This is a genomic window from Streptomyces sp. NPDC001351 (genome assembly GCF_042896045.1).
Classification (GTDB): domain Bacteria; phylum Actinomycetota; class Actinomycetes; order Streptomycetales; family Streptomycetaceae; genus Streptomyces.
On record NZ_JBIAWS010000015.1, the window covers coordinates 1 to 111559 of the forward strand.

The following is a 111559-nucleotide window of genomic DNA, read 5'->3' on the forward strand; positions in this document are numbered from 1 at the left end:
CAGCAGCAGACTCACGGCCGACGCCCCGTCACCGCATCAAAAATGGTGCACTTTCATCCGTACGAGGTGGCGCACGTTCGCTTGTACGCCGACACACCGCGCCCGCACCGGCCAGGAGATCGACCTCGATGCGCTGCGCGCCCGCCTCGGCGTCCCGCCCGCCATGGCCGACGCCATCGCCACCCAACTCGCCTGACACGGAAAGGACTTGAAGCCATGGGATTCCTCTTCCAGCGCCTCGTGCGCTACGGCCCCGTGGAGATCGGCCGCGCCCTCAACAAGAACGGCGACAAGGGCTACATCGCCTCCTGCACCGCGGACCAGTGCGGCTGGTCGGCCGAATACAGCAGCTACGGCGCCGTCTGCATCGCGGCCAAGGGCCACCGCTGCCAGATCAAGAGCAAGTACGAGAACCGGAAGGGCTGACCCGTGTCCGTGCCGCTGTGGTTCTTCATCGCCTGCCTCGCCGCCGTCGGCGTCAAAACCCTCCGCCCGCCCCTCTGGCTGGTGATCGTCCTGCTGATCGGCGGATACCTCGCCGCCAACAGCCTGTTCGCCCCGCTCTTCAACCCGTTCGTCAAGTAGCCATACCTGGAAGGGAGTTCACCGATGCTCCGCCCGAAGATCCCGACCATGCCGACCCCGACCGGCACGGCCACCCCGCCCGCGGTCGTGGAGCCCACCGCCGTCGTCCCGGCCACCCAGACCCCGCCGCCGCCCGCTCCGTTGGCCCCGGCGCCATCCCGGCCGGTCGTCCAGCTCACCCCCGGCACCGTGATCGCCCTCGTCGGCGGCGGCACCGCCGTCGTCCTGGTCGTCGGCGCCGTCCTTGTCTCGATGCTCCTTGCTGTGGCCATTACGGGCGTCTCGGTCGCCGTGGTCGCGGTCGTGCTGCGCTCCCTGCTCGCCTCCGAGGCGAAGCACCGCTGACCGGCCCCCGGAGCGGCGTCAACCGCCAAGTCTCGTCCGCTCCGGGCGCCGTCCCTACCCGATCTCTCAACCGGAAGGAACCTCCATCATGACCGGCCCGACCCCGGCCACCACCACGAACGCGCGGATCTGCCCGGACTGCGACGGCTTCGCCACTGCCGCCGTCACCTCCGGCCCTCGCGAGGCCTCCGGCCAGCTACCCACCCTCGCGGTCAACTGCGCGGCCTGCCACGGCAACGGCACCGTGCCGCTGCGTCCGCGTCTGACCGCCGCGGATGTGGAGGTCGCCGCCTGATGGACACCGCGACCTTCGCGGGCCTGGACCCCATCACCCTCGGCGACGCGCTGCGGGTGGCCGGGCTTCCGGGCTTCGACCGCTGGCAAGACCAGATCAGGCGCACCGGCGGCTGCGCCGACCCCATCCACCTGACCGGCTGGGTCCTGCACAAAGACAAGACCACCGGCCAGACCCTGCACCACTACAGCACCGAGGGCGAGCCGGGCGGGCGCCTCCGCGTGGCCTGCGGCAACCGCCGGGCCTCTCGCTGCCCGTCCTGCGCCTGGACCTACGCCGGAGACACCTACCACCTCATGCGAGCCGGGCTCGCCGGAGATGAGGCCAAGGACATCCCGGCCACCGTCAGGGATCACCCCCGGGTCTTTGCCACCTTCACCGCCCCGTCGTTCGGCCCGGTCCACAACCGGCCCGACCACGGCGCCTGCCGCTGCGGCCACCGCCACCGCGAGGATGACCCCGCCCTCGGCACGGCCCTCGATCCCGCCTCGTACGACTACGCGGCCGCCGTGCTCTTCAACAACCACGCCGGAGAGCTGTGGATGCGCTTCACCAACCGGCTCCGCCGCGAGATCGCCGCCCGCGCCGGACTGCCCCAGCGCGAACTCAAGGAAGTCTGCCGGGTCTCCTACGGCAAGGTCGCGGAGTTCCAGAAGCGGGGCGCGATCCACTTCCATGCCGTGATCCGCCTCGACGGCCCGGACGGACCCGACTCCCCTCCGCCCTCCTGGGCCAGCACCAACCTGCTCACCAAGGCGATCCGCGCCGCCGTCCGGCACTCGTACACGTCGGTCTCGGTCCCGGCCGCCGGGGGCCAGCCCGCCCGCACCTTCTGCTGGGGCCGACAGCTCGACGTCCGGCCCGTCAAGGCCTTCGGGGACGGCTCAGAGCTGACCGAACAGGCCGTCGCCTCCTACGTCGCCAAGTACGCCACCAAGGCCGCGGAGAACACCGGAACCCTCGACCGCCGGATCGGCGAACTCGCCGAACTCGACCGCCACGGCGTCCCCGACCACGCCCGCCGCCTGATCACCGCATGCCGCGACCTCGACAAGCTGTACCCGAACCGGCGCCTGTGGGCCTGGGCGCACATGCTCGGCTTCCGCGGCCACTTCTCCTCCAAGTCCCGCCGCTACTCCACCACCCTCGGCACACTCCGCCAGGCCCGCGCCGACTACCGCGCCACCCAGGAACGCGAAGCCCTCGGCCTCGACGAGCGTGAGCCGGACACCGTCCTCGTCCTGGCCGACTGGCAATACGCCGGACACGGCCACACCCCCGGCGAATCCGCCCTCGCCGCCACCATCGCCCGCAACCTCCAGCTCAACCGCGAAACCGCCCGCGAGGAGCTGCGCGCGCTGGCCGACGAGAGGGAGTGGTGACCATGGCATCGGAGCTGCCGGACGGCTTCCTGACCCCTGACGACCTGGTCGTGATGTTCAAGCTCCCCAGCGTCGAGACGGTCTACCAATGGCGTCGCAAGCGCACCGGTCCCCGCGGCTTCCGCGTCGGCCGGCACCTCCGCTTCGACCCGGAAGCCGTTCGCGCCTGGGTGGACTCCCAGATGGGAGAGGCTGCCTGATGGCCGGACACATCCAAGACCGGTGGTACAAGACCGAGACTGGGCCGGACGGCAAGACGGTCAAGGTCAAGACCGAGCGTTACGGCACGGGCATGCGCTACCGCGCCCGATACATCGGCCCGGACGGTACGGAGAAGTCCAAGAGCTTCCCGGACCGGCAGAAGCGCCTCGCCGAACAGTGGCTCATCGACATCGCGTCGGACATGACACGCGGCCAGTACATCGACCCTCGCGCGGCCCGGACCACCTTCAAGAGCTACGCCGAGAGGTGGCTCAAGGCCCACACCGCCGACGTATCCAGCAGGATCGTGACCGAACAACGGCTGCGCCTGCATGCGTTCCCAGTCCTCGGGACGCGCCCGCTCGACTCCTTCCGCCCCGAGCACATCCGCGAACTCATCAGCGCCCTGGAGGCGAACCCTGCCGTGAGCGACGCGTATGCGCGCAACATATACGGCGACGTTCGGGCAGTGCTGAGTGCGGCCGTGGACGACGGCCTGTTGCCTCGTAACCCGTGCTCCGCAAAGTCCGTCCGCCCGCCGACCGCCGAGCGGCGCCGCGTCGTGCCGTGGCTGCCCACTCAGGTGCACGCCGTTCGCACGGCGCTCCCGGAGCGATACCGGGCCATGGTGGACACGGGAGCGGGGTGTGGACTCCGGCAAGGAGAGATCGTGGGCCTGGCTGAGGACGCTATCGACTTCGAGGGTGGCATTCTGCGAGTGGTCCGGCAGGTGAAGCTCATCCGAGGTAAGGCCGTGTTCGCCCCGCCGAAGTGCAACAAGGAACGGGACGTACCGCTGCCGTCGTCGGTTGCTGAAGCCTTGCGTGTCCACATGGACGCCTTCAAGCCGGTTGAGATCACGCTGCCGTGGCGGAAGCCGGACGGCCCCAAGGTGACGACCCGACTGCTGTTCACGAACACTGCAAGCGGGGTCGTGTGGCGCAGCAACTTCAACATCCAGGAGTGGAAGCCCGCGCTCGCCGTCGCTGGCCTCATCCCGGACGCCGGGCCGGACGGCAAGTACGAATCGGCGCGCGAGCACGGCATGCATGCGCTGAGGCACTTCTACGCGTCCGTTCTGCTGGACGCCGGGGAGAGCGTCAAGGCCGTCAGCCAGTACCTGGGGCACACCGACCCAGCCCTGACACTGCGCGTGTACGCGCACCTCATGCCCACGAGCAAGGAACGCACCAAACGCGCTATCGACACGGTCTTCCGGCGCTAGGGAACCCCGTTGTGACGGCTGTGGTTTGACGAATGGGCGACGCCCCCCACACGGGGCGCCGCCCATTCGTCAAACCACAGCCCAGACCAGCCGGGCATCCAACCAACCGGCCGCTACACGATGTGAACACGCTCGGTCTCTCCATCTGGGCCTCGCAGAAGCAGGTCGTTTCCCTTCCTCCGGCTGTCTTCGAGGAAGGCATAGATCTGAACCGCCCGATTGATCACATCGGCCTTGTTCAGTCCTGTGGCCTCCATCAGTTCTCTAACGGCCTGAGCCGCCGGAGGCACAAAGGTCACCGAGAAACGCTCACTCGCCGACTGCTCGCTTCCTGCTGAAGCCATGCGGACACCCTCCTACTTCTTCTGATTTGCATCTGATCTTACTTTCCCAACCCTTCGCGCACCTCATGATGCCATGACTGGTGCAAAAACACACCAGTTTGGTGCTAGGGTACCCCCGTCGGCCCAACCGGCGCCGACGAGCAGGAGACGAAAGGAGGGGAGATGTTGAAAGAGAAACGAAACGGCGGGAGTGCAAGGTCACCTGCATAGCGCCGGCCAAAGTCCGCTCTTCATCGAGCGGCAGTTGCGGCACTGACGGAGAGACAGGCGACAGCGAGGAGGTGAAGTCATGACCACGCGCCTGCGGGAGCCCGTCCCGACCTAGGCAGAGTGCCTAGTCACAGAGGACGGGCCAGAAAGGGGCCCCTATGGGTACCCCCAACGGCGGCAAGAAGTCGGAACCAGAACCGACCTCGGCAGCTTTCGTAAAGATCACGACCACTCCGGACGGCCCCACCGCCACGGCTTCCGTGCCTGGGAAGCAAGCAGGGCGAATGCTGGCGACCATCGAGTTCACCTCCAGCATCGGCGGAACCGTGATCGGCCCGTACACGATGGCCAAGGCGCTGGAGTCCATCGGCGCCGGAATGCCATGGCAGGTACAGACAGTGCTACTCGCCCTTGCGGCCGCGCTGCCAGCCATGTGCTTCTGGATGCTGCGGCATCGCCGCCGCGCCTGAGCCAACACCCTGAAGGCCCTCTCCGGAAGTCACCATGGGGACTTCATGGGGAGGGCCTTCAGGCTTCCCGCACGCACGGCCCGGGCACGGCCCGGGCGTACCAGGAGCTGCAACCCAGACGAGGGTAAGACCTGGTCAACGGCCAACTCGGTGCGATGGGAAAACGAGTTCTCCGGGCTTAGGCATGGCTGTACCAGTGTCGCAGATCCGCGGTGTGGCCCGCTCCACCATGAATGCGGGTGAAGGTGAGGCCTCCAGGTGGCCTGCGACCTGCGACGACTACGAGGGCTGCCTAGGCAGTGGTGTGTTCCAGCTTGTCCTTGAGCAGCTGTTCGTTGCGCGGCATCTCCTTGCGGACCTGCGGGCGGACGAGCAGGGGGAGCAGGACCCTGCCGATGCCGTGTCCCTCGAAGTCCATGTCCATGGTGACGTGGGCACGGCGGCCGTCGTCGAGGGGTGTGATCTCGCCGTGGAAGTTGCCCCTGACCGGGCCGTCGATCCCGCGCACGGTCCAGGAGCGCTGCGGTTCGTACTGGGTGCACTCCATGGTCATCGGGATGTCGCGGCGGCCGACGTGCCGGGTGACGCGGACCCGGGATCCGAGGCCGAAGGGGCGGTCGTCGAGCTGTTCGGTGGCGACCGCGCTCAGTTGCCACTCCGGCAGGTGCGAGGGATCGATCATGTACGCCCAGACATCCTCGGGACGGCGGTCCACGTCGAACTCTTCATGGATGGCGGACATGGCGCCTCCTCTTCGGGAGATCCCCTTTGAGGGCTTATATCGGAATCGTCCCACTCGGCCGACCGGTCCGCCATCGTCCGGAAAGCATGGAGCCCCCGCCCTCGGAAGGGCAGGGGCTCCACGCGTCACGCCCGGTCAGCCGGATCCCACGAACAGCACCATCAGCAGCCACACCACCGGCGCCGTCGGCAGCAGCGAGTCCAGCCGGTCCATGATGCCGCCGTGCCCCGGCAGCAGCGTGCCCATGTCCTTGATGCCCAGGTCCCGCTTGATCATCGACTCGCCGAGGTCGCCCAGCGTGGCGCTGGCCGCGACCGCGAGGCCGAGGATCAGGCCCTGCCACCAGGCGCCGTCGTCGATCAGGAACTGCATACACAGCGCGCCCGCCACCATCGCGAACGTGACCGCGCCGAGCAGGCCCTCGCGGGTCTTGCCGGGGCTGATGCGCGGGGCGAGCTTGTGGCTGCCGAAGCGCCAGCCGACGGCGTACGCGCCCGTGTCACTGACCACGGTGAGGAGCAGGAAGGTCAACACACGCCAGGGGCCGTCCTGGGCCGTCAGCATCATGGCCACGAACGTCGCCAGGAAGGGCACGTAGAAGGCTGCGAAGACGCCCGCCGTGACGTCCTTGAGGTAGCCCTCCGGCGGCTCCGTCATGCGCCATACGAGGACGGCGAGCGCCGTGAGTGCCATGGCGACCCATGCGCCCTCCGCGCCCCGCACATAGCCGGCGACGACCATCGCTCCGCCGCCGAGTGCCAGCGGGACCAGGGGCGCCTTGATGCCCTTGCGCTCCTGGAGACGGCTGGTCAGCTCCCACAGGCCGACCACGACCGCGACCGCGACCACACCGACGAACACCGCCTTGACGATGAACAGCGACGCGATGATCACCACACCGAGCGCGACACCGACTCCTATGGCCGCGCCCAGGTCGCGGCCCGCGCTCTTCTTCTGCGGGCGGGGCGCCGGCTGCGGGGCGTCGGGCATGGGCTCCGGATTCTGCTGCGCCGCCGGGTAGGGCGGCGACTGAGGGGGTTCGTCGCGGAACAAGGGGCCGCTCAGCCGAGCGGCCCCCCGGTCGTCATCCTGGTCACCGCCGTACGCGGGTACCTCGGGCACGATGGGCATGGGGCGAGTCTGCTGCGCCTTGGGCGCATCGTACGCGGGACCCGCCGGGGCAGCCCCCTGGACAGGTCCCTGGTCGGACGGCCCCCAGTACCCCGCCTGCGACCCGGTGTGGGGCGGCGATCCCCAGGAAGAGTCGTTCATCAGACCTCGAGCAGCTCCGCTTCCTTGTGCTTCAGGAGCTCGTCCACCTGGGCCACGTACTTGTGGGTGGCGTCGTCGAGTTCCTTCTCGGCGCGGCGGCCCTCGTCCTCGCCGACCTCGCCGTCCTTGATCAGCTTGTCGATGGCGTCCTTGGCCTTGCGGCGCACGGAGCGGATGGACACGCGCGCGTCCTCGGCCTTGCCCTTGGCGACCTTGATGTAGTCGCGACGGCGCTCCTCGGTGAGCTCCGGGAACACCACCCGGATGATGTTGCCGTCGTTGCTCGGGTTGACGCCCAGGTCGGAGTCGCGGATCGCCTGCTCGATGTTGCGCAGCGCCGTCTTGTCGAACGGGGTCACTACCGCCATGCGCGGCTCCGGCACGGAGAACGAAGCCAGCTGGTTGATCGGCGTCGGCGCGCCGTAGTAGTCGGCCACGATCTTGTTGAACATCGCCGGGTGCGCACGACCGGTGCGGATCGCGGCGAAGTCCTCCTTGGCGACCACGACGGCCTTCTCCATCTTCTCCTCGGCCTCGAGGAGGGTCTCTTCGATCACCACTTGCTCCTGCGTGTCTTGAGTAGGCCCGGCTGCTGTTCCATAGGCGTGGGGGCGGCGGCCGGCTGCGTCGCGTCTTCTTCCTGCACGGTTCCCGACCGGCAGGACATTGTCCATCCCCCGGTCAGGGTCCATGGGTGTTGCTGGTCAGTCCCGGCTGCCGTGGTCACCCACAAGCGTGCCGATCTTCTCACCCTTGACGGCGCGGGCGATATTGCCCTCCGCGAGGAGCTCGAAGACGAGGATCGGGAGCTTGTTGTCGCGGCACAGCGTGATCGCGGTGGCGTCGGCGACCTTGAGGTCGCGGGTGATGACCTCGCCGTAGCCCAGGGCGTCGAACTTGACCGCGTCGGGGTTGGTCTTCGGGTCGGAGTCGTACACCCCGTCCACGCCGTTCTTGCCCATCAGCAGCGCCTCGGCGTCGATCTCCAGGGCGCGCTGGGCGGCGGTGGTGTCGGTGGAGAAGTACGGCATGCCCATACCGGCGCCGAAGATGACGACCCGGCCCTTCTCCAGGTGGCGCACCGCGCGCAGCGGGATGTACGGCTCGGCGACCTGGCCCATGGTGATGGCGGTCTGCACCCGCGAGTCGATGCCCTCCTTCTCCAGGAAGTCCTGGAGGGCGAGGCAGTTCATCACGGTGCCGAGCATGCCCATGTAGTCGGAGCGGGCCCGGTCCATGCCGCGCTGCTGGAGCTCCGCGCCGCGGAAGAAGTTGCCGCCACCGATGACGACCGCGACCTGCGCCCCGTCCCGCACGACGGCCGCGATCTCGCGGGCGATCTTGTGCACCACGTCGGGGTCCACTCCCAGGCCCCCGCCACCGGAGAAGGCCTCACCGGACAGCTTCAGCAGAAACCGGCCGCGTACTTTGCCGTCGTCGCTCTTCTGGGGCTTGGTGGTGGTCATGGAGATCCCGCCTCTTTCACGTGTTGCACATACGAAGAAGGCCATTGCCGCTGGGGTGTTGGCATCCCATGCTCGGCAATGGCCTCCTCGTCAGATCTGCTGTCGTCCGTCACGCGCGTGCGTGCCGGACGGCCGGACGGCTGCACTCGACCCTATCGGGCCGAGACGCCGGTCGCGGCACGGACTCAGATGCCGACCTTGATGCGCGTGAAGCGCTTCAGGGTGACACCGGCCTCGTCCAGGACCTTCTGGACGGACTTCTTGTTGTCGAGCGCGTACGGCTGGCCGAGCAGCGTGGCGTCCTTGAAGAAGCCGTTGAGGCGACCCTCGACGATCTTCGGCAGGGCGGCCTCGGGCTTGCCCTCGGCGCGGGTGGTCTCCTCGGCGACACGGCGCTCGGACTCGATGACCTCGGCCGGCACGTCCTCCTTGGAGAGGTACTTCGGCGCGAAGGCGGCGATGTGCTGGGCGACGCCCTTGGCCAGCTCGGCGTCGGCCTTGTCCAGCTCGACCAGGACACCGATCTGCGGGGGCAGGTCGGGCATGGTGCGGTGCATGTAGGAGAAGACGAAACCGTCGGCGAACTGCGCGAAGCGGTCCAGGACGATCTTCTCGCCGAGGTTGGCGTTGGCCTCGTCCACGAACGCCTGGACGGTCTTGCCGGCCTCGATCTCGGAGGCGAGCAGGGCCTCGAGGTCGGCCGGGGAGGTCTTGGCGACGTGCTCGGCGATCGCGTTCGCGACGGCCTGGAACTTCTCGCCCTTGGCGACGAAGTCCGTCTCGCACTTCAGCTCGACCAGGACACCGGAGGTGTTGTCGTCGGCGATGAGGGAGACCACGGCGCCGTTCTCGGCGGAGCGGCCCTCGCGCTTGGCGACGCCCTTCTGGCCCTTGATACGGAGCGCCTCGACGGCCTTGTCGACGTTGCCCTCGGCCTCGTCCAGCGCCTTCTTGCAGTCCATCATGCCGGCGCCGGTGAGCTCACGAAGCTTCTTGACGTCGGCGGCGGTGTAGTTCGCCATGAGTCTGTGAATCTTTCTCGAAGTCTGGAAGATCGAAGATCTACGGGGTCTACGGCCCCCATGTAGCCGGGGGCCGCTGACTCTCCGCCGACCTACGGGTGAACGGCGGGGGCGGATTTCACACCGCCCCCGCCGTCAACTGAAGACGCTGACGGGTCAGGCCTGCTCGGCGTCCGCGGCCGGAGCCTCGGCGGCCGGAGCCTCAGCCGCGGGGGCCTCAGCAGCGGCCTCGGCCGGCTTCTCGGCGGCTTCCTCGGAGTCGGCCTTCTTCTCGCCCTCGAGCAGGTCGCGCTCCCACTCGGCGAGCGGCTCGCCGGCGGCCTTCTCGCCCTTGTCGCCGGTGGCGACACGAGAGCGGGAGATGAGGCCCTCGGCGACCGCGTCGGCGATCACACGGGTGAGCAGGGTGACGGAGCGGATCGCGTCGTCGTTGCCCGGAATCTTGTAGTCGACCTCGTCCGGGTCGCAGTTGGTGTCGAGGATCGCGACGACCGGGATGTTGAGCTTCCGGGCCTCACCGACCGCGATGTGCTCCTTCTTGGTGTCCACGATCCAGACGGCGCTGGGCACCTTCTGCATCTCGCGGATACCACCGAGGGTCTTCTCCAGCTTGGCCTTCTCGCGCGAGAGCACGAGAAGCTCCTTCTTGGTCAGACCCGAGGCGGCGACGTCCTCGAAGTCGATCTGCTCGAGCTCCTTGAGGCGCTGCAGACGCTTGTAGACGGTGGAGAAGTTGGTGAGCATGCCGCCCAGCCAGCGCTGGTTGACGTAGGGCATGCCGACGCGGGTGGCCTGCTCGGCGATGGCCTCCTGCGCCTGCTTCTTCGTGCCGACGAACATGACCGTGCCGCCGTGGGCGACGGTCTCCTTGACGAACTCGTAGGCGCGGTCGATGTACGACAGCGACTGGAGCAGGTCGATGATGTAGATGCCGTTGCGCTCGGTGAAGATGAAGCGCTTCATCTTCGGGTTCCAGCGACGGGTCTGGTGACCGAAGTGGACGCCGCTCTCCAGCAGCTCCCGCATCGTGACGACGGCCATGGCCGTTCTCCTTGAGTTTCTCGGTTGTGCCGCGGGGACCGGACGGCTCCCGCGCCTGACGCCCGCGACGCGCCTTGCCGCTGAGGACCGAGAGGCGCTGACACCGACCGTTTGACGGCCTGGTGTCGGGGCGTGCGAAGTCGACCCGGTGACCCGGATCGCCAGAAGAAGTGTACGGGACCCGCGAGGCACCGGGTGACGCCGCTGTCCACAACCGGGGAGTAGTCCACAGCTCCCGGCCATGATCCGGGGCGGCGCGGGAGGCTTCTCGCATGCGAGCGAGGCGATACGTGCAGATGACGTGGGCGGCACTGCTGGGACTGGCGTTGACCGCCCTGTCCCCCTGGGCCTGGGCGGACGAGCCGCCGCCGGCCCCGGCCCCGGACCCACCGGTCCCCGCCGTCGGCCGCGCCTGGCCGGTGGGAACCCGTCCCACCGTCCTGCGAGGCTGGGAACCGCCGGCGACGGTCTACGGCCGTGGCCACCGGGGCGTGGACCTGGCAGCCCCGGCCGGAACGCCGGTGAGAGCGGTGGCAGCCGGCCGCGTCTCCTTCGCGGGCCGAGTGGCGGGCCGCGGCGTGATCTCCGTACAGCTGACGGCCACGAACCTGCGAACGACATACGAACCGGTGAGGGCGTCGGTGCAGAAGGGCGACGAGGTGACGCCGGGCGAGGTGGTGGGCACGGTGGAACCGGGATCCGGCCACTGCCCGGTCACGTGCGTGCACTGGGGCTTGCTCAGCGGCGACACCTACGTGGATCCGCTGTCCCTGCTCCCACCGTGGCTGCTGCACCGGGGCCCCTCCAGGCTGCTGCCGGTACTCGGGGTACCGCTGCCCTCGTAGCCGCCGTGGCCTGCGGGCAGTCGTGCCGTCCGGGGCGGCTCCCGACGGCAGCCCCACCGGCGGTCAGCCGCGAACGCCCCGCAAAGCCATGGCCACCGCAGCCTCAGTGATCGCCGAAGGCTCCTCCGCCGCCCCCAGCTCGATCCGCCGCACAGCCGCGTCCACAACCCCCTGCACCAGCATCGCGGCCAACCGGGGCGAGGAATGCCCCATCTCCCCGAGCGCCTCGACGATCATCGCGACCAGCCCCCCGTGCGCGGCCCGGATCTTCTCCCGGGCCCCCGCATCCAGCTCACTCGCGGAGATCGCCACGACAGCCCGGTGCCGCCGGTCCCCGACCAGCACCAACTGCTGCCGCACATATGCCTCGACCTTGCCTTCGGCCGACCCCGCCCGCTCCATCGCCGCCGAGACCTCCGCGGCCCACACCGGGAAGTCGACCGCGCACAGTTCCTCGACGACGGCCGCCCGGGAGCGGAAGTACTCGTACACGGACGACCGCGCGAGCCCCGTCCGCTCGGCGAGGGCCGGGAACGTCAGCGCCTCCGTCCCACCCTCGGACAGCAGAGACCGGGCCGCGTCCAGCAGGGCGGCTCGCTGCATCGACCGGTGTTCGGCCACGGAGGCCGCTCGAATCCTTGGCACGTCAACCACTTTACGGACGGACCACCCCCGACGGGAGTGAGTCGGGCCGCTCAGCGTCCGAAGCTCGCCAGCTTCGCCCGCAGCTGCAGCACCGACTTGGTGTGGATCTGACTCACCCGGCTCTCGGTCACGCCGAGCACGTTCCCGATCTCGGCGAGCGTGAGGCCCTCGTAGTAGTACAGCGTGACGACGGTCTTCTCCCGCTCGGGCAGGGTGTTGATCGCCCGGGCCAGGAACCGCCTGAGCTCCCGGTCCTCGGCCACCTCCACGGGGTTGTCGGCGGCGGTGTCCTCCAGCGTGTCCATGAGACTGAGCCGGTCGCCGCCCTCACCCCCCACATGCAGCAGCTCTTCCAGGGCCACCACGTTGGCCAGGGACAACTGGCTGAACACGGCGTGGAGTTCATCGACGGGGATGCCCATCTCCACGGCCACCTCGCCCTCCGACGGTGTCCGCCTCAGACGCGCCTCCAGGGTCGCGTACGCCCGCTCCACGTTCCGCGCCTTCTGCCGCACCGACCGCGGGATCCAGTCCAGCGCCCTCAGCTCGTCGATCATCGCGCCCCGGATGCGGGTGATCGCGTACGTCTCGAACTTGATCTCCCGGTCGATGTCGAACTTCTCGATCGCGTCGATGAGCCCGAACACCCCGGAGGAGACGAAGTCGGCCTGCTCCACGTTCGGTGGCAGACCGACGCTCACCCGGCCCGCCACGTATTTCACCAGCGGCGAGTAGTGCAGGATCAGCTGCTCCCGCAGCCGCTCGTCGCCCGTGTCCTTGTACGACCGCCACAGCTCGTCGAGCGTCGAGGGAGCGGGCGGCCGCACGCTGCCACCGTCACGGGCGGCTGGGGGGATCGCCGCCCGGTCGGACCCGGAGGTGTGCTGGGGCATTCGTCGCCTTGTGCCGTTCTGCAGTGAAGTGGGGGTGCCTGGGGGAGCTGTCGGTCTGGTGTCGAGATGCCGGTCTGTGCCGGAATCCTCGTGAGCGTAGCGTGACTGAAGTGTCGCGGTGCGCGAAGACCGGCGCGGATCGGGTGCGCAGATACGTTCCGCAGGACGCCCCACAGAGTCACGGCGATCGCTGTGCGTGACCGCCGGGGGACGCCAACTACGCGCATTTGCACAGGTGTCAGGCTTCCCCCGGACGGCCGAACACGCTCGGTCAGCAGGGACTGCGACCCCCGCGGACGGAGATCATCGCCTGGCGTGTCAACTTCCAGCCGTCGCCGTGTCGTTCGACGTAACCGAGTGATCGGAGTTCGTACAGTCTCGCGATCGCGTCGTCCTGCGTGGTCTGCGCACCCCGCGCGATGTCACCGGGCGGCGCCGCCCCGCGTCCGGGCAACGCTGCCAGGACCCGGCGGGCGGCGGGCTCCAGCAGATCGCGGGGCAGCACCGGTCCGCGCCGGTCCGGGGCCAGTTCGCCCATGTCTCCGACCAGCTCGACGACTTCCGCCGCGTCGGTGACGAGCACGGCGTCGCCCCGCAGGAGCTCGTGCACTCCGGCGGACAGACCGCTGGTGGCCGGCCCGGGCACGCCCATCGTGTGGCGCCCCATCCGCTGCGCGGCCCGCGCCGTGACCAGTGAGCCGCTGCGGTGCGCGGCCTCGACGACCACGGTGCCCCTGGTCAGGGCGGCGATCACCCGGTTGCGGACGATGAACCTGCTCGGCGTCGGATGATCGCCGGGCGGCAACTCCCCGATCACCAGTCCCTGTTCCGCGATCCTGCCGAGCAACTCGGTGTGTCCGCGCGGGTAGGCCCGGTCGGCCCCGCAGGCCAGCACGGCGACGGTGGCACCCCCGGCGCCGAGCGCGCCCCTGTGTGCGGCGCCGTCGACCCCGTAGGCACCGCCTGACACCACCACCCACCCGTGCTCGGCGAGCCCGGCGCCGAGCGTGGCCGCCATGTGCGCCCCGTACTCGGTGCACGCCCGTGCCCCGACGACGGCGACGGATCTGAGCGCCCACATCCGCAGACTGGGCCGCCCCCGCACCCACAGCCCCACCGGCCGCGCGTCCCCCAGGTCGTCGAGCTGCCCGGGCCATTCGCCGTCCCCGGGCATCACGAACCGCATATCGGCCTCCTGGGCGGCGGCGAGATCCCGCTCGGGCTCGGCCTGCCCGGCCCGGTCCAGCAGCCCGGCCCACCGCTTGTCGGTGACCCCGACGAGCTGCGGCCCGCCCTCGCGCAGCCGTCGCACCACTTCCACCGCGCCGAGCTCCCGCAGCCACCGCCCGCCGACTTCGTCGCCCGGTTCGAGAACACGGCTGAGAAAGACACGGGCGAACAGCTCGCCGGCCGGGTCGTCACCGAGGCTCATGTCAGCGCCCCGATGGCCATGGGCACACCCCGCGGCACGCCGGTTCGCAGTTGCAGCGCCAAGGCGACGTCCGTCGCGTCGGGCCGGTCGTGGCCGACGAGGTCCGCGACGGTCCAGGCGACACGCAGCACGCGGTCGAGCCCGCGGGCGGTCAGCACGCCCCGCTCCAGATTCCGTTCCGCCTCGTCCATCGCCCCGGCCGCGGCGTGCCAGCGGCTGCGCAGCTCCCGCCCGGGGACCTCGCTGTTGGTCCGCCACGGCGTGCCCGCGAGCCGCGCCCCCGCCCGCTCCCTGGCCGCCCGTACCCGGTCGGCGACGATCGTGGTGGACTCGCCCCCGGCGCCCCGCTGGGTCAGCTGGCCGCGGGTGACCCGGTCGACCTCGACCCGCAGGTCGACCCGGTCGAGCAGCGGGCCGGACAGCCGCGCCTGGTAGCGGCGGATCGCCGAGGGCGGGCACTCGCAGAAGTCGTCCAGCTGCGAGAAGCGGCCGCAGGGGCAGGGGTTCGCCGCGAGCACCATCAGGAATTTCGCCGGGAACCGCACGACACCCGCGCTGCGTGCGATCACCACGTGCCCCGCCTCCAGGGGCTGCCGCAGCGCGTCGAGGGCGTGGCTGCTGAACTCGGGCGTCTCGTCGAGGAAGAGGACGCCCCGGTGGGAGAGCGAGACCGCGCCGGGCCGCGCGATGCTCGGGCCGCCGCCCACGAGCGCCTGCATGGTGGCCGAATGGTGCGGGGCGCAGTACGGAGCGACATCGATCAGGGGTTTGCCCGGGGGCAGCAGCCCCGCCACCGAGTGCACCGCCGTGACCTCCAGCGACTCCTGTCGGCTGAGCAGCGGGAGGATCGCAGGGAGCCGCTCGGCGAGCATGGTCTTCCCGGCGCCGGGCGGGCCCTCCAGGAACAGGTGGTGGCCTCCCGCCGCGGCGACCTCCACCGCCGTCCGCGCGGAGATCTGGCCCACCACGTCGGCGAGGTCATGACCCTGGTCGTGCTGGGCGGCGCCCAGGCTGTGCATCCCCGTGGCCGCGCCCGTACCGGGCACCCGCAGGCCGGCCAGCAGTGGGTCGGGACGGCCCTGCTCGTCCGGTTCCTCCTCGGGTACCGGCTCGTCCGCCAGGACCGCGATCAGCTGGCGCAGGCTGCGCACCCCCAGGACGGAGACACCGGGCACCAGCGAGGCCTCGGCGGCCGCGCACTCGGGCACGACCACCTGCTCGTAGCCCGCGTCCGCCGCGGCCAGCACCGCCGGCAGAATGCCCCGCACGGGGCGGACGCGGCCGTCCAGGCCCAGCTCCCCGACCATGACGATGTCAGCCAGCACCCGCGGGTCGATGCGCTCGCAGGCGCCGAGGACTGCGCAGGCGACGGCCAGGTCGAAGCCGCTGCCGGCCTTCGGCACCGAGGCCGGGCTCAGCCCCACCGTCAGCTTCTTCTGCGGCCACTCGCCGCCCGAGTTGACGACCGCCGCCCGCACCCGGTCCCGGCTCTCGCTCAGACTCTTGTCCGGCAGCCCCACCAGAGTGAACGCCGCCACCCCCGGCTCCAGATCCGCCTGGACCTCGACCACCACGCCCTCGACGCCGACGAGCGCCACCGAGCACGTACGCGCGAACCCCATCAGGCCACCCCCCGCGCGTGTTCGACCACGGGTGCGCCGCGGTCGGGGAGCACGACGCCCACCAGGTCGATACGGACGCCGCCCGGCGGGGCCCCGCCGTGTTGCTGCGCCCAGCGTTCCGCCAGACCGCGCAGGCGCTGCGCCTTGGTCGGCGTGACCGCGGCCATCGGGTGCTGGAAGATGCCCGCCCTGCGGGTCTTCACCTCGCAGACCACCAGGACGTCGCCGTCCCGGGCCACGATGTCGATCTCACCCGTCCTGCCGGAGCGCCAGTTGCGCTCCAGGACCGTCATGCCGGCGTCCGTCAGCCGCCGCGCGGCCAGATCCTCGCCGTACCTGCCCATGGCACTGCGTTGTGCGTTGCGTGTCCTCATGTCGGCACCACCTCCGGCGCCAACCGTCACGCATCCGCTCCCACCAAGTGGATCTTGGTGGACTACTCGGCGGTTGTGGACAAACTCGTCACCCGCACGAGCGACCTACCGTCGCCGTCAGCCGCCCGGCAGCTCGAGATCGCTCTTGTTCAGCTCCTCGATGTTCACGTCCTTGAACGTGAGTACCCGCACCTGCTTCACGAACCGAGCCGGCCGGTACATGTCCCAGACCCAGGCGTCCGCCATCGACACTTCGAAGAACACCTCGCCCTGGACCGAGTGCACCTGCATCTCGTAGTCGTTGGTCAGGTAGAAGCGCCGCTCGGTCTCGATCACGTATTTGAACAGACCGACGACATCGCGGTACTCCCGGTAGAGCTTCAGCTCCATCTCGGTCTCGTACTTCTCGAGGTCCTCGGCGCTCATGGCAGCTTCCCCTTCAGCCGTGCGATCCCACCATTGTGCGCCAGTCCCGTCAGCCCCTAGACGATTTCGGGGTCAAGGGTCACGGGCCCGGCCGGGGGACCTTCGTCGAGCAGTCTGCGGAGCAGCTCGGCGAGTCTGGTCGGATACACGGTCTCATGCGCCCGGGCAAGTTCCCGACACGTCCACCAGCGTGCTCCGGCGACGCTGCGCCGCTCCAGTTCCGTGAGGCCCGTGGCCCCGGGCACCACCCTGGACGTGTCCGTCGTACGGGCCAGGTAGTACCACTCGTCCTGGTCCCAGCGGCGGCCCGCGAACGGGAAGGAGCACATCCGCCGCCACAGCACCGGGCCGAGTTCGACATCGGTGATGCCGGTCTCCTCGGCGAGTTCCCTGAGGGCGGCCTCCTCACGACTCTCCTCGCCCTCCAGTCCGCCGCCGGGCGTGAACCACCAGTCGTCGGCCGGATCGTCCGGCTCATGGCCGTGCAGGAGCAGGATGCGGTCCTCGGGGTCGAGCAGAACCACCCGGGCCACCTTGCGCAGCCCGCCCCGGTAGGAGTCCTCGTACCCGTCGGCAGTCTCAGCGTGCACCCACGGGCTCCGTCCGCGCCCGGGCGCGGCGCCCGCCCATCCGCTTGGCGATGGGGCCGTACGCGCCGCCGCCGAGGACGAGGACGGCTCCGGCCACGATCAGGGCGACGATGATCCGCAGCGGGCCCGGCTGGGAGAGCACACCGAGGGTCTCGAAGCCGGTGGGGCGTTGCAGCATGCCCTTCATGGGCCAGACGACGGCGTCCACGCGGGCCGTCACGGCGGAGCGCGCGACGGTGCCCTGGGCGGCGTCACTGAGGTGGGCGGAGGAGTCCAGCGACCCCTGGCGCTCGTCGCCGAGCAGGAACAGGCGGCCCTGGGGGACCTTCACGGTGGGGATGTTCTTGTCCTCGACGACGCTGCCCTTGAGATAGCCCTCGTCGATCTGCTTGCCGTTGACGGTCAGCTTGCCGTTGGTGCAGCAGGAGACCGTGTCACCGCCGACCGCGACCACGCGCTTGACCACGGAGGCGTTGGTCACCCAGGACTTGTCGTTGAAGACGACGACGTCGCCCCGGTGGATCTCACTGCCGTCGACGCGCTGGGCCAGGACCCGGTCGCCGGCGTCGATCGTCGGCGTCATCGAGGTGGTCGGCACGGTGTACGGCCGGTACACCACCGCTGCCCAGCCGAATCCGCCGAGGAACAGCACAATGCCCAGTGCCACCGCCAGTCCGGACAGTCGCTGTCCGGTCCTGCTGCCCACCGGGCCCGTGCTCTTGCCACCGCTGCGCGGGGCCGTACGCGTAGTGCTCTCGCCACCCATGGGTCCGCACCCTACCCGGCAGTACCTGACCCGGTCAGCCCCTCATGGCAGACCGAGGTCACAGCTGCACCAGGGCTTCACCAAGGCACGGTCAGGCGGAGTGCTCCGCACTCGCTGTGCGGGTCTCGACCGCCGCGATCTTCCTACGACGCCACAGGGCCACCGGCACCACCCCGGTCAGGGCGAGCGCGTTCGGAGCGCCCGTCAGGGCGGCGGACGCCGAGGACTGGTCGTTCAGTCCCGGCTGGTCGAAGGTGTCCGGGATCGGGAGGGTGTCCCAGCGGGTGATGGGCCAGGCGATGACGATGGCGCGTCCGACGACCTTGCTCACCGGAACCATGCCGTTGTGCTTGTCGCTCTGGTTGTAGCGCGAGTCCCGCGAGTTCTGACGGTGGTCGCCCATGACCCAGATGTAGCCCTTGGGGACCTTCACCGTGAACTGGCCGCCCTGGTCGTCGACGCTGCACGGGGTGTTGCCCGCGTACACGAACGACACGTCGTTGAGCGCCTTGCCGTTGACCCTGAGCGGGCCGGAGCCCTTGCAGGAGACGGTGTCGCCGCCGACGCCGATGACGCGCTTGATGAGGTCCTTCTCCTCGGCGGACGGCATCAGGCCGATCCAGCTGAGGGCCTTCTGCAGCGGGTTCGGATTGGCCGTGGGCTCGCCCGCCAGCCAGTTGTCCGGGTCGTGGAAGACGACGACCTCGCCGCGCTCCGGCTTCGAGCCGAACCAGGGGGTGAGTTTGTCGACCAGTACCCGGTCGCCCTGCTGAAGGGTGTTCTGCATCGAGTCCGAAGGGATCGAGAACGCCTGCACCAGGAACGTCTTGATCAGCAGCGCCAGCACGAGCGCGATGCCGATCAGGATGGGCAGCTCCTTCAAGAAGGAGCGTTGCTTCTTGGACTTGGGGGGTGAACCGTCCGACCCCTTTTCCTCGGTCCGGTTCCGCTCGCCCGGCGCGGTGCCGTCGTCGGTCGCCCCGGAGTCACTCCCGGAGGTCACGGCGCCGTCCGCGGCCGGGACAGCTGCGGAAACCCCTTGGCCGGGCTGTCCGCGGTGCTCCTCGCCGTCGTGTCCGGATCGTGCGCCAACCGCCACATCCCCCACGCCAACTCCTTACTCTGTGCCGCTGCCTGCCCCAGACGCGGTGCAGGCCCACTACTCCCATAACGAGCGGGAGTTCCGCAGGGGTCGGGAGCTGGACCGTTCCGTTGAAATAGTCAGGAGCAACCCTATGCGACAGCCGCGGGGACGCGGTCGTCCCCGACACGGAGTTGGAGACGGAGGAGAAAGTTTTAGGTTCTTTCAAGGAAGTCCAGTGCCCGAACGGCCAGGCGATCACCATCGCCCGTCCCACCACGGAATCCTCGGAGACCGTGCCGCCGTAGGGCGTGTTCTGATGCGCGCGGGAGTCCGCGGAGTTGCCCCGGTGGTCGCCCATCACCCACAACCGTCCCTTGGGGACGGTGATGTCGAACGGCTGTGTGGAGGGGGCGTTTCCGGGATACAGATAGTCGCCCTCGGTCAGGGGAACGCCGTTGACGGTCACCCGCCCCTGTGTGTCACAGCACTTGACGTGGTCGCCGCCGACGCCGATGACCCGCTTGATGAGGTCCTTCTCGTTGTCGGACGGCAGCAGGCCGATGAAGGTGAGTCCCTCCTTGACCTGCTTGACGACGACGGGGTCGCTCTTCTTGGCCGTGGTCTGCTCGCCCGCGAGCCAGCCGCCCGGGTCCTTGAACACGACGACGTCCCCGCGCTTGGGCTTCGAGCCGAACCACGGGGTGAACTTGTCGACGAGGACACGGTCGCCGATCCGGATCGTCTGCTCCATGGAGCCGGACGGGATCACGAACGCCTGGACGAGGAACGTCTTCAGGACCAGTGCTATGAGGACCGCGACGCCGACGAGGAGGGGTATCTCCTTGACCGCGCTGCGCCGGCGCTTTCGTTTGACCTTGCGCTGCAGCTTGCGCCGTTCGGCGCGGGTGCGGCCGCCGCCCCCGGCCACCGGGCCGGAGGCGCGGCGGGAGCCGGTGGGCAGCAGACCGTCGGCCGGGCCGCTCGCGGCACCGCGCGGTTTGCCACGGTTACCCATGCGCACCGTCCGCGGCGGGCACGCGCGCGTAGGCGCCGGGACGCTGCAGGCGGGTCCAGTGGGCGGTGGGCCAGACGATCCAGTCGGCGCGTCCGATGACGTCCGAGACGGGGATCATGCCGCCGCCGGGTGAGCCCAGGTGGTCGCGGGAGTCGCTGGAGTCGCTGCGGTGGTCGCCAAGGACGAAGAGGGTGCCGTCGGGCACGACGACGGTGAAGGGAACCGTGGAGGGGCTGTCACCGGGGTGGAGGAACGTCGACTCGTCGACCGACCGGCCGTTCACCTCGATCCTCCCCTCCTTGTCGCAGCAGACCACGTGGTCTCCCCCTACGCCCACGACGCGTTTGATGTAGTCGGCGTTCCCGAAGTACCCGGTGCCGTCGAACACGACGACATCGCCGCGCCGCGGCTCGGCACCGAAACGGTACGCCAACTTATTTACGAGAACGCGGTCGCCGATCCTCAATCCGTTTTCCATGGATCCGCTGGGAATCTGGAATGGTTGGACCACGAAAGTGTTGAGGAGCAGCAAAAACACCAGGCAGACGAGGAGCGTCAGGCTGATCCGCCCACCGGGCAGCCAGTCGGCGACCCGCGACACCAACGAGAAACGCGACCGTCCCTCCGGTCCTGCTGTGTCCGAAGTCTCCTGGGAGCTCTCGTCGGATACGGCAGGGCGGGAGGAGCGGTCGCGCTCCGTCGGCTGTGCTTCGGTGTCCATCGAGGCCAGATGCTATCCGGCCTCCGCAAGAACGCCTGCGCGAGCTCAGCTGTCGCGCTTCTCCTTGATCTTCGCGGCCTTACCGCGCAGCTCGCGCAGGTAGTACAGCTTGGCGCGACGCACGTCACCGCGGGTGACGAGCTCGATCTTCTCGACGATCGGGGTGTGCACCGGGAAGGTGCGCTCGACGCCGACGGAGAAGGAGACCTTGCGGACCGTGAAGGTCTCGCGGACACCGGCGCCCTGGCGGCGGATCACAACGCCCTTGAACTGCTGCACACGGGAGCGGTTGCCCTCGATGACGCGGACGTGGACGTTGACGGTGTCACCCGGGCGGAAGGCCGGGACGTCGCTGCGCAGCGACGCGCTGTCGACGGAGTCGAGCAGGTGAGACATTTCGTCTGCTTTCTTCGCCCATGCCACAGGTCATAGGCGGGAACTAGGTTTTCCAAGAGGATGCTGTCCGTGTCGGGGCGGGCGTCGTGTCCCCCTGTGGCAGGGGCGCACGCCGGACGACGCACAACAGCGGTCTATTCTTCCACGCCCTCGGTCCTGCGCCAAAATCGGCCGTACGGCTCCCCCTCGGGGTCCGGGGCCCAGCCCAGGATGGAGAGCATCTCGCGGTCCTTCTTGTCGAAGGCCTTGGGGTCGCAGCGCTCGATCAGATCGGGCCGGTTGGCCGTCGTACGCCTGAGGGCCTCGTCGCGGCGCCAGCGGGCGATCTTGCCGTGGTGGCCGCTGAGCAGCACGTCGGGGATGCCGCGGCCGCGCCACTCGGGCGGCTTGGTGTAGACGGGGCCTTCCAGGAGGTTGGCCATGGCGCCGGGGGCGAAGGAGTCGTCGCGGTGGGACTCGGCGTTGCCGAGGACCCCGGGCAGCAGGCGGGCCACGGCCTCCGTGATCACCAGGACGGCCGCCTCGCCGCCGGCGAGGACGTAGTCGCCGATGGACACCTCGTGGACCGGCATCCGGGTGGCGTACTCGTCGATCACCCGGCGGTCGATGCCCTCGTAGCGCGCGGGCGTGAAGATCAGCCAGGGGCGCTCGGAGAGTTCGACGGCGAGTTCCTGGGTGAAGGGGCGGCCGCTCGGGGTGGGGACGATCAGCGCGGGCGCGTGCGAGCCGGTTTCGTAGCCGTCGGCGAGGGCGGAGTCCAGGGCGTCGCCCCAGGGGTCGGTCTTCATGACCATGCCCGGGCCGCCGCCGTAGGGGGTGTCGTCGACGGTGTTGTGGCGGTCGTAGGTCCAGTCGCGCAGATCGTGCACATGGACGTTCAGCTGGCCACGCGCGCGTGCCTTGCCGACGAGAGAGACGTTCAGGGGGTCCAGGTACTCGGGGAAGATCGTGACGACGTCGAGGCGCATGTCTTACGACTCTTCCCGCGCGGGCACACTGCGTCCATCAGCGACTTCGTCGCGGGCAGCCTGGTCGTCGATCAGGCCGGGCGGCGGGTCGATGACCGCTTTCTGCTCCTCGAGGTCGATCTCCGTGACGATCTCCTCGACGAAGGGGATCAGTACCTCGCTGCCGTCCGGGCGCTCCACGATGAACAGGTCCTGGGAGGGCAGGTGCGAGATCTCGGTGATACGGCCGACCTCGGCGCCGTCCTTGGTGACCACGTCCAGGTCCATCAGCTGGTGGTCGTAGTACTCGTCCTCCTCCTCGGGGAGCACCTCCGGGTCCACCTCGGCGATCAGGAGGGTGTTGCGCAGTGCCTCGGCCGCGTTGCGGTCGCGCACGCCCTCGAAGCGCAGGAGCAGGCGGCCGCTGTGGACGCGGCCCGTCTCGATGGTGAGCGGACCCGCCGAGGCGGGGTCGGTGGCCAGTACGGCGCCGGGTGCGAGCCGCAGTTCGGGCTCGTCGGTACGGACCTCGACGGTGACCTCGCCCTTGATGCCGTGGGCACGGCCGATCCGTGCGACTACGAGCTGCACTTCCCAGGATCTCCTGTCGTAACGACTGGTAACGACTACGGGCCGGGGACGGCGCAGTGGCCCTCCCCGGCCCGAGCCGGTGTTGCGTTTGGCGTCAGCGGACGTGGTCCACGTCGACGAGGTCGACGCGGACACCGCGGCCGCCGATGGCGCCCACGACGGTACGCAGAGCGCGCGCGGTGCGGCCGTTGCGGCCGATCACCTTGCCGAGGTCGTCGGGGTGGACCCGGACCTCGAGCACACGGCCGCGGCGCAGGTTGCGCGAGGCGACCTGCACATCGTCAGGGTTGTCGACGATGCCCTTCACGAGGTGCTCGAGAGCCTCCTCGAGCATGCTCAGGCCTCGGTGGACGCGGACTCGGCGGCAGCCTCGTCCTTCTTCTCAGCCTTCTTCTTCTGGGTGATGGCCTCACCCTTGCCCTCGTCGTCGCCACCGAGGGCGTCGAACACCGGGCGAGCAGCCTTCGGCTCGGCCACGAGCAGCGGAGCCGGGGCCGGCAGGCCCTTGAACTTCTGCCAGTCGCCGGTCAGCTTCAGGATGGCGAGAACGGGCTCGGTCGGCTGCGCGCCGACACCCAGCCAGTACTGCGCGCGCTCCGAGTCGACCTCGATGCGCGAGGGGTTCTGCACCGGGTGGTACAGACCGATCTCCTCGATCGCACGGCCGTCACGACGGGTGCGGGAGTCGGCGACGACGATGCGGTAGTGAGGCGAACGGATCTTGCCCAGACGCTTCAGCTTGATCTTGACTGCCACGGGAGTGGGTTCTCCTGGATTTGACGTGGTTGGGCACGGCGAGATTGCCGCGTGGGGTTGCGGTACCCGAGTGCCCGATGGACGCGTCAGCCGGAGGCGAGAGGGTTCCTGTGCGGCTGTCGAGTACAGCTAGCCATTGTGCCACACCCTGCGGGTCGCTTTTGGCCGAGGGGTGCGAGCCTCGCCTGGGCATGGCTGAGGGGCACCCGGCGCTGCAGGTGCCCTCGGGGTGGTCGCGCGGCCCAGCGCTACGGGGTGCCGCCTGCGCCACCCGTGCCGCCCCAAGCGGCACGACTGCCCGCAGACGGCGTCGGCTCCCCGCGCGCGGTGCTCCGGATTCCGGCAGCCACGAGATGCCGGTGCTCCAGGGCCCGCGCCTATGCGGCCCCCACGACCTCCGGGATCCGGAACGGCTTGCCGCAGCCGCCGCAGACGATCGGCGCCTGGGCCAGTACCGACGGGACGACCCGTACGTTACGGCCGCAGTCGCACACCGCCTTCACTCGCACTCCGCCCCCGGACGAGCCGTGCCGGGCCGCCGGGCCGCGGAAGCTCTTCGGGGTGTCGGCCGAGGTGGCTGCCGTGTGGGCCTTGAGGGCGCGCTGCAGCCGCTCGATGGTCGGGCGGTAGCGGCGCTTGGCCTCGGGGTTGAGCGTGACCAGTGAGAAGCCGCTGCTGGGGTGCGGTTCCTCGGGGTGGTCCAGGCCCAGCTCCTCGGCGATCGCGAGGAATCTGCGGTTGTGGTACCGGCCGGCGCGGGACGTGTCGCGTACGCCGCGCGCGGCGGCGATGCCATGGACTGCCTCATGGAGCAGTCGCTCGAAGGAGAGCTCGTGACCGCACGCGGACGACGACTCTCCGATCAGGGACTCTGGCGCGGCAAGGTCCGGCAGCTCGGGGTGGTACCGCTGAATGTCGGCCCACGCCTCTGCCAGCTCTGCGGCGAGAACAGGTGGTGTCTGTGTCGTGCTCACGTAATGACAACGAGCGGGGCCTCGAATGTGTTCCTATTCCGGGCCATCCCAAATAATTTGCACGTACCCGTCAGTTGCCACTGATGCGTCCCGACGAGGGCGGGTGCGCTGATCTGCGCAGAAACCTCACAGCTCGTCCCAAGCCGGTACGTAGCCCGCGCTACGACCCGGCGCGTAGACGATGTCCACGCGCCGGTGCGGGTGTGATCCGCAGATGCGCAAGAGGCGTTTCGGTCGCTCTCGCGGCGGAACGGCCCTGAATCAGTAAGCGCGCGCGACGACCGCGACGTTACCGGGCGCGTCGTCGGCCTCGGGCACCGACCCGTCGGCAGCGACCAGACACCGTACGGTCACCGCGTGCTCGGCCAGTGAGGCCTCGCCTTCTTCGCCGAGGTCCGCCCAGGGGATGCGCGCCCAGCCGCCGGCGGCGACCGCCTCGACGGCTTCCTCGATCGTCGACACGTCGGCCGTACGGGACTCGCGGCGCTCGCGGGACTGGGCGAGCAGGAGCGCCTGGTCCTCCTCGAGGATCGCGGGCAGAAGCCGTACGAGGGAGTCGACCGGCATCGGCTCCTTGCCTCCGGGGATGCGGCGGGCCACCATCGCCGTGCCGTTCTCCAGGTCACGGGGCCCTACCTCGATGCGTACGGGCACGCCTTTCAGCTCCCAGTCGACGGCGCGGCGCCCGAAGGGAGTGTCGGTGCGGTCGTCGACGTGGACACGGAGGCCCGCCGCCTTCAGCCGGTCACCGAGCTCGCGGACCTTGGCCAAAACCGCCTCCTCTCCCTTGATCGCGAGGACGACGACCTGGATCTGCGCGAGCCGCGGCGGGACCCTGAGGCCGTTGTCATCTCCGTGAGTCATCACCAGGGCGCCGATCATGCGGGTGGTCGAGCCCCAGGAGGTCTGCCAGACCAGTTCCTGTCTGCCTTCCCTGGACAGGTACCGGGTGTTGAAGGCCTTGGCGAAGTTCTGGCCCAGTTCGTGACTGGTGACCATCTGGAGGGCCTTGCCGTCGCCCATCATGCTTTCGAGCGTGAGGGTGTTCACGGCGCCGGCGAAGCGTTCCTTGGCCGTCTTGCGGCCGGAGACGAAGTCCGTCGCGAGGACCTCGGTCAGGAAGTCCCCGTAGACGTGCTGCTGGATGTGCGCGGCGAAGTCCCGCGCCTCCTCGTACGTGGCGTGCGCGGTGTGGCCCTCCTGCCACAGGAACTCGGTCGTACGGAGGAAGAGACGGGGCCGCAGTTCCCAACGGACCACGTTCGCCCACTGGTTGATCTTCAGGGGCAGGTCGCGGTAGCTCTGCACCCACTTCGAGAAGTAGTCGTTGATGATCATCTCGGAGGTGGGGCGGACGACCGCGGGCTCCTCCAGTTCCTTGCCGCCGCCATGGGTGACCACGGCCAGTTCGGGCGCGAAGCCCTCGACGTGGTCGGCCTCCCTGGCGAAGTACGACTGCGGGATCAGCAGCGGGAAGTACGCGTTCTGGGTGCCCGTCTCCTTGATCCGGGCGTCCATCTCGGCCTGCATCCGCTCCCACAGCCCGTACCCGTACGGTCGGATCACCATGGTGCCGCGCACCGGCCCGTTGTCGGCCAGCTCGGCCTTGGTGATCAGATCCTGGTACCAGCGCGGGAAGTCGTCCGCCCGCGGGGTGAGAACGGGAGTCTTTGCCATGGGCGCGATGGTAGGGGCCCACGTTGCCGGGATGTGAATTCTTTTCGCCAGCACAGGCAACCCGCAAACCGGACCCCACGACCCCTGGACGTCCGGTCGAGTGCGGAGTTATCTGGCATACGGGGGGAGTGCGAGCGCACGTCACGGGGGCCATGGAATCGGGCACAGCGGCAACTCTCGGCGGATTGGGGCGCTTTACATGACACCTACGCTCGTGCGGCAGCAGCCGTCCCCTACGGGCCGGGCGCCCCGTGTGGACCTGTGTGCACGCGCGCGTGACTGGTCCGAGATCCAGGAGCGGATGCTGGTGCCGCTCTACGAGGCCGTGTACGAGCGACTGGAGGTGGGCCCCGGCACACGGATGCTGGGCCTCGGCTGCGGCAGCGGGCTGGCCCTTTTGATGGCGGCCTCCAGAGGCGCCGCGGTCACCGGTGTCGACCACTCCTCCCCCGAACGACTGGCTCTCGCGCGGGAGCGGCTGCTCCCGGACGCATGGGGCACGCGCGCGCGTGCAGGCACCCGGATCGTCGACGGCTCGCCCGCAGACGTCGTGGCCGCGGGCGACGCGGAGACGCCCGCGTTCACCCTGGTGACGGCTTTCGAGCCGATCGGGTGTCTGGCGGGCGACTCGGAGGGGCTCGGCGGGCTGCTGCAGGCAGCGACACCGCTCGCCGGGCACGGGGCGCCCGTGGTGCTCGCCGGCTGGGGTCCGCCGGAACGTTGCACCACGTCGTCCGTGCTGCGGGTGGCCACCAGGCTGGCGGATCCTCCCCCTGTTTCTCGACTTCGCTCGACCTGGGGGTACCCCCAGCGCGGCACGGGCAGTTGGCGCCCCGCCCTTCGCGACGACCTGGAGGAGGTCGCGCAGCGGGCGGGTCTGAAGCCGGACGGCTCGGGGCGCGTCTCCTGCCCGTTCGGATACGCGGGCGTGGACAGCGCGGTGCGGGGCCTGCTGTCGACGGGCCTGTTCGACGCGGCGATCTCCGCGACGGACCAGGCGCAGGTGGACAAGGAGCTGGCGGAGGCCCTGCACCCGTATCAGCGCCGGGACGGGACGGTGTGGATGCCGAACGTGTTCCGGTACCTGATCGCTCGTACCCCTTAGACCCCGGACGCGTCAGGCGCCTCCGCCTTCTCCAGACGTGCGATCCCTGCGATCCGGTAGGCGTCCGCCTCCTCCAGGGTCTCCCGCTCCAGCAGGGCCTGGGCCAGGGCGTCCAGTTGGCCGCGGTGGTCGCTCAGCTTGCGGCACGCCTCCTCGTAGCACTCGTCGACGATCCGGCGCATCTCGCCGTCGATCACGTCGAGGGTCCGCGGGGCGGCGGCCAGGCCGTACGCCTGCTGGGCGTCGCCGGGCAGGGCGGACAGGCGGCCGACGCGCTCGCTCATGCCCCAGCGGGCCACCATGCCGCGGGCGATGCCGGTGACCTGCTCCAGGTCGTTCTCCGCGCCGGTGGTGACGACCCCGTAGACGACCTGTTCCGCCGCCATGCCGCCGAGCGCGCCGATGATCCGGCCGCGCAGGTACTCCTCGGTGTACGCGTACTTGTCGGACTCCGGCGTGGAGAGCGTGACGCCGAGGGCCCGGCCGCGCGGGACGATGGTGATCTTGCGGACGGGGTCGGCGCCGGGCTGGAGCATGCCGAGCAGGGCGTGGCCGCTCTCGTGGTAGGCGGTGCGGCGGCGCTCCTCCTCGGGCATCACCAGCGGCCGTTCGGCGCCCAGTTGGACCTTCTCCAGGGCCTCGGAGAGGTCGGTCTGCGTGACCCGCTCCTGTTTGCGCTTGACGGCGAGCAGGGCGGCCTCGTTGGCGAGGTTGGCCAGTTCGGCGCCGGTCATGCCCGGGGTCGTACGGGCGACCTGGCCGAGGTCGACGTCCTTCGCGAGCGGGATCTCGCGGGTGTGGATCCGCAGGATGGCCTCGCGGCCGCCGCGGTCCGGGGGCGAGACCATGACCACCCGGTCGAAGCGGCCGGGGCGGGTCAGGGCCGGGTCCAGGACGTCGGCGCGGTTGGTGGCCGCGATGACGATGACGCCCTCCGAGCCGGAGAAGCCGTCCATCTCGGTGAGGATCTGGTTCAGCGTCTGTTCGCGTTCGTCGTGGCCGCCCATGCCGGAGCCGCCGCCGCGGGCCCGTCCGATGGTGTCGATCTCGTCGATGAAGATGATCGACGGGGCCACCTTGCGGGCCTCCGCGAACAGTTCACGCACACGTGAGGCGCCGACGCCGACGATCATCTCGATGAACTCGGAGGCGGACGCCGAGAAGAACGGCACGCCGGCCTCACCGGCGACGGCTCGCGCGAGGAGGGTCTTTCCGGTGCCGGGCGGGCCGGCGAGCAGGACACCCCGGGGCATCTTCGCGCCCATCCTGCGGTAGGCGTCCGGGTTCTTCAGGAAGTCGACGACGTCGTTGAGCTCGCCCTCGACCTCGTCGATGCCCGCCACGTCCTCGAAGGTCGTGCGCTTGGCGCCCGGCTGCAGTTCGACCGGCCTGGGCGGCGTCTTGCGGCCGAGCATCCCGCCCGCGCCGCCCAGGCCCGCGTTCGTCCGCCGCGCGACGAAGACCCACACCGCGATCAGCAGCAGCATCGGGGCCAGCGAGATCAGCAGATTGGCCAGAAAGCTGCGGTGCTGGACGACCGGTTCCGCGGTGACGGTGACGTTGTGCTTGGTCAGGTCGTCCCAGATCTTGTCGCTCGCGAACGTCGGGCGCTCGGTGCTGAACTTGGTGTACTTGCCGCCGCCGTGCGGGCTCTTCAGCCCCTTCTTGAGCTGGCCCTGGATCGCGTTGCCCTTGGCGTAGATCTTGCTGACGTTGCCCGCGTCGACCTGCTTGCTGAACTCGGTGTACGAAATCGTCGGCTCGTTGCCCTCGTTGAAGAACGACAGGATCAGATTCGCGATCAGATACACGACCAGCGCGGTCAGGATCAGGCTCCACCAGCCGCCGCGCATCTTCCGCCCGTCCGGCGGCCTGGGCGGCTGCTCGGGAGTGCCCTCGGTACGCCAGGGCTGGTCGGGCGACTTGCGCGGCGGGGCGGGGTTGGTCATACGCGGACGTTACGACAACGCCCCGCCACCGGCACGCGTACGGGGTGAACTCAGCCCATGAACTTCTTGAACTCGTCCGGGAGCTCGAAGTCCTGAGGCGCCTGCTGACCCGGCACGCCGAAGGCGTTACCGCCCTGAGCGGCGGCGGCCCGGCGGGCGGCCTCCTCCTGCTCCTGCTGCTTGCGCTTCATCGGGTTGCCGGAACGCTGCTTGCCCTTGGCCTTCTTCGGCTGCTTCCTGGCGCGGCCCGGACCGCCGCCCATGCCCGGGATCCCGGGCATACCCGGCATGCCGCCGCCCTGGGCCATGCGGGACATCATCTTGCGGGCCTCGAAGAACCGCTCGACGAGGTTCTTGACCGCGCTGACCTCGACGCCGGAGCCCTTGGCGATACGGGCGCGGCGGGAGCCGTTGATGATCGTGGCGTCGGCACGCTCGGCCGGGGTCATCGACTTGATGATGGCGGCGGTGCGGTCGACGTCCCGCTCGTCGATGTTGTTGATCTGTTCCTTGATCTGGCCCATGCCGGGCATCATGCCGAGCAGCTTGGAGATGCTGCCCATCTTCCTGACCTGCTCCATCTGGGCCAGGAAGTCGTCCAGGGTGAAGTCCTGGCCCTTCTTGGAGGCGAGCTTGGAGGCCATCTTGGCGGCCTCTTCCTCGCTGAACTCCTTCTGCGCCTTCTCGAACAGGGTGGCGAGGTCACCCATGTCGAGGATGCGGCCGGCCATCCGGTCGGGGTGGAAGACGTCGAAGTCGTCCAGCTTCTCGCCGTTCGACGCGAACATGATCGGCTTGCCGGTGACCGAGGCGATCGACAGGGCCGCACCACCGCGGGCGTCACCGTCGAGCTTGGAGAGGACAACGCCGTCGAAGCCGACGCCGTCGCGGAAGGCCTCCGCCGTGGTGACGGCGTCCTGACCGATCATCGCGTCGACGACGAAGAGGATCTCGTCCGGCGAGATCGCGTCCCGGATGTCCGCGGCCTGCTGCATCATCTCCTGGTCGATGCCGAGGCGGCCGGCGGTGTCCACGATGACGATGTCGTGGACCTTGGTCTTCGCGTGCTGGATCGAGTCCTTGGCGACCTGGACCGGGTCGCCCACGCCGTTGCCCGGCTCCGGGGCGAAGACGGCCACGCCCGCGCGCTCGGCGACGACGCTGAGCTGGGTGACCGCGTTCGGGCGCTGGAGGTCGGCGGCGACCAGGAGCGGCGAGTGGCCCTCTTCCTTGAGGTGCTTGGCGAGCTTGCCCGCGAGGGTGGTCTTACCGGCACCCTGCAGACCCGCGAGCATGATCACGGTCGGCGGCTGCTTGGCGAACCGCAGGCGGCGGGTCTGGCCGCCCAGGACGGTGACCAGCTCGTCGTTGACGATGTCCAGGACCCGCTGGGCCGGGTACTGCGTACCGGAGAGCTCGGGGCCGAGGGCGCGCTCCTTGACGTTCTTGATGAACGCGCGGACGACGGGCAGGGCCACGTCCGCTTCGAGCAGCGCGATACGGATCTCGCGCGCGGTGGCGTCGATGTCCGCCTCGCTCAGACGCCCCTTGCCGCGCAGATTCTTGAAGGTCGCTGAGAGGCGATCGGAGAGAGTGTCGAACACGGCGGCGTCGGTCCTCGGAGTCGGGGGCAGTGTGAGCGTCTTCCAGGATATCGGGCCGCGCAAGACAATCGTCCCCGCCCGCTCCTACAGCGCGGTCACCCCCGCAATGTCTCCTCCAGCTTCCGCGCCACGGCAGACGCCTCGTCGCCCGGCAGGGGCGCGCCCTCGGGCCCGGTCACATAGAAGGCGTCCACGGCGTTGGCGCCCAGCGTGGAGACGTGCGCGCTGCGCACCCGTACGCTCGCGTCCTCCAGGGCCCGCCCGATCCGGAACAGCAGGCCGGGGGCGTCCTGCGCCCGCACCTCGATCACCGTGGCCAGCCGGGACGCCGCCGAGGCGACCGTCACCCGCGCCGGAGGGGCCACGACACCCCGGCGGCGCGGATACGCGGCGTCGCGCTCGGCGAGGCGCCCGGCGATGTCCAGGGACCCGTCCAGGGCCCGTACGAGATCGGCGCGCAGCCTGGCCGCCTGGGGCAGCGAGCCGTACTCGGCGGCGACCCGCCAGTTCAGCAGCAGGACCGAGCCCTCGACGCCGTCCGGCAGGTCCAGGGTGCGCAGCTCGGCGGTGCGCACGGTCAGCCGGTGCATGGCGAGGACGCCTGCCACCGCGGGCAGCACTCCCTCCTGGTCCGGTACGGCGATGAGCAGTTCGACGCCGAGCGGCTCCGGGTCGCCGGAGGGCTGGTCCTCCGCCGGCGGTTCGGTCTGGGCGCGCAGGGACAGCACCGGGCTGCCGGTGGCGACCGCCTCGATGGCGAGCCGTTCCTGCTCGGCGGTGGGCGCGGCTGCCTCGGGCTCGTCGGGGACGTCCCCGGCGAGGACGGCGGCGACCCGCTTGACCAGGTCGGCGACGAGCGAACCGCGCCAGGAGGACCAGGCGGCCGGCCCGGTGGCCAGGGCGTCCGCCTCGGTCAGCGCGTGCAGCAGCTCCAGGGTGTGCTGCGAACCGACCGCCTCGGCGACCGAGCGGACCGTGGCCGGGTCCTCCAGGTCGCGGCGGGTGGCCGTCTCGACCAGCAGCAGATGGTGGCGTACGAGGGTGGAGAGCACGGCCACCTCGTCGCGGTCGAAGCCGATACGGGCGGCCACGTCCTTGGCGATGATCTCGCCTGCCACCGAGTGGTCGCCGGGCCAGCCCTTGCCGATGTCGTGCAGCAGCGCGGCGACCAGGAGCAGGTCGGGGCGGTGGACGCGGCGGGTGAACTCGGAGGCGCGTACGGCGGTCTCGATCAGGTGCCGGTCGACGGTCCAGATGTGCACGGCGTTGCGCTGCGGGCGGCAGCGCACCCGCTCCCAGTCCGGAAGCAGCCGCGTGATCAGGCCTTCCGCCTCCAGCGCCTCCCAGACGTCGATGGTGGGGTGCCCGGAGCCGAGCAGGGTGACCAGCTGTTCACGGGCCTCGGCGGGCCAGGGCGTGGGCAGGGGGCGCACGGTCGCCGCCAGACGCCGTACGGCGTGCAGGGAGAGCGGGAGGCCGGCCTGCGCGGCGGCGGCCGCGGCGCGCAGCGGGAGGACGGGGTCGCGCTCGGGGCGCGCGGCCCGGGCGAGCACCACCTCGCCGTCCTGCTCGACCACGCCCTCGGCCAGCGGGGAGCGCTCGGGGACGGGCTTTCCGCCGCCGAGCATGGCGCGCAGCCGCGGCCGTACGGCGCGCGACCGCAGCACGCGCGCCACTTCGCGCCAGGTGACGTCACTGGCATACGAGATGACGCGTGCGGCCTCGTAGACCTGCCGCAGCAGTGTGTCGGCATCCAGCAGTCCGAGCTCGGCGGCGACCTGGTCCTGCTCCTGCAGCGCGAGCCGGTCGGTCGCACGTCCGGTCGTCAGATGCAGGGCGTCGCGTACGTCGAGCAGCCGGCGCCGGGCGTCGTCGAGGCCCTCGCGCGGGGCGTCGGCCAGCCAGGAGGCGGCGACGGCACGCAGGGTGGTGGCGTCACGCAGACCGCCGCGGGCCTCCTTCAGGTCCGGCTCCAGGAGGTACTGCAGCTCGCCCTGGCGTTCGGCGCGCTCGGCGCAGAGTTCCTGGAGTTCGGGGAGACGTTTCGGCGCCTGGTTGCGCCAGTCGGCGAGGACGGCCGTCCGCAGACCGGCCGTCAGGCCCAGGTCGCCGACGATGTGGCGGGCGTCCAGGAGGCCGAGCTGGACCTTCAGATCCTCCCCGGCCGTCTTGCGGGCCTCGGCGGGGGTGCGGACCGAGTGGTCGAGGGCCAGGCCGAGGTCCCAGACGGGGTACCAGATGCGGTCGGCCAGAGCGGCGACCGCCTTGGGGTCGCTGCCGTCGTGCAGGAGGAGCAGGTCCAGGTCGCTGCGTGGGGAGAGCTCACCGCGGCCGTAGCCGCCGACGGCGACCAGGGAGACCCCGCGCAGCCCCTCGGCGCCCGCGGCGAACAGGCCCGTCAGCCAGTCGTCCGTCAGCTCGGACAGGGCGGTACGGCGCGGCGGCCCGGACTGCGCCCCCTCGGTGAGGAGGTGCAGCCGGGCCGCCGCGTAGCCGCTGGGTCCCGAGTCTTCCGCTTCCTTGTGCACGTCCGTGCTCGACACCCAGCAGCTCCTGTCCTTCTGCTTCGCTTAGAGCGCGTCCGGGCCGCGCTCGCCGGTCCGGACCCGTACGGCCGTCTCGACCGGGAGGGACCAGACCTTGCCGTCACCGATCTTGCCGGTTCGGGCCGCCTTGACGATGACGTCGATCAGCTGCTCGGCGTCGTCGTCCTCGGCCAGTACCTCTATACGGATCTTGGGGACCAGGTCGACGGTGTACTCGGCACCGCGGTAGACCTCGGTGTGGCCCCGCTGACGACCGTAACCGCTCGCCTCGGTGACCGTCAGGCCATGGACTCCGAAGGCCTGCAGGGCCTCCTTGATCTCGTCGAGCCGGTGGGGCTTCACGACGGCGGTGATGAGCTTCATGCGTCCACCTTCTTGCTCTCCGTGGCTGCCAGGACCGAAGCGGCGGATCCGGCGATGCCGCCGCCCGCGCCGCTGAAGTCGTATGCGGTCTCGGCGTGCTCGGCCTGGTCGATACCGGAGATCTCCTCGTCCTCGGTGACCCGCATCCCGATGGTCTTGTCGAGGAGGAAGGCGAGGACCGCGGAGGCGATCAGGGAGTAGGCGAGGACCGCGCCGACACCGGCGCACTGCTTCCACAGCTGGGTGAAGGAGTGGTCACCGTAGAAGACGCCGGTCGCGGTGGACTGGCCCTTGCCGGTGGCGAAGAAGCCGATGAGCAGGGAGCCGATGATGCCGCCGACCATGTGGACGCCGACGACGTCGAGGGAGTCGTCGTAGCCGAACTTGTACTTCAGGCCCACGGCCGCGGCGCAGGCGACACCGGCGATGGCACCGACGGCGATCGCGCCGAGCGGGGAGACCGCACCACCGGACGGGGTGATCGCGACCAGACCGGCGACCGCGCCGGAGGCGGCGCCCAGCGTGGTGAACGCGCCGTGGCGGATCTTCTCGTAGGCGAGCCAGGCCAGCATGGCGGCGGCGGTGGCGACCTGCGTGTTGACGAACATCAGCGCGCCGACGCCGTCGTCGTTGCCGAGCCATGAACCGGCGTTGAATCCGAACCAGCCGAACCACAGCAGACCGGCGCCGAGCATGACCAGCGGGAGGCTGTGCGGGCGCATCGGGTCCTTCTTGAAGCCGACGCGCTTGCCGATGACGAGGATGACGCCGAGAGCGCCCGCACCGGCGTTGATGTGGACCGCGGTACCACCGGCGAAGTCGATCACACCGAGCTTGAAGGCCCAGCCGTCGGCGCCCCACACCCAGTGGGCGACCGGGACGTAGACGACCGTCAGCCACAGCGCGACGAACAGCGACCAGGCCGAGAACTTGACGCGGTCCGCGAGGGCGCCGCTTATCAGGGCCGGAGTGATGATGGCGAACATCATCTGGAAGACCATGAAGACGAAGATCGGGATGGTGTAGCCGGGCCACAGCTCCGTCAGACCGATCTTGTGGAGACCGAACCAGTCGGTGTCCCAGCCGATGAGGCTGTTGTTCGTACCGAAGGCGAGGGAGAAGCCGTAGAGCACCCACAGAATGGTGACGATGCCGATGCTGATGAAGCTCATCATCAGCATGTTGAGAGTGCTCTTGACGCGGACCATGCCTCCGTAGAAGAAGGCGAGGCCCGGCGTCATGATCAGCACCAGGGCGGAAGCAATGAGCATGAAGCCTGTGTTCGCGGAGGACAGCTTGGGTGCCTCCGCGGCAAGCGTGATGGCTGGTGCCATCGGCGTCTCCTCGTCGTTGGTACGGCCCCGTGCGGGCGAAGCCTGAAGCGGTCATGAGGGGTGGGCCGGTTATGCGCCATGAGATTGGCGCAGCGCGGTTTCGTTGGAAGCCCCTCGTTGTTTCACCGCCGTGACGAAGGCACCCTGCGTGTTACGCCTCGATGAACTGCCGGATGTCAGGCGCGTCCATCGTTATCGTGGCGCAACCTTCACCGAAGGAAAGAACCGGCCACGGGCGGCCTTCCGATGACCTGGCATGGGGGGAGCCGAGTCGGGCAGTTCGGGAGGGCCGGCCGCGGCCGGGGCCAAGGGTTTTCAGACCGCCTCGGCGGTCTCCGGTAGTTCGACGGCGAGCTTCTCGGTGAGGTCCACGACCTCGGCGACGTCACCGAAATCGCGTACGGCCGTGTCGACCGTCTTTCGGATACGAGTGTTCACGCGCTCGGAGCGGACCTTCTTGGCGATGTGCATGGCCTTCTCGGCCAGCACCGCGCTGCGCTCGGGCTCACGCTGCAGCAGATGCACCGTGGCCAAGCCGATCAGGTTCAGTGCATACGAGCGCTGGTGCTCGGTGTCCCGGGAGAACAGCTCGACGGCCTGCTGCATCACGGGCTCGGCCAGGGACGCGTAGGTGGGGCTGCGGCCCGCGACATAGGCGAGGTCGCGGTAGGAGTGGGAGTTCTCGCCGTGCAGCTCGGCCTCGGAGAAGAAGCGGATCCAGTCGGGGTCCGGCTCGTCCCACTCGTCCGCGTCCGCGAAGGTGTCCTCGGCCATCCGGACCGCCCGCTTGCACTTGCCGGGCTGCCCCATGTTCGCGTAGGCGCGGGCCTCCATCGCATACAGCATCGACTGGGTGCGGGGGCTCGCGCAGTCCCGGCTGCCGTACTGCGCGAGGTGGATCAGTTCCAGCGCGTCGTCCGGCCGGCCGAGGTGGATCATCTGGCGGCTCATGCTGGAGAGGATGTACGAGCCGAGCGGTTTGTCGCCCGCCTCCTTGGCCGCGTGCAGGGCGAGGACGAAGTACTTCTGGGCGGTCGGCTGGAGCCCGACGTCGTACGACATCCAGCCGGCCAGCTCCGCCAGCTCCCCGGCGACCTTGAACAGCTTCCTGGTGGTGGCCTCGGGCTGGGGCTCCTGAAGCAGGTCCGTCACCTCGTGCAGCTGGCCGACGACCGCCTTGCGGCGCAGGCCGCCGCCGCACTGGGCGTCCCACTGCCGGAACATCACCGTCGTGGACTCCAGGAGGTCCAGCTCGGGCTTGGAGAGCCGGCCGGGCCGACGGGACGCGGCCGGCGGCTCCGGCTCCGGCTGCGGGGCCTGGGGCGAGGGCACCAGCCAGCGCTGCATCGGCTCGATGAGGGACGGGCCCGCGGACAGGGCCAGCGAGGTCCCGAGGAAGCCGCGCCGCGCCAGCATCAGGTCGCTGCGCGAGAACTCACCGAGCAACGCCACCGTCTGCGGGCCCGTCCAGGGCAGGTCGACGCCGGACACGGAGGGTGACTGACGGGCGGCGCGCAGGCCGAGGTCCTCGACGGAGACCACACAGCCGAAGCGCTCGGAGAACAGCTCGGACAGGATCCTGGGGATCGGCTCGCGAGGGTTCTCGCCGTCCAGCCAGCGGCGCACCCGGGAGGTGTCCGTGGAGATGTGGTTGGCGCCCAACTGGCGTGCCCTGCGGTTGACTTGACGGGCGAGTTCGCCCTTCGACCAGCCGCTGCGCACGAACCAGGACGCGAGCAGCTCATTGGGGCGCTTGTCCGTGCTGGTCGCGGTCGTCCCGCTTCCGCCGTTGCCGCTCACTGGAACGCCCCCATCCCTGAGACCACTTGTCGCTGAGTGCGCCAAGCCCTATTCAGAATGCCGGTAAATACAGCCGCCCGTCCGCCGGTTCTCACCCTTCGAACGGGATGCCTACTTGCCTCCGGCATACCCACGAGTGCATGTGCCCCCAGGACTCGTGCACTTACAGTAATCCTACGATCACCGGTCCAGCCATGGCGATCCCGGAAACGCCACCATTCGCCACCCCTTCGAATGAACTCAGTGTCGCCTCGGCGCGATTCACTTGACATAGACCAACCCGGAGTAGGCGGAGCGATGCACTCAGGGGCGTGCGCCGCCGAGTTCACCACCCGGGGCACTTCGAGCGCCGCCCGGACCACGCGGGGCCGATGCATCCGGAACACAGGGTCACGATCCGCATCCGCGTCGTAACCACCGACGCGTCGGACCCGTTGGAGGGGGCATGGGCTTCACGATCGGCGGCATCCGGGAGATCCGCTCCGGCTCGCGTCGGCGCGGCCGCTCCTCGGAGTGCACCGCCGTCGCCGAGTTCACGGGGCTCTGGGGCTGGGACGCGGTCCCGGGAGCCCGGACCGCAGCGGGCGACTGTTCCTGCGGCCGGGCGGACTGCGGCGCACCGGGGGCGCACCCCCTGGAGTTCGCGCCCCAGGTCCCGGCCGGCGCCACGCTCGACGAAGTGACCAAGGCGTGGGGCGAGTTCCCCGGGGCGTCGGTCATGCTCGCGGTCGGCCGGGCGTTCGACGTCATCGAGGTGGCCGAGCCCGCGGGCCTGCGCGCCCTGGTCCGCCTGGAGCGCATGGGTCTGCCGGTCGGGCCGGTCACCGCGACCCCCGAGGGCCGCGCCCAGTTCTTCGTCGCCCCCAAAGCCGCCGCCGAGCTCCCCGAGCTGCTCTACCGCATGGGCTGGGACGACCCGACCTCCCTCGACCTGCGCGGCCTGGGCCCCGGCACCTACATCACGGCGCCGCCCTCCGACCGCGGCGGCCTGGGCCCGGTGCGCTGGCTGCGGCCGCCCGCTCTGGACTCGGCCACGAAACCGCCGGCGGCACGGCTGCTGCTGGGGACGCTGGCTTATGCGGCGCATCGGTCGCGGGCGTAGGCCCCCAGCCGTACACCCAGTCGTACACAGCGAAGCGCCCGGCCCCAACTGCACCTTGGGGGCGGGCGCTTCATTGCATTTCAGGCATTCCGGGCGGGTAGTGAATTTACCAGCCACCCGGCGCTCAGTCGCCGATAAGCGCATCCACGAACGCCTCCGGCTCGAACGGCGCCAGATCGTCGGCGCCCTCGCCGAGACCCACCAGCTTGACCGGCACGCCCAGCTCGCGCTGGACCGCGACCACGATGCCGCCCTTCGCCGTACCGTCGAGCTTGGTGAGCACGATGCCGGTGATGTCGACGACCTCGGCGAACACCCGGGCCTGCACCAGGCCGTTCTGCCCGGTCGTCGCGTCGAGGACGAGCAGGATCTCGTCCAGCGGGGCGTGCTTCTCGACGACGCGCTTGACCTTGCCGAGCTCGTCCATGAGCCCGGTCTTGGTGTGCAGGCGCCCGGCGGTGTCGATGAGGACGACGTCGGAGCCCATCTCCTTGCCCTCCTTCACCGCGTCGAAGGCGACGGAGGCGGGGTCGCCGCCCTCCGGCCCGCGCACGGTGTGGGCGCCGACCCGCTCGCCCCAGGTCTGCAGCTGGTCCGCGGCGGCGGCACGGAAGGTGTCGGCGGCGCCGAGGACGACGCTGCGGCCGTCGGCGACCAGGACGCGGGCGAGCTTGCCGGTGGTGGTGGTCTTGCCCGTGCCGTTGACACCGACGACCATCACGATGCCGGGCTTGCTGGTGGCGGGCTCGGTCTTGACCGTGCGGTCGAAGTCGGTGCCGACCAGCTTGAGGAGTTCCTCGCGCAGCAGGCCGCGCAGCTCGGCGGGGGTGCGGGTGCCGAGCACCTTCACCCGCGCGCGCAGACCCTCGACCAGCTCCTGGGTGGGGGCCACGCCGACGTCGGCGGTGAGCAGCGTGTCCTCGATCTCCTCCCAGGTCTCGTCGTCGAGGTGCTCGCGGGACAGGAGCGTGAGCAGCCCCTTGCCGAGCGCGTTCTGGGAGCGGGAGAGGCGGGCGCGCAGCCGGACCAGGCGTCCGGCGGTCGGCTCGGGGACCTCGATCTCGGGGATTTCGAGGACGGGCGGCTCCTCGACGGCGACCGGCGCCGAGCCGTCCGGAAGATCCACCTCCTCTATGGTCCGGCGCGGTTCGTCGCGGGGTGTCTCGGCCTCGTCGCCGACGTGCGGCTCGGCCGGAGGGGCGGTGATGTCGGGCGCGGCGGGCGGCGGCGGGGGCAGCGACTTCTTCCGTCGGCTGCCGATGACGAGCCCGCCGAGCGCGCCGAGCACGACCACGGCGATGACTACAGCAAGGATGACGGTTTCCATAACTCGTCCAGTATCAGTCATGGAGTCCTGCGACACCCCTCTGGATGTCTGACACACCGTCAGCTAACGTCCCCCTCCACACCCGCCCGGTGAAGGGGGACCCCATGTCCGTCTCCGTCGTACGTTTCAACCTCGTCGAACCCGGTGCCACCCCCGCCTCGCTCGGCGCCCGCTACCGGGCCGCCCTGGAAATGGCCGCGTACGCCGACGACCACGGGATCACCACCGTCCAGACGGAGGAGCACCACGGCGTCGACAACAACTGGCTGCCATCGCCGTTCGCCTTCGCGGGCGCGGTCTTCGGGGCCACCCGGCGTATCGCGGTAACCGTCTCGGCGGTGATCGGCCCGCTGCACGACCCCCTGCGGCTGGCCGAGGACATCGCCGTACTGGATCTGCTGAGCGGCGGACGGCTGGTAACCGTCGCCGGGATCGGGTACCGGCCGGAGGAATACGCCCAGTTCGACGTGGACTGGAAGCGGCGCGGCAGGCTGCAGGACGAGCTGCTGGAGACGGTGCTGAAGGCCTGGACCGGGGAGGAGTTCGCATACCGGGGCCGAACGGTACGGGTCACCCCGCGCCCCTTCACCGAGCCGCACCCCCTGCTGCTGGTCGGCGGCTCGTCCAAGGCCGCAGCCCGTCGCGCGGCGCGCCTCGGTCTCCCCTTCTTCCCGAGCGCGCATCTGCCGGAGCTGGAGGCGTACTACAAGGAGCGGCTCGTCGAGTACGGCACCGAGGGCTGGACCATGATGCCCGCCGCCGAGACCCCGCTGCTGCATCTCGCGGAGGACCCCGACCGGGCTTGGGCCGAGTACGGCGAGCACTTCCTGCACGAGGCGCGGACGTACGCCTCCTGGCAGTCCGGTGACATCCGCTCGGCGGTGAGGTCGGCGGCCACGAGCGTGGACGAGCTGCGCGCCGAGGGCGTCTACCGGATCCTGACGCCGGACCAGTGTGTGGAGCAGGGGCTGGACAGCCTCGTGCTGCATCCACTGGCCGGCGGGATGCCGGTGGACGAGGGGTGGCGGAGTCTGCGGCTGCTGTGCGAAGACGTACTGCCCCGGCTCGGTGGATGAGCCGGGGCAGTACGTCTTACGGGTGTCGAGGAGCGGGCAGCGGGGACTTGGCCCGGCTCCTCGAGTTCAGGGGCCGCCTGTTCAGGAGGCTCAGCCCATCTCCTCCAGCGCCTTGCCCTTCGTCTCCTTCACGAACCTCAGGACGAACGGGACGGAGAGCGCCGCGAAGACCGTGTAGATCACATAGGTCGCGGAGAGGTTCCAGTCGGACAGCGACGGGAAGCTCGCGGTGATGGCCCAGTTGGCGATCCACTGCGCGGAGGCGGCCACGCCCAGGGCGGCGGCGCGGATCTTGTTCGGGAACATCTCGCCGAGCATGACCCAGACGACCACACCCCAGGACAGGGCGAAGAAGAGCACGAAGACATGCGCGGCGATCAGGGCGGTCCAGCCCTGCGCGGCCGGCAGCTTGCCGTCGACCAGGTGGTACGAGAAGGCCCAGGCCTCCAGCGCGAGACCGACGACCATGCCGATCGAACCGATCAGGGCCAGCGGCTTACGGCCGATCCGGTCCACGAAGACCATGGCGATCACGGTGCCGACGATGTTGATGATCGACGTCGTGAAGGAGTAGAAGAACGAGTCCGTCGGGTCGACGCCGACCGACTGCCACAGGGTCGAGGAGTAGTAGAACGCGACGTTGATGCCGACGAACTGCTGGAAGACCGAGAGGCCGATGCCGACCCAGACGACCGGCTTGAAGAAGAAGCCGCCGCCGAGCAGGTCCTTGAAGGCGGACTTGTGCTCGCTCTTCATCGCGTGCTCGATCTCGTTCACGCGGGCGTCCAGGTTGCCGTGCTCGCCCTCGACCTCGGCGAGGATCTCGCGGGCGCGCTCATGCCTGCCGACGGAGATGAGGAAGCGGGGCGACTCGGGGATGGCGAAGGAGAGCAGGCCGTAGAGGACGGCCGGGACCACCATGACGCCGAGCATGACCTGCCAGGCCTCCAGGCCCATCAGCTTGCCACGCTGGTCGCCGTCGGCGGCGTTGAGCAGACCCCAGTTGACCAGCTGTGAGATCGCGATGCCGATGACGATCGCGGCCTGCTGGAAGGAGCCGAGACGGCCGCGGTACGCGGGCGGGGCGACCTCGGCGATATAGGCGGGGCCGATCACGGAGGCCATGCCGATGGCGAAGCCGCCGACCACGCGCCAGAGAGCGAAGTCCCACAGCGCGAAGGGCAGCGCCGAGCCGACGGCGCTGACGGTGAACAGCACGGCGGCGATCTGCATGACCCGGATGCGGCCGATCCGGTCGGCGATGCGGCCGGCGGTCGCCGCACCGATGGCGCAGCCGATCAGGGCGATGGCGATGACCTGGGCCAGGGCCGCGGAGCCGATCCCGTAGCGGTCCCGGATGGCCTCGACGGCGCCGTTGATCACGGAGCTGTCGTAGCCGAACAGGAAACCGCCCATCGCGGCCGCCGCCGCGATGAAGGTGACGCGCCCGAGGTGCTCGGGGCGAGCCGTTCTGGCTCCTGACTTCTGTGCCTGCACTGTGCTGGTCACGTTCAACTCCTCGGGCCACCGGCAGCGCTGCCGGGTGGGGGGACCCTTCTTGGTAGGTATTACCTGAAGGTAAAAGCAACGTTGCCGAGACTATGCCTTCAAGTTTCGAAGTCAAGAGGTCATGCCTGTGACTTTTCAGTGCACCTGTGACGGGAATGTGTTCAACTCTTGAAGAGATCGCTCAGCGCAGCCGCTGGCTGATGACCTTCGACACACCGTCGCCCTGCATGGAGACGCCGTACAGCGCGTCGGCGACCTCCATGGTCCGCTTCTGGTGGGTGATCACGATCAGCTGCGAGGCTTCCTGCAGCTCCTGCATGATGCGGATCAGTCGCTGCAGGTTGGTGTCGTCGAGCGCGGCCTCGACCTCATCCATGACGTAGAACGGGCTCGGCCGGGCCTTGAAGATGGACACCAGCAGCGCGACGGCCGTGAGTGAGCGCTCACCGCCCGAGAGCAGCGACAGCCGCTTGACCTTCTTGCCCGGTGGACGGGCCTCGACGTCGACGCCCGTGGTGAGCATGTTGTCGGGGTCGGTCAGGATCAGCCGCCCCTCACCGCCCGGGAACAGCCGGCTGAAGACGCCCTCGAACTCGCGGGCCGTGTCCCGGTAGGCCTCGGTGAAGACCTGCTCGACGCGTTCGTCGACCTCCTTGACGACCTGGAGCAGGTCGGCGCGGGTCTTCTTCAGGTCTTCGAGCTGCTCGCTGAGGAACTTGTGGCGTTCCTCCAGTGCGGCGAACTCCTCCAGGGCGAGCGGATTGACCTTGCCGAGCTGCTGGTAGGCCCGCTCGGCGGCCTTGAGCCGCCTCTCCTGCTCGGCGCGGTGGAAGGTCCTCGGCTGGTTGCGCGGATGCTCGGGATCCTCCGGCAGCTCCTCGCCCTCGGCGGGCGGGGAGGGCGGCACCAGCTGGTGCGGGCCGTACTCGGACACGAGCCCGGCCGGCTCCACGCCCAGTTCCTCCAGCGCCTTGGTCTCCAGCTGCTCGATCCGCATGCGCTTCTCGGCACCGAGCACCTCGCCACGGTGGACGGAGTCGGTGAGCTTGTCCAACTCCGCCTTCAGATCGCGGCCGGTGTTACGCGCGGCGGTCAGCTCCTGCTCCCGGCGGGCCTTGGCGGCGTCGGCCGCGGTGCGTTCCTCCTCGGCGCGGGCGAGGGAGACCTCGACGTGCGCGAGCAGCTGCCGTGCGCCGGAGGCGACGGCTTCCGCCACGGACGCCTCGTGCCTGAGGCGCGCCCGGCGCTGCTCGGCACGCGCGCGTGCCTCGCGTTCCGCTCGCGCGGCGCGGTCGAGGGAGTCGGCCCGGCCCGCGAGTCCTTTGACGCGCTCCTCGTGTGTACGGACCTGGAGCCGGGCCTCCATCTCGGTCTGGCGGGCGTTGGCGCCATCGGCGGCGAGACGGTCCCGCACCGAGGTGTCCGGCTCCTCCTCGACGGGCATCTCCTCGGCGACCGCGAGGCGTTCGGCGAGGACCTCGACCTCTTCCAGAGCCTTGTCCAGCGCGTCCTGCGCCCGCGCGGCAGCGGCGACGGTGCGCTCCGCTTCGCCCGCCGCGCCCCGTGCCTGTCCGGCGAGCCGTCCGAGCTGCTGGGCGACGGCGGACTTCTCCCGGTCGGCGGCCCTGCGCTTCTCCCCCAGCTCCTCCACGGTCGCGGCACACTCCTTGCGCCGCTCCTGCGCCGCGTGCTGTGCCTCGGTGAGTTCCTCGCAGCGCACGGCCAGCTCTTCCAGCTCGGCTGCGGCCTCGTCGACGGAGGCCTGCACCTCCAGGAGGCTGGGTGCACCGGCGGAGCCGCCGTGTGCGAAGTGCGCCCCCAGCAGGTCGCCTTCTGCCGTTACGGCGGTGAGGTCCGGTCGTCTGTAGACGAGCTCTTCTGCGTCTTCGAGGGTGGCCACGACGACCACTCCGTGGAGGAGGCGGCGGACGGCGGGCATGAGGTCGGAAGGGCCACGGACGAAATCTGCCGCGTGAGGTTGTTGGGCGTCTGCGGGTTCGTCGTGGCTGGTCGCGCCCCGCGGCGGAGCCGCAGCTTGATACAGCCCCGCGCCCCTTACGCCAGCTGCCGAACCGCTCTCCTCAGGCGCACCCGCCAGCATCAGCGACGCACGTCCGCCGTCCTGCTTCCGCAGCAACCGGATCGCGTCCGCCGCGGCGGACGGCGAGGTCACCGCCAGGGCGTCCGCCGCCGCGCCGAAAGCCGCTGCCAAGGGGACCTCGTAGCCAGGAGTGATCGTCAGCAGCTCGGCCGCCGGACCGAGCAGCCCGGAGAGACGATCCTTCGCGCCCAGGAGCGCACCCGTGCCGTCCTTGCGCCGCAGCCCCATCGCCAGGGCTTCATGCCGTGCCTGGGTCGCGGCTCGTGTGCGCTCCGCCGCGGTGGCCGCCTCGCGGGCGGCGGTCAGGGCGGCCTCCGCCACGGCCAGCTGCTGTTTCGCCGCCGCGTGCTGCTCGCCCAGTTCCGCGTCGCCCGCGTCGAGGCCGTCGACCTCGGCCTTGAGCGCCTCGTACTCCTCCTGGGCGGCGACGGCCCGCTCCTGCGCCTCGTCCCGGGCCGCGGCCAGGCGGTCGATCTCCGCCTGTGCGGACGCGGCGCGCGAACGGGCCGCGCCCACCTGCCCGTTCAGCCGGGCGAGGCCCTCGCGGCGGTCGGCGATGGCGCGGGCGACGTCCTTCAGGCGCCGTTCTTCCTGCGTGAGTTCGCGCTCCAGCTCGGCCCGGTGCGCGACCGTGTCCTCCAGAGCCCGCTCGGCCGCCTCCAGAGCCGCCTCGAGCTCGGCCTCCTGCTCACGGATACGGGCGGCCTCGCGCTCCATGTCCTCGGGGTCGCGGCCCCGCCGCTCCTCCGGCGGCGCCGACGTCGCGCTCTTGACCCGCGCGTCGGCCAGCGAGATCGTGCCGCGCACCCGCTCGGCCAGCTGCGACAGCTCGTACCAGGTCTGCTGGGCCCGCTGGAGCCGGGGAGCGAGCTGTCGTACCTCGTCCTCCAGGAGCGCCTCGCGCTGCAGCGCCTTCTTCAGCTCCTGCTCGGCGGCTTCCTTGCGTTCCTTGAGCGCGGCCTCGTCCGCGACCTCGGCCTTCAGCGCCTCCCGCAGTCGTACGAGATCGTCCGCCAGCAGCCTCAGGCGCGCATCCCGCAGATCCGCCTGGATCACGGCCGCCCGGCGGGCCACCGCCGCCTGCCGGCCCAGCGGCTTGAGCTGTCTGCGCAGTTCGTCCGTCAGGTCCTGCACCCGCGCGAGGTTGGCCTGCATCGCGTCGAGCTTGCGCAGGGCCTTCTCCTTGCGCTTGCGGTGCTTCAGCACGCCGGCGGCCTCTTCGATGAAGGCCCTGCGGCCCATCGGATCCGCGTGCAGGACGGAGTCCAACTGGCCCTGGCCGACGATGACGTGCATCTCGCGGCCGATGCCGGAGTCGGAGAGGAGTTCCTGGATGTCGAGGAGACGGCAGGTGTCACCGTTGATCTGGTACTCGCTGCCGCCGTTGCGGAACATGATCCGCGTGATGGTGACCTCGGCATACTCGATGGGCAGGGCCCCGTCGGAGTTGTCGATGGTGAGGGACACCTCGGCGCGGCCGAGCGGCGGGCGGCCGGTGGTGCCGGCGAAGATGACGTCCTCCATCTTGCCGCCGCGCAGCGACTTGGCACCCTGCTCGCCCATCACCCAGCTCAGGGCGTCCACGACGTTGGACTTGCCCGAGCCGTTCGGTCCCACGACACACGTGATGCCCGGTTCGAACCGGAGCGTGGTCGCCGAGGCGAACGACTTGAACCCGCGGAGGGTCAGGGCCTTGAGGTGCACGCCGCTGGACTCTACCTTCCGCCGGTATCTCACATGATGAAGCCTGGCAACCCCGCGGTTTCACCCTTGAACGTGCAGGGCACACCAAACGTTAAAGAGGGTGAAAGGATGTGCGGGGGAAAGAAAGAAGGGACGCCGAAGCGTCCCTTGCAAACTCTGAGCTCTGACAACTTAGCGGTTGATACGGGCGGCCCAACCACTGCTGTCGTGGTGCGATGCAGTGATCAGGTGAGCGCAGGCTCCGCCTGGTGTGCGTCGATGCTCTCCATGATCCTGTCGTGAGAAGCGGCAGCCGCGAGCGCGTCGTTCTCCGCCTGGATCCGTACGAGCTCGGATTCCAGGTCCTGGACGCGCTGCTGGAGCCGTCGCATCTCGGCGAGGAGTCGAGGGTCGGAGCCGCCGACGTAACCGAGAAGCGCCTTTGCCATGATGGATGGTCCTCCACACTGAGTGACCGACCGAAGCGGTGTGGGTCGTGAGGGAATCGCACCCGCGGTGCTTGACACTATTGAGTTCATGCTGCCGTTCATCCATGCCAAACAGCTAAGGTGCGCGGGGTGCTTTCAGCGTCTCACCAAAAAGTTTGACGGTCAACACGATCACGCCCTGTATTGGCGGGCAACCCGGGGGCGCGCGGCCTGAGGCGGCGGCGCTGCGACTCCTGCGGGGCCCTCAGGGCGTGGCGATCATTCTTGGGTGCGCAGCCTGCCACGACAAGCGCTTCTTGGCAACCACCAGGCAATTTCTGCTCCGGGCACCTGTCGGCGGCATGTCCGTCCGCCGCCACCCGGGCCGCTTTACAGAATCGGCTCAGCGGATGGCGAAGCCGTCGTACCCCCCGCGAGGTGTGTCCCAGATCTCGGTGACACCCTCGACGCGGCCGGGCGTGTCGTCGCCCTGGAGCCAGCCGAGGAGTCCCTCGCACCGCTCCCGGGGGCCCTCGGCGACCACCTGGACCCGTCCGTCGCCCAAATTGAGAGCAAAACCACTCAGGCCCCCGAGCTCAAGGGCCTTGGCCCGCGTGAACCAGCGGAAACCCACACCTTGGACGCGTCCCCGCACCCAGGCGACCAGTCGCACATCCTCGCTCATGGGTGCAACCTAACCGGCCAATGTCTCTCGGGACACATCCTCCTCTGACGCCATGCGGTACCGTCCCCACCCAATGAATCTCATATGAAACTCACTCGATGGAGTGAATTGGATCACTCCTCAAGATCATATGGGACACGTTGACCGCAAGACGAGGAAGGCCAAGACATGGGACGCCACCGACGCTCCGCCGCCGGCCGCGCCGCCACGGGCCGCGCCACGGGGGTCACAGGTAGGGACGGCTCGTACGCGAGCAGCTACGACCCCCAGCAGTACTCGTACAGCTACGACCCTCCGGAGACCGGCGCGGGCGACGAGCGGCCCACCCTGGGCACTGCCCCGTATCTGCATTCCACGGAGTACGCCGAAGCCTCCGCGAGGAGCGCCGCGTATCTGTTCGCCACCGAGGACGACTACGCGACGGTGTTCCCGGAGCACGCGCTCGCGCCCGGCAAGGGCTCCCGGCGCGGCGGGGCGCGCCGCCGCCGGAAGAAGGCCGTGACGCCGGTGCGCACCGGTCTGCTCGGGGTCTCCGCTGCCGTCGCCATCGGTACGGTCGCGGTCGCCACGGGCGCGATGCCCGGCCTCGACAACTACAGGCTGGGCGGCAGCGGCAGCTCCGACAAGGTGCAGGCAGCGAACACGCCGACGCCGACCAACTCGGCGTCCGAGCAGGGCGGCACGTCCGGCAGCGCTTCCGGCCGCGACGAGGGCTCCTCGACGAGCCGCGGCGCCGACCGCTCGTCCTCGCCGTCACCGGGCCCGTCGACCTCCTCGGCCGCGCCGACCCAGGCGCCGCCGAAGAAGCCGCAGGCCACGCCCACGAAGACGCCGCAGACGACGCCTCCGCAGAAGGCCAAGCCGCCCAAGCAGACCACCGCTCCGGTAACGGTCTCCGCGGCGGCCGCCGCGGAGGCGGAGGTGCTCAAGCTGGTCAACGAGGAGCGGGCCAAGGTCGGCTGCAGCGCGGTCTCCGCCAACAGCACCCTGTCCCAGCTGGCGGAGAAGTTCAGCGACGCCATGGCCGCCGAGGGCTTCTTCGACCACACCGACCCCAGCGGCGCCTCGCCGTGGGACCGGGCGGCGAAGCTCGGCATATCCAACCTCGGCGGCGAGAATATAGCCCGGGGCCAGGCCGACGCGGCCGCCGTGATGGAGGCCTGGATGAACAGCCCCGGCCACCGGGCCAACATCCTGAACTGCGACTTCAAGACGCTGGGCGTCGGTGTGCACTTCGGGTCGGGTGGCCCCTGGTGGACGCAGGACTTCGGCTACTAGCGAGGACAACAGCGGTTGCACTAACTCATGGTTAGTGCAACCTGCCGGTTAGCGCTGCGCTGAAGTACGCTTGAGGTATGGACACCACGCAGGAGCTCCTGGAGGCGGACGACCTCCCGTACAACGTGTTCGCCAAGGCCTGTCCCTCGCGCGGCACGCTGGAGCACGTCACGGGCCGCTGGGGCGGCCTGACGCTCTGCGCCCTGTTCGAGGGTTCCCTGCGCTTCAACGAGCTGCGCCGTCGTGTCGACGGCGTGAGCGAGAAGATGCTCTCCCAGACCCTGCACGCGCTGGAGCGCGACGGCCTGGTGCACCGCGAGGCCCAGCCGACGAACCCGCCCCGCGTGGACTACGAACTGACCCCGCTCGGCCGTGAGGTCGCCGAGCGGCTGCTGGCCCTCGTCCATCTGCTGGAGGGCCGCATGGACGACGTCCTCGCGGCCCGCGAGCGCTACGACACCACGCGCGGCGGCCTCTGACACTTCGGGCAGAAGTAGCTGGACCGGTTCATCCAGGGGCGCCGCCGCATCGGTGTGGCGCACCTCCTGCAGGGCAGACCCTCCCGGCCGTACGCGTCCAGCGACCGGTCGAAGTAGCCCGACTCCCCGTTGACGTTGACGTACAGGCTGTCGAAGCTGGTGCCGCCCACGGCGAGCGCCTGGTTCATCACATCCCTTGTGTGACCGAGGAGTTCGGCGGTGCGCGGGCGGGTGAAGTTCGCGGTGGGGCGTTCGTAGTGGATGCGGGCGCGCCAAAGGGCCTCGTCCGCATAGATGTTGCCGACTCCGCTGATCAACGACTGGTCGAGCAGAGCCCGTTTGATGGTGGTCCGCTTGCGGCGCAGCGCCTGGTGGAAGGCCTCGTCGTCGAACAGCGGGTCGAGTGGGTCGCGCGCGATGTGGGCGATGACATCGGGCAGGCCCTCGGGGGTGTTGTCGTGCAACGACAGGCCGCCGAAGGTGCGTTGGTCGACGAAGCGGAGTTCGGTCTTCAAGTCGTCCGCGAATCTCACGCGGATCCTGAGGTGCTTCTCGTCGGGGGCCGCGTTCGGCTGGACCAGCAGCTGGCCGCTCATGCCGAGGTGGGCGAGGGCCGACTGGTGGGTGTCCTCCAGGGGCAGCCACAGGTACTTGCCGCGGCGGCTGGGGACGCCGATGCGATGGCCTTTGAGACGGTGTGCGAAGTCGTCGGCGCCGGCCACATGACGGCGTACGGCACGCGGGTGCAGCACCTCGGCGTCGGCGACGACTCGGTGGGCGACCCACCGCTCCAGACCGCGCCGGACGACCTCGACCTCGGGCAACTCGGGCATCGGGACCCCCGTACGGGCTGAGGATGAGCCGAGCGCCCGCCCCGGGGAGGGACGGACGCTCGGGTCGGTGTTCGTCAGAAGGAGACTTCCGCCGGTGAGACGTCGGTCAGGCCGAGACGGACGACGGTCCTTCACCGTCCTGGGCAGCCTGTTCGGCTGCGGCCTTCTCGGCCGCCGCCCTGGCGCGCTCGTCCGCCGCGGTCCGGATGGACCGCCACGCGGATTCCGCGGCCTGCTGCTCCGCCTCTTTCTTGCTGCGGCCGGTGCCGGTGCCGTACGAGACGCCTCCGACGCGGGCGGCAGCAGTGAAGGTCTTCTCGTGGTCGGGGCCGGTCTCCGTGACCAGGTACTCGGGCACGCCGAGGCTCTCGGTCGCGGTGAGCTCCTGGAGGCTGGTCTTCCAGTCCAGGCCGGCTCCGAGGTTGGAGGACTTCTCGATCAGCGGGTCGAAGAGCCGGTGGACGAGTTCGCCCGCCGCTTCCAGACCCTGGTCGAGATAGACAGCGCCGATCACCGCTTCAAGGGTGTCGGCGAGGATGGACGCCTTGTCCCGGCCACCCGTGCCCTCTTCGCCCCGGCCGAGCCGGATGAAGGAGCCCAGGTCGAGCCCGCGGCCCACCTCCGCCAGCGCACGCGAGTTGACCACCGCGGCCCGCAGCTTGGCCAGCTGGCCTTCGGGCAGGTCGGGGTGGGTGCGGTACAGCGTGTCCGTGACCACGAGACCGAGCACGGAGTCCCCGAGGAACTCCAGCCGCTCGTTGGTCGGCAGACCGCCGTTCTCGTACGCGTACGAACGGTGGGTCAGCGCGCGCACCAGAAGGGCGGACTCGAGCTTGTACCCGAGCCGCCCTTCCAGAAGCGTGTGGGACGAGGCTGTGTTGTCCGACTTTTTCCTGGCGGTTGGGTCCGCCTTGGCGTCATCCGCCTTCTTGGCAGTGGACACGGTGCCTCTCACCAGCCGCTCAGACCTCGAGGACCTGGCGCTTGTTGTAGGTGCCGCAAGACGGGCACGCGATGTGCTGCTGCTTGGGCTCGTGGCAGCGCTCGCACGCAACCAGGGTGGGGACCGCAGCCTTCCACTGCGACCGGCGGTGGCGCGTGTTGCTGCGCGACATCTTCCGCTTCGGAACAGCCACGGCTACTTCTCCTGCTTCTCGTCGACGCCCGCTTCGGCGCCGCTCATCTCGTCCTTCTCGCCGTCTCCGAGTGAACCGGCGAGTCCCTGCAGTGCCGCCCAACGGATGTCGACGGCGTCATGGTGGTGGTCCGGGTCGTCCGCCAGCCGGGCTCCGCACTCGGAGCACAGACCGGGACAGTCTTCCTGGCACACCGGCTGCATCGGCAGTGCGAGCACCACCGCATCGCGCAGCACGGGCTCGAGGTCGAACAGGCCGTCCTCGATGAAGAGCCTGTCCTCGTCTTCCTCGGCGTCGTCGGCCGGCTCCGCTTTGGGGCGGCCCCGGTCATCGGCGTCAGGGTACGAGAACATCTCCTGGAATTCCGCTTCGACGTCCAGCTGAAGCGGCTCCAGACACCTTACGCACTCCCCCTCGGCCTGTGCACGGGCGGTGCCTGTGACAAGCACCCCTTCCATGACCGACTCAAGGCGGAGTTCGAGCTCCACCGGGGCGCCTTGCGGCACTCCGACGACTCCCGCGATACCGAGGTCCTTGGGAGCGTCGACCGTGCGGGTCAGGCGCTGCAGCGCACCGGGCCGCCGCCCCAGCTCGTGTGTGTCGAACACGAGAGGCTTGCGGTGGTCGAGGCGGGCGTTCAGAGCCATTCCTGCTTTCGGTCTTCCAGCTCAGGGGGAACGCTGCCCTTCGGTGTCCCCGGGCAGCGCTGATCGCGGACGTGCACGCGACCGAAGAGCCAGGATACTGGACCTTTCGCTCACGGCCCAATCCGGTGGCTCCTTACTGGCCGCGCCCCTGTTCGTAGGCTCTCAGCTGCTCGGGCGTGATCATGCCGGTGTCGAAGAGGCTGGTCTCGTCGAGGGCGTACGACTGGTGCGCCTGGGGCTGCTGGTGCGCCTGCTGCATCTGGTTCGGGTCGTACACCGGCTGCTGGCCGGTGTCGTAGCCCTGGTAGGCATACGGATCGGCCTGCTGGTAGCCGTAGGCGTCCTGCTGGCCGTACGCCTGCTGCTGGTAGGCGCCGCCGTACGGATCGGTCTGCTGCTGATAGCCGTACGCCGGCTGCGGCTGCGCGTAGTCCTGCTGCTGGGCGGGCTGCTCGGCCGGGGCCTTCGGCTCCGCGACGGCGGCGAGGTCGGCCAGGTAGTCGGCGTCGCTGGAGTGCTGGAAGGACGTGGTGTCGTCGGCGAGGGCGCCGAGGTCGTCGGTGGCGATACGGCCGTGCAGCTTCTGGCGGCCGCGGCCGACGGCCTCCAGGGTCTTGGCGAGGACCGCCTCGAAGGCGCCGAGCTTGGCGTCGACGTAGGCGTCGGCGTCCTTGCGCAGGGTCTCGGGGTCGTGGCTGCGCTCGGGGGCGTCCTCGTCCTCGTAGCCCTGCTCGTCGACGCCCGGGCCGGTGCCGAGGAGCTTCTCGCGGCCGCGGCCGACGGAGCCGAGGGTCTTGGTGAGGACGACCTCGAAGTTGGCGAGCTTGGAGTCGACGTAGTCGTCGGCCTCCGCGCGGACCTCCTCGGCCTCCTCGCGGGCCTCGGCGAGGATGCGCTCGGCCTCGGCCTGGGAGCGGCGGGCGACCTCGGTGTCGGAGATGAGGGAGCCGCGCTCGGCGTGCGCCTGCCCGATGATCCGGTCGGCCTCCTGGCGGGCCTGCTCGACCATCTGCTCGCGGTCGCCGATCAGCTCCTGGGCCTGGGCGAGGGAGCCGGGCAGCGCCTCGCGCAGCTCTTCGAGCATCGAGAGCAGGTCGGCGCGGTTGACCACGCACGAGGCCGACATGGGCATCGACCGGGCGCCGGAGACCGCGGCGACGATCTCGTCGAGCTTCTTCTGCACGTCCACCGTGTGCTCGCCACTCTCTACCGATGTGTTGGAGACGGACGGGACGACTGTAGCCCCATCAGTCCTTGCGCAGGCGTTCGTTGAGGGCCTCCAGGACGATCGGCGGCACCAGGTGGGAGACGTCTCCGCCCCAGGTCGCGACCTCCTTGACGAGCGAGGAGGACAGGAAGCTGTAGGTGGGGTTGGTCGGCACGAAGAGTGTCTCGACGCCCGAGAGGCCGTTGTTCATCTGGGCCATCTGCAGCTCGTAGTCGAAGTCGCTGACCGCCCTGAGGCCCTTGACGATGGCCGGGATGTCCCGTTCCTTGCAGTAGTCGACGAGGAGCCCGTGGAAGGCCTCGACGATCACGTTGCCGTACTCGGCGGTGACCTGACGGATCAGGTCGATCCGCTCGTCGATCTCGAACAGGCCCTTCTTGGACTTGTTGATCATGACCGCGACATAGACCTCGTCGTAGAGACGAGAGGCGCGGGAAATGATGTCGAGGTGTCCGTTGGTGATGGGGTCGAACGACCCGGGACAGACGGCGCGGCGCACTAGTGATCCCTCGCTCTCCGGTCCGGTCATCGTGCGTCTTCGCACGTAGAGGCGGCGCGACCGTACCAAAACGTTCCCTCGCCGTAGCGACGGGCCTTGACCGCGTCGAAACCCTCGGGCCACCTGAATTCGCCGCCTCTGGTGCTGCGCTCCACGGTGACGATCGCCTCCGGCGCGAGCCAGCCTCCCGAGCGGAGTGTGAGGAGAATCTCCCGAAGATCGTGATCTGTGACTCGGTACGGGGGGTCGAGGAAGACCAGGTCGTACGGCGGTGTCGGCGCCGGGGTCTGGATGATCTGTTCCGCTTTGCCTGCCCTCACTTCGGCGCCGGGGAGGCCGAGTGATGTCACGTTCTCGCGGATGACGCGGGCCGCGCGGGCGTCCGCCTCGACGAGGAGGGTGTGGCTTGCGCCACGGGAGAGGGCTTCCAGGCCTACGGCGCCCGAGCCGGCGTACAGGTCGAGGACGCGTTCGCCGTCCAGGGGGCTGCCCAGGAGGGACTGCCAGGTGGAGAAGAGGCCCTCGCGTGCGCGGTCGGAGGTGGGGCGGGTGCCGGTGCCTGGCGGCACGGCCAGGCGGCGTCCACCGGCGGCGCCGGCGATCACGCGGGTCATCTTTGGTCCTTGGTCGGGGGTGGTTGCGGATTCAGTCTGGCACCAGGCACGTCGTGGTTGCTCGTGCTCGCGCGGCGATAGCCGCATATCGACACAGCCCCGCGCCCCTAAAAGCAGGGCGGCTCCCGTCTAGCCCTTTTCCAGGTACTGCTCCCTTTCCTCGTCCAAAAGGGCGTCGAGGGCTGTCCGGAGGCCCGGAAGCCCCGTCAGCTCCGGATCCGCCGCCACGACTGCCGCCGCCTCCTCCCTCGCCTCCGCGATGACCTCCTCGTCCTCGATGACCGCCAGGACGCGGAGGCTGGTGCGGGCGCCCGACTGGGCCTGGCCCAGGACGTCGCCCTCGCGGCGCTGTTCCAGGTCGATGCGGGAGAGTTCGAAGCCGTCGAGGGTGGAGGCGACCGCGGTCAGGCGCTGGCGGGCCGCGCTCGCTTCCGGCATCTCGGTGACCAGGAGGCAGAGGCCCGGGGCCGAGCCGCGGCCGACGCGGCCGCGCAGCTGGTGGAGCTGGGAGACGCCGAAGCGGTCGGCGTCCATGATCACCATGGCGGTGGCGTTCGGGACGTTGACGCCGACCTCGATGACCGTGGTGGCGACCAGGACGTCGGTGTCCCCGGCCGCGAAGCGGCGCATGACCGCGTCCTTGTCGTCGGGGTGCATCCTGCCGTGCAGGACCTCGACGCTCAGCCCCTGCAGCGGGCCCTTGGCGAGCTGGTCGGCCACGTCGAGGACGGCGAGCGGGGGGCGCTTCTCGGCCTCGTCCTCCGGGGACTTCTTCTTGCCGGACTTCTTCGGGTCGTCCTCCTCGTCGCCGATGCGGGGGCAGACGACGTACGCCTGGTGGCCGCCCTCGACCTCCTCGCGGACCCGCTCCCAGGCGCGGGAGAGGAAGTGGGGCTTGTCGGCGGCCGGGACGACGTGCGAGGCGATGGGCGAGCGGCCTGCGGGGAGTTGGTCGAGGACCGAGGTCTCCAGGTCGCCGAAGACGGTCATGGCGACCGTGCGCGGGATGGGGGTGGCTGTCATGACGAGGAGGTGCGGGGGCTGTTTGCCCTTGCCGCGCAGGGCGTCGCGCTGTTCGACGCCGAAGCGGTGCTGTTCGTCGACGACGACCAGGCCCAGGTCGTGGAACTGGACCTTGTCCTCGATCAGGGCGTGGGTGCCGATCACGATGCCGGCCTCGCCGGTGACCAGGTCGAGCAGGGCCTGGCGGCGGGCGGCGGCGCCCATGGAACCCGTGAGCAGCACCACCTTGGTGGAGTGCTCGGCACCGCCCAGCATCCCGCCCTCGGCCAGCTCACCCATCATCTCGACGACGGAGCGGTGGTGCTGCTGGGCGAGGACCTCGGTGGGGGCGAGCATGGCGGCCTGGCCGCCGGCGTCGACCGTGGCGAGCATGGCGCGGAGGGCCACCATGGTCTTCCCCGATCCGACCTCCCCCTGCAGCAACCGGTGCATCGGATGCTCGGTCGCCAGGTCGTCGAAGATCTCCTTGGAGACCTTCTGCTGGCCTTCGGTGAGGGTGAAGGGGAGGCGGTCGTCGAAGGCGGTGAGCAGGCCGTCGGGCTTGGGTTTGCGGGCGACCGCCGGGAGTTGGGCGTCGGCGTGCCTGCGGCGGGCGAGGGCCACCTGGAGGACGAAGGCCTCGTCCCACTTGAGGCGGGAGCGGGCGTCCTCGATGTCGGCCTTGGTGTGCGGGCGGTGGATCTTGAGCAGGGCCTCGGGGAGGGAGACCAGGCCGCGGCCCTCGCGGAGTCCCTCCGGCAGCGGGTCGACAGCCTCCTGGGCGGTGGGCAGGACCGTCTGGAGCGCCTTGCCGATCTTCCAGGACTCCAGTTTGGCCGTGGCCGGGTAGATGGGGATGAGGGCGCCGGCCCAGGTCTCGACCGTTTCGTCGCTGTCACCCCGTAGCAACTCGTAGGCCGGGTGGGCCAGTTGGAGGCGGCGGTTGAAGACGGAGACCTTGCCCGCGAACATCGCGCGTGTGCCCGGCAGGAGCTCCTTGTGGGGCTTGTGGACGCCGTTGCCGAAGAAGACCAGTTGGAGGCGGCCGCTGCCGTCGGTGATGGTGACCTCGAGGCGCTGCCCCTTGCCGCGGGGGGCCTTGGCGGAGGCGAAGGTGTGCAGGCGGGCGTCGGCGACCATCGCGACCACCGTGACGTGCTCGTCCATCGGGAGGTCGGCGAGGTGGGTGAGCTGGCCGCGCTCCTCGTATCTGCGCGGGTAGTGGTGGAGGAGGTCGCCGACGGAGTGCAGGCCGAGGTGCTCGGCCATCACCTTCGCGGTGGCGGGGCCGAGCACTGACTTCAGTGGTTGCTTCAGTGGTTCTTCCAGTGCGGGCACGAGATCCATTGCACACCACGCCACTGACAATCCCGTATACGTCCCGCGAAACCCCTGGTCAGACGGCTCGTTCCGGCCTTAGGATGGCGCGCTCCGGCCATCCCCCGCGGTCACCGCCCCACCAGGGACCGCCCGACCCCGCGCCGTCGCGAACCTCCCCCCACCGGCGCTGCGACGATGGACTCCCAGACCTCGAAGTCATCCCAGCCGTCCCAGTCACCCCAGTCACCTCATACGTTCCAGGTCGACCTGCGTGGGCTGGTGGACCTGCTCTCCCATCACCTCTACTCCAGCCCCAAGGTCTATCTGCGGGAACTGCTGCAGAACGCCGTCGACGCCATCACCGCCCGGCGCGCCGAGCAGCCCGACGCCCCGGCGCGGGTGCGGCTGTACGCGGAGACGGGTGCCCTTCGGGTCGAGGACACAGGAGTCGGGCTCACCGAGGCCGACGTGCACACCCTGTTGGCCACGATCGGGCGCAGCTCCAAGCGGACCGACGCGCTCGCCGACGGGATCCAGGAGGTCCGCTCCGACTTCCTCGGGCAGTTCGGCATCGGCCTGCTGGCCTGCTTCGTGGTCGCCGAGCGGATCCGGGTCGTCAGCCGCAGCGCCCGCACACCGGACGCGGCGGTCGTGGAGTGGACGGCGAGCGACGACGGTTCGTACACCGTGCGGACGCTGCCGCACGAGGCGCGGCCCGAACCGGGCACCACCGTGCACCTGGTGGCGCGGGCGGGGGCCGGGGAGTGGCTCGCGCCGGAGCGGGTGCTCACGCTGGCGCGGGACTTCGGGTCCCTGCTCCCGTACGACGTCCGGGTCGACGACGAGGCGGTCACCGACCTCCCGGCGCCCTGGGACCGGTCGTACCCCTCCCCCGCCAACCGGCGGGTGGCGCTGGCTCGGCACTGTCACGAGTTGTTCGGCTTCACCCCGCTCGACTCGATCGAGCTGAACGTGCCGCTCGCCGGGATCCGCGGTGTGGCGTACGTCCTTCCGGCGGCCGTGAGCCCCGCCCAGCGGGCGACGCATCGTGTGCACCTGAAGGGCATGCTGCTGACCGAGCGGGCCGAACAGCTGCTGCCGGACTGGGCGTTCTTCGTGCGGTGCGTGCTGGACACCGACAGTCTGCGGCCCACGGCCTCGCGCGAGTCGCTGTACGAGGACGAGACGCTGGCCGCCGTACGGGAAGCACTGGGGACAAGGATCCGGTCCTGGCTGACCGGGCTCGCGGCCGGCGATCCGCAGCGGCTGGCGGCCTTCCTGTCCGTGCACCACCTGGGTGTGAAGTCCCTGGCGCGGCACGACAAGGAGATGCTGCGGACGATGCTGCCGTGGCTGCCCTTCGAGACCACCGACGGGCAGCTGTCGCTCGAGGAGTTCGCGCAGCGGCACCCGGTGGTGCACTTCACGCGGACCGTGGAGGAGTACCGGCAGGTCGCGCCCATCGCGTCCGCGCAGGGCGTCGGGGTGGTCAACGGCGGTTACACGTACGACAGCGAGCTGGTCGAGGCGCTGCCGTCGGTGCGGCCGGGGACGGTGGTCGCGGAGCTGGACGCCGACACGGTGACCGCGCATCTGGACGCGGTCGACCCGGCCGAGGAGCTGGCCCTGTCCGGCTTCCTGGCGGCCGCGCGGGCGAAACTCGATCCCCTGGGGTGCGATGTGGTGCTGCGTGCCTTCCACCCGCTGTCCGTTCCCGCGCTGCACCTGGACGACCGGGCGGCCCGCCACGAGCAGGCACGCGCAGAGGCGGAGGAGCAGGCCGACGACCTCTGGGCGGGCATCCTGGGTTCGCTCCGTGGCAGCGCTCCACGCGCGCGTCTCGTGCTCAACCACCTCAGCCCGCTGATCCGGCGGATCAGTTCGCTCGGCGACCCGGAACTGATCGGCACCGCCACCGAGTCCCTGTACGGGCAGGCACTGCTCATGGCGCAGCGCCCGCTGCGGCCGGCGGACACGGCGCTGCTGAACCGGGCGTTCATCGGCCTGTTGGAATGGGCGACCCATGGGGAGGACGGCAACTGATGAGCGGGATCACGGACTTCGACTCCCTGCGCCGCGCGATGGCGGAGAACTCGGAACAGCCGGAGGGCCCGGCGCGCAACGCGCGCGCGGAGCAGCTGCTCGTGGAGGCCGAGAGGCTGGGCATCCCGCTCGCCGTGATCGAGGCGCTCGGGCACCAGCTGAAGGTCTACAACTACAGCTCCGAGAAGGACAAGATGTTCGTCCCCTTCGCGCGTCTGCTGCGCATGTGGGACGAGCGGCCCGGGGACTTCGACGAGTACGAGACGCACTCGCTGCACTGGGTGTTCAAGTGGATGTCGTCCGGCATGCTCGACCAGCCGCATGTGCCGCTCGCCTCGATCGAGAAGTGGCTGGGCGAGATGGAGCACCGCTACCGGCTGGCCGGTCACTCCGAGCGGGCCGTGCGCAGTGCCGAGTTCAGCGTGGCCGCGCACATCGGGGACATCGCGCGCGCGGAGCGGGCGTACGCGGCGTGGCTGGCCGCCGACCGGGACAGCATGGCCGACTGCCATGCGTGCGAGCTGCACGGGCAGGGCTGGTGGCAGGCGGAGCAGGGGCGGGACGCTCAGGCGCTGCTGCTGTGGCGGCCGGTCCTCGAGGGCGAGTTCACGTGCGCGCACGAGCCGCACACGGTGCTTGCGTCGTCCCTGGTGCCCCTGCTGCGGCTGGGCCGCACGGACGAGGCGCGCGCCAATCATCTGCGGGGCTTCCGGCTGGTGCGGGGCATGGAGAGCATGCGGGGCGCGTACGCGGACCACGTCGAGTTCTGCGCGCTGACCGGGAACGAGGCGCGCGGCCTGGAACTGCTCGCGGAGCGGCCGGCGTACTTCACGGACACCGGGCATCCGCGCAGCAGGCTGGACTTCCTGAGCGTGGTGACGCTGCTCATGGAGCGTCTGGACGAGGCGGGGCTCGGCGACCGTGAGGTGCCCGGGCCGGCCGGCCGGACGTGGACGGCGCGCGAACTCGCCACGCACGCGCGTGCCGAGGCGCTCGCCCTGGCGGCGCGTTTCGACGAGCGCAACGGCAACGCGTACGTCAGCGAGCGGGCACGCGCGCGTATGGCGCAGCGGCCGCTGGTCGAGCGGCTGCCGCTCGGGGTGCGGGCGATGCGCCCGGTCTCCGCGCCTGCGGTGACGCCGCCGGCCGCCGTGACCGCGGACGCGCCGGACCTGCCCGCCCTGCTGGCCGCGGCACGCCGGCTCTCGCACACCCTGCAGCCGAACGCCATGGACGCCTGGGCGGCCGTCTCGCGCGCCGCGGAGGGCGTCGAGCTGGACGCCCGTGACCGCGCGGAGATCGCCGACCACGAGGCGATGGACCGGGGCCCGGAGGGCGCCGCGCTCTTCGAACGGGCTGCCGAGCTGTACGCGGAGGCCGGCGACCCCGGTGAGGCGCTGGCGGCACGCACGCGTGCGGCGTACGTACGCGCCCTGTCCGGCCGGGTGGACGAAGCGCTGGCGGCGGTCACCGAGCCGTACGACCAGGTTCTCGCGCTGTACGCCGACGACGCCACCGGCGTACGGCAGACGGCGTCCGTGCTGATGGGACGGGCGCGGATCCTGATGCGGCGGGTGCTGGAGGCGGGCGAGCCGGCTGGGGAAACGGTTCTCGCCGACGCCGAGAGCGCCGTACGTGAACTGCTGGCGCTGGTCGGCGGTTACACCGGGGACGATGTGCGGATCGCCTCGCGGGAGGCCGAGGCTCAGGCCATGCTCGCGGATCTGGCGGTGCGCGGCGGTGACCTGGAGACGGCCGTGGAACTGTTCGGTCGGGCCACGGCCGGGTTCGTCGGGGCCGGGCTTCCGTGGTTCGCGGTGGAGTACGAGGCGCGGCTGGCCGGGCTGGCGCATCACCTGGGCGACATCTCGGGGGCGGAGCGGGCGCTGCGGGCGGCCCTGGAGCACGGCGGGGCGCATCTGGAGGCGGTCGGGCGGGCTCAGCTGCATCTGCAGCTCGCCGAGGTGCTGGGCGGCCGGGGGCTGTCCGTGGAGGCGGCCGAGCACGCCCTGGAGGCGGCGCACTGGGCCGACGAGGCGGGCGAGGGTCCGACGCTCGGCGCCTGGGCGCGGCAGCAACTCGGCGGGTTCCTGCTGCGGCAGGAGCGGTGGGCCGAGGCCGCGGAGGTGCTGGAGTCGGCGCTGCCCGACCTCAGCGCCGAGACGCACGGGGACGGCGCCGTCGTCCAGACGCAGTGGTGGCTCGGCGACTGTCTGAGCGAACTCGGCGAGCACCGCGAGGCGGCCGAACGGCGCCTGCAGGCCGCGGAGATCGCCAAGGAGTGGCCCGAGCAGCACGACCACGCGACACTGGCCCACCTCGCCGCCGAATCGCTCGGCGCCGCCGGGCTGCCCGCCGAGGCGGACCAGGCGTACGCGCGCGCGGGCGACCTGTGGCGCTCGCTCGGCAACGTCCACGGCCTCGTACGCTCCCTGCGCGCCCGCGCCTGGCTCGCGCTGCGCGCGGAGGACGGGACGGGCGCGGCACGGGAGCTGATGGCGGGCGCGGTCCGGGAGTGCGAGGCGGCGCTGAGCGCCGCCGGGACCGACGAGGAGGCCCGGCAGCGGCTCGTCGCCGAACTCGGGCACACCCACCGCCAGTTCGGCGACCTGCTCGCCCGCTCCGCCACGGAGGACGCCGACGACGACTCGATCCGGGCGGCACTCGAGGACGCGCTGTGCCAGGTCACCGAGGCGATCGCGGTGTTCGCGTCCCTCGGCGACGACGCCCTGCACAGCCGCACCGGCGCCGAACTCGCCGCAGGCTGGCTGGAGGCCGACCTCGCCCGCCCCGCCCGTGCAGCGGCACGCGCACGTGCGGTCCTCGCCGCATACGACGGCGCCGCCCCCGAAGACGAAACGGCCCAGGGCCGACAGGCGGAGGCGGAACAGATGCTGCAGGTGGTGGAGGAACAGGGGGCGGACTGAGGGCAGGAGGCGGGCCGCCCAAAGCCGGGAGCCCCGGTGCCGGCCACGCCGGTGGCTCCGGGTCCGACGCAGGCCGGGAGCTCGGGGGCCGGCTGCGGCCGGGAACTCCCGGTCGGCAGAGGCCAGGAGCCTCGATGCCCGCCCGAGCCCAGGAACCTCGCGACCGGGCCCAGGCACGCAGCGAACAGGCCGCAGAGGGAGGAGCTCCGGCCCTGGCAGCGGTCAGCGGCCCCCGAACCGGCCGAGACCAGGAACGTCAGACCGCAGAGACCAGAAGCCCCAGAGCCGTCTGCAGCCCAGGGGGAAGGACCCCAGACGCCACCGCCCGAGGGCCTCGCGACCGGCCCAGGCACGCAGCGAAAAGGCGGCAAAGGCAGGAACTCCGACCCCCGTAGCGCTCAGCGACCCCGAACCGGCCGAAACCAGAAACCCAGAACCCGCTCGAGCCCAAGGAGAAGGACCTGACCCAAGACGCCAGAAACCCAGGCCGCTGAAGCCAGAAGCCCCGAGGCCCCGCCCGAGGGCCTCGCGGTCGGCCCGGGGCGGAGGCGGACGGGCCTCAGGGGCAGGAGTTCGCGGCCGCCGGGCCGGTTGACGTCAGCGACGGCGGGCCCGGTCGGGCTATTCGACGCCGATCAGGAGCAGCGCTCCCTGGCGGCCGCCGCGGTACACCACCGTGTCCACGGCGAGGTACGACTCGCGGACGCGGGTCTGCAGGCGGTCCGCGACGGCGTCGGAGGCCTCGTCGCCCAGGACGAGGGTGACCAGTTCGCCGCCGGCCTGGAGCATGCGGTCGAGGACGGTTTCGGCGGTGAGGGTGACGTCGGAGCCGATCACGGCCACGTCGCCGTCGATGAGGCCGAGGACGTCCCCGGCCTGGCAGATTCCGGCCATGGTCCAGGACTGGCGCTCGGCGACGGCGACCTCGGCGTAGCGGGTCGCGCCGGCCGCCGAGGTCATCGACACGACGTCCTCGTCGAAGCGGCGCTCCGGCTCGTGCACGGCGAGCGCGGCGATCCCCTGGACCGCGGAGCGGGTCGGGATCAGGGCCACCCGGATGCCCTCGGTCCGGGCCTGCTCGGCGGCCGCGGCGGCGGTGTGGCGCAGGTCGGCGTCGTTGGGCAGCAGCACGACCTCGCGCGCGTGGGCGCGCCGTACGGCGTCGACGAGCTCACCGCTGGCAGGCGGCTCCCCGGGGCGCGCGAGCACGGTGGTCGCGCCGGCCTCGCTGTACAGCCCGGCCAGGCCCTCCCCCGGCACGACGGCCACGACCGCCCGCTGCACCCGCTCCCTGGGCGGCCGCTGCCCACCCGTGGTGTGCACGTCGCCGACGCCGAAGTGGGTGATCCGGATCCGGTACGGCCGCCCCGCCTCGACACCCGCCTCCACGGCGGCGCCCGCATCGTCCACGTGGACGTGCACGTTCCACAGCCCGTCGCCCCCGACCACCACGAGGGAGTCCCCCAGGGCGTCGAGACGCGCCCGCAGCCGGTCCACGGCCGCGTCCTCGGCCTCCAGCAGGTAGATCACCTCGAAGGCGGGACCGCCCTCCGGAGGGGAGGCACAGTCCTCGGCGACGAGGGTGCCGGCGGCCGCGGCCGCATCGATCTGCACGCGCGCGTGCCCGCCGGAAGCCGCGACGGCCGCCGGCGCCTCCCCCGTGAACGTCTCCACCAGCGCCGCGAGCACCGCCACCAGCCCCCGCCCGCCGGCGTCGACCACCCCGGCCCGCCCCAGCACGGCGAGCTGCCCCGGGGTCGCGGCCAGGGCCGCGCGCGCTCCCTCGTATGCGGCCCGGGCGACCGCCCCGCAGTCGCCCTCGGCTCCCATGGCCGCGTCGGCGGCGGCGGCGGCGACCGACAGGACGGTGCCCTCGACGGGGTGCGCGACGGCCCGGCGGGCGGAGTCGGCCGCGTGCCGCAGGGCGAGCCGGAGGCCGGAGCCGTCGGTGTGAGTCGTCTCACTCTCGGTGGCCACCACCTCCGCCATGCCGCGCAGCAGCTGGGCGAGGATCGTCCCGGAGTTCCCCTGGGCGCCTATCAGCGCCCCGTGGGCCATCGCGCGCACGGCGTCGGCCAGCAACGGCTTCCCGGCGACCCCTGAATCCACCTCATGGGCGGCGAAAACGGCCTCCACCGCCCCGGCGGCGGACTCCACGGTCAGATACAGGTTGGTGCCGGTGTCCCCGTCGGCCACGGGGTAGACGTTGATCGCGTCGATCTCCTCGCGGGCACGGCCGAGCGCCTCCAGCGCGAGGCCGCACCAGGTGCGCACCGCGAGAGCATCGAAGAATGTCTGCGGCACCTGCGCCACCTGCGCCTCCTCAGGATCCGGACTGGTCGCAGCGTAGACCCAGAGCGGGTGACCACCGGAAGAGGGCCGGGAGCGGGGCCCTGATGAGCCATGGTAGTTTCGTTGTACTGGCGCAGTCGTTGTATGCTGCTCCGGTTGCCCGATCCGCATCGGGCTCTTCCCCTGGCACCGCCACTCAGATCTCTGATCCTGCGATCTTGATCCCGGCATGCCGGGATCAACCGTAAGTGCATCTGAAGTCTTTGGAGTGACCCGTGGCTGCCAACTGCGACGTCTGCGGCAAGGGGCCGGGCTTCGGCAACAGCGTGTCGTTTTCGCACCGCCGTACGTCCCGTCGCTGGAACCCGAACATCCAGCACGTCCGTACTGTGGTCGGCGGGACGCCGAAGCGCCTCAACGTTTGCACCTCGTGCATCAAGGCCGGCAAGGTCTCGCGCTGACGCACAGCTAAGCGCGCGGCCACCGCTGGTTCGCTGCACTGAGCCGGTCCACCTCGGTGGACCGGCTTTTTGCTGTACCTGACAACGCACTGTCCCTGACAAGCTTGGCGCATGCGCTTCGGCATCCTGGGTCCCCTGGACATACGCACCGACGACGGCACCCCCTTGGACCCCGGAGGCCCCCGCCCCCGCGCACTGCTCACCCTGCTGCTCCTCGACGCCGGCCACATGGTCTCCACGCAGCGCCTCACCGACGGTCTGTACGGCGCCGAGCCGCCCGCCGGAGCCGCGGCAGCCCTCCAGTCGCAGATCTCGCGGCTGCGCAGGCGCCTGGCTCCGCACACGGACATCGAGGCGGGCCCCGGCGGCTATCGCGTCACCACCCCGCCCGACTCCGTCGACGCGCACCGTTTCGAGCGCCTGTCCCGGCAGGGGCGGGCCGCTCTCGCCGCCGGTGACCACGCGCGCGCGGCGCCCCTGCTCAGGGAGGCGCTCGCCCTGTGGCGCGGCCCGGCGCTGCCCGACCTCCCGGACGCGCACGCCGAGGCCGCCCGGCTCGAAGAGCTCAGGCTGGCCGCCGTGCAGGACCGGATCGACGCGGACCTGGCGCTCGGCGGCGGTCCGGAACTCGTACCGGAGCTGCGGGCGCTGCTGTCCGCACATCCGGTGAGCGAGCGGCTGTACGGGCAGCTGATGCGGGCCCTGCACGCGGGCGGCCGGCCCGCCGAGGCGCTCACGGTGTACGAGGACGCCCGGCGCACGCTCGCGGACGAGCTGGGCGCCGATCCGTCGCCGGAGCTGTCCGCGCTGCATATGGAGCTGCTCCGGGGCGCGGAGCCCGAGTGGCGCCGGTTGCCCGTCCAGCTCACCCGTTTCGTGGGCCGCGAACCCGAACTCGCGCGGATCGCGGCCCTCCTGGCCGACTCCCGCCTGGTCACGCTCACCGGTCCGGGAGGGGCGGGCAAGACCCGGCTGGCGATCGAGGCGGCGGGGCGGCACTCCGCCGTCTGCTTCGTCGAGCTCGCCCCGCTCACCGACGGCACACAGATCCCGTACGCCGTCCTGACCGCACTGGGTGTGCGGGAAGGGTTCCGTACGCCCACGACGGACAGCACCGACCGGCTGCTGGCCGCTCTGGAGGAGAGCGAAGTCCTCCTGGTCCTCGACAACTGCGAGCATCTCGTGGAGGCGGCGGCCCGGCTGGCGTCGCTGGTGCTCGCCGCCTGTCCGGGCGTACGGGTCCTCGCCACCAGCCGGGAGTCGCTCGGCATCACCGGTGAAGTCCTGGCCCCCATACCGCCGCTCGAACCGGAACCCGCGGGCCGGCTCTTCCTGGACCGCGCCCGGGCCGTGCGGCCGGATTTCGACGGCCACGCGCGCGTGGCCGACATCTGCGCCGCACTGGACGGCCTCCCGCTCGCCATCGAGCTGGCCGCTGCCCGCCTGCGCACCCTCACCCCGGACGAGCTCGCCGACCGCCTGGACGACCGGTTCCGGCTGCTGTCCCGGGGCGACCGCTCGAAGGCCCCCCGGCACCGGACCCTGCGCGCGGTCGTGGAGTGGAGCTGGGACCTGCTGGACGAGGAGGAGCGGGAGCTGGCGCGGCGGCTGACGGTGTTCTCCGGCGGTGCGACGCTGGAGGCGGTCGAGGCGGTGTGCGGGCTGCCGTATCCGGAGGACGTGCTGGCCTCGCTGGTGGAGAAGTCGTTCCTGGAGGTGTCCGAGGGGCGTTACCGGATGCTGGAGACGATCCGGGCCTTCGCCGGCGAGGACCCGCCCGATCTCGGGGACGCCCACGCCGCCTACTTCCTGCGTCTGGCCGAGGAGGCCGAGCCGCACCTGCGGGGCGGCGGGCAGCTGCCCTGGCTGGCCCGGCTGGCCGCCGAGCACGGCAACCTGGACACGGCACTGCGTCATCTCGTGCGCCACGACACCGGCCGGGCCCTGCGCCTCATGGGGCCGCTCTCCTGGTTCTGGCGCCTTCGCGGACTGCACGGCGAACGGGTGGCGACGGCCAGGGAGTTGCTGGCGGCGGTCGGGGGCGCGCCACCGCCCGGCCTCGAGGAGGAGTACGTGCTGTGCGCGATCAACGCGCTCTCCGGTGCGGGCGAGGAACCCGAGCTCATCGCGCGCGTGGACGACGTCCTGCACGCGTACCCGGGGCCGCTCAGGCTGCCGTACGTCCTCGTGCTGTGGGCGGTCGCGGCCGGACCGCGGCCCGCCGACGACGCGCACGCCCTCACCCTGGCCGGTGACTCCCCCTGGGCGCGTGCCCTGCTCGCCGTGGGACTGGGCTTCCGGGCGCAGTTCGCGGGACGACCGCGAGAGGCCGAGGAGTGCTTCGCGCGGGCGCTGGAGGACTTCCGGGCCACCGGTGACCGCTGGGGCATGGCCAACTGCCTCGACCCGCTGGGCATGTTCGCCGCCGCGCGCGGTGAGTTCGAGCGTGCTCTGGAACTGCTCGACGAGGGGCTGGCGTACATGCGGGAACTGGCCGCGCCGGAGGAGACCGCCGATCTGCTGCGCACCCGGGGCACCGTGCTGCTGCACCAGGGCGACACGGCGGGCGCCGAGGCCCACTTCGAACAGGCGCTGACGCTCGCTCGGGGCGCCGGGCTCCCCGACAAGGTGGCGGCCGCCCGGCGCGGTCTCGGCGACGCGGCCCGGCTGTCCGGGAATCCGGCACGCGCGCGCGTGCACTACGAGAACGCCCTCCAGGAGTGTGCCGCCAACTGGTTCAGCGTCGGCGAGACCGTCCGCATCCTCATCGGCCTCGGGCGGGCCGCCCTCGCCGAGGGACAGGACGAGGAGGCCCGCGAATGGTTCCGGCAGGCGGCGGAACTCGCCGTCGAGGGGCCCGGTGACCTGGAGCTCGCCGACGCGGCCGAGGCGCTGGCGTCCGCCGCCGGCTGCGCCGAGCGGGCCGCGGTGCTGCTGGGCGCGGCAGCGGGCCTGCGGGGCGGCCGGATCGAGGGCGACCCGGACGTCGTACGCGTCGAGGCGGGCGTACGGGCGAAACTCTCGCCCGGCGCCTTTGAGCAGGCCTTCGAGGAGGGCCGGCGGCAACGGTCAGCGGCGGTCAGCGAACGGTAGGGAAACGGTCAGCGCCCCCGCCGAAGCTCACCGCATGACGAAAAACCTCGCTCACCTCAGTGTCCTGATCTCCGGCGCCAGCGTCGCCGGACCCGCCCTCGCCCTCAACCTCGCCCGCCTCGGCGCCCGTGTCACGGTCGTCGAGAAGGCGCCCGAGCTGCGCGGCGGCGGCTTCGCGGTCGACTTCCGCGGCCAGGTCCACCGCACCGTCCTGACCTCCATGGGCATCTGGGACGAGATCCACGCCCGCCAGACCCACATGGGCCGCCAGACCGTCGTCGACGCCGACGGCAGCCCGCGCGTGGACCTGCCCGCCGAGCTGATGAGCGGCGATGTGGAGATCTTCCGCGGCGAGCTCGCGAAGATCATGTACGAGCGCACCAAGGACGATGTCGAGTACGTCTTCGGCGACTCGGTCACCTCGCTGACCGAGGACGCGCAGGGCGTGGACGTCACCTTCGAACGGGGCGCTGCCCGCCGCTTCGACCTGGTGATCGGCGCCGACGGGCTGCACTCCAACACCCGCCGCCTCGTCTTCGGCGACGAGTCCCGCTACCTGCGCTTCTTCGACCACTACGTGGCCGGCTTCGACGTACCCAACCACCTGGGCCTGGACCGCACCGGCCGGGTCTACAGCGAGCCGGGCCGCGCGCTCGTGATCGGCAACTACGACGGCGATCCGGACCGGGCGGGCGCGCTGTTGGTCTTCCGGTCCGAGGAGCTGTCGTACGACCGCCGGGACGTCACGGCGGTCAGGCGGATCCTGCTGGAGCGTTTCGCCGGGATGGGCTGGGAGACCCCGACCGTCCTGAAGGCGCTGGAGGAGACCGAGGACGTGTACTTCGACGCGATCGCCCAGATCCACGTCGACCGCCTCACCAAGGGGCGCGTGGCGCTGCTCGGTGACGCCGGTTACGGGGCGACCATGGGCGGCATGGGCACGGGCGTGGCGATCGTCGGCGCGTATGTCCTCGCCGGTGAACTCGCCCTCGCGGGCGGTGACTTCCGCACCGCCTTCGCCGAGTACGAGACCCGGATCCGGGACTTCGCGAAGGGCTGCCAGAAGATCTCCGGCAACGCGGGCCCGTTCTTCGCCCCGCCGACCGAGCGGCGCATCCGCAGCCGGGACCGCATGTACCGGGTCCTCGCCTCCCGCCCGCTGGCCCGTTTCTTCAAGCGGCTGACCGAGAAGGCAGCGACCGACATCAAGCTGAGGGAGTACCCCTTCTGAGGGCCCAGGCGTGGTCCACGGGTCCGATCCCGCCGCCGAGTGCGAAGCCGGCCGCGATCGCCCCGGTGACGTACTCCTTGGCCGCCGCCACCGCCTGAGGCACGGACTGCCCCTTCGCGAGCTGCGAGGCGATCGCCGACGCGAGGGTGCAGCCCGTGCCGTGCGTGTGCCGGTTGTCGTGCCGCGGGGCGCGCAGCCAGTGTTCTTCGGAGCCGTCGGTGAGCAGGTCGACGGCATCACCGGAGAGATGGCCGCCCTTGACGAGCACCCAGCGCGGTCCGTACGACAGCACGGCCGCGGCGGCCTCGCGCAGATCCGACTCCGCCCCGACGTGCACCCCGGCGAGTTGGGCCACCTCGTCGAGGTTCGGCGTCGCGACGGTCGCCGCGGGCAGCAGCTTCGTCCGTACGGACTCCAGCGCGGAGGCGGCCAGCAGCGAGTCCCCGTGCTTCGAGATGCCGACCGGGTCGACGACCGCGGGGGCATCGGTCGCGGCGATCAACTCGGCGACCGTCTCGACGAGTTCCGCCGAGGCCAGCATCCCGGTCTTGACCGCCTGTACGCCGATGTCGTCGACCACACTGCGGTACTGGGCCCGCACGGCCTCCACCGGCAGCTCCCAAGCCCCCTGCACGCCAAGGGAGTTCTGCGCGGTGACCGCCGTGACGACACTCATGCCGTGCACGCCGAGCGCGAGCATCGTCTTCAAGTCGGCCTGGATCCCGGCCCCTCCGCCGGAATCCGAGCCCGCGACCGTCAGCACCCTGGGCGGGGCGCTCATGACTCGATGTCCCCGAAGTGGTCCCAGCCGCCCTTGCTGGTCCACGGCGCCCCGTCCACGGTCACCTGGGGCAGCGCCGAGGGGTTGAGCACCTCGCCGATCACCTTCCAGCGGGCCGGCAGCTTCACGTCCGGCGGGAAGGTCGCCACGATCGCGTGGTCCTCTCCCCCGGTCAGCACCCACTGCATGGGGTCGACACCGACGGCCTGCCCGATGTCGTTCATCTGGGACGGGATGTCGATCGCGCCGGAACGGATGTCGATACGGACCTTGCTGGCCTCGGCGATGTGTCCCAGATCGGCGATGAGCCCGTCGCTGACGTCGCACATCGCGGTCGCGCCGAGCCCCGCGGCCGCCGGGCCCGCGTGGTACGGCGGCTCGGGCCGCCGGTGCGCCTCCACGAAGGCGCGCGGCGAACGGAAGCCCCGGGAGAGCACCGCGTAACCGGCCGCGGACCAGCCGAGCCAGCCCGTCACCGCGACCAGGTCCCCGGGCTGGGCGCCACCCCGGGTGATCGGCTCCTGGTTGCGCAGATCGCCGAGCGCGGTGATCGACACCACGATCGTGTCGCCCCGTACGACATCCCCGCCGACCACGGAGGCGCCCGCGACCTGGCACTCGTCGCGGATGCCGTCCATCAGCTCGCTCGGCCAGGTCACCGGGAGTTCGGCGGGCACCACCAGGCCGAGCAGCAGCGCGGTCGGTACGGCACCCATGGCGGCGATGTCCGCGAGGTTCTGCGCAGCGGCCTTACGTCCGACGTCGTAGGCGGTGGACCAGTCGCGGCGGAAGTGCCGTCCCTCCAGGAGGATGTCGGTGCTGGCCACGACCCGGCGGTCGGGCGCGGCCACCACCGCGGCGTCGTCGCCGGGGCCGACCCGGACCGCCGGGGTGGTGGTGAGACGGGAGGTGAGCTCCCTGATGAGCCCGAACTCCCCGAGCTCACCAACAGTGCCCTTCATTGCCCTTGCTCCCCTTCTGTCCCTGGCCGTGCCCGGTCGCGCGTCATCAGTGTCCTCGATACGGTCGAGGTGACCGTCAACCTTTGCCGTGCCTGCACCCCGGCGCGCAAGCCCCGGCCTCCGCAGGTCTCCCCGCGGCGAGCGGCGACGCGATACCGTGGCGTTCCTTTTCCCCACATGATCCTCGTGGCCGCCCTGGAGGTTCCGTGGTACAGGCGTACATCCTGATCCAGACGGAGGTCGGCAAGGCGTCGACCGTCGCCGAGACGATCAGCAAGATCCCTGGAGTCATCCAGGCCGAGGACGTGACAGGACCTTATGACGTGATCGTGCGGGCCCAGGCCGACACCGTGGACGACCTGGGCCGCATGGTGGTCGCGAAGGTCCAGCAGGTGGACGGCATCACCCGCACCCTGACCTGCCCGGTCGTCCATCTGTAGCCCCCGTCTACCCTTGGCCGGTGAAGCTTTTTCGTCGCCGGCACCCTGTCGTTGCCGGGCTGCCCGTACTCGCACTGCTGATCGGCACCGCGGGCTGCTCATCAGCAGACGACAGCGCGTCGGCGGCGGTTCCCTCGCCGGGAGCGAAGGTCGCTGCGCTGTGCCGGAGCCTGGACAAGGTGCTGCCGGCCAAGGTCGACGGTCTGAGTCGCCGGGACCCCACGCCCGCGTCGGCGCTGACCGCGGGCTGGGGGGACCCGGCGATCATACTGCGCTGCGGTGTTCCGCGGCCCGCGGAGATGAGTGATCCGGAGGCCGACGGGGTCGAGGTCAACGGCGTCGGGTGGCTGCTGCAGAAGCAGAAGGACGGGTCCTTCCGCTTCACCTCGACGCTGCGGAGGGCTTACGTCGAGGTGAGTATCCCTGCGGGGCGGGCCGGGGATGGCATGGCGCCGTTGGTTGATCTGGCGCCTGCCATCAAGAAAGCGGTGCCGGCGGGTGTTGCCGACTAATCGCCGTCGGCGGAAAGGTCATACGTCGACTGCGAGTCGTGGTTGGTTGCTCGCGCAGTTCCCCGCGCCCCTTGCGGGGCGCTTCACCTCAGCCCGGTCGACCTGCGCAGTGCCGCCTGGATGAGTTTGTCCACCAGCTCGGGGTAGCTCATGCCGGTCGCCTGCCACATCTGGGGGTACATCGAGATGGGGGTCATGCCGGGCATGGTGTTGATCTCGTTGATCACGAACTCGCCGTCCTCGGTGAGGAAGAAGTCCGCGCGCACCAGGCCCTCGCAGGACGCGGCCTCGAAGGCGTCCACCGCGAGCCGCTGCACCTCGGCGGTCTCCTCGGGCGTCAGCGGCGCCGGGACGATCCCCGGGGTCGAGTCGATGTACTTCGCCTCGAAGTCGTAGTACGCGTGCGTGTCCGGCGGCGGGATCTCGGAGGGCACGCTCGCCCGCGGACCGTCCGCGAACTCCAGCACCCCGCACTCGATCTCGCGGCCGCGCAGCGCGGCCTCCACGAGGATCTTCGGGTCGTGCCGCTGGGCCTCGGCGATCGCGTCGCCGAGGCCGGCGATGTCGTCGACCTTGGTGATGCCGATCGACGAGCCCGCGCGCGCGGGCTTCACGAAGAGCGGCCAGCCGTGCTCGCCCGCGAAATCGACGATCTTCTTGCGGGCGGCCGACTCGTCCTGCTCCCACTCACGCGGCCTGATCACCACGTACGGGCCGACCTTGAGCCCGAAGGAGGTGAACACCCGCTTCATGTATTCCTTGTCCTGGCCGACGGCCGAGGCGAGCACGCCCGAACCCACGTACGGGACGCCGGAGAGCTCCAGCAGGCCCTGCAGGGTGCCGTCCTCGCCGTACGGTCCGTGCAGGACGGGGAAGACGACGTCGACCTCGCCGAGCGCCTTGGGCACCGATCCGGGCTCGCTGACGACTACTTCACGGTTGCCGGGGTCGAGGGGGAGCACCACACCGCCCTCGCCCGACTCGGCGACGTCCTCCACCTCGGGGGTACGGCGGTCGGTGATCGCCATGCGTTCGGGCTCGTCGGCGGTGAGGGCCCAGCGGCCCTCCCGGGTGATGCCGATCGGCAGGACGTCGTACTTGGTCCGGTCGATGGCCTTGAGGACGGCGCCTGCGGTGACCACGGAGATCCCGTGTTCGGAGCTGCGCCCGCCGAACACGACGGCCACGCGCGGCTTGCGAGGCGGCTGCTCAGGGCTCTGGGGGAGGTTCTCGGTGCTCATATCGCGTTGAGCGTACCCGTTGGTAGAGCCCCGATACAGCGTCGACTCAGCGGGTTCGCTCAGCGTCGTTCGGGCTTCGCGCTGCGCGACATCAGCTCCTTGAGGGCGACCACCGGGGGCTTGCCCTCGTGCACGATGTCCACGACGGTCTCGGTGATGGGCATCTCCACGCCGTGCCGGCGGGCCAGATCCGCCACGGACTCACACGACTTGACGCCTTCGGCGGTCTGCTTGGTGACCGCGATGGTCTCCTGCAGGGTCATGCCCTTGCCGAGGTTGGTGCCGAAGGTGTGGTTGCGCGACAGCGGCGAGGAGCAGGTCGCCACCAGGTCGCCCAGGCCCGCGAGTCCGGAGAAGGTCAGCGGGTCGGCGCCCAGCGCGATGCCGAGCCGGGTGGTCTCGGCGAGGCCGCGGGTTATGAGCGAGCCCTTGGCGTTGTCGCCGAGGCCCATGCCGTCCGCGATGCCGACGGCGAGGCCGATCACGTTCTTGACGGCACCGCCCAGTTCGCAGCCGACCACGTCCGTGTTCGTGTACGGCCGGAAGTACGGCGTGTGACAGGCGGCCTGGAGCCGCTGGGCGACCGCCTCGTCGGTGCAGGCGACGACGGCCGCGGCGGGCATCCGGGCGGCGATCTCCCGCGCGAGGTTGGGCCCGGTGACGACGGCGATCCGGTCGGCGCCCACCTTGGCGACGTCCTCGATCACCTCGCTCATCCGCATGGCGGAACCGAGTTCGACGCCCTTCATGAGGGAGACGAGGGTCGTGTCGGGCGCGAGCAGCGGCGCCCATTCGGCGAGGTTGCCCCGCAGCGTCTGCGAGGGGATCGCGAGGACGGTGAAGTCGGCGCCGCGGGCGGCCTCGGCGGCGTCCGCCGTCGCCCGTACGTTGTCCGGGAGTTCGACACCGGGAAGGTAGTCGGGGTTCGTCCGCGTGGAGTTGACCGCCTCCGCGAGTTCGGCTCGCCGGCCCCACAGGGTGACCTCGCACCCCGCGTCGGCGAGCACCATGGCGAACGCGGTGCCCCACGAACCCGTGCCGAAGACGGCCGCCTTGACGGGCTTGCTCACGTACCCTGCCCCTCTTCCTGCTCGGCCTTCTCCCGGACCTGCTTCTGCTCGTGCGTCCTGCGCCGCTGCTCGATCCGCTCACGGCGCGGGTCGTACGGCGTCTCGGGCGCCTTCTTGCCGCGGATCTCCTCCAGCTGGCGGGTGATGGCGGCCATGATGACCTCGGTCGCCTCCTTCAGGAGGTCCGGGGTCATCTCCTTGTCGTAGAAGCGCGAGAGATCGACGGGCGGCCCAGCGAGCACGTGGTGGGTCTTGCGCGGCCGGAGGTTCGGCTTCTTGGCGTACGGCGGCAGCAGCTCGTTGGCGCCCCACTGAGCCACGGGAATCACCGGGCACTTGGTCGTCAGGGCGACGCGCGCGGCACCGGTCTTGCCGGTCATGGGCCACTGGTCCGGGTCCCGGGTGATGGTGCCCTCGGGGTAGAAGGCCACGCACTCGCCGCGCTCCACGGCGTCGATCGCGGCGCGGAATGCGCTCAGCGCGTCCGTGGTCTCGCGGTAGACGGGGATCTGTCCGGTGCCGCGCATCGCGGCGCCGACGAATCCCTTCTTGAAAAGGCCGCTCTTCGCCAGGAATCGCGGAACCCGTCCGGTGTTGTACTGATAGTGCGCATACGCGAAGGGGTCCACATGGGAATTGTGGTTCACCGCGGTGATAAATCCGCCCTCGGCCGGAATGTGCTCCATTCCGCGCCAGTCCCGCTTGATCAGAACCACCAGTGGCGGTTTGCAGAGCACCGCTGCGAAGCGGTACCAGAAGCCGATTCTGCGGCGGGGCACGCGGACACCTTCCTCTAGGGCCTTGGGGGGCCGCACAAGTGTCGCCCCAGGCCGCCGGTCTGTCGAGAACACCGTACGCCCCGACGACGCGACCGCCAGATGGTCCAGGTGACGGCTGAGTGACAATGGCCGCGACAAGAGAGGGACGGAACGCCGGTGCTGTGGACCTTGGTCATACCCCTGAAACCCCTGAGGCGCGCCAAGAGCAGGCTCTCGGACACCGCGGCCGACGGGCTGCGCCCCGGCCTCGCTCTCGCCTTCGCCCAGGACACCGTCGCGGCGGCGCTGGCCTGCCCCGCGGTCGGGGATGTGGCGGTCGTCACGGACGACGCCCTGGCCGGCCGAGAGCTCGCCGCGCTGGGCGCGCGGATCGTTCCCGACGAGCCCCGAGGGGGTCTCAACGCGGCCCTGACGCACGGGGTGACCGCCGTACGCGCCGTACGGCCCGGCAGCCCCGTCGCGGCCCTGAACGCCGATCTTCCGGCGCTGCGGCCCCTGGAATTGTCCCGCGTGCTGGACGCGGCCGCGGAATTCCCCCGCGCTTTCCTCGCCGACGCGGCGGCGATCGGTACCACGTTGCTGGCCGCAACCCCCGGGCAGGAATTGCTCCCGGCATTCGGCCTGGATTCCCGTGCCCGGCACCGGGAGTCCGGAGCCGTGGAGCTCATGCTCGGGAACGTGGATTCCGTACGCCAGGACGTCGACACGGGCGCCGACTTGCGCGCGGCGCTGGCGCTGGGGGTGGGGGGGTTTACGGCGCTGGTGTCGGCGGGGCTGCTGATCCCAGGTACCTGAGATGCCGGTGCGGAGGTGGGTTGGGCGCTGCTCGCTGAGAGGTGCCGCCTGCGCCCACCCGTGCCGCCCTAGGCGGCACGATTGCCCGCAGGCTGAGCTGGGCTCAGCGCCCCGAAGGGGCGCGGGGAACTGCGCGACCAGCCACAACCCATCCGCAGTCGGCAGACAGCCGCACGCCAACGGCGAGCCGCCGCAGGCACTAGGCTGGCCGACATGCAAGCCACCGCATACACGTACGACGCCGAGACAAGGACCGGCAGCGTGCTGCTGGACGACGGCACCCCGGTGCCCTTCGACGCACCGGCGTTCGACGCGGGCGGCCTGCGACTGCTCCGCGCCGGTCAGCGCGTACGTATCGAGACGGAGGGCGCCAAAGACAGCCTCCGGATCACCCTGGTGACGCTCCAGACCCTCTGACCAGGCTCTCTGCCCCCGAAAACACGCCGCGGGCCGGACTCCGATGCGGAGTCCGGCCCGGCGCGTGAGTGCCCCTGTGCCCTTACCTCTTACCTCTTGCGGGCCGTGGCCGTCTTGGCGGTGGTGGTCTTGCGGGCCGTCGACTTCTTGGCGGGGGCCTTCTTGGCCGTCGCCTTCTTCGCCGGGGCCTTCTTCGCGGTCGCCGTCTTGGCGGTGCTCTTCTTCGCCGCGGTGGTCTTGGCGGCGCCCGTGGTCTTCTTGGCCGTCGTCTTCTTCGCGGTCGTCTTCTTGGCGGCGGCCGTCGTCTTCTTCGCCGTCGTCTTCTTCGCCGTGGTCTTCTTGGCGGCGGCCGCCTTGGTGGTCTTCTTCGCGGCCGCCTTCTTCACGGTCGCCGAAGCGCCACCGGTCAGGCTGCCCTTGGGCGCCTTCTTGACGGCGACCTCGCCGCCGCGCGGGAGCTTCTTCGAGCCGCTCACCAGGTCCTTGAAGCCCTGGCCCGCGCGGAAGCGCGGAACGGAGGTCTTCTTGACCCGAACCCGCTCGCCGGTCTGCGGGTTGCGGGCGTAGCGGGCCGGACGGTCGACCTTCTCGAACGAGCCGAAGCCGGTGACCGAGACCCGGTCCCCGGCGACGGTCGCGCGGACGATGGCGTCCAGGACCGCGTCGACAGCCTCGGCGGCCTGCTGTCGGCCGCCCAGCTTGTCGGCAATCGCTTCTACGAGCTGCGCCTTGTTCACGTCTTCCCCTTCGGAGACATTGCCAGAACGAAAGTGTTCAAGCTTTTTCGCACGTTAGGCAGATATATACCGCAAATCAAACACGAAACGGGCTAATCACCCGTGCGCCGCAACGAACTCGGCTGTCTCGAACGCGTTCAGCGGTCCTCTTCGGGGAATCGACCCTCGTCGAGGTCCACGGTGAACGCCTCCAGACGCCTTGCCGCATCGGCGAGATCGTGCTTGGCCGCGGCCGTAATGACCAGCAGCTTCCGGGTCAGCGCCATCCGTACGCCCTCCGGGACTTGCAGTGCGCGCACCCTTGTGTGCGCTTCCTTCAGTTGGTCCGCGACTGCCGCATAGAGCTCGAGTTGGCCGTCGTGTTCCATGCACAGATTGTGCCATCTGGGGCGAGTTGTCGCCTGCGGGGGTCGCAACTGATGCCTCAAACGGCCTTCCGGGCTCCGGTGGAAGTCGCGCCTTCACAACTCGGCTACCCCGGCAACAACCGTCGTAACGTGGGAAGTTGGGAACGGGCGCGAGCGCGTCCGAGGCCGCTCGGGCCCGGACACAGCTGTACCCCCGATCGGGCCGATCGGGGGTACAGCGGGGGTGTTCAGGTGGCCGAAACCCGACCTGGGGAGGGGCTCGGGATCAGACCTTGAGCGTCTGCGGCTTGTACGACGGGCGCTTGGCCTCGTACGCGGCGATGTCGGCCTCGTTCTGGAGGGTGATGGAGATGTCGTCCAGCCCGTTCAGCAGCCGCCAGCGGGAGTTCTCGTCCAGCTCGAAGGAGGCGGTGATGCCCTCGGCGCGCACCTCGCGGGCCTCCAGGTCGACGGTGATCTCGGCCTCGGGGTCCTGCTCCGTGAGCTCCCACAGCGCGTCCACGATCTTCTGCTCCAGAACGACTGTGAGCAGGCCGTTCTTCAGCGAGTTACCGCGGAAGATGTCGGCGAAGCGGGACGAGATCACGGCCTTGAAGCCGTAGTTCTGCAGCGCCCACACCGCGTGCTCACGGGAGGAGCCGGTGCCGAAGTCGGGGCCGGCGACCAGGACCGTGGCGCCCTGTCGCTCGGGGCTGTTGAGGATGAAGGTCTCGTCCTTGCGCCAGGCCTCGAACAGCCCGTCCTCGAAACCGTCCCGCGTGACCTTCTTGAGCCAGTGAGCAGGGATGATCTGGTCGGTGTCGACGTTGGAGCGGCGCAGCGGGACGGCCCGGCCGGTGTGCGTGGTGAATGCTTCCATGACTCTCAGACTCCAGCGGGCGTACGGGTCTCGGCGTCGGACAGGTCGGCCGGGGAGGCCAGGTGGCCCAGGACCGCCGTCGCGGCGGCGACCTGCGGCGACACCAGGTGCGTACGACCGCCCTTGCCCTGCCGGCCCTCGAAGTTGCGGTTGGAGGTGGACGCGGAGCGCTCACCCGGGGCCAGCTGGTCGGGGTTCATGCCCAGACACATCGAGCAGCCCGCGTGCCGCCATTCGGCGCCGGCCTCCTTGAAGACGACGTCCAGGCCCTCCGAGACGGCCTGCAGACCGACCCGCGCGGAGCCGGGGACGACCAGCATCCGTACGCCGTCGGCGACTTTGCGGCCCTCGACGATCGCGGCCGCGGCGCGCAGGTCCTCGATGCGGCCGTTGGTGCAGGAGCCTACGAAGACGGTGTCCACCTTGATGGAGCGCAGCGACTGTCCGGCCTCCAACCCCATGTATTCCAGGGCCTTTTCGGCGGCGAGGCGCTCCGATGCGTCTTCGTACGAAGCCGGGTCGGGGACGGCGGACGAAAGCGGCGCACCCTGGCCCGGGTTGGTGCCCCAGGTGACGAACGGCGACAGCGAGGCGGCGTCGATGACGACCTCGGCGTCGAACTCGGCGTCCTCGTCCGTCCTCAGCGTCTTCCAGTACGCGACGGCGGCGTCCCAGTCCTCGCCCTCGGGGGCGTGGGCGCGGCCCTTGATGTACTCGAAGGTGGTCTCGTCGGGGGCGATCATGCCCGCGCGGGCACCGGCCTCGATCGACATGTTGCAGATGGTCATCCGGGCCTCCATCGAGAGCTTCTCGATGGCGGAGCCGCGGTACTCCAGGATGTAGCCCTGGCCGCCGCCGGTACCGATCTTGGCGATGATCGCCAGGATCAGGTCCTTGGCCGTGACGCCCTCGGGCAGTTCGCCGTCGACCGTGATCGCCATGGTCTTCGGGCGGGCCAGCGGCAGCGTCTGGGTGGCCAGCACGTGCTCGACCTGCGAGGTGCCGATGCCGAACGCCAGCGCGCCGAACGCGCCGTGCGTGGAGGTGTGGGAGTCACCGCACACGACCGTCGTACCGGGCTGGGTCAGACCCAGCTGCGGGCCGACGACGTGCACGACGCCCTGCTCGACGTCGCCCAGTGGGTGCAGCCGGACGCCGAACTCGGCGCAGTTCTTGCGCAGCGTCTCCAGCTGGGCCCGGGAGACCGGGTCCGCGATCGGCTTGTCGATGTCGAGGGTCGGGGTGTTGTGGTCCTCGGTCGCGATGGTGAGGTCGAGACGGCGCACCGGGCGGCCGTTCTGACGCAGACCGTCGAAGGCCTGCGGGCTGGTCACCTCGTGCAGGAGGTGGAGATCGATGAAGAGGAGGTCGGGCTCGCCCTCGGCGCGCCGGACGACGTGGTCGTCCCAGACCTTCTCCGCGAGTGTCCTACCCATCGCTTTCCCTCCGGCCGGCAAACGTCCACCGGCCCAACTAGAGATCTTGAGGAGACGGCGCCCGGCCCCAATTCACGGGCATCCGTCATCCGGCCCGTTCGGTCAGCGGGCCGCTGTGCATACAAGGGTTGCGCGTCTCACGAAAAAAGGAACTTGCGTTTCACAGAGTGAGACGTGAGTATCGTTTCATGGACAACAGTAGCGGCGTGGGCGTTCTGGACAAGGCAGCCCTTGTCCTCAGCGCCCTCGAGTCCGGACCTGCCACCCTCGCGGGACTGGTGGCGGCCACCGGACTGGCACGACCGACGGCCCACAGACTGGCCGTGGCCCTGGAGCACCACCGTATGGTGGCACGCGACATGCAGGGCCGTTTCATTCTCGGCCCGCGCCTGGCGGAGCTGGCTGCGGCCGCCGGCGAGGACCGTCTTCTCGCGACCGCGGGCCCGGTGCTCACGCATCTGCGGGACGTGACGGGCGAGAGCGCCCAGCTCTACCGCCGCCAGGGCGACATGCGCATCTGCGTCGCCGCGGCGGAGCGCCTGTCCGGACTTCGGGACACCGTCCCGGTCGGCTCGACGCTCACGATGAAGGCCGGTTCCTCGGCGCAGATCCTGATGGCCTGGGAAGAGCCGGAGCGCCTGCACCGGGGCCTGCAGGGCGCCCGCTTCACGGCCACCGCCCTCTCGGGCGTGCGGCGGCGCGGCTGGGCCCAGTCCATCGGCGAGCGGGAACCGGGCGTCGCGTCCGTCTCCGCGCCCGTACGCGGCCCGTCCAACCGCGTGGTGGCCGCCGTGTCCGTCTCCGGCCCCATCGAGCGCCTGACGCGCCACCCGGGCCGTATGCACGCCCAGGCGGTCATCGACGCCGCCGCCCGCCTCTCCGAGGCACTGCGCCGCACCGGCTGACGCACGGGCCGTAGGAACGTCGGCGGGGAGGGCCCGCCTCAACGCCGCGGCAGGCCCTCCCCGCTCCCCCGATCCCCCCTCGTCACCCGGTCTTCTCGGCCGCCTTCTGCTCGGCCCCGGCCGCCGACCGGTACGCGAAACGGTCCTTGGCGTACCGCCCCCGCTTCTCCAGCGGCACCTGCCCGTGCGCACCGGCGAGTCCGAAGGCCGGCATGTCGAAGTAGACGGCCTCGTAGGACCCCTCGGGAACCACGTACGCCTCGTGCCACAGCCCCACATGGCCGCGCACCTTGCCCGTGCGTTCCTTGCCGTTGATGATCGACCAGGCCCGGTGGTGGAACATCTCCGGCGAGTGCGCGTAGGCGTACAACTTCTCCTTGGACTCCCAGTACTGGACGATGTAGTACGTCCGCGGCGAGGCCGTCAGCAGTACGCGCCCCAGCAGCCCCCGGTCATGGTTCCGCGCAAGCTCCCCAAGCATGCGGAACATCGCCAGCATGACCGGCAGCCACTGGTGCACCGCCCAGAAGTGGTTCACCCGCATGCCGATGAGCAGGACCACCACATCACCTTCCGCATCCGCGGTCGTGCGACCTCGTACCGGCTTCGCGAACATGGCGGTCCCCTGCCTCCCTCTTCGGATAGCGGAGCTATCCTTCTGTCCGGTGCTTGGATAGTGGCACTTCCCAAGGAGAGGCGCAAGAGATGCGGCTGGCCGAGCTCAGCGAGCGCAGTGGGGTGTCCACCGCGACGATCAAGTACTACCTGCGCGAAGGTCTGTTGCCGCCCGGAGTCCAGGTCAACGCCACGACGGCCGAGTACGACGAGGAGCATCTGCGCCGGCTGCGGCTGGTGCGGGCGATGATCCAGGTGGGCCGGGTGCCGGTGGCGACGGTCCGGGAGGTGCTGGGGCATGTCGACGACGACTCCCTGCCACGGGCGATCCGCCTCGGCGCCGCGGTGTGGGCGCTGCCGCAGGTGCCGGAGCCGGACGAGGACGACGAGTTCGTCCAGGCCGCCCACCGGGAGGTCACCGCGCTCCTGGACCGGCTCGGCTGGCAGAACGCCAAGCGGCTGACCTCCCTCTCCCCCGCGTACCGTTCGCTGGTGGTGGGGGTGGCCGCGCTGCGCCGGCTCGGCTACGACTTCGGGATCGAAATGCTCACGCCCTACGCCGAGTTGATGTACCGGACGGCGGTCCAGGACCTGGACAACATGGAGGCGCACTCCTCGCAGCAGGAGGAGCAGATCGAGTTCGCGATCCTGGGGGCGATCCTCAACGAGCCGGTGCTCCAGGCGCTGCACCGGCTGGCGCAGGAGGAGGAGACGACGCGGCGGTACGGCTTCGAGTAGCCGCCGGCGGGCATGACGAAGGCCCTCCGCCGAAGCGAAGGGCCTTCATGATGTACCCCCGACCGGATTCGAACCGGCGCTACCGCCTTGAGAGGGCGGCGTGCTAGGCCGCTACACAACGGGGGCGAGGATCTTGCAAGCGATCAGTACCGCACCGCCGCAGATCCGAGCTGGTCTACCTGGACTCGAACCAAGACTAACTGAACCAGAATCAGTCGTGCTGCCAATTACACCATAGACCAATGTGGTTTAGACCAGTTTGTACCCCCGACCGGATTCGAACCGGCGCTACCGCCTTGAGAGGGCGGCGTGCTAGGCCGCTACACAACGGGGGCCCTAGCGATCCCGAGTTGATCGAGATCAGTACCCCCGACCGGATTCGAACCGGCGCTACTGCCTTGAGAGGGCAGCGTGCTAGGCCGCTACACAACGGGGGCTTAGCGGATGACATCCGCGGTGCGGATGAGCTCCGCGAGCTGGCCTACCTGGACTCGAACCAAGACTAACTGAACCAGAATCAGTCGTGCTGCCAATTACACCATAGGCCACTGGAACGCAAGCCCCTGCGGGGTTCTTGTTCTAGTTCGCTCCTCCGGTTCCGGACCTTTCGGCCCGCTCTCCGGCGGCGCAGGAAGAACATTACCCGAAGGTGGACGGGGCTCCAAAACGGGTATCGGCGCCGAGGACGGCGGGGAGTTCGGCGAGGGAGGCGATCCGGTGCGGGCCCGTGGGGGCGTCACCGCTGGTGTGCGCGCCGTTGCGGTCGATCCACACCGACAGCAGCCCGGCGTCGGCGGCACCGCGCCCGTCGATCTCCGGGTGGTCGCCGACGTACGCGACCTGGTGCGGCGCGAGTCCCAGGGCCTCGCAGGCTGCCAGGAAGGCGCCGGCCTCGGGCTTGGAGACGCCGAGTTCGGCGGCACACAGGATGACCTCGAAGCGGTGGTGCACGCCGAGGGTGCGCAGCTTGCGGTCCTGGACGGTGAGACTGGAGTTGGACAGCACCGCGTGCCGGTGGCTGGCCGCGAGGGCGTCCAGGGCGGGCAGGACGTCCGGGAAGAGGGCCCAGGCGGCCTCGTAGTGCGCCATGTACCGCCGGAACCAGGCGTCGGCCCGGGCGTCGGTGAGCTGCTCGCCGAGGAACACCCGTACGCGATCGCGGCGCTGGCCTTCGAAGGTCACCTCGCCCGCCGAGAACCGCGCCCACTGTTGGTCGGTGATCTCACGCCACCGCGCGAGGGCCTGCTCCGCGGTCTCGTCCCCGGTGAACAGGCCCTCGGCGGACAGATGGGACCGCATGCCCTCGCGGTCCGCGCTGGTGTAGTCGAAGAGGGTGTCGTCGACGTCCCAGACCACGGCGCGAATGCTCATGATCCGACCGTAACCCGGAGGTCGGGGGCGTGTCCGTGGATCGGCGACTGTCACACGGGGGCGTCGGTGGGGGCCGGCGCGACGAAGAAGTCCGTGAGGTAGCAGGTGACCTCGCCGGCGGCGGTGCGGCCGATCCAGGTGGGGTAGAACCCGTCGCCCCAGCCGGAGGTGAACGCGGCCAGCGTGTGGCCGGTGGAGGTGGAGGTGACCAGGTGGGGCCCATGCGACCAGTCGCTGTTCTCGAAGACCTCCCACAGCGGCCCCTCTTCCTCCTCGGTCCCGGGGAAGGCCTCCTCGGCCGCGGCGTCGTAGAAGCAGCCGGTGCCGGCGTCGACGCCGTAGCCGAAGAACTCGTCGTCCCCGAGTTCGGCGAGGTCCTGTTCCGGGCCGACGGCCAACTCCCAGGTCGCGGTGGGCTCGTCGCGGATCACCAGGCGGGCCGCCGCCACCCGCTGGTGGGGGCGCTCGGCCGGGGGCTCGCCGGGACGGGTGAGGGTCGCTACAGCCGCGTCGACGCGGTAGCGACCGGGGGCGACGGTGACGGTGAACGGCTCCATGTCCCCGGACCCGAGGTAGACGAACGGGTCGCAGGCGACGACCCGTCCGGTGGGCAGGTCGAGCATCCCGCCGTCGGCCACGTGGATGACGCCCGTCTGCCCGGACTCGTAGGCGAACGTGCTGCCCGGCGTGAACAGCCAGGTGTAGTCACGAGGAGACATCGGCATGACAGGTGCCCTTCCGGATCTTGAGAACGATGCCGGAACACTAGTGCGCCCCACTGACAACGCCGAGGGGCGGCGGCCGCAACGGCCGCCGCCTCTGCACGCGCGTGTGCGCTACGCCGCCAGCTTCGCCAGCGCCGCGTCGATGCGGGCCAGGGTCTTCTCCTTGCCCAGGATCTCCAGGGACTCGAACAGGGGCAGGCCGACCGTGCGGCCGGTGACGGCGACGCGGACCGGGGCCTGGGCCTTGCCGAGCTTGAGGCCGTGGGCCTCACCGGCGGCCAGGACGGCCTCCTTGAGGGACTCGGCGGAGGTCCAGTCGGCGGACTCCAGCTTCTCGCGGGCCGTACGCAGGAGAGCGTCCGAGCCCTCCTTCATCGCCTTCGTCCAGGACGGCTCGTCGAAGACCGGCTCGGCGAGGAACAGGAAGTCGACGTTGTCCGTGATCTCCGAGAGGACCTTCAGACGGGTCTGGGCGTGCGGGGCGACCGCCTGCCACTTGGCCTCGTCGAAGTCCTCCGGCGCCCAGGGCGCGAAGGGGGCCCTGAGCCAGGGGGCGCAGCGCTCCGTGAAGTCCTTCACATCCAGCAGTCGGATGTGGTCGGCGTTGATCGCCTCGCACTTCTTGAGGTCGAAGCGGGCCGGGTTGGGGTTCACGTCCGCGATGTCGAAGGCCGCGACCATCTCCCCGATGGTGAAGATGTCCTTGTCCGCGGAGAGCGACCAGCCCAGCAGGGACAGGTAGTTGAGCAGGCCCTCCGGGAGGAAGCCGCGCTCGCGGTAGAGGTTCAGGGAGGACTGCGGGTCGCGCTTGGACAGCTTCTTGTTGCCCTCGCCCATGACGTAGGGCAGATGACCGAAGGCCGGGATCTGCTTCGCGATGCCGAGTTCGATCAGCGCCTTGTAGAGGGCGATCTGGCGGGGGGTGGAGGAGAGCAGGTCCTCGCCGCGCAGGACGTGGGTGATCTCCATCAGGGCGTCGTCGACCGGGTTGACCAGCGTGTACAGCGGGGCGCCGTTCGCGCGGACGATGCCGTAGTCCGGCACGTTCTCCGGCGTGAACGTCAGCTCGCCGCGGACCAGGTCCGTGAAGGTGATCGTCTCGTCGGGCATGCGGAAGCGGACGATCGGGGTGCGGCCCTGGGCCTTGTACTCCTCGACCTGGGCGGCCGTGAGGTCACGGCAGTGGCCGTCGTAGCCGGACGGCTTGCCGGCGGCGCGGGCGGCCTCACGGCGGGTGTCCAGCTCCTCCTGGGAGCAGTAGCAGTGATAGGCGTGCCCGGCGGCGAGGAGCTTCTGCGCGACGTCGGCGTAGAGGTCCATGCGCTGCGACTGGCGGTACGGCGCGTGCGGGCCGCCGACCTCCGGGCCCTCGTCCCAGTCGAAGCCCAGCCAGCGCATCGAGTCGAGCAGCTGGTTGTACGACTCCTCGGAGTCGCGGGCGGCGTCGGTGTCCTCGATGCGGAAGACCAGAGTGCCCTGGTGGTGCCGGGCGAACGCCCAGTTGAACAGGGCGGTGCGGACCAGGCCCACATGGGGGTTACCGGTGGGCGAGGGGCAGAAACGGACGCGTACGGGGGAGCCGGGTGCGCTAGCCACGCTTGACAACCTTGTTGGTGAGAGTGCCGATGCCTTCGATGGTGACGGCGACCTCGTCGCCGACGGTGAGCGGCCCGACGCCTGCCGGGGTGCCCGTGAGGATCACGTCGCCGGGGAGCAGCGTCATGGCCTCGGAGATGTTGACGATCAGATCCTCGATGGGGTGGATCATCTCGCTGGTGCGGCCGAGCTGGCGTTGTTCGCCGTTGACCGTGAGCTGGACGGTCAGGTCGGACGCGGTGGCGAGGTCGAGATCCGTCTCCACCCAGGGGCCGAGCGGGCAGGAGGTGTCGAAGCCCTTGGCCCGGGCCCACTGCTTCTCACGCTTCTGCACATCGCGGGCGGTGACGTCGTTGGCGCAGGTGTAGCCGAAGATGACGTCCGCCACGCGCTCGCGCGGGACCTCGCGGCACATGCGGCCGATGACCACGGCCAGTTCGGCCTCGTGGTGGAGGTCCTCGGTGAAGGTGGGGTACTGGATCTCGTCGCCGGGGCCGATCACCGAGGTGGACGGCTTGAAGAAGGCGAACGGCGCGTCGGGCACCTCGTTGCCCAGTTCCTTCGCGTGCTCCGCGTAGTTGCGGCCGAAGGCCACGACCTTGTTGGGGAGCACCGGCGGGAGCAGCCTGACCTTGCTGACCGGCACCTTCGTACCGGAGAGCTCGAAGTCCGCGAACGGGATGCCCTTGATGATGTCGAGGACGAGCTCGTCCGGCTTGTCGCCCTCGACCGCGCCGAAGGCGACGTTCCCGTCGATGGAGAACCTGGCGATGCGCACGGGATCCTGCGCCCCTCACTTGAGCCGGCTGGAGTCTGACGCTCCAGGCTAACGCGGCAAGGGGGCTGCGCTTGGCGCATTTGATCCGTGCGCGGCCGCGGTGAGTGATCTACGGCCGGTGTGCGTACTACTGCGCGACGGAGGCCGTGGCGGGGGCCTCCATCAGGATGGTGCGGCGCGGGTTGGCCGTCTGGGACGGGAGGTCGACGGAGTGCTCCGGCTGCTGCGGCGTCTGCAGTGCGTCGGCGTCCTCGAGGTGCGCCAGCGTCGTGCGCCGCGGGTTGGCTATGTTGCGGAACATCATCGTCGTCTTCACTGTTGTACGTGACCTTGTCGTCTACGGGCGCCCGGCCGGGGCCAGCGGCCTCTCGCGCAGGCGCGGTTGTCAAAGTGTTACGTCCTGTAAAGCGTCAGGCTAAACATTCAATTCCCTCCCCACGACGCGAAGACCCCATGATCAGCATGTGAGTTTGCTCACGACCCGAGCGGCAAAACGGTCAATTCCGGCCTGTGGGTGACCCCTACGAAACGGACATTGACCCCCTGAAGCCATCATTCCGCTCCTGATCATGGCGACTGGGACACCGCTCCCACCTGGGCGACTCGCTCACATAAGTCCGTTATGGACGAGATCACTTTCTACGTCCGGTGACCCCGCACTCACATGCAGTCACGTGGGTCACGGCATAGTGCTCGGCCCTTGTTGGAGATCCGGCACTGTGCTGGAATTCCACGGACCGCCGCAGGATCGAGCCGGCGCACAGGGGGCGCGACAAGCGCCGCGTTGCGGCGAGAAGGGGGAGCCAGCGCCGGTCACTTCACGACCATCAGGGGGCGCATTCAGGGCGCCGCCTAAAACGCCGACACCGTGTCTTTCCGTTCACCCGGAGGGGCGCCTGGTCCAGAGGTTGCGACGCTAGTGCAGGGACGTTTCAAGAGGGATGGCAGTGCTTCGGCGGAGCCGGAGCCGCACGGCGGGACTGGCCCCAATGCCGGCAGTCCCTCCCCCCAGCACGCCCAGAACCCGGGCCCGGCACCGTCCGGCGACGGCGGAGAGCGCCCCGGGCGCCCCGGCGCGTCGGCACCCCCCGGGTCCCCCGGCTCCGCCGCTCCGGCGGTCAAGCCACCCAGCGGTCCGAGCGGCCCAGGGTCCCGTGTGGCCCTGCGCAACTGGCGCATCTCCACGCGCCTGGTGTCGCTGCTCGCGCTTCCCGTGGTGGCGGCCACCTCGCTGGGCGCCCTGCGCATCAGCGACAACATGAACGACATCCAGCAGCTCGACAACATGAAGCTGCTGACGGACATGACCAAGCAGGCCACCGAGCTGGCCGACGCGCTCCAGAAGGAGCGCGACCTGTCCTCCGGTCCGCTGGCGCACGGCTCGAAGGCGAGCGACTACACGGTCAAGGGCTACCGGGACAAGACGGACCGGGCCAAGACCAACTTCATCGACGCCGCCGAGCAGATCGACACCTCCAACAAGGACGGATCGCTCCAGGGCGTCCGCGAGAGCCTCGTCGGCGTGGTCGGCGACCTCGAACAGCTGTCGAAGATCCGCTCCAGCGCCTACCAGGCCAAGGACAACTCGACCCAGACCGTCGAGGCCTACCACCGTCTCGTCACGCACCTGCTGAGCCTCTCCCAGGACATGGCCGAGGCCACCAGCAACCCCGAGATGATCCAGCGCACCCGCGCCCTGGCCTCCTTCTCCTCCGCCAAGGAGTACGCGTCGATGCAGCGCGCCGTTCTGGCGGCGGCGCTCCCCGCGAACAACACCACGGTCGGCAGCCTGTCGGAGAACGACCGGCTGTACGCGCAGTCGGCCCTGGAGAGCCAGAAGTCCGAGCTGCGGAGCTTCCGGAGCATCTACGGCAGCGACAAGGCCACCGCTCTCCTCAAGCCCATCGAGGAGAACAACACGACGATCACGGCCAGCGACAAGTACGCCAGCCGCGCCCTCGCCTCCCAGAACGCCCTGGACGACCTGCCGAAGCGCTCGTACCAGGACTGGGTGGACGACAGCTCGACCAAGATCGAGCAGATGAAGAAGATCGAGCACACCCTGCTCGAGGACATGGAGCAGAAGGCCCGCGAGCTGAAGAGCGCCACCCAGCAGGACGCCATCATCTCCGGTGCGCTGATCCTGCTCGTGCTCGGTGTCTCCCTGGTCGGCGCCTTCGTCATCGCCCGCTCCATGATCCGCTCGCTGCGCCGGCTGCAGGAGACCGCCAACAAGGTCGCCCAGGACCGCCTGCCCGAGCTGGTCAAGCAGCTGTCCGAGTCGGACCCGCAGGACGTCGACACCTCCGTCGAGTCGGTCGGTGTGCACTCCCGGGACGAGATCGGCCAGGTGGCCGCGGCCTTCGACGACGTGCACCGCGAGGCGGTCCGCCTCGCTGCCGAGCAGGCCCTCCTGCGGGGCAACGTCAACGCGATGTTCACCAACCTCTCGCGCCGCTCCCAGGGCCTCATCCAGCGTCAGCTGTCGCTGATCTCCGAGCTCGAGTCCCGCGAGGCCGACCCGGACCAGCTGTCCTCGCTGTTCAAGCTCGACCACCTCGCGACGCGTATGCGCCGTAACGGTGAGAACCTCCTCGTCCTCGCCGGTGAGGAGCCCGGCCGCCGCTGGACCCGCCCGGTCCCGCTGGTCGACGTGCTCCGCGCCGCCGCCTCCGAGGTGGAGCAGTACGAGCGCATCGAGCTGGCCGCCGTGCCGACGACCGAGGTCGCCGGCCGTGTGGTCAACGACCTCGTGCACCTGCTCGCCGAGCTGCTGGAGAACGCGACCTCGTTCTCCTCGCCGCAGACCAAGGTCAAGGTCACCGGTCACGCGCTGCCCGACGGCCGCGTCCTGATCGAGATCCACGACACCGGTATCGGCCTCTCCCCCGAGGACCTCGCGGCGATCAACGAGCGGCTCGCCTCGCCGCCCACCGTGGACGTCTCCGTCTCCCGCCGCATGGGTCTGTTCGTGGTCGGCCGGCTGTCGCAGCGCCACGGCATCCGCATCCAGCTGCGCCCCTCCGACTCCGGTGGTACGACCGCGCTGGTCATGCTGCCCGTCGATGTCGCCCAGGGCGGCAAGAAGCCGCAGCCCAAGCCGGGTCAGGGCGCCGGTGCCTCCGGCGGTCCCGCCGCCGCGCAGGCAGCCGCCGGCGTGGCCGCCGCACGACGCCAGGCCGGCGCCGGTGCACCCGGTGGCGGCGCCCTCGGTGCCGGTGCCGCCTCCGGTGGTGGTCTGCTCGGTGCCGGTCAGGGCCCGCGGGCCGCGCTGCCGGGTGCCGGCGACGGCCGTCCGGGTGGGTCCGGCGGAGTGCGTGGACCGCAGTCTCCGGCAGCCCCCCAGCAGGGCCGGCCGGCTCCCGCGGGTGCGGGCGCCGGGTTCGGTCAGGCTCCGGGTGCGCCGCAGGGCCTGCAGGCCGCGGGCATGGGTCAGGACAGCTTCGGCGGCGCTCGTGGCGCCGTACCGCCGCAGTCCCCCAACAACGCCGACGCAGGCAATGAGCAGGGCCGCGGCCGGCGTGGCCGTCAGCCGCAGCTGCCGGGCCGTGGCGGTCCGCGCGCCGAGCTTCCGGGCGGCAACCAGCAGCCCCGGCCGAGCTGGAGCGACGAGAACGCGCAGCCGCCGGTGCCGCGCGCCTCGCTCGACACTCCGCGCGGCCACGACGAGACCTCCCGGATGCCGCGCATCGACGCGACGTCCGAGATGCCCGCGGTCCCGCGGTCCGACGACCGCCAGGGTCCCGGTTCCACCTCGGAATTCGCGCGCCCCGACTTCGGTGCTCCGGCGCCGGGCAACCCGCAGCACACCGGGCAGTTCGCCGCCCAGGACTTCGGGGCGCCTCAGCCGAGCACCAACGGTTCGCAGAACACGGGCCAGTTCGTCCGCTCGGACGTCTTCGGCGCGCCGTCCGGCCAGAACGGGCGAGGCGGCCACACCAACCCGAACAACCCCGCCAACACGGGCCAGTTCGCGGTCCCGCAGGCGTACGACGGCAGCTCCACGGGCCAGTTCGCCGCACCGGGCTACGACAACGGCTCCACCGGGCAGCACTCCCTGCCGGGCCAGAACCCCGGTGGCACCGGACAGTTCGAGCGTCCGGGCGGTGACTTCGGTGCTCCCCGGCAGCCGGCTCCGCAGCGTCCGCAGCAGCGGCCCGTCCGCCAGGAGCCCGAGGCGCTGCCGCCGGCGCCGGGCCCCGGCGACGGCCGTACGCCGCTGTACGACACGCTGGAGACCAACTGGTTCCACGGCCAGCAGGGCGGTCAGCAGAGCAACGGCTCCGCACCGGCCCCGCAGCAGCCGCAGGCTCCGGCCGCTCCCGCGGCCCCGCAGCACTCTGCGGCCTCACAGCGTCCCGCCACCTCTTCCTGGCGCACCTCGCCGAACGACGATCTCGTCCGGCAGGCAGAGCGTGTCAGGCAGCCGGCGGCGGGCGGCGTCACCACCTCCGGCCTGCCGCGCCGGGTGCCCCGGGCGAACCTCGTTCCGGGCACGGCTCAGCAGCAACAGCACCAAGCCGGTCCGCAGGTCTCGCGTGCGCCTGACGACGTACGCGGCCGGCTGACCAATCTCCGTCGGGGCATCGCGCAGGGTCGCCAGGCCGGTACAGGTACCGGTCAGACCGGCAGTTTCCCGAGCCCCACTCACCAGCAGGAGCGTTAGTTGAGCCAGATGAGCCAGGCGGCACAGAACCTCAACTGGTTGATCACCAACTTCGTGGACAACACCCCGGGTGTGTCCCACACCGTCGTCGTGTCCGCCGACGGTCTCCTTCTGGCGATGTCGGAAGGCTTCCCCCGCGACCGCGCCGATCAGCTCGCGGCCGTCGCGTCCGGGCTGACCTCGCTGACGGCCGGGGCCTCCCGGATCTTCGAGGGCGGCAACGTGGCGCAGACCGTCGTCGAGATGGAGCGGGGTTTCCTCTTCCTGATGTCCGTCTCGGACGGCTCGTCCCTGGCCGTGCTCGCGCACCCCGAGTGCGACATCGGCCTGGTGGGCTACGAGATGGCGCTGCTCGTCGACCGGGCAGGTGCGGTCCTCACGCCGGATCTGCGCGCCGAGCTACAGGGCAGTCTGCTCCACTGATCCGCTCAGGATCCACCCCCGTCACCACATCACCGTCCGGCCGCCACAATCCCCCCACGGCCAATAAGACGGCCAGCCCGACCGACTTGCTGTCCCGCCCGGAGGATTCATGACCCCGCCCACCGCCTCTCATGATCCGTACGCGGAGCCGTACGAGGACGAGGGCGACCAGCCACTGGTACGTCCGTACGCGATGACCGGTGGCCGGACGCGGCCGCGCTATCAGCTCGCCATCGAGGCGCTGATCAGCACCACGGCCGACCCGGCAGCACTCATGGGGCTGCTCCCGGAGCACCAGCGCATCTGCCACCTGTGCCGTGAGGTGAAGTCGGTGGCGGAGGTGTCGGCGCTCTTGTCCATGCCGCTGGGCGTGGCCCGGATCCTTGTCGCGGACCTGGCCGAGGCCGGGCTCGTCGCCATCCACCAGCCTGGTGGCGACGAGACGACCGGTGCGCCGGACGTGACCCTGCTCGAAAGGGTGCTCAGTGGACTTCGCAAGCTCTGAACCGAGTCGTGCCACCACTTCCGCCAAGATCGTGGTGGCGGGCGGCTTCGGCGTGGGCAAGACCACGTTCGTCGGCGCCGTCTCGGAGATCAACCCGCTGCGCACCGAGGCCGTCATGACCTCCGCGTCGGCGGGCATCGACGACCTCACCCACACCGGGGACAAGACCACCACCACGGTGGCCATGGACTTCGGCCGCATCACCCTGGACCAGGACCTGATCCTGTACCTCTTCGGTACGCCCGGTCAGGACCGGTTCTGGTTCATGTGGGACGACCTGGTACGCGGTGCGATCGGCGCGGTGGTGCTCGTGGACACCCGGCGCCTGGCGGACTGCTTCCCCGCGGTCGACTACTTCGAGAACAGCGGCCTGCCCTTCGTCGTCGCGCTGAACGGCTTCGACGGGCACCAGCCGTATGCTCCCGAGGAGGTGCGCGAGGCGCTGCAGATCGGGCCTGACACCCCGATCATCACGACGGACGCCCGCCACCGCGCGGATGCCAAGAGTGCGCTGATCACGCTGGTCGAGCACGCTCTCATGGCACGGCTGCGGTAACACCCAAATCAGCCATGCCGTACGGCAGTTGTCGTAGACGCATCGGAGCCGGCTGTGGCCTTTGACACGGTCGGCCCCGATGTTCATAACGTTTCGGCAGAGGAATCGGGTGGCACGGCCACGCGTCGTTGCCAAACGGTCTCGCTGCGCTCACATCAGCCCCGTCTTTTGACGGGGCTCGCTCTTTATGACCGTTTTATCTGGGGCTTACATCACACGGAATCCTTGCTTTCCACTGTTTGGAAGAGCGCAGGTCGTCGTGCTGGAATGCCTGAACTGCCCAATAGTCAAAGACGTACTCGGTAGTACTGCGTACTCAATGGCGTACTGGGCTCTGAGACACTGCGGCACAACGTTGGTGCCCGCCGCCGAGAGGTTGTTGGTCGAGTGAGGCGAAGCAAGAACGGTCCCGAGCCGTCGGCCCGGGGCAACTTCACCCCGCCGCCGCGCGGAGCGGCGCCCGCCCCTGTGCCCGGTTCGGAACCGACGGCCGTACCCGCTCCGAGCGGTGGCCGGTTCTCCCCCCGCAACTGGCGGGTGCCGACCCGGCTGAACGCGATCCTGCTCATACCCGTGACGGTCGGGCTCGTCATGGGCGGCTTCCAGGTGAAGAGCTCGATCGACACCTGGCAGGAGGCGCAGGACGCGGAGAACACCGCACGGCTGGTGCGGGCCTCCCTGACCTATGCCAACGCGGTGAACAACGAGCGCGACATCACCGCGGCACCGCTGCTCAAGGGCAAGAGCGCGACCGCCAAGGACAAGGCGACGGTCGACGCGGCCCGCAAGGTCACCGACGAGGCGGCCGACGCCTTCGACGCGGCGGCGCAGCACATGCCGCAGAAGTCCGGCCTGCTGCGCCGCCTCAAGCTGTTCCGCCAGGCCGAGCCGCAGCTGGCCACCCTGCGCGCGACCGCGTACTCCTCCAGGGTCCACGGTGTGGGGACCGAGGAGGGCTACGTCGGCATCGCCCACCCCCTGATGGAGTTCGCCAACGAGCTGGGCCTGGGCACGGGCAACATCACCAGCTACGGCCGGACCGTCTACGCCATCTCGCTCACCCAGGCCGCCCTGTCCCTGGAGCGGTCGATCGGCATGCATCTGCTGATCGCGCCCGGCCCCAAGAAGGACGACTTCGCCAAGCAGCGCATCGCCCTCTCCTCCTACGCCTACCTCGAAGGCATCGCCATCGAGGAGTACAAGGCGGGCGGCACCGAGGCGGACGCGCAGAAGCTCGTCGACCTGGAGGCGAAGGCCAAGGCCGAGGGCGTGTCCCAGGCCAAGCAGGCCGCCGCGCAGGCGGCCGCCAACAACCAGGCGTACGTGCCACCGCCGGCCGACCCGACCGCCATGGTCACGGCCCTGTCGTCGCTGCAGAGCACCGACACCAGCGCGCGCGCCGTGCTCGCCCAGCAGGGCATCACCGCCGAGAACTGGTGGGCGGTCAACACCCTCCGGTACAACGTCTACCGCCAGATCCAGGCGGACATGGCCGACAAGGCCGTGAACGAGGCCTCGAACATCGCCGACAACGCCAAGCGTGACGCCCTCATCACGGGTGCCGCCGTCGTCGTCGCCCTGCTCCTGGCGTTCATCCTGGCCGGTGCCGTGGCCCGCCAGATGTCCCGCTCGATGCGCCAGCTGCGCAACGCCGCCTTCGGCATCGCCGAGCAGCGGCTGCCGATGCTGGTCGACCAGCTCTCGCGCACCGACCCGGGCCGCGTGGACACCCGCGTGCAGCCCATCCCGATCAACACCCGCGACGAGATCGGCGAGGTCGCCCGCGCCTTCGACCAGGTCCACCGCGAGGCGGTCCGGCTCGCCGCCGAGCAGGCCCTGCTGCGGGGCAACATCAACGCGATCTTCACCAACCTCTCGCGCCGCAACCAGTCGCTGATCGAGGGCCAGCTGACCCTGATCACCGACCTGGAGAACAACGAGGCCGACCCGGACCAGCTGGAGAACCTCTTCCGCCTGGACCACCTCGCGACCCGTATGCGCCGCAACGGCGAGAACCTCCTGGTCCTCGCCGGCGAGGAGCCCGGCCGCCGCTGGGACCAGCCGGTCCCGCTCATCGACGTGGTGCGCGCCGCCTCCTCCGAGGTGGAGCAGTACGAGCGCATCGAGCTGTCGGGCGTCCCGGAGGCCGAGATCCACGGCCGCGCGGTCACCGACCTCGTGCACCTGCTCGCCGAGCTGCTGGAGAACGCCACCACATTCTCCTCCCCGCAGACCAAGGTCCGCGTCACCGCGACCCGGCTGCCCGACGGCCGCATCATGATCGAGATCCACGACAAGGGCATCGGCCTCACCGCCGAGGACTTCGCGGACATCAACCACAAGCTCGCGAACCCGCCCACCGTCGACGCCGCGATATCCCAGCGCATGGGCCTGTTCGTGGTCGGCCGGCTGTCCGACCGGCACGGCATCCGCGTGCAGCTGCGCCCCTCCGGCGAGCAGGCCGGCACCACCTCGCTGGTCATGCTGCCGGACGCGATCACCCACGGCGGTGGCGGCGAGCAGCAGCCGCGCGACGAGTTCACGGTCTCGCAGATCATCCCGGAGCAGAGCTACCAGGGTGAGGACTTCAACAACGGCCTGCCGATGCGCACGGCCGCGGAACTCGGCTTCGACGACAGCCGCTACTCCGAGATCCCGGACGACATACGCGAGCTGGACCCCGTCGGCCGCTCGCTGATGCGCGAGGAGCGCCGTGCGGCCCTGGAGGCCCAGGCGCAGGACCAGCCGGCCCAGGAGTCCCCCGAGACCCCGTACGCCGACGCGTTCGACCAGCCGTCCTACGACAGCGGCCTCGGCGGCTTCCCCGAGCAGCAGCCCGGCGGCTACGACCCGCGCCCGGCCTACGACGAGCCGCAGCAGACTCCGTACGAGGAGCAGCAGCGCCCCGCGTATGACGAGCCGGCTCAGCGCCCGTCGTACGACGAGCCGTACTACGCGCCGAACGGCGGTCTCCCGCAGAACGACACCTTCTCGTCGAACGGCGGCTACCCCGAGCCCTCGTATGCGGAACCGGTCCGCGAGGAGCGCGCCTCCGCCCCGGAGTCCTTCCCGGCCTTCCAGGAGCGGCGCCAGCAGGACGACTGGCCGCAGCAGGACACCTACCAGAGCGGTTACTCGTCTGATTACGCTCCGGAAACGGAATCTGCGCAGGCCGATGACGTGAGCGAGCGTGACCGCGTAGGCTTCGACCGTCCGGGACCGGCCTCTCCCGCCGCCCACGCGCTGACCGACGCCGGACTGCCCCGCCGCGGATCCTTCGCGGGAGGTGCGAACGGCACGAGCGGTTCGAACGGCACGCGGCACGTGAGCCAGGAGGCGTCGGCCCCCAAGCCGGAGAGCAACGGCAATGGCACCGGCGACTGGCGTTCGGCGAACGACGAGCGCTGGCAGCAGGCCTCGCAGCTCCGGAAGCCCAAGGCGGGCGGGGTCACCTCCTCCGGCCTGCCGCGGCGGGTGCCCAAGGCCAACCTGGTCGAGGGAGCCGCCGAGACCACCCCCCAGGGCGGCCCACAGGTCTCCCGCGCCCCGGAGGACGTCCGGGGCAGGCTGAGCAACCTGCGCCGGGGCGTCCAGCGCGGACGCAACGCCGGCGCAGGCAGTGAAACGAACGGTCAGGGCTTCGGTTCTGACAGCACCTACAACCAGGAGCGTTAGTGTGAGCCCGATGAGCCAGGCGGCACAGAACCTGAACTGGTTGATCACCAACTTCGTGGACAACACCCCGGGGGTGTCCCACACGGTGGTGGTCTCCGCCGACGGACTCCTTCTGGCGATGTCCGAAGGGTTTCCGCGCGACCGCGCCGATCAGCTCGCGGCCGTCGCCTCCGGTCTGACCTCGCTGACCGCAGGTGCCTCGCGCATCTTCGAGGGCGGCAGCGTGAACCAGACCGTTGTGGAGATGGAGCGGGGATTCCTGTTCATCATGTCCATCTCCGACGGTTCCTCGCTCGCGGTGCTGGCCCACCCCGAGGCGGACATCGGTCTCATCGGGTACGAGATGGCTCTTCTGGTCGACCGTGCCGGTACGGTCCTGACACCGGATCTCCGTGCGGAGCTCCAGGGCAGCCTGCTCAACTGACAGTCAGACGGTGCGTTTTGGTGTCCCGGGGCCGTAAGGTTTCGGGACGCGGCTCCACAGGGATTGGGTGCCCGGCACGTTCGGAGGAGGAGAAGAGAGTGGCAACACCCCCAGGCGGTTCGAATTCGGGCAACTGGTCGTACGGCCCTGCCCAGGGTCAGGGCGGCGGTCCCCAGAACCCGAACCGCTACAACTTCCCCTCCACCCCGAGCCAGCGGCGTCAGAACCCGTATGCGCCCCAGGGCCCGCAGGGCCCCGGCCCTTCGCCGTACGACCAGCCGCCGGCGCCGCGCATCCAGCCCGTGCAGCCGCAGCGACGCGCTCCCGAGCCGGCGCCCGCAGGGTCGTCGAACAACCCCTTGGTGCGTCCGTACGCCATGACCGGCGGCCGGACCCGCCCGCGCTACCAGCTCGCCATCGAGGCGCTGGTGCACACCACCGCGCAGCCGCACCAGATGCAGGGCCAGCTGCCCGAGCATCAGCGGATCTGCAACCTCTGCCGCGAGATCAAGTCGGTGGCGGAAATCTCCGCCCTCCTGACGATCCCTCTCGGCGTGGCCAGGATCCTCGTCGCCGACTTGGCGGAGGCGGGACTGGTCGCCATCCATCAGCCCGGCGGCGACGAGAACGCCGGCGGCCAGCCAGACGTGACACTGCTCGAAAGGGTGCTCAGTGGACTTCGCAAGCTCTAGCGGCGGTCCTTCCCGCTCCACCACCTCGGCGAAGATCGTGGTGGCGGGTGGCTTCGGCGTGGGCAAGACCACGTTCGTCGGGGCCGTCTCGGAGATCAACCCGCTGCGTACCGAGGCCGTCATGACGTCCGCGTCGGCGGGCATCGACGACCTCACCCACACCGGGGACAAGACCACCACCACGGTGGCCATGGACTTCGGCCGTATCACCCTGGACCAGGACCTGATCCTGTACCTGTTCGGCACCCCCGGTCAGGACCGGTTCTGGTTCATGTGGGACGACCTGGTGCGGGGCGCCATCGGCGCGATCGTCCTGGTCGACACCCGCCGTCTCGCCGACTGCTTCCCCGCGGTCGACTACTTCGAGAACAGCGGTCTGCCCTTCGTGATCGCCCTGAACGGCTTCGACGGCAACCAGCCGTACAACCCGGACGAGGTCCGTGAAGCCCTCCAGATCGGTCCGGACACCCCGATCATCACCACCGATGCCCGGCACCGGGCCGACGCCAAGAGCGCGCTGATCACCCTGGTCGAGCACGCTCTCATGGCACGACTGCGCTAGCACCCCCCTGCAAGTGGGCCCCCTCCTCGGAGGGGGCCTGTTTGCTGTCTCCGGCAAGAGAGATCACAGAAGGGCCCCTCCCGGCCGGGAGGGGCCCTTCTGTGGCCGTGAAACGACTAGTGCCAGCTGTGCGGGGCGCGGAAGCCGCCCTCGCGCTCCAGGCGGCGCCAGCCGGCCTTGGGGCGGGGGTGGTGGGGCTGGGCCTCGGAGGGGGCGGCCGCGGCGCGGGCCAGGAGGACGGCCGTGATGGCGGCGACTTCCTCGGGCTCGGCGTGGCCCTTCTCGACACGAATGTCAGGGGTGCTCATAGGTCTCAGTCTCCGTGAGAGAGGTTTCCGCGAGGGTGTCGCGGAGGGTCCGCTGGGTTACTGCGGGGGGTTGCCGTGCTTGCGGGAGGGCAGGTCGGCGTGCTTGGTCTGCAGCATCGCCAGGGAGCGGATGAGGATCTCGCGGGTCTCGGTCGGGTCGATGACGTCGTCGACCAGGCCGCGTTCGGCCGCGTAGTACGGGTGCATGAGCTCGGACTTGTACTCCTTGACCATGCGGGCCCGCATGGCCTCGGGGTCCTCGGCCTCTGCGATCTGTCGCCGGAAGATGACGTTGGCGGCCCCTTCGGCGCCCATCACGGCGATCTCGTTCGTCGGCCAGGCATAGGTGAGGTCGGCACCGATGGACTGGCTGTCCATGACGATGTACGCACCTCCGTACGCCTTGCGCAGGATCAGCGAAATCCTCGGCACGGTCGCGTTGCAGTAGGCGTAGAGGAGCTTCGCGCCGTGGCGGATGATTCCGCCGTGCTCCTGGTCGACACCGGGGAGGAACCCCGGGACGTCCAGGAAGGTGACGATCGGGATGTTAAAAGCGTCACACATCTGGACAAAGCGCGCAGCTTTTTCCGAGGCCTCGATGTCCAGGACGCCGGCGAGGGTCTGCGGCTGGTTGGCGACGATGCCCACCACCTGGCCGTCCAGGCGGCCCAGCGCGCAGATGATGTTGCGGGCCCAGCGCTCGTGGACCTCGAGGTAGTCGCCGTCGTCGACGATCTCCTCGATCACCTTGGCCATGTCGTAGGGCCGGTTGCCGTCCGCCGGGACCAGGTCGAGCAGCACGTCGCTGCGGCGGTCCGCCGCGTCCGTGGACTCCACCCGCGGCGGGTTCTCCCGGTTGTTCTGCGGCAGGAGGGAGAGCAGGTAGCGGACCTCGGCGATGCAGGTCTCTTCGTCGTCGTAGGCGAAGTGGCACACACCGCTCGTCTCGGCGTGCACGTCCGCGCCGCCCAGGCCGTTCTGGGTGATCTCCTCGCCCGTCACGGCCTTGACCACGTCCGGGCCGGTGATGAACATCTGCGAGGTCTCGCGGACCATGAACACGAAGTCGGTGAGGGCGGGGCTGTAGGCCGCGCCGCCGGCGCAGGGGCCGAGCATGACCGAGATCTGCGGGATGACGCCGCTGGCCTTGGTGTTGCGTTGGAAGATGCCGCCGTAGCCGGCCAGCGCCGAGACGCCCTCCTGGATGCGGGCGCCGGCGCCGTCGTTGAGGGAGACCAGGGGGGCACCGGCCGCGATGGCCATGTCCATGATCTTGTGGATCTTGGTGGCGTGGGCCTCGCCCAGCGCGCCGCCGAAGATGCGGAAGTCATGGGCGTAGACGAAGACCGTGCGGCCCTCCACCGTGCCCCAGCCGGTGATCACACCGTCCGTGTAGGGCTTCTTCGCTTCCAGGCCGAAGCCGACCGCGCGGTGCCGGCGCAGCTGCTCGACCTCCTGGAAGGAGCCCGGGTCCAGGAGCAGCTCGATGCGCTCCCGGCCGGTCAGCTTGCCCTTGGCGTGCTGCGCCTCGGTCGCCTTCTCGCTCGGGCCGGCCAGTGCCTGCGCACGGATCTCGTGCAGTTCGGCCACTCGCCCGCGCGCGTCCGTCGGCTCACCCGGCGCCTCATCCAAAACGGTCATGTAGTGACCTTACGAAGCCCACCCAAGAAAGCGAGCCGTCGACTCCGTACAGTCTCCGGCCCGTTTTCCTGGTGCCACTGAACAGAACCCGGGCGGCATGCAGGCCTTCCGACTGCTCAGAGGGCGTGTGGCTTGTAGGGGTCACACAAAGCCGTCAGCTGAGAGCCAGCTCACATCGATGAGTCGCACATGACACGCCTGGGGTAATCCGGAGCGTCGTACGGCGGCCGGTACGGAGGACTTCCACGGTGTCGTCGGCCCGCACCACCCCGCGCACCGGGTGGTCCCAGGCGATCTCGAACGGCTCACCCGTTCGAGGGGGCTCGCTCACACAGAGGGTAGCGGTACGGCGGTGACGGCGTACGAGGACGCTCGCGGCCGCGGAGGCGGTCAGCGGGCCCGCCGTGCCAGGCGCCCAGAAGTTGGCGGCCTTCAGGCCGAGGGAGGGGATGTGGACGGCCTGGCAGGTGCTGTCGTTGGCGAGGAGCGACAGCCAGTGGCGGTCGGCGGCGCGGGAGGCGACGGCCCGGCGGGAGGCTCCGGGCATGAGCAGGTAGACGTAGGTGGCGCCGGTCGGGTCCGTGCCGTGGTCGAGCCAGAGGGTCTGCCAGCGGCGGGTGGCCCGCTGGGTGGTGCTGGTGGCGTTGATGTCCGACCAGGCGCCGGTGCGGTCCTCGCGGAGGGTGTGCAGCCCGTCGCCGGGGACGACCCAGCCGCCGTGGCCCTCCAGATGGGCCCAGTCCCTCCCCCGTACGAACTCCTGCGTCCCGCCCTCGCCCAGGTTGCGGTTGTCCACGACGGTCTCGACCGGGACGCCGTCGGTGCAGGTGATGCCCGCGCCGAGGCAGATCACCGCGTCCGTGACGCAGAACCACGACTTGCGGGCCTGAAGCGTCGAGCCGAGGCCCTTGAGGTGCTGGCCGACGGCCGCGTACTCGCCGTCCGTCGTGCCGCCGACCCAGCGCACGTCCGGCTTGGGCGCGCCCCACTCGCCGCCCGCCTTGTCGGCCAGCGGAAGGGTGGAGACGGTGGTGCCGGGGAGGCGGTACCAGTCGACGGTCGGCCAGAACCAGTCTGTGTACTGATCGGACCGGCCACTGGGCCCTTTCGGCCACCAGTAGAGCATTCCGGCGCCCGTGTGCCAGCCGCGCGGGTTCTCGCCGTTGCCGCACTCGTAGTACGCGATGCGGTCGCTGCACATGGCGATGCTCGCCGTGAAGCCCGGGCCGCGGTGCACGGCGCGGTCCATCGCCGGGAAGAGGTGGTGGCCGGCGGGTTCGGGGGCGGCCGGGACCGGCGCGTCGGCGACCGCGCGCAGCCGGGCCAGGTCGGCGACGTCGAACTGGCGCGCCGTCAGGATCGGTGTCACGGTGTCCCGTTCGATCCAGCCCTTGATGTACGCGTACCAGCGGTCCCGCTCCGCCGCGCTCGCCCCGCCGGCCAGCAGGGCGACTGCCGCGATGATGCCCTGCCCGTGGAAGTGGTCGCTGCGCATGACCTGACGGTCGTCGCTCTTGAGCAAACCCCGGCTGATCGCGCGGCCGTTGACGGCGTCCATCACCAACCCGTCGTGGATCAGGGGCGCGTAGGCATGCTCGACGCTGTCGAGGACGATCTGCCGGTTGGGGTCGGTCACCTCCCAGGCGGACCCGGCCAGGAGCGTGAAGAGGCGGCCGAGACCGTCGAGCATGACCTGTCCGTACGTCCCCGAGTACGCGACCCAGGTGTGCTGGATGAACGAGCCGTCCGCGTACAGCCCGTCCCCCTTCGTGACGTACGGGAAGACCGGGGAGAGGGCGTCGCGGGCGAGGGCGAGCTTGGCGTCCGCGTGGCCGAGGATGCCGCGCAGGGCGACCGAGCGGCACAGGTCGACGCGGTTGGCGCCGGTGGAGGTGCCGGAGTAGTCGGTGAGCATCGCGTCGGGGATGAAGTGGTCCACGGCGGCGCAGGCCGCTGCCCGCCGGCCCTCGGTGAGGTCGTCGTAGAGGACGGCCGTGATGTCCATCAGCAGGCGGGGGCTGCCGATCTGCCATTCCCACCAGTTGCCGTAGCGGGTGGTGGAGGGGTTGTAGATCGTCGCGGAGAGGTGGTCGAGGCCGCACAGGACGGCCGCGAGGAGGGCGGGGTCGCCGGTCGAGCCGGTGCCCTGCTGGACGTAGGCCTGGGTCATCGTCCACAGGCGGCCGTAGCTCTGGGTGATGCCGGAGGGCGGGTCGTAGGGGTAGCCGGGCCACAGGGAGGTGGGGGTGGGGGCCATGGTGGCCTGGGCGGCGCGGGCGAGTTCGCCGGTTTCGGCGAGCCGGGAGGCGTATGGCTCCACCGTGGGGTCGTAGCCCGTGCCGAGGGCGAGGTCGAGCCAGCGGCGGCGGAGGGCGTCGTAGGGGTCGGGGGCGGCGGCGCGGGCGGGCGGTGCGGCCGTGGCCAGGAGGGCCGCCGCGAGTAAGACGGCTCTGCGGGTGGGTCTCATGGAGCCCCTGCGATGGGTGGTCATGCCATGGGCATCTACCACCTCAGCGTAACCACGCCAACACTTTGGTGATGACGTTGAAACCCGAAGGGAATAGGTCTACGGTCGTTCTCGTTGAGTAGTTCAACGTTCAACATACTCACCCAGGGAGCACAGCCATGACGAACCCCGACCTGACCGCACTGACCGGCGACTACGCGATCGACACGGCCCACTCCACCATCGGCTTCACCGTCCGCCACGCCATGGTCACCAACGTCAAGGGCAAGTTCCTCGACTTCAGCGGGTCACTTCACCTGGACGGCGGCAACCCGTCCGCGTCGTCGGCCTCCATCGACGTCAAGATGGAGAGCATCGACACGGGCTCGGCCGACCGTGACGGTCACCTGAAGAGCGCGGACTTCTTCAAGATCGACGAGTTCCCGACGATGACCTTCCGCTCGACCTCGGCGGAGGCCCTCGGCGGTGATGACTACCGCATCACCGGTGACCTCACCATCCTCGGCACCACCAAGCCGCTCACCATCGACCTCGAGTTCAACGGCGCCGCGAAGGACCCCTTCGGCAACGAGCGCGTGGGCTTCGAGGGCAAGGCCGAGATCCTGCGCTCCGAGTGGGGGCTGACGTGGAACGCGGCGCTGGAGACGGGCGGGGTGCTGGTCTCCGACAAGATCAAGCTGAACTTCGACATCTCGGCGATCAAGAGCGCCTGATTCCGGCGCCTGAAGCGGAGCCGGGGCGCGGGGTCAGTACTCGATGCTCGGGTACCAGTCGCCGCGCCCCCGCGGCGTCAGGTCCAGGAGGTGCCAGACCGGGGCCAGGAGGTCGATGCCCCGTTCCTTGATGTCGTCGGCCATGCGGGGGTGCGTGGAGTAGAAGTGGCGGACCGTGCCGTCCTCGTCCCGGGTGAACACCGAGACGGTGGAGTCCTGTTCGCCGTTCTCGTCCTCGCTGCCGGTGTCGTACTTGAACGTGCTGTCGCCGCAGCTCAGCAGGCGCAGCCCGTGCCAGCCGCGGTTGCGGGCGTGCTGCCGCAGGACGGGCGGGTCGGCGGCGGCCGCGACGACGAAGTCGGCGTTGCAGGTGACGTGGTGGGCGACGCCGCTGAAGCCGTCGATCCACAGGGTGCACATCGGGCAGGGGTCGGTCTGCTTCTTGCCGTACATGAACTGGTAGACGATCAGCGGGCGTTCGGGGGCGCTGAACAGCTCGCTCAGCCTCACCTCGCGCACCGGGGTGTCGCCGGCGTCGAGGTCGGCGGGGCCTTCGAGGAAGGTGTAGTCGTCGACGGGCGGCCCCGGCGGAAGCGCGCGCCGCTGAGCGGCGACCGCCTCCCGGCGGCGCATGAGCTCGATCTCGGCCAGGCGCAGCTCTTCGCGGGCGGCGAGGTACTCCGCGGTCTCCCCGGCCAGTCGTGTGTGCCGCAACATCGCGTCCTCCTGGGGTGGGGTCCCCCCGTGCCGGTTCTTCCACTGTAGGGCGGCGGTCACCGCCGGCAGATCTGCTGCACCGCGCGGTCGATGCCGGCGAGCTGCGCCGCGGTGGGTACGACCGGTGCCCGGCCCTCGCGGCGGGCGTTGCGCACGGTCACGAACAGCAGGGGGGTTCCCTGCTGTGGCAGGGGCAGCTGGCAGTAGACGTTCAGGCGGGTGTGCAGGATGCGGACCTGACCGGGCAGGAGCGCGGCGCCGGATACCGGCAGGGTCTGCAGGAAGCCGTCGTAGCCCTGCCTCGTTCCCGTGAGGGTGACGGGAGAGGCTGCGGCCACACTGAGGGTGATGCCGAGGTCCAGGGTGTAGCGCTGCGGCCTCTCCACCGCGGTGATCCGGACACTGGTGGCGGCGACCGGGTCGGGCGGCGGGCGGGTGGCGACGACGTATCCGAGAAGCACGCCCAGCAGGGCCGCGCAGACCGACCCGACGACCGTCACCCGGACCCTGCGCGACAACGCCCGCCATCGCTCACCGAGCAGCGGCCGATCGTCGCCGAAGCCCTCGACGACGTCCCGTTCGCCCTCATCGGGCGGGGTCACCATTTCCCAAGGGTAGGGTCGCGTCCGGCCGTTGGACATCGGTCGGAGCAATCTGTGCCGCCGTCGCCCGCCTGCGCGGCACCGGCAGCAGCCACCACGCCGACGCCACCGAGAGCACCGCGCCGACGGCGATGCCCTCCAGTCGGGTCGGCAGCAGGTGCTGGGCGTTCTGGCCGAAGTAGCCGAGGAGGAGGGAGAGGGCGCAGGTCATGCCGGCCGCCCAGTAGGCGTAGCTGAGCGGGCGCAGCCACAGCGCGACCGCGAGGACGGCGAACATCAGGGCCACGGAGGCATGGCCGGTGACGCCGGCCGTCGCGACGCCCGTCGCCAGCAGCGTGCCGACGCAGGCCCCGGCGAGGCGCTCGGCCCCCTTGCGCAGCACGTCGTTCCGGCCGCGGTTGCCGCTCGCCGCGACATACGCGGTGAGGACCACCCAGGGCCAGTGGCCGTCGAAGAGCAGGCGGCCGAGGGCGAAGGCGATGGCGACTCCGGCCGCCATCTGCAGGGCCATGCGTGTGCTCGGGCGGGGATGGAGGCGGGAGCGGCGCGGCGGCTGCTCGGGGACCGGCTCGGCGCGCCAGGGCCCGTAGCGGTCCCCCAGCCCCTGCACCAGCCAGACCGAGCAGCACGCCAGCGCCCCGATCAGCGCCGCCCAGAACCAGGTCACCAGCCCGCTCTGCGCCTCGGGCGGCAGTGCGGGACCCGGGACCACCAGGAGGGCGATGAGCGGGAGGGTCAGCAGGGTGCCGGCCTTCGTGGCGGCCGGGCCGTAGCGGCGGATCCAGATGGCCAGCGAGATGCCCGCCGTGAAGACGGCGGCGCCGATCACGTAGTGGGCGGCGATCAGCCGGCCGAGGAAGATCGACGCACCGGCCGTCACGGGCAGTACCACCAGCGCGGTGAGCCGACGCCGGGTGTCCGCGGTGCGCTGGGTCGAGGACAGGGTGAGCGACAGGGCCACCGCGAGGACGAGCACGTCGGTGTGCAGCCCGGCGGCGCCCTCCAGCACGAGGGCGGCGGCCCAGCAGAGCAGCATCGCGGTCATCGTCAAAGCCGCTTCGTACGCATTGCGTATCAGTTTTGCGGTCACTCACCTGATGTTACGGGCATCTACCGCCTCGAGGAGTCTTAAGTTAGTAAGCAATCGCGTACGATCTCGGTCATGGACCATCCCTCCGAAGCCGCCCGTGTCCGCCGTGGCGTCATGCGTCTCAACCGTCGGCTGCGGCAGGAGCGCGGCGACGGGAGTCTCAGCGCCAACCAGTTGTTGGTGCTCGGCCACCTGCACCGGCACGGAGCGGCCACCCCCGGCGAGGTCGCGGCGGCCGAGCGGCAGCGGCCGCAGTCGCTGACCCGGGTCTTCGCGGAGCTGCAGGCGGAGGGGCTGATCGCGCGGGAGCCGGGCACGGTCGACCGGCGGCAGTCCGTGCTGTCCCTGACCGAGGCGGGCCGGCGGGCGCTGGAGCGGGACATGGCCGAGCGGGACGCCTGGCTGTCCGGTGCCCTGGCGTCGCTGAGCCCGACGGAGCGGGGCCTGCTGGAGCTGGCGGCGGCGCTGATGGAGCGGCTGGCGGACGAGGCCTGAACCGCCCTGGCGCGGGAGGCCTGAACCGCCCTGGCGCGGGGAGTTGCCTCAGAACCCTCCGCCGAAGTCCCCGCCGCCCCCGAAGTCCCCTCCCCCGCCGTCGCCGAAGCCGCCCCCGAAGTCACCCGGGTCGAAGTCCGCGCCGGAGGTGTCGCCGCCCTCGTATCCGCCGCCGAAGTCCCCGTATCCGGTGCCGTAGTCGGCCGCGTACGACGGGGTCGCCATCATGCTGCCCAGCAGGGTGCCGACGAGCAGGCCGGGCAGCAGGCCCCCGCCGAAATAGCCGCCCGCCCAGGGGCCGTAGGCCGGGCCCGCGTCCCAGTAGGGGCGGCGGCCCTGGTCGGTGTCGACCTCGCGGACGACGGGGTCGCGGCCGTCGGCGAGGCGGGTGGCGTCGGCCGCGCAGACGGGGACCTGGCGCGGGGCGCCGCCCGGGGGCGTCCAGTCGGCGTCGGCGACGGACGGGCCGTGGCGGGGGTCGAAGAAGCAGGGCGGCCGGCGTTCGGGCAGCGGGCGGCCCTCGCGGCGGGCGGCGAGCAGGGCCAGCGAGAAGCGGCCGTCCTCCAGGGCCTGGGTGACGGCGCGCACGTCCTCGGGTCTACGGGCCTCGGCCATGGCCGACTTGGCCTGCTCGTAGGCGTCCAGCGCCCGTTCGTAGTCGGCCCGCATGGCGTCGTCGGCGCCCGCCTCCGCCGGGTGGAAGTCGAGGCGGTCCAGTTCCTCGCCGAAGGCCGTGATGTCCTCGTCGACCACGACCCGCAGCCGGTCCAGCGCCGCCTGCTGCTCCGCGGCCCTGCGGCGCCGGCTCCGCCGTACCAGCGTGTAGGCGCCCGCGCCGCCCGCCACCAGCACCGCGCCCGCGGTGACCAGCGCGGTGGACGACACCCCGCCGCCGGAGGAGGAGCCCCAGCTCGACGGGGCGGAGCCGCCCATGTTGGTGACGGCGCTGTTCGTGAAGTCGGTCAGCTGGGTCCTGGCGGCCTTGTCGCCCTGGACGCTGCTGACGAGGTTCTGTACGGCCGTGCGCGGCAGGACGGAGGAGTCGGCCCTCGCGTCGAAGCGGTCACCGAGACGGATCGCGTACAGGCCCGTGATGCCGGTCGCGGTGCGCAGGTTCCGGAAGAGGTCCCTCGTGGGGTAACCGGCGGGGAGGACCGCGACGAAGAGCGGCTTGTCGGCGTCCTTGATCTGTTTCGCGAGGGCTTGCGCGTCGGCGGACGACAGCTGGGCGCTCGCCGCCGGATCGACGTAGACCGGGCCCTTGCGCAGGGCCTCGGCGATCGTCGAGACGCTCGTGTCGGCGGAGGCCGGCGGGGAGCCCGCCGACAGTACGGTCAGGGCGGCGAGCAGCAGGGCCAGGAGCAGCCCCGGGAGGCTTCGGGTCCGTACGACGGCCTTCATGGTTCGAAGCTACCCGAAGCCTCCCAAAACTGGTCATCCGTTCAGGTGAAAGAGGCGGATGACGTCCTCCTCAGGTGGCCCGGTAGGCCGTGATCAGCTTCTCCACGGCTGCCCCGTACCGCCCGGTGAGCGAGAGGTGGTCCGCGTCGGCGAAGGGTTTCGCCACCGCCTCCGTGATGACCGCGCCCGCCTTCTGCTGGACGATCAGCCGGGCCTTGGTGACGAGCGCCCGGCCGATCTCGTCCGCACCCTTCTTCTCGGCGGCGTCGGCAGCGACGGCGAGCGCCTTCAGGGTCACCGCGCCTCCCTCCGGCACCTTGGTCAGGGTCGTCAGACCCCAGCCGTAGGGGAACTGCGGGTCGTACGCCGGGTCGCCGACGTTGATCGGCAGCTGCGCCTCGGACTTGGGCCAGGTGACCGGCAGTTGCCCGGTGAAGGGGCGCTTGCCGTACAGCACGTCGGCCACCCCGTCGCCCTCCGTGCCCGGCAGCCAGGAGGCGACCAGGCCGTCGATCTCGCCGAGCCGGTCACCGATCAGCTGGGGACGCCCGGAGACGATCAGCACCACGCACTTCATGGCCGCGCACACCTTGTCCACGGCGGCCCGGTCGGCGGCGGAGAGCTGCAGATCGTGTCCGTTGCCGACGTCACCGACACCCTCGGCGTACGGGGTCTCGCCGACGACGACCACGCCGACGTCGTAGCCGGCCGTGGGCGCGGAGGCGTCCTTGGAGTAGGTGACGTCTCCGTCCTTGCGCATCCCGGCCAGGATCGTCGTGCCCTGGGTGTGGGTGCCGGACGCGCCCTGCCAGGTGACGGTCCAGCCACCGGTCTGGTTGCCGAGGTCGTCGGCGTTGGACCCGGCGACGTAGACCTTCTGGTTCTTCTTCAGGGGCAGCACGCCGTTCGCGTTCTTCAGCAGGACCTGCGACTCGGCGGCCGCCTGCCTCGCGACGGCCCGGTGCGCGGTGGAACCGATCGCCGCGGCGCCGCTCGTGTCGGCGTACGGCTTCTCGAAGAGCCCCAGCCGGAACTTCTGCGTGAGGATGCGCGAGACGGCGTCGTCGATCCGCCGCTCGCTGATGCGGCCGGCCCGCACCTCGGCGACGAGCTGCGCGGTGAAGTCCTTGTACGAGTACGGCACCATCATCATGTCGACGCCGGCGTTGACGGATGTGCGCACGTGGGAGGAGTAGTCGCCGGGGAGCTGGTCGATGGCGTTCCAGTCGCTGATCACGAAGCCGTCGAAGCCCATTCGGCCCTTGAGCACGCCGTTGATCATGTCGGCGCGGGCGTGCATCTTCACCGGGCCCTGTCCGTCGCCGAGGATGTCGAGCGAGGAGTACGAGGGCATGACCGTACCGATGCCACGGTCGACGGCGGTCCGGTACGGCGCCAGGTGGACGGCCTCCAGCTGCTGCCGGGTGACCTTGGTGACGCCCTGGTCGATGGTGTACGTGCCGGTCGTGGACGAGCCGTACTCGGTTCCGCCGTCGCCGACGAAGTGCTTGGCGGTGGCGAGGACCTTGTCGTTGTCCTTCAAGTCCCGCCCGTCCGGACGGCCTTGGAGCCCTTGGATGATCGTCTCCATGGACTCGACGAGGGCCGGGTCCTCGCCGAATGACTCGTAGGAGCGGCCCCAGCGCTCGTCGCGGGAGACGCAGAGGCAGGGGGCGAAGTCCCAGGGGACGCCGGTGGCGCGGACCTCGGACGCGGTCACCGCGCCCGTCTTCTCCGCGAGGTGGGGATCGCGGGTCGCCCCGATGCCGATGTTGTGCGGCATGATCGTGGCGCCGACCAGGTTGTTGTGGCCGTGGACGGCGTCGACTCCGTAGATCAGCGGGATCTGGAAGCGGGTCGCCTGCGCCCGGAGCTGGAACCCGTCGATCATCTTCGCCCAGGCCTCGGGCGTGTTGGGCGTGGGTGTGGAGCCGCCGCCGGACAGGAGCGAGCCGAGGGCGTACGTCGCGATGTCGCCGCCGTCCCCGACGGCCCCGCGCTCGGCCTGGGTCATCTGACCCGCCTTCTCCGCGAGGGACATACGGGAGACGAGGTCGGCGACCCGCTTCCTGACCGGCAACTTGCCGTCCAGGTACGGCAGTCCGTGCGCGTCGATGACGACCTGAGGGGACTCGGCGGGAGGCTTGGCGCCGGCGACCGTGAGCTTGAGCGGGATCGTCTTCGCGGACTCGGCGGACTTGTCGCGCAGGGTCGGTACGTGGATGGTCCGCGTCGCTCCGGAGGCCGTACCGGCGGGGAAGGTGAGGTTTCCGGTGACCGGTGTGTAGTCCTTGCCGGGGTCCGCGGTGCCGCCCGTGGTCTCGTACGTGACGGTCACCGGGTCCGCGACGGGGGCGGAGCCGGTGGTGGCGAGGGTGACCCGGACCGTGGCCGTACCGCCCTCCTTCACCGGGTACACGGCGGCGTCCGTGGTGACGGAGGCGCGCAGGGACTGGTCCGCCTTGCCGTACAACTCGACGTCGTCCATGGCGAATCGGCCCTTGACGCCGACCGGGAGGGTGACGGAGTAGCCCCACATCCGGGTCAGCCCGAGGACGTGGTCGATGCCGCCGACCGGCTGGTAGTCGGTGCGGTAGACGAAGTCGGTGAAGGGGATCTCGACCTGTTTCCAGCCGGTGAAGTCGTCGGTGAAGGAGGTCGTCCAGAGTTCGGAGGCCTCGCCGTTCGCGCCGCCGTCCTTGATCTCGAAGGCGATCTTCTTGTTGTTGTCCTGGCCGTCCCACCAGAAGCGGATGCCCTTGTGGGCGGACCAGTCGTGGGCGGGTTCGTTCGCGGCGAAGTCGTGGGTGAAGCCGCCGTAGCCGCTGATGTCGTAGGTGCCGGTGAGTACTTTTCCGCCCTCGGGGGCGTCGGATCTGGCGGTCAGCTGCAGCGCGGGCGGGTCGTCGCTGTCGCCGCCCCAGGTGAAGATGCCCTCCGCGGGCTGGGAGGCGAAGGGGACCTCGCCCTCGAAGCGGTCGACGGGGACCGGGGGTGGATCGTCGACCGCCCGAGCGACGGCGAGGGGTAACAGGGCGGTGAGCAAGGCGGTGGAGACGAGCAGGGCGGCTCTTCGCATGGCGTTCCCTCAACTCTCTTGTCCCACAAACGACTTAGTTCACCTCGTGAGTTAACGAGTGGCGCAGGAAGCCGTCAAGACGGCCGACAGTCCCGGAACTCACACCAGACCACCTTGCCGGGCTCCCGCCCCCGCACGCCCCAGTCGTCGGACAGCGCGGCGACCAGCAGCAGCCCGCGACCGCGCTCCGACTCCGGCGTGACGTCCGGGGTGCGGATCTCGCCGGGGCCGCTGTCCTGGACCTCGACACGGAGTACGCCGGTGGTGTCGAGCCCCAGATCGAGCCGGAAGCAGCGGCCCGGCGGGACGCCGTGCAGCAGGGCGTTGGTGGCGAGTTCGCTCACGCAGAGCAGTACGTCGTCGCTGCGCCGGGTGAGACCCCAGTCGGCGAGGGTGATGCGGGTGAGATCTCTGGCCACGGCTACTGACCTGCGGTCGCGGGGGTAGAGGGCGGTGCGGGCGTGGAGGAGTTGGGGATGGGTGTTCATGGGGCGACTGTCACAGGGAGTCACTATGGTTGGGCAGTGAGTGAGGTCGTAGTCCTGATTACTACGAGCTCACTACGAGGAATTCCGGTGCGTACGGGGGAAGTGGTTGGCCATGTCGAAGAAGGTCAGTGCGTGGCAGGCGGTGGGTGCGCTGGTGGCGCACTTCCGGAGGGAAAACCGTCTGACTCAGGAGCAGTTCGCCGAGATGGCGAGCATTCACGTCGACACGGTGGGGTCGATCGAGCAAGGGAGGCTGGCTCTCCAGCCGGACCGTGCGGAACAGTTCGACGAACTGCTGGAGACCAAGGGGGCGTTGGCGCTCCTTGTGGCACGAATGCCGGTGCGCGAGAAGGTGGTGCAGTTCGCGCAGTCGTTGGTGGATCACGAGCAAGAGGCAGTGAGCTTCCTGTCGTACGAGACGCAGTTGGTCCCGGGGCTCCTGCAGACCCGGGAATACTGTCGCGCCACCTTCGACTCCCGCTATCCGGCGCTCGGCAGCGAAACGGCCGAACAGTGGGTCGCCGCCCGCATGGAACGGCAGTTGGTCTGGCAGCGGGAACAGCCGCCTGTGGGTCACTTCGTGTTGGAGGAGAGCATCCTGCGGCGACAGGTCGGTGGTCTGGAGGTGATGCGGGATCAGTTCCGCCGGATCCTGGAGTACACCGAGCCGGTGCACATGAGCTTCCAGATCATGCCCATGGACCGGATGCCCCACGCCGGTCTCGCGGGGCCGATGAGGCTGCTGGAGACCCCCGACAACCAGCGCCTTGTCTATCTGGAAGTGCAGCGGGCCAGTTTCCTGGTAGACGATCCCGACGAGGTCAGGGACTATCACCACAAGTATGGAATGCTGCGGTCACAGGCCCTCTCTCCCGACGAGAGCGTGCGCTACTTGCATGAGTTGCTAGGAGACCGATGAGCACCGCACTTCACTGGTTCAAGTCCAGCTACAGCAGCAACGAGGGCGGCGACTGCATCGAGGTCGCCACGCAACCCACCGCCGTTCACATCCGCGACTCCAAGAACACCGGCCCCGTCCTCACCGTGGCGCCCGGCGCTTGGGGCGCCTTCGTCGGGCTCGCTCGGCGGGACGGGGACGTGTAGCCGTCTGACCGGCCGGCCTACTCCGCGGGCTCGACTCCGGCCCGCAGCAGTCCGTACGTGTAGGCGTCCTCAAGTGCCTGCCAGGATGCGGCGATCACGTTCTCCGCGACACCGACCGTGGACCACTCGCCGGAGCCGTCGGACGTCGAGATGAGGACCCGGGTCGTGGACTGGGTGCCGTGGACGCCCTCCAGGATGCGGACCTTGTAGTCGACGAGGTCGAGCTTGGCCAGCTGGGGGTAGATCTTCTCCAGCGCCACGCGCAGGGCGCGGTCGAGGGCGTTGACCGGGCCGTTGCCCTCGGCGGTGGCGACGATGCGCTCGCCCTTGGCGTAGAGCTTGACGGTGGCCTCGTTGGCGTGGGTGCCGTCGGGGCGGTCCTCGACGATGGCACGCCAGGACTCGACCTCGAAGTAGCGCAGGGGCTTGCCCTGGACCTCGGCGCGCAGGAGCAGTTCGAAGCTCGCGTCGGCCGCCTCATAGGTGTAGCCCTTGAGCTCGCGCTCCTTGACCCGCTCGACGACCCGGCCGACCAGCTCGCGGTCGCCGCCGAGGTCGACGCCGAGCTCCTTGCCCTTGAGCTCGATCGAGGCACGGCCCGCCATGTCGGACACGAGCATCCGCATGGTGTTGCCGACGCGCTCGGGGTCGATGTGCTGGTACAGGTCCGGGTCGACCTTGATCGCGGAGGCGTGCAGTCCGGCCTTGTGGGCGAAGGCCGAGACACCGACGTACGGCTGGTGCGTGGAGGGGGTGAGGTTCACGACCTCGGCGATG

General features: G+C 70.3%; 107 protein-coding genes, 5 tRNA genes and 1 pseudogene (1 of these 113 cut by a window edge). 38 read left to right on the forward strand and 75 right to left on the reverse strand.

The window, feature by feature from the left end:
• The 8 genes and pseudogenes from ACFY1U_RS39830 to ACFY1U_RS39865 all read left to right on the forward strand — a co-directional run.
• Positions 1-196 (forward strand): annotated as a pseudogene (locus ACFY1U_RS39830) (hypothetical protein); the annotation flags it as partial.
• A gap of 20 nt (positions 197-216) precedes the next feature.
• Positions 217-426, forward strand: coding sequence for a mobile element transfer protein (locus ACFY1U_RS39835; protein WP_390698937.1), 210 nt, complete (start codon positions 217-219; stop codon positions 424-426).
• Positions 427-429: 3 nt separating this feature from the next.
• Complete coding sequence (locus ACFY1U_RS39840; RefSeq protein ID WP_390698938.1) at positions 430-585, forward strand: hypothetical protein; 156 nt, start codon at positions 430-432, stop codon at positions 583-585.
• Between the two features lie 24 nt (positions 586-609).
• Positions 610-930, forward strand: a complete 321-nt coding sequence (locus tag ACFY1U_RS39845; protein WP_390698939.1) for a SpdD-like protein — start codon at positions 610-612, stop codon at positions 928-930.
• 88 nt (positions 931-1018) lie between these two features.
• Complete coding sequence (locus ACFY1U_RS39850; RefSeq protein ID WP_390698940.1) at positions 1019-1225, forward strand: hypothetical protein; 207 nt, start codon at positions 1019-1021, stop codon at positions 1223-1225.
• Positions 1225-2607 carry a replication initiator protein RepSA gene (gene repSA / locus ACFY1U_RS39855; protein ID WP_390698941.1) on the forward strand — a complete coding sequence of 461 codons (1383 nt, stop codon included), beginning with the start codon at positions 1225-1227 and terminating at the stop codon, positions 2605-2607. Before ACFY1U_RS39850 ends, repSA begins: the two co-directional genes overlap by 1 nt.
• A 2-nt stretch (positions 2608-2609) precedes the next feature.
• Positions 2610-2807: a helix-turn-helix transcriptional regulator gene (locus ACFY1U_RS39860; protein WP_390698942.1), complete on the forward strand. Its 198-nt coding sequence runs from the start codon at positions 2610-2612 to the stop codon at positions 2805-2807.
• Complete coding sequence (locus ACFY1U_RS39865; protein ID WP_390698943.1) at positions 2807-4033, forward strand: tyrosine-type recombinase/integrase; 1227 nt, start codon at positions 2807-2809, stop codon at positions 4031-4033. Before ACFY1U_RS39860 ends, ACFY1U_RS39865 begins: the two co-directional genes overlap by 1 nt.
• A gap of 113 nt (positions 4034-4146) precedes the next feature.
• Here the strand turns inward: ACFY1U_RS39865 and ACFY1U_RS39870 are convergent, their stop codons facing one another.
• Positions 4147-4377, reverse strand: coding sequence for a hypothetical protein (locus ACFY1U_RS39870; protein ID WP_390698944.1), 231 nt, complete (start codon positions 4375-4377; stop codon positions 4147-4149).
• Between the two features lie 368 nt (positions 4378-4745).
• Here ACFY1U_RS39870 and ACFY1U_RS39875 point away from each other — a divergent pair, with 368 nt between their 5' ends.
• Positions 4746-5057 (forward strand): hypothetical protein, encoded by a 312-nt coding sequence (locus ACFY1U_RS39875; RefSeq protein ID WP_390698945.1) that lies wholly within the window; start codon positions 4746-4748, stop codon positions 5055-5057.
• A gap of 292 nt (positions 5058-5349) precedes the next feature.
• Here the strand turns inward: ACFY1U_RS39875 and ACFY1U_RS39880 are convergent, their stop codons facing one another.
• From ACFY1U_RS39880 to rpsB, 6 genes are all read right to left on the reverse strand, one after another.
• Complete coding sequence (locus ACFY1U_RS39880; RefSeq protein ID WP_390698946.1) at positions 5350-5799, reverse strand: SRPBCC family protein; 450 nt, start codon at positions 5797-5799, stop codon at positions 5350-5352.
• A gap of 135 nt (positions 5800-5934) precedes the next feature.
• On the reverse strand, positions 5935-7071 hold the full coding sequence (locus ACFY1U_RS39885) for a phosphatidate cytidylyltransferase (protein ID WP_390698947.1): 1137 nt from the start codon (positions 7069-7071) through the stop codon (positions 5935-5937).
• Positions 7071-7628, reverse strand: coding sequence for a ribosome recycling factor (gene frr / locus ACFY1U_RS39890; protein ID WP_365831963.1), 558 nt, complete (start codon positions 7626-7628; stop codon positions 7071-7073). The genes ACFY1U_RS39885 and frr overlap by 1 nt, the downstream gene beginning before the upstream one ends.
• A gap of 147 nt (positions 7629-7775) precedes the next feature.
• The gene (pyrH, locus tag ACFY1U_RS39895) at positions 7776-8537 is read right to left on the reverse strand and encodes a UMP kinase (RefSeq protein ID WP_390698948.1); all 762 of its coding nucleotides are present in this window, start codon (positions 8535-8537) and stop codon (positions 7776-7778) included.
• A gap of 185 nt (positions 8538-8722) precedes the next feature.
• Positions 8723-9559: a translation elongation factor Ts gene (tsf, locus tag ACFY1U_RS39900; protein WP_390698949.1), complete on the reverse strand. Its 837-nt coding sequence runs from the start codon at positions 9557-9559 to the stop codon at positions 8723-8725.
• Positions 9560-9715: 156 nt separating this feature from the next.
• Positions 9716-10600, reverse strand: coding sequence for a 30S ribosomal protein S2 (gene rpsB / locus ACFY1U_RS39905; RefSeq protein WP_390698950.1), 885 nt, complete (start codon positions 10598-10600; stop codon positions 9716-9718).
• Between the two features lie 272 nt (positions 10601-10872).
• On the opposite strand from rpsB, the gene ACFY1U_RS39910 reads away from it, so the two are divergent.
• Entirely contained in the window at positions 10873-11445 is a 573-nt protein-coding gene (locus ACFY1U_RS39910) for a M23 family metallopeptidase (RefSeq protein WP_390698951.1), read from the forward strand.
• A 63-nt stretch (positions 11446-11508) separates the two neighbouring features.
• On the opposite strand, the gene ACFY1U_RS39915 is transcribed toward ACFY1U_RS39910, so the two are convergent.
• The 18 genes from ACFY1U_RS39915 to proS all read right to left on the reverse strand — a co-directional run bounded on the left by ACFY1U_RS39915 (position 11509) and on the right by proS (position 26354).
• Positions 11509-12066 (reverse strand): TetR/AcrR family transcriptional regulator, encoded by a 558-nt coding sequence (locus ACFY1U_RS39915; RefSeq protein ID WP_115905632.1) that lies wholly within the window; start codon positions 12064-12066, stop codon positions 11509-11511.
• Between the two features lie 74 nt (positions 12067-12140).
• The gene (gene whiG, locus ACFY1U_RS39920) at positions 12141-12983 is read right to left on the reverse strand and encodes an RNA polymerase sigma factor WhiG (protein ID WP_390667746.1); all 843 of its coding nucleotides are present in this window, start codon (positions 12981-12983) and stop codon (positions 12141-12143) included.
• 271 nt (positions 12984-13254) lie between these two features.
• Positions 13255-14415 (reverse strand): DNA-processing protein DprA, encoded by a 1161-nt coding sequence (gene dprA, locus ACFY1U_RS39925; protein WP_390698952.1) that lies wholly within the window; start codon positions 14413-14415, stop codon positions 13255-13257.
• A complete protein-coding gene (locus ACFY1U_RS39930; protein WP_390698953.1) occupies positions 14412-16037 on the reverse strand; it encodes a YifB family Mg chelatase-like AAA ATPase in 1626 nt (541 codons plus the stop codon). The genes dprA and ACFY1U_RS39930 overlap by 4 nt, the downstream gene beginning before the upstream one ends.
• Positions 16037-16441, reverse strand: a complete 405-nt coding sequence (locus tag ACFY1U_RS39935) for a YraN family protein (protein ID WP_390698954.1) — start codon at positions 16439-16441, stop codon at positions 16037-16039. Before ACFY1U_RS39935 ends, ACFY1U_RS39930 begins: the two co-directional genes overlap by 1 nt.
• An 87-nt stretch (positions 16442-16528) precedes the next feature.
• Positions 16529-16837 (reverse strand): DUF2469 domain-containing protein, encoded by a 309-nt coding sequence (locus tag ACFY1U_RS39940; protein WP_003965949.1) that lies wholly within the window; start codon positions 16835-16837, stop codon positions 16529-16531.
• 56 nt (positions 16838-16893) lie between these two features.
• Positions 16894-17427, reverse strand: coding sequence for an NUDIX hydrolase (locus ACFY1U_RS39945; RefSeq protein WP_390698955.1), 534 nt, complete (start codon positions 17425-17427; stop codon positions 16894-16896).
• A complete protein-coding gene (gene lepB, locus ACFY1U_RS39950; RefSeq protein ID WP_390698956.1) occupies positions 17417-18193 on the reverse strand; it encodes a signal peptidase I in 777 nt (258 codons plus the stop codon). The genes ACFY1U_RS39945 and lepB (ACFY1U_RS39950) overlap by 11 nt, the downstream gene beginning before the upstream one ends.
• Before the next feature lie 91 nt (positions 18194-18284).
• Positions 18285-19292: a signal peptidase I gene (gene lepB / locus ACFY1U_RS39955; RefSeq protein WP_390698957.1), complete on the reverse strand. Its 1008-nt coding sequence runs from the start codon at positions 19290-19292 to the stop codon at positions 18285-18287.
• Positions 19180-20292, reverse strand: a complete 1113-nt coding sequence (gene lepB / locus ACFY1U_RS39960; protein ID WP_390698958.1) for a signal peptidase I — start codon at positions 20290-20292, stop codon at positions 19180-19182. Before lepB (ACFY1U_RS39960) ends, lepB (ACFY1U_RS39955) begins: the two co-directional genes overlap by 113 nt.
• A complete protein-coding gene (lepB, locus tag ACFY1U_RS39965) occupies positions 20285-21013 on the reverse strand; it encodes a signal peptidase I (protein WP_390698959.1) in 729 nt (242 codons plus the stop codon). Before lepB (ACFY1U_RS39965) ends, lepB (ACFY1U_RS39960) begins: the two co-directional genes overlap by 8 nt.
• Before the next feature lie 45 nt (positions 21014-21058).
• Complete coding sequence (rplS, locus tag ACFY1U_RS39970) at positions 21059-21409, reverse strand: 50S ribosomal protein L19 (protein ID WP_030866123.1); 351 nt, start codon at positions 21407-21409, stop codon at positions 21059-21061.
• 134 nt (positions 21410-21543) lie between these two features.
• Positions 21544-22377, reverse strand: a complete 834-nt coding sequence (trmD, locus tag ACFY1U_RS39975) for a tRNA (guanosine(37)-N1)-methyltransferase TrmD (protein WP_390698960.1) — start codon at positions 22375-22377, stop codon at positions 21544-21546.
• 3 nt (positions 22378-22380) lie between these two features.
• A complete protein-coding gene (gene rimM, locus ACFY1U_RS39980; RefSeq protein WP_390698961.1) occupies positions 22381-22947 on the reverse strand; it encodes a ribosome maturation factor RimM in 567 nt (188 codons plus the stop codon).
• Between the two features lie 94 nt (positions 22948-23041).
• On the reverse strand, positions 23042-23281 hold the full coding sequence (locus tag ACFY1U_RS39985) for an RNA-binding protein (protein ID WP_003973401.1): 240 nt from the start codon (positions 23279-23281) through the stop codon (positions 23042-23044).
• 2 nt (positions 23282-23283) lie between these two features.
• The gene (gene rpsP / locus ACFY1U_RS39990) at positions 23284-23703 is read right to left on the reverse strand and encodes a 30S ribosomal protein S16 (RefSeq protein WP_099931567.1); all 420 of its coding nucleotides are present in this window, start codon (positions 23701-23703) and stop codon (positions 23284-23286) included.
• Positions 23704-24080: 377 nt separating this feature from the next.
• On the reverse strand, positions 24081-24677 hold the full coding sequence (locus ACFY1U_RS39995; RefSeq protein ID WP_030943152.1) for a hypothetical protein: 597 nt from the start codon (positions 24675-24677) through the stop codon (positions 24081-24083).
• 261 nt (positions 24678-24938) lie between these two features.
• Positions 24939-26354 carry a proline--tRNA ligase gene (gene proS, locus ACFY1U_RS40000; protein ID WP_390698962.1) on the reverse strand — a complete coding sequence of 472 codons (1416 nt, stop codon included), beginning with the start codon at positions 26352-26354 and terminating at the stop codon, positions 24939-24941.
• A 199-nt stretch (positions 26355-26553) separates the two neighbouring features.
• On the opposite strand from proS, the gene ACFY1U_RS40005 reads away from it, so the two are divergent.
• A complete protein-coding gene (locus ACFY1U_RS40005) occupies positions 26554-27459 on the forward strand; it encodes a class I SAM-dependent methyltransferase (RefSeq protein WP_390698963.1) in 906 nt (301 codons plus the stop codon).
• On the opposite strand, the gene ftsH is transcribed toward ACFY1U_RS40005, so the two are convergent.
• The 6 genes from ftsH to ACFY1U_RS40035 all read right to left on the reverse strand — a co-directional run bounded on the left by ftsH (position 27456) and on the right by ACFY1U_RS40035 (position 37055).
• Positions 27456-29408 (reverse strand): ATP-dependent zinc metalloprotease FtsH, encoded by a 1953-nt coding sequence (gene ftsH / locus ACFY1U_RS40010; protein ID WP_390698964.1) that lies wholly within the window; start codon positions 29406-29408, stop codon positions 27456-27458. The two genes, ACFY1U_RS40005 and ftsH, sit on opposite strands and share 4 nt — an antisense overlap.
• A gap of 50 nt (positions 29409-29458) precedes the next feature.
• The gene (gene ffh, locus ACFY1U_RS40015) at positions 29459-31012 is read right to left on the reverse strand and encodes a signal recognition particle protein (protein ID WP_390698965.1); all 1554 of its coding nucleotides are present in this window, start codon (positions 31010-31012) and stop codon (positions 29459-29461) included.
• Positions 31013-31107: 95 nt separating this feature from the next.
• Complete coding sequence (locus ACFY1U_RS40020; protein WP_390698966.1) at positions 31108-33555, reverse strand: [protein-PII] uridylyltransferase; 2448 nt, start codon at positions 33553-33555, stop codon at positions 31108-31110.
• 27 nt (positions 33556-33582) lie between these two features.
• Entirely contained in the window at positions 33583-33921 is a 339-nt protein-coding gene (locus tag ACFY1U_RS40025) for a P-II family nitrogen regulator (protein ID WP_003997576.1), read from the reverse strand.
• Complete coding sequence (locus ACFY1U_RS40030) at positions 33918-35255, reverse strand: ammonium transporter (RefSeq protein ID WP_390698967.1); 1338 nt, start codon at positions 35253-35255, stop codon at positions 33918-33920. The genes ACFY1U_RS40025 and ACFY1U_RS40030 overlap by 4 nt, the downstream gene beginning before the upstream one ends.
• 315 nt (positions 35256-35570) lie before the next feature.
• On the reverse strand, positions 35571-37055 hold the full coding sequence (locus tag ACFY1U_RS40035) for a hypothetical protein (protein WP_390698968.1): 1485 nt from the start codon (positions 37053-37055) through the stop codon (positions 35571-35573).
• A gap of 445 nt (positions 37056-37500) precedes the next feature.
• On the opposite strand from ACFY1U_RS40035, the gene ACFY1U_RS40040 reads away from it, so the two are divergent.
• Positions 37501-38157 carry a bifunctional DNA primase/polymerase gene (locus tag ACFY1U_RS40040; RefSeq protein WP_390698969.1) on the forward strand — a complete coding sequence of 219 codons (657 nt, stop codon included), beginning with the start codon at positions 37501-37503 and terminating at the stop codon, positions 38155-38157.
• Positions 38158-38281: 124 nt separating this feature from the next.
• On the opposite strand, the gene ftsY is transcribed toward ACFY1U_RS40040, so the two are convergent.
• Positions 38282-39484 carry a signal recognition particle-docking protein FtsY gene (ftsY, locus tag ACFY1U_RS40045; protein ID WP_390698970.1) on the reverse strand — a complete coding sequence of 401 codons (1203 nt, stop codon included), beginning with the start codon at positions 39482-39484 and terminating at the stop codon, positions 38282-38284.
• A 104-nt stretch (positions 39485-39588) separates the two neighbouring features.
• Between ftsY and ACFY1U_RS40050 the strand changes: the two genes are divergently transcribed.
• The gene (locus ACFY1U_RS40050) at positions 39589-40560 is read left to right on the forward strand and encodes an LLM class flavin-dependent oxidoreductase (protein ID WP_390698971.1); all 972 of its coding nucleotides are present in this window, start codon (positions 39589-39591) and stop codon (positions 40558-40560) included.
• Positions 40561-40650: 90 nt separating this feature from the next.
• Here ACFY1U_RS40050 and ACFY1U_RS40055 read toward each other — a convergent pair whose 3' ends face one another.
• The 4 genes from ACFY1U_RS40055 to ACFY1U_RS40070 all read right to left on the reverse strand — a co-directional run bounded on the left by ACFY1U_RS40055 (position 40651) and on the right by ACFY1U_RS40070 (position 46966).
• Positions 40651-42069 carry a sugar porter family MFS transporter gene (locus ACFY1U_RS40055; protein WP_390698972.1) on the reverse strand — a complete coding sequence of 473 codons (1419 nt, stop codon included), beginning with the start codon at positions 42067-42069 and terminating at the stop codon, positions 40651-40653.
• Between the two features lie 181 nt (positions 42070-42250).
• Positions 42251-45874, reverse strand: coding sequence for a chromosome segregation protein SMC (smc, locus tag ACFY1U_RS40060; protein WP_390698973.1), 3624 nt, complete (start codon positions 45872-45874; stop codon positions 42251-42253).
• Between the two features lie 224 nt (positions 45875-46098).
• Positions 46099-46302, reverse strand: coding sequence for a hypothetical protein (locus ACFY1U_RS40065; RefSeq protein ID WP_016432419.1), 204 nt, complete (start codon positions 46300-46302; stop codon positions 46099-46101).
• Positions 46303-46684: 382 nt separating this feature from the next.
• Positions 46685-46966 (reverse strand): acylphosphatase, encoded by a 282-nt coding sequence (locus tag ACFY1U_RS40070; RefSeq protein WP_078912750.1) that lies wholly within the window; start codon positions 46964-46966, stop codon positions 46685-46687.
• 168 nt (positions 46967-47134) lie between these two features.
• Between ACFY1U_RS40070 and ACFY1U_RS40075 the strand changes: the two genes are divergently transcribed.
• Together ACFY1U_RS40075 and ACFY1U_RS40080 are read left to right on the forward strand one after the other, a co-directional pair.
• Entirely contained in the window at positions 47135-48244 is a 1110-nt protein-coding gene (locus tag ACFY1U_RS40075; protein WP_390698974.1) for a CAP domain-containing protein, read from the forward strand.
• A gap of 77 nt (positions 48245-48321) precedes the next feature.
• Complete coding sequence (locus tag ACFY1U_RS40080) at positions 48322-48723, forward strand: winged helix-turn-helix transcriptional regulator (RefSeq protein ID WP_390698975.1); 402 nt, start codon at positions 48322-48324, stop codon at positions 48721-48723.
• On the opposite strand, the gene mutM is transcribed toward ACFY1U_RS40080, so the two are convergent.
• The 8 genes from mutM to recG all read right to left on the reverse strand — a co-directional run bounded on the left by mutM (position 48696) and on the right by recG (position 56029).
• Entirely contained in the window at positions 48696-49556 is an 861-nt protein-coding gene (gene mutM / locus ACFY1U_RS40085) for a bifunctional DNA-formamidopyrimidine glycosylase/DNA-(apurinic or apyrimidinic site) lyase (RefSeq protein WP_390698976.1), read from the reverse strand. The genes ACFY1U_RS40080 and mutM overlap by 28 nt on opposite strands.
• A 106-nt stretch (positions 49557-49662) precedes the next feature.
• The gene (gene rnc, locus ACFY1U_RS40090) at positions 49663-50511 is read right to left on the reverse strand and encodes a ribonuclease III (protein ID WP_390698977.1); all 849 of its coding nucleotides are present in this window, start codon (positions 50509-50511) and stop codon (positions 49663-49665) included.
• Between the two features lie 7 nt (positions 50512-50518).
• Positions 50519-50692 (reverse strand): 50S ribosomal protein L32, encoded by a 174-nt coding sequence (gene rpmF, locus ACFY1U_RS40095; protein WP_003951102.1) that lies wholly within the window; start codon positions 50690-50692, stop codon positions 50519-50521.
• Positions 50693-50694: 2 nt separating this feature from the next.
• Positions 50695-51339: a YceD family protein gene (locus tag ACFY1U_RS40100; protein ID WP_390698978.1), complete on the reverse strand. Its 645-nt coding sequence runs from the start codon at positions 51337-51339 to the stop codon at positions 50695-50697.
• A 133-nt stretch (positions 51340-51472) separates the two neighbouring features.
• On the reverse strand, positions 51473-52528 hold the full coding sequence (locus ACFY1U_RS40105) for a cell division initiation protein (RefSeq protein ID WP_390698979.1): 1056 nt from the start codon (positions 52526-52528) through the stop codon (positions 51473-51475).
• Positions 52529-52586: 58 nt separating this feature from the next.
• Positions 52587-53066: a pantetheine-phosphate adenylyltransferase gene (coaD, locus tag ACFY1U_RS40110; RefSeq protein WP_390699128.1), complete on the reverse strand. Its 480-nt coding sequence runs from the start codon at positions 53064-53066 to the stop codon at positions 52587-52589.
• A gap of 26 nt (positions 53067-53092) precedes the next feature.
• On the reverse strand, positions 53093-53680 hold the full coding sequence (gene rsmD / locus ACFY1U_RS40115; protein ID WP_390698980.1) for a 16S rRNA (guanine(966)-N(2))-methyltransferase RsmD: 588 nt from the start codon (positions 53678-53680) through the stop codon (positions 53093-53095).
• A 129-nt stretch (positions 53681-53809) separates the two neighbouring features.
• Positions 53810-56029, reverse strand: coding sequence for an ATP-dependent DNA helicase RecG (gene recG / locus ACFY1U_RS40120; protein WP_390698981.1), 2220 nt, complete (start codon positions 56027-56029; stop codon positions 53810-53812).
• Between the two features lie 168 nt (positions 56030-56197).
• On the opposite strand from recG, the gene ACFY1U_RS40125 reads away from it, so the two are divergent.
• On the forward strand, positions 56198-58045 hold the full coding sequence (locus ACFY1U_RS40125) for an HSP90 family protein (protein ID WP_390698982.1): 1848 nt from the start codon (positions 56198-56200) through the stop codon (positions 58043-58045).
• Positions 58045-60972 (forward strand): tetratricopeptide repeat protein, encoded by a 2928-nt coding sequence (locus ACFY1U_RS40130; RefSeq protein ID WP_390698983.1) that lies wholly within the window; start codon positions 58045-58047, stop codon positions 60970-60972. The genes ACFY1U_RS40125 and ACFY1U_RS40130 overlap by 1 nt, the downstream gene beginning before the upstream one ends.
• Positions 60973-61593: 621 nt before the next feature.
• Here the strand turns inward: ACFY1U_RS40130 and ACFY1U_RS40135 are convergent.
• On the reverse strand, positions 61594-63285 hold the full coding sequence (locus ACFY1U_RS40135) for a DAK2 domain-containing protein (protein ID WP_390698984.1): 1692 nt from the start codon (positions 63283-63285) through the stop codon (positions 61594-61596).
• 254 nt (positions 63286-63539) lie between these two features.
• On the opposite strand from ACFY1U_RS40135, the gene rpmB reads away from it, so the two are divergent.
• From rpmB to ACFY1U_RS40150, 3 genes are all read left to right on the forward strand, one after another.
• Positions 63540-63725: a 50S ribosomal protein L28 gene (rpmB, locus tag ACFY1U_RS40140; protein WP_007384934.1), complete on the forward strand. Its 186-nt coding sequence runs from the start codon at positions 63540-63542 to the stop codon at positions 63723-63725.
• A 111-nt stretch (positions 63726-63836) separates the two neighbouring features.
• A complete protein-coding gene (locus ACFY1U_RS40145) occupies positions 63837-66818 on the forward strand; it encodes an ATP-binding protein (protein WP_390698985.1) in 2982 nt (993 codons plus the stop codon).
• A gap of 34 nt (positions 66819-66852) precedes the next feature.
• Positions 66853-68049 (forward strand): FAD-dependent monooxygenase, encoded by a 1197-nt coding sequence (locus ACFY1U_RS40150; protein ID WP_390698986.1) that lies wholly within the window; start codon positions 66853-66855, stop codon positions 68047-68049.
• Here the strand turns inward: ACFY1U_RS40150 and thiD are convergent.
• Both thiD and ACFY1U_RS40160 read right to left on the reverse strand, forming a co-directional pair.
• Positions 68024-68830 (reverse strand): bifunctional hydroxymethylpyrimidine kinase/phosphomethylpyrimidine kinase, encoded by an 807-nt coding sequence (gene thiD, locus ACFY1U_RS40155; RefSeq protein ID WP_390698987.1) that lies wholly within the window; start codon positions 68828-68830, stop codon positions 68024-68026. The two genes, ACFY1U_RS40150 and thiD, sit on opposite strands and share 26 nt — an antisense overlap.
• Positions 68827-69792, reverse strand: a complete 966-nt coding sequence (locus ACFY1U_RS40160) for a thiamine-phosphate kinase (protein WP_030943058.1) — start codon at positions 69790-69792, stop codon at positions 68827-68829. Before ACFY1U_RS40160 ends, thiD begins: the two co-directional genes overlap by 4 nt.
• Positions 69793-69998: 206 nt before the next feature.
• Between ACFY1U_RS40160 and ACFY1U_RS40165 the strand changes: the two genes are divergently transcribed.
• Both ACFY1U_RS40165 and ACFY1U_RS40170 read left to right on the forward strand, forming a co-directional pair.
• Positions 69999-70232, forward strand: a complete 234-nt coding sequence (locus ACFY1U_RS40165) for an Lrp/AsnC family transcriptional regulator (protein ID WP_003997603.1) — start codon at positions 69999-70001, stop codon at positions 70230-70232.
• 20 nt (positions 70233-70252) lie between these two features.
• Positions 70253-70744, forward strand: a complete 492-nt coding sequence (locus ACFY1U_RS40170) for a DUF3515 domain-containing protein (protein WP_390698988.1) — start codon at positions 70253-70255, stop codon at positions 70742-70744.
• A gap of 83 nt (positions 70745-70827) precedes the next feature.
• Here ACFY1U_RS40170 and ACFY1U_RS40175 read toward each other — a convergent pair whose 3' ends face one another.
• From ACFY1U_RS40175 to ACFY1U_RS40185, 3 genes are read right to left on the reverse strand one after another with little or no spacing between them, the layout of a single operon-like run.
• A complete protein-coding gene (locus ACFY1U_RS40175) occupies positions 70828-71985 on the reverse strand; it encodes a D-alanine--D-alanine ligase family protein (RefSeq protein ID WP_390698989.1) in 1158 nt (385 codons plus the stop codon).
• 59 nt (positions 71986-72044) lie between these two features.
• The gene (locus tag ACFY1U_RS40180; protein WP_351475399.1) at positions 72045-73055 is read right to left on the reverse strand and encodes an NAD(P)H-dependent glycerol-3-phosphate dehydrogenase; all 1011 of its coding nucleotides are present in this window, start codon (positions 73053-73055) and stop codon (positions 72045-72047) included.
• Entirely contained in the window at positions 73052-73834 is a 783-nt protein-coding gene (locus ACFY1U_RS40185) for a lysophospholipid acyltransferase family protein (RefSeq protein ID WP_390698990.1), read from the reverse strand. The genes ACFY1U_RS40180 and ACFY1U_RS40185 overlap by 4 nt, the downstream gene beginning before the upstream one ends.
• Before the next feature lie 156 nt (positions 73835-73990).
• Here ACFY1U_RS40185 and cofC point away from each other — a divergent pair, with 156 nt between their 5' ends.
• Both cofC and ACFY1U_RS40195 read left to right on the forward strand, forming a co-directional pair.
• Entirely contained in the window at positions 73991-74629 is a 639-nt protein-coding gene (cofC, locus tag ACFY1U_RS40190) for a 2-phospho-L-lactate guanylyltransferase (RefSeq protein ID WP_390698991.1), read from the forward strand.
• Between the two features lie 213 nt (positions 74630-74842).
• A complete protein-coding gene (locus ACFY1U_RS40195; RefSeq protein WP_390698992.1) occupies positions 74843-75046 on the forward strand; it encodes a hypothetical protein in 204 nt (67 codons plus the stop codon).
• Positions 75047-75135: 89 nt separating this feature from the next.
• Here ACFY1U_RS40195 and ACFY1U_RS40200 read toward each other — a convergent pair whose 3' ends face one another.
• The 4 genes from ACFY1U_RS40200 to leuC form a co-directional block, all read right to left on the reverse strand.
• Complete coding sequence (locus tag ACFY1U_RS40200; protein ID WP_390698993.1) at positions 75136-75783, reverse strand: HU family DNA-binding protein; 648 nt, start codon at positions 75781-75783, stop codon at positions 75136-75138.
• A gap of 137 nt (positions 75784-75920) precedes the next feature.
• Positions 75921-76151, reverse strand: a complete 231-nt coding sequence (locus tag ACFY1U_RS40205) for a hypothetical protein (RefSeq protein WP_390698994.1) — start codon at positions 76149-76151, stop codon at positions 75921-75923.
• Positions 76152-76416: 265 nt separating this feature from the next.
• Positions 76417-77010, reverse strand: a complete 594-nt coding sequence (gene leuD / locus ACFY1U_RS40210; RefSeq protein ID WP_390698995.1) for a 3-isopropylmalate dehydratase small subunit — start codon at positions 77008-77010, stop codon at positions 76417-76419.
• Between the two features lie 5 nt (positions 77011-77015).
• Positions 77016-78446, reverse strand: coding sequence for a 3-isopropylmalate dehydratase large subunit (gene leuC, locus ACFY1U_RS40215; RefSeq protein WP_390698996.1), 1431 nt, complete (start codon positions 78444-78446; stop codon positions 77016-77018).
• Positions 78447-78634: 188 nt separating this feature from the next.
• Between leuC and ndgR the strand changes: the two genes are divergently transcribed.
• Positions 78635-79351, forward strand: a complete 717-nt coding sequence (gene ndgR / locus ACFY1U_RS40220) for an IclR family transcriptional regulator NdgR (RefSeq protein WP_015036427.1) — start codon at positions 78635-78637, stop codon at positions 79349-79351.
• Between the two features lie 82 nt (positions 79352-79433).
• Here ndgR and ACFY1U_RS40225 read toward each other — a convergent pair whose 3' ends face one another.
• A complete protein-coding gene (locus tag ACFY1U_RS40225) occupies positions 79434-79967 on the reverse strand; it encodes a DUF4188 domain-containing protein (RefSeq protein ID WP_390698997.1) in 534 nt (177 codons plus the stop codon).
• Between the two features lie 89 nt (positions 79968-80056).
• Here ACFY1U_RS40225 and ACFY1U_RS40230 point away from each other — a divergent pair, with 89 nt between their 5' ends.
• The gene (locus ACFY1U_RS40230) at positions 80057-80704 is read left to right on the forward strand and encodes a MerR family transcriptional regulator (protein ID WP_390698998.1); all 648 of its coding nucleotides are present in this window, start codon (positions 80057-80059) and stop codon (positions 80702-80704) included.
• Between the two features lie 53 nt (positions 80705-80757).
• Here the strand turns inward: ACFY1U_RS40230 and ACFY1U_RS40235 are convergent.
• The 10 genes from ACFY1U_RS40235 to ACFY1U_RS40280 form a co-directional block, all read right to left on the reverse strand.
• Positions 80758-80830, reverse strand: a tRNA-Glu gene (locus ACFY1U_RS40235).
• A 44-nt stretch (positions 80831-80874) separates the two neighbouring features.
• A tRNA-Gln gene (locus ACFY1U_RS40240) sits at positions 80875-80946 on the reverse strand.
• Between the two features lie 20 nt (positions 80947-80966).
• Positions 80967-81039 (reverse strand) — tRNA-Glu (locus tag ACFY1U_RS40245).
• Positions 81040-81068: 29 nt separating this feature from the next.
• Positions 81069-81141, reverse strand: a tRNA-Glu gene (locus ACFY1U_RS40250).
• 39 nt (positions 81142-81180) lie between these two features.
• Positions 81181-81252: transfer RNA gene (locus tag ACFY1U_RS40255), tRNA-Gln, on the reverse strand.
• A gap of 91 nt (positions 81253-81343) precedes the next feature.
• Positions 81344-82075 (reverse strand): HAD family hydrolase, encoded by a 732-nt coding sequence (locus ACFY1U_RS40260; protein ID WP_390698999.1) that lies wholly within the window; start codon positions 82073-82075, stop codon positions 81344-81346.
• Positions 82076-82125: 50 nt separating this feature from the next.
• Positions 82126-82800 carry a DUF4241 domain-containing protein gene (locus tag ACFY1U_RS40265; RefSeq protein ID WP_390699000.1) on the reverse strand — a complete coding sequence of 225 codons (675 nt, stop codon included), beginning with the start codon at positions 82798-82800 and terminating at the stop codon, positions 82126-82128.
• A gap of 111 nt (positions 82801-82911) precedes the next feature.
• The gene (gltX, locus tag ACFY1U_RS40270; protein ID WP_390699001.1) at positions 82912-84396 is read right to left on the reverse strand and encodes a glutamate--tRNA ligase; all 1485 of its coding nucleotides are present in this window, start codon (positions 84394-84396) and stop codon (positions 82912-82914) included.
• Entirely contained in the window at positions 84389-85174 is a 786-nt protein-coding gene (locus ACFY1U_RS40275) for a fumarylacetoacetate hydrolase family protein (protein ID WP_390699002.1), read from the reverse strand. Before ACFY1U_RS40275 ends, gltX begins: the two co-directional genes overlap by 8 nt.
• A gap of 127 nt (positions 85175-85301) precedes the next feature.
• Positions 85302-85490 carry a hypothetical protein gene (locus ACFY1U_RS40280; protein WP_390699003.1) on the reverse strand — a complete coding sequence of 63 codons (189 nt, stop codon included), beginning with the start codon at positions 85488-85490 and terminating at the stop codon, positions 85302-85304.
• Positions 85491-86093: 603 nt separating this feature from the next.
• Between ACFY1U_RS40280 and ACFY1U_RS40285 the strand changes: the two genes are divergently transcribed.
• From ACFY1U_RS40285 to ACFY1U_RS40320, 8 genes are all read left to right on the forward strand, one after another.
• Positions 86094-89840 (forward strand): nitrate- and nitrite sensing domain-containing protein, encoded by a 3747-nt coding sequence (locus ACFY1U_RS40285; protein ID WP_390699004.1) that lies wholly within the window; start codon positions 86094-86096, stop codon positions 89838-89840.
• A 9-nt stretch (positions 89841-89849) separates the two neighbouring features.
• On the forward strand, positions 89850-90263 hold the full coding sequence (locus tag ACFY1U_RS40290) for a roadblock/LC7 domain-containing protein (RefSeq protein ID WP_003973453.1): 414 nt from the start codon (positions 89850-89852) through the stop codon (positions 90261-90263).
• Positions 90264-90372: 109 nt separating this feature from the next.
• A complete protein-coding gene (locus tag ACFY1U_RS40295; RefSeq protein ID WP_030943001.1) occupies positions 90373-90768 on the forward strand; it encodes a DUF742 domain-containing protein in 396 nt (131 codons plus the stop codon).
• The gene (locus ACFY1U_RS40300; protein ID WP_115905688.1) at positions 90749-91324 is read left to right on the forward strand and encodes an ATP/GTP-binding protein; all 576 of its coding nucleotides are present in this window, start codon (positions 90749-90751) and stop codon (positions 91322-91324) included. The genes ACFY1U_RS40295 and ACFY1U_RS40300 overlap by 20 nt, the downstream gene beginning before the upstream one ends.
• Positions 91325-91711: 387 nt before the next feature.
• A complete protein-coding gene (locus ACFY1U_RS40305) occupies positions 91712-94999 on the forward strand; it encodes a nitrate- and nitrite sensing domain-containing protein (protein WP_390699005.1) in 3288 nt (1095 codons plus the stop codon).
• A 10-nt stretch (positions 95000-95009) separates the two neighbouring features.
• Positions 95010-95423, forward strand: coding sequence for a roadblock/LC7 domain-containing protein (locus tag ACFY1U_RS40310; RefSeq protein ID WP_004983065.1), 414 nt, complete (start codon positions 95010-95012; stop codon positions 95421-95423).
• Positions 95424-95521: 98 nt separating this feature from the next.
• Positions 95522-96115: a DUF742 domain-containing protein gene (locus tag ACFY1U_RS40315; protein ID WP_390699006.1), complete on the forward strand. Its 594-nt coding sequence runs from the start codon at positions 95522-95524 to the stop codon at positions 96113-96115.
• Positions 96096-96677 (forward strand): ATP/GTP-binding protein, encoded by a 582-nt coding sequence (locus tag ACFY1U_RS40320; protein WP_026248371.1) that lies wholly within the window; start codon positions 96096-96098, stop codon positions 96675-96677. The genes ACFY1U_RS40315 and ACFY1U_RS40320 overlap by 20 nt, the downstream gene beginning before the upstream one ends.
• A gap of 116 nt (positions 96678-96793) precedes the next feature.
• Here ACFY1U_RS40320 and ACFY1U_RS40325 read toward each other — a convergent pair whose 3' ends face one another.
• The 3 genes from ACFY1U_RS40325 to ACFY1U_RS40335 all read right to left on the reverse strand — a co-directional run bounded on the left by ACFY1U_RS40325 (position 96794) and on the right by ACFY1U_RS40335 (position 101093).
• Entirely contained in the window at positions 96794-96985 is a 192-nt protein-coding gene (locus ACFY1U_RS40325; protein ID WP_390699007.1) for an acyl-CoA carboxylase subunit epsilon, read from the reverse strand.
• A 57-nt stretch (positions 96986-97042) separates the two neighbouring features.
• Positions 97043-98626, reverse strand: a complete 1584-nt coding sequence (locus tag ACFY1U_RS40330) for an acyl-CoA carboxylase subunit beta (protein ID WP_390699008.1) — start codon at positions 98624-98626, stop codon at positions 97043-97045.
• Positions 98627-98780: 154 nt separating this feature from the next.
• Positions 98781-101093, reverse strand: a complete 2313-nt coding sequence (locus ACFY1U_RS40335) for a polysaccharide lyase 8 family protein (protein ID WP_390699009.1) — start codon at positions 101091-101093, stop codon at positions 98781-98783.
• 158 nt (positions 101094-101251) lie between these two features.
• Here ACFY1U_RS40335 and ACFY1U_RS40340 point away from each other — a divergent pair, with 158 nt between their 5' ends.
• The gene (locus ACFY1U_RS40340; protein WP_390699010.1) at positions 101252-101806 is read left to right on the forward strand and encodes a YceI family protein; all 555 of its coding nucleotides are present in this window, start codon (positions 101252-101254) and stop codon (positions 101804-101806) included.
• Between the two features lie 33 nt (positions 101807-101839).
• On the opposite strand, the gene ACFY1U_RS40345 is transcribed toward ACFY1U_RS40340, so the two are convergent.
• The 3 genes from ACFY1U_RS40345 to ACFY1U_RS40355 are packed head-to-tail and all read right to left on the reverse strand — an operon-like array spanning position 101840 to position 104215.
• The gene (locus tag ACFY1U_RS40345) at positions 101840-102523 is read right to left on the reverse strand and encodes a DUF899 family protein (RefSeq protein ID WP_390699011.1); all 684 of its coding nucleotides are present in this window, start codon (positions 102521-102523) and stop codon (positions 101840-101842) included.
• A gap of 56 nt (positions 102524-102579) precedes the next feature.
• Positions 102580-103128, reverse strand: a complete 549-nt coding sequence (locus ACFY1U_RS40350) for a hypothetical protein (RefSeq protein WP_390699012.1) — start codon at positions 103126-103128, stop codon at positions 102580-102582.
• Entirely contained in the window at positions 103109-104215 is a 1107-nt protein-coding gene (locus tag ACFY1U_RS40355) for an FUSC family protein (RefSeq protein ID WP_390699013.1), read from the reverse strand. The genes ACFY1U_RS40350 and ACFY1U_RS40355 overlap by 20 nt, the downstream gene beginning before the upstream one ends.
• A 72-nt stretch (positions 104216-104287) precedes the next feature.
• Here ACFY1U_RS40355 and ACFY1U_RS40360 point away from each other — a divergent pair, with 72 nt between their 5' ends.
• Positions 104288-104710, forward strand: a complete 423-nt coding sequence (locus tag ACFY1U_RS40360; protein ID WP_390699014.1) for a MarR family winged helix-turn-helix transcriptional regulator — start codon at positions 104288-104290, stop codon at positions 104708-104710.
• A gap of 48 nt (positions 104711-104758) precedes the next feature.
• On the opposite strand, the gene ACFY1U_RS40365 is transcribed toward ACFY1U_RS40360, so the two are convergent.
• The 3 genes from ACFY1U_RS40365 to ACFY1U_RS40375 form a co-directional block, all read right to left on the reverse strand.
• Positions 104759-106111, reverse strand: coding sequence for a hypothetical protein (locus ACFY1U_RS40365; protein ID WP_390699015.1), 1353 nt, complete (start codon positions 106109-106111; stop codon positions 104759-104761).
• A gap of 70 nt (positions 106112-106181) precedes the next feature.
• Complete coding sequence (locus ACFY1U_RS40370; protein ID WP_390699016.1) at positions 106182-109190, reverse strand: carbohydrate binding domain-containing protein; 3009 nt, start codon at positions 109188-109190, stop codon at positions 106182-106184.
• 74 nt (positions 109191-109264) lie between these two features.
• Complete coding sequence (locus tag ACFY1U_RS40375; protein WP_390699017.1) at positions 109265-109678, reverse strand: ATP-binding protein; 414 nt, start codon at positions 109676-109678, stop codon at positions 109265-109267.
• 112 nt (positions 109679-109790) lie between these two features.
• Here ACFY1U_RS40375 and ACFY1U_RS40380 point away from each other — a divergent pair, with 112 nt between their 5' ends.
• Together ACFY1U_RS40380 and ACFY1U_RS40385 are read left to right on the forward strand one after the other, a co-directional pair.
• Complete coding sequence (locus tag ACFY1U_RS40380; RefSeq protein ID WP_390699018.1) at positions 109791-110597, forward strand: Scr1 family TA system antitoxin-like transcriptional regulator; 807 nt, start codon at positions 109791-109793, stop codon at positions 110595-110597.
• Complete coding sequence (locus ACFY1U_RS40385; protein ID WP_390699019.1) at positions 110594-110782, forward strand: DUF397 domain-containing protein; 189 nt, start codon at positions 110594-110596, stop codon at positions 110780-110782. Before ACFY1U_RS40380 ends, ACFY1U_RS40385 begins: the two co-directional genes overlap by 4 nt.
• 17 nt (positions 110783-110799) lie before the next feature.
• Here the strand turns inward: ACFY1U_RS40385 and cimA are convergent, their stop codons facing one another.
• A protein-coding gene (gene cimA / locus ACFY1U_RS40390) for a citramalate synthase (RefSeq protein WP_390699020.1) crosses the window boundary here: on the reverse strand, positions 110800-111559 show its 3' portion. The gene runs 845 nt beyond the window's last position; 760 of the gene's 1605 nt are visible here — the last part of the coding sequence; its start codon lies beyond the right edge, outside the window; the stop codon is at positions 110800-110802.

Excerpts from the sequence above, each read along its gene's own strand:
- ACFY1U_RS39835 (WP_390698937.1), top strand. The coding sequence starts at position 217 with ATGGGATTCCTCTTCCAGCGCCTCGTGCGCTACGGCCCCGTGGAGATC.
- ACFY1U_RS39845 (WP_390698939.1), top strand. The coding sequence starts at position 610 with ATGCTCCGCCCGAAGATCCCGACCATGCCGACCCCGACCGGCACGGCC.
- ACFY1U_RS39850 (WP_390698940.1), top strand. The coding sequence starts at position 1,019 with ATGACCGGCCCGACCCCGGCCACCACCACGAACGCGCGGATCTGCCCG.
- repSA (WP_390698941.1), top strand. The coding sequence starts at position 1,225 with ATGGACACCGCGACCTTCGCGGGCCTGGACCCCATCACCCTCGGCGAC.
- ACFY1U_RS39860 (WP_390698942.1), top strand. The coding sequence starts at position 2,610 with ATGGCATCGGAGCTGCCGGACGGCTTCCTGACCCCTGACGACCTGGTC.
- ACFY1U_RS39865 (WP_390698943.1), top strand. The coding sequence starts at position 2,807 with ATGGCCGGACACATCCAAGACCGGTGGTACAAGACCGAGACTGGGCCG.
- ACFY1U_RS39870 (WP_390698944.1), bottom strand. The coding sequence starts at position 4,377 with ATGGCTTCAGCAGGAAGCGAGCAGTCGGCGAGTGAGCGTTTCTCGGTG.
- ACFY1U_RS39875 (WP_390698945.1), top strand. The coding sequence starts at position 4,746 with ATGGGTACCCCCAACGGCGGCAAGAAGTCGGAACCAGAACCGACCTCG.
- ACFY1U_RS39880 (WP_390698946.1), bottom strand. The coding sequence starts at position 5,799 with ATGTCCGCCATCCATGAAGAGTTCGACGTGGACCGCCGTCCCGAGGAT.
- ACFY1U_RS39885 (WP_390698947.1), bottom strand. The coding sequence starts at position 7,071 with ATGAACGACTCTTCCTGGGGATCGCCGCCCCACACCGGGTCGCAGGCG.
- pyrH (WP_390698948.1), bottom strand. The coding sequence starts at position 8,537 with ATGACCACCACCAAGCCCCAGAAGAGCGACGACGGCAAAGTACGCGGC.
- tsf (WP_390698949.1), bottom strand. The coding sequence starts at position 9,559 with ATGGCGAACTACACCGCCGCCGACGTCAAGAAGCTTCGTGAGCTCACC.
- rpsB (WP_390698950.1), bottom strand. The coding sequence starts at position 10,600 with ATGGCCGTCGTCACGATGCGGGAGCTGCTGGAGAGCGGCGTCCACTTC.
- ACFY1U_RS39910 (WP_390698951.1), top strand. The coding sequence starts at position 10,873 with ATGCGAGCGAGGCGATACGTGCAGATGACGTGGGCGGCACTGCTGGGA.
- whiG (WP_390667746.1), bottom strand. The coding sequence starts at position 12,983 with ATGCCCCAGCACACCTCCGGGTCCGACCGGGCGGCGATCCCCCCAGCC.
- dprA (WP_390698952.1), bottom strand. The coding sequence starts at position 14,415 with ATGAGCCTCGGTGACGACCCGGCCGGCGAGCTGTTCGCCCGTGTCTTT.
- ACFY1U_RS39930 (WP_390698953.1), bottom strand. The coding sequence starts at position 16,037 with ATGGGGTTCGCGCGTACGTGCTCGGTGGCGCTCGTCGGCGTCGAGGGC.
- ACFY1U_RS39940 (WP_003965949.1), bottom strand. The coding sequence starts at position 16,837 with ATGAGCGCCGAGGACCTCGAGAAGTACGAGACCGAGATGGAGCTGAAG.
- lepB (WP_390698956.1), bottom strand. The coding sequence starts at position 18,193 with ATGGGTGGCGAGAGCACTACGCGTACGGCCCCGCGCAGCGGTGGCAAG.
- lepB (WP_390698958.1), bottom strand. The coding sequence starts at position 20,292 with ATGGGTAACCGTGGCAAACCGCGCGGTGCCGCGAGCGGCCCGGCCGAC.
- lepB (WP_390698959.1), bottom strand. The coding sequence starts at position 21,013 with ATGGACACCGAAGCACAGCCGACGGAGCGCGACCGCTCCTCCCGCCCT.
- rplS (WP_030866123.1), bottom strand. The coding sequence starts at position 21,409 with ATGTCTCACCTGCTCGACTCCGTCGACAGCGCGTCGCTGCGCAGCGAC.
- trmD (WP_390698960.1), bottom strand. The coding sequence starts at position 22,377 with ATGCGCCTCGACGTCGTCACGATCTTCCCCGAGTACCTGGACCCCCTG.
- ACFY1U_RS39985 (WP_003973401.1), bottom strand. The coding sequence starts at position 23,281 with ATGCTCGAGGAGGCTCTCGAGCACCTCGTGAAGGGCATCGTCGACAAC.
- proS (WP_390698962.1), bottom strand. The coding sequence starts at position 26,354 with ATGGCAAAGACTCCCGTTCTCACCCCGCGGGCGGACGACTTCCCGCGC.
- ACFY1U_RS40005 (WP_390698963.1), top strand. The coding sequence starts at position 26,554 with ATGACACCTACGCTCGTGCGGCAGCAGCCGTCCCCTACGGGCCGGGCG.
- ftsH (WP_390698964.1), bottom strand. The coding sequence starts at position 29,408 with ATGACCAACCCCGCCCCGCCGCGCAAGTCGCCCGACCAGCCCTGGCGT.
- ACFY1U_RS40025 (WP_003997576.1), bottom strand. The coding sequence starts at position 33,921 with ATGAAGCTCATCACCGCCGTCGTGAAGCCCCACCGGCTCGACGAGATC.
- ACFY1U_RS40030 (WP_390698967.1), bottom strand. The coding sequence starts at position 35,255 with ATGGCACCAGCCATCACGCTTGCCGCGGAGGCACCCAAGCTGTCCTCC.
- ACFY1U_RS40040 (WP_390698969.1), top strand. The coding sequence starts at position 37,501 with ATGGGCTTCACGATCGGCGGCATCCGGGAGATCCGCTCCGGCTCGCGT.
- ftsY (WP_390698970.1), bottom strand. The coding sequence starts at position 39,484 with ATGGAAACCGTCATCCTTGCTGTAGTCATCGCCGTGGTCGTGCTCGGC.
- ACFY1U_RS40050 (WP_390698971.1), top strand. The coding sequence starts at position 39,589 with ATGTCCGTCTCCGTCGTACGTTTCAACCTCGTCGAACCCGGTGCCACC.
- ACFY1U_RS40065 (WP_016432419.1), bottom strand. The coding sequence starts at position 46,302 with ATGGCAAAGGCGCTTCTCGGTTACGTCGGCGGCTCCGACCCTCGACTC.
- ACFY1U_RS40070 (WP_078912750.1), bottom strand. The coding sequence starts at position 46,966 with ATGAGCGAGGATGTGCGACTGGTCGCCTGGGTGCGGGGACGCGTCCAA.
- ACFY1U_RS40075 (WP_390698974.1), top strand. The coding sequence starts at position 47,135 with ATGGGACGCCACCGACGCTCCGCCGCCGGCCGCGCCGCCACGGGCCGC.
- ACFY1U_RS40080 (WP_390698975.1), top strand. The coding sequence starts at position 48,322 with ATGGACACCACGCAGGAGCTCCTGGAGGCGGACGACCTCCCGTACAAC.
- mutM (WP_390698976.1), bottom strand. The coding sequence starts at position 49,556 with ATGCCCGAGTTGCCCGAGGTCGAGGTCGTCCGGCGCGGTCTGGAGCGG.
- ACFY1U_RS40100 (WP_390698978.1), bottom strand. The coding sequence starts at position 51,339 with ATGGCTCTGAACGCCCGCCTCGACCACCGCAAGCCTCTCGTGTTCGAC.
- rsmD (WP_390698980.1), bottom strand. The coding sequence starts at position 53,680 with ATGACCCGCGTGATCGCCGGCGCCGCCGGTGGACGCCGCCTGGCCGTG.
- recG (WP_390698981.1), bottom strand. The coding sequence starts at position 56,029 with ATGGATCTCGTGCCCGCACTGGAAGAACCACTGAAGCAACCACTGAAG.
- ACFY1U_RS40125 (WP_390698982.1), top strand. The coding sequence starts at position 56,198 with ATGGACTCCCAGACCTCGAAGTCATCCCAGCCGTCCCAGTCACCCCAG.
- ACFY1U_RS40130 (WP_390698983.1), top strand. The coding sequence starts at position 58,045 with ATGAGCGGGATCACGGACTTCGACTCCCTGCGCCGCGCGATGGCGGAG.
- ACFY1U_RS40145 (WP_390698985.1), top strand. The coding sequence starts at position 63,837 with ATGCGCTTCGGCATCCTGGGTCCCCTGGACATACGCACCGACGACGGC.
- ACFY1U_RS40150 (WP_390698986.1), top strand. The coding sequence starts at position 66,853 with ATGACGAAAAACCTCGCTCACCTCAGTGTCCTGATCTCCGGCGCCAGC.
- thiD (WP_390698987.1), bottom strand. The coding sequence starts at position 68,830 with ATGAGCGCCCCGCCCAGGGTGCTGACGGTCGCGGGCTCGGATTCCGGC.
- ACFY1U_RS40160 (WP_030943058.1), bottom strand. The coding sequence starts at position 69,792 with ATGAAGGGCACTGTTGGTGAGCTCGGGGAGTTCGGGCTCATCAGGGAG.
- ACFY1U_RS40175 (WP_390698989.1), bottom strand. The coding sequence starts at position 71,985 with ATGAGCACCGAGAACCTCCCCCAGAGCCCTGAGCAGCCGCCTCGCAAG.
- ACFY1U_RS40195 (WP_390698992.1), top strand. The coding sequence starts at position 74,843 with ATGCAAGCCACCGCATACACGTACGACGCCGAGACAAGGACCGGCAGC.
- ACFY1U_RS40205 (WP_390698994.1), bottom strand. The coding sequence starts at position 76,151 with ATGGAACACGACGGCCAACTCGAGCTCTATGCGGCAGTCGCGGACCAA.
- leuD (WP_390698995.1), bottom strand. The coding sequence starts at position 77,010 with ATGGAAGCATTCACCACGCACACCGGCCGGGCCGTCCCGCTGCGCCGC.
- leuC (WP_390698996.1), bottom strand. The coding sequence starts at position 78,446 with ATGGGTAGGACACTCGCGGAGAAGGTCTGGGACGACCACGTCGTCCGG.
- ndgR (WP_015036427.1), top strand. The coding sequence starts at position 78,635 with ATGGACAACAGTAGCGGCGTGGGCGTTCTGGACAAGGCAGCCCTTGTC.
- ACFY1U_RS40225 (WP_390698997.1), bottom strand. The coding sequence starts at position 79,967 with ATGTTCGCGAAGCCGGTACGAGGTCGCACGACCGCGGATGCGGAAGGT.
- ACFY1U_RS40230 (WP_390698998.1), top strand. The coding sequence starts at position 80,057 with ATGCGGCTGGCCGAGCTCAGCGAGCGCAGTGGGGTGTCCACCGCGACG.
- ACFY1U_RS40260 (WP_390698999.1), bottom strand. The coding sequence starts at position 82,075 with ATGAGCATTCGCGCCGTGGTCTGGGACGTCGACGACACCCTCTTCGAC.
- ACFY1U_RS40265 (WP_390699000.1), bottom strand. The coding sequence starts at position 82,800 with ATGCCGATGTCTCCTCGTGACTACACCTGGCTGTTCACGCCGGGCAGC.
- ACFY1U_RS40290 (WP_003973453.1), top strand. The coding sequence starts at position 89,850 with ATGAGCCAGGCGGCACAGAACCTCAACTGGTTGATCACCAACTTCGTG.
- ACFY1U_RS40295 (WP_030943001.1), top strand. The coding sequence starts at position 90,373 with ATGACCCCGCCCACCGCCTCTCATGATCCGTACGCGGAGCCGTACGAG.
- ACFY1U_RS40310 (WP_004983065.1), top strand. The coding sequence starts at position 95,010 with ATGAGCCAGGCGGCACAGAACCTGAACTGGTTGATCACCAACTTCGTG.
- ACFY1U_RS40325 (WP_390699007.1), bottom strand. The coding sequence starts at position 96,985 with ATGAGCACCCCTGACATTCGTGTCGAGAAGGGCCACGCCGAGCCCGAG.
- ACFY1U_RS40330 (WP_390699008.1), bottom strand. The coding sequence starts at position 98,626 with ATGACCGTTTTGGATGAGGCGCCGGGTGAGCCGACGGACGCGCGCGGG.
- ACFY1U_RS40335 (WP_390699009.1), bottom strand. The coding sequence starts at position 101,093 with ATGAGACCCACCCGCAGAGCCGTCTTACTCGCGGCGGCCCTCCTGGCC.
- ACFY1U_RS40340 (WP_390699010.1), top strand. The coding sequence starts at position 101,252 with ATGACGAACCCCGACCTGACCGCACTGACCGGCGACTACGCGATCGAC.
- ACFY1U_RS40345 (WP_390699011.1), bottom strand. The coding sequence starts at position 102,523 with ATGTTGCGGCACACACGACTGGCCGGGGAGACCGCGGAGTACCTCGCC.
- ACFY1U_RS40350 (WP_390699012.1), bottom strand. The coding sequence starts at position 103,128 with ATGGTGACCCCGCCCGATGAGGGCGAACGGGACGTCGTCGAGGGCTTC.
- ACFY1U_RS40360 (WP_390699014.1), top strand. The coding sequence starts at position 104,288 with ATGGACCATCCCTCCGAAGCCGCCCGTGTCCGCCGTGGCGTCATGCGT.
- ACFY1U_RS40365 (WP_390699015.1), bottom strand. The coding sequence starts at position 106,111 with ATGAAGGCCGTCGTACGGACCCGAAGCCTCCCGGGGCTGCTCCTGGCC.
- ACFY1U_RS40370 (WP_390699016.1), bottom strand. The coding sequence starts at position 109,190 with ATGCGAAGAGCCGCCCTGCTCGTCTCCACCGCCTTGCTCACCGCCCTG.
- ACFY1U_RS40375 (WP_390699017.1), bottom strand. The coding sequence starts at position 109,678 with ATGAACACCCATCCCCAACTCCTCCACGCCCGCACCGCCCTCTACCCC.
- ACFY1U_RS40380 (WP_390699018.1), top strand. The coding sequence starts at position 109,791 with ATGTCGAAGAAGGTCAGTGCGTGGCAGGCGGTGGGTGCGCTGGTGGCG.
- ACFY1U_RS40385 (WP_390699019.1), top strand. The coding sequence starts at position 110,594 with ATGAGCACCGCACTTCACTGGTTCAAGTCCAGCTACAGCAGCAACGAG.